The organism is Anoxynatronum buryatiense (assembly GCF_900182905.1).
Classification (GTDB): Bacteria; Bacillota; Clostridia; order Peptostreptococcales; family Tindalliaceae; genus Anoxynatronum; species Anoxynatronum buryatiense.
The window spans coordinates 288358-403700 of the sequence record NZ_FXUF01000002.1 but is presented as its reverse complement, the minus strand read 5'-3'; the positions used below and the strand labels follow the sequence as shown (position 1 = coordinate 403700).

At 47.5% G+C, this 115343-nt stretch carries 97 protein-coding genes, 1 pseudogene and 1 riboswitch (2 of these 99 only partly in view); of the genes and pseudogenes, 7 read left to right on the top strand and 91 right to left on the bottom strand.

From position 1 onward, the window contains the following. From QOL74_RS04510 to QOL74_RS04495, 4 genes are all read right to left on the bottom strand, one after another. Nucleotides 1-805 carry the 5' portion of a DMT family transporter gene (locus tag QOL74_RS04510; protein ID WP_283408248.1) on the bottom strand. Its footprint begins 98 nt before the window's first position, so the window shows 805 of its 903 coding nt (coding positions 1-805); its start codon is at nt 803-805; its stop codon lies beyond the left edge, outside the window. Nucleotides 806-845: 40 nt separating this feature from the next. Then, nucleotides 846-1271, bottom strand: coding sequence for an Lrp/AsnC family transcriptional regulator (locus tag QOL74_RS04505; protein WP_283408247.1), 426 nt, complete (start codon nt 1269-1271; stop codon nt 846-848). Between the two features lie 279 nt (nt 1272-1550). Continuing rightward, the gene (locus QOL74_RS04500; RefSeq protein ID WP_283408246.1) at nt 1551-2390 is read right to left on the bottom strand and encodes an MBL fold metallo-hydrolase; all 840 of its coding nucleotides are present in this window, start codon (nt 2388-2390) and stop codon (nt 1551-1553) included. Nucleotides 2391-2748: 358 nt separating this feature from the next. After that, entirely contained in the window at nt 2749-4065 is a 1317-nt protein-coding gene (locus QOL74_RS04495; RefSeq protein ID WP_283408245.1) for a pyridoxal phosphate-dependent aminotransferase, read from the bottom strand. A gap of 131 nt (nt 4066-4196) precedes the next feature. Between QOL74_RS04495 and QOL74_RS04490 the strand changes: the two genes are divergently transcribed. Then, nucleotides 4197-5297, top strand: a complete 1101-nt coding sequence (locus QOL74_RS04490) for a YkvI family membrane protein (RefSeq protein WP_283408244.1) — start codon at nt 4197-4199, stop codon at nt 5295-5297. 29 nt (nt 5298-5326) lie between these two features. On the opposite strand, the gene nudC is transcribed toward QOL74_RS04490, so the two are convergent. The 11 genes from nudC to QOL74_RS04440 all read right to left on the bottom strand — a co-directional run bounded on the left by nudC (nt 5327) and on the right by QOL74_RS04440 (nt 20149). Continuing rightward, nucleotides 5327-6172: an NAD(+) diphosphatase gene (gene nudC / locus QOL74_RS04485; protein ID WP_283408243.1), complete on the bottom strand. Its 846-nt coding sequence runs from the start codon at nt 6170-6172 to the stop codon at nt 5327-5329. Between the two features lie 210 nt (nt 6173-6382). Then, complete coding sequence (gene katG / locus QOL74_RS04480) at nt 6383-8575, bottom strand: catalase/peroxidase HPI (protein ID WP_283408242.1); 2193 nt, start codon at nt 8573-8575, stop codon at nt 6383-6385. Nucleotides 8576-8852: 277 nt separating this feature from the next. Continuing rightward, nucleotides 8853-10301 carry a sodium:solute symporter family protein gene (locus tag QOL74_RS04475; protein ID WP_283408241.1) on the bottom strand — a complete coding sequence of 483 codons (1449 nt, stop codon included), beginning with the start codon at nt 10299-10301 and terminating at the stop codon, nt 8853-8855. A 59-nt stretch (nt 10302-10360) separates the two neighbouring features. Then, entirely contained in the window at nt 10361-11350 is a 990-nt protein-coding gene (locus tag QOL74_RS04470) for a zinc-dependent alcohol dehydrogenase (RefSeq protein ID WP_283408240.1), read from the bottom strand. Nucleotides 11351-11372: 22 nt separating this feature from the next. Next, nucleotides 11373-13061, bottom strand: a complete 1689-nt coding sequence (locus tag QOL74_RS04465; protein WP_283408239.1) for a thiamine pyrophosphate-binding protein — start codon at nt 13059-13061, stop codon at nt 11373-11375. 27 nt (nt 13062-13088) lie between these two features. Continuing rightward, the gene (locus tag QOL74_RS04460) at nt 13089-13880 is read right to left on the bottom strand and encodes an SDR family NAD(P)-dependent oxidoreductase (RefSeq protein ID WP_283408238.1); all 792 of its coding nucleotides are present in this window, start codon (nt 13878-13880) and stop codon (nt 13089-13091) included. A 16-nt stretch (nt 13881-13896) separates the two neighbouring features. Continuing rightward, a complete protein-coding gene (locus QOL74_RS04455) occupies nt 13897-15618 on the bottom strand; it encodes an aldehyde ferredoxin oxidoreductase C-terminal domain-containing protein (RefSeq protein WP_283408237.1) in 1722 nt (573 codons plus the stop codon). Between the two features lie 43 nt (nt 15619-15661). Then, nucleotides 15662-16945 carry an MFS transporter gene (locus tag QOL74_RS04450; protein WP_283408236.1) on the bottom strand — a complete coding sequence of 428 codons (1284 nt, stop codon included), beginning with the start codon at nt 16943-16945 and terminating at the stop codon, nt 15662-15664. A gap of 116 nt (nt 16946-17061) precedes the next feature. Beyond that, nucleotides 17062-17262, bottom strand: a complete 201-nt coding sequence (locus tag QOL74_RS18450; protein ID WP_430383852.1) for a MoaD/ThiS family protein — start codon at nt 17260-17262, stop codon at nt 17062-17064. Next, nucleotides 17262-18965 (bottom strand): aldehyde ferredoxin oxidoreductase C-terminal domain-containing protein, encoded by a 1704-nt coding sequence (locus QOL74_RS04445; protein WP_283408235.1) that lies wholly within the window; start codon nt 18963-18965, stop codon nt 17262-17264. The genes QOL74_RS18450 and QOL74_RS04445 overlap by 1 nt, the downstream gene beginning before the upstream one ends. A gap of 29 nt (nt 18966-18994) precedes the next feature. Further along, entirely contained in the window at nt 18995-20149 is a 1155-nt protein-coding gene (locus QOL74_RS04440; protein WP_283408234.1) for an iron-containing alcohol dehydrogenase, read from the bottom strand. A gap of 273 nt (nt 20150-20422) precedes the next feature. On the opposite strand from QOL74_RS04440, the gene QOL74_RS04435 reads away from it, so the two are divergent. Then, nucleotides 20423-21889: a PucR family transcriptional regulator gene (locus tag QOL74_RS04435; RefSeq protein ID WP_283408233.1), complete on the top strand. Its 1467-nt coding sequence runs from the start codon at nt 20423-20425 to the stop codon at nt 21887-21889. Nucleotides 21890-22113: 224 nt separating this feature from the next. Here the strand turns inward: QOL74_RS04435 and QOL74_RS04430 are convergent, their stop codons facing one another. Further along, nucleotides 22114-25716, bottom strand: a complete 3603-nt coding sequence (locus tag QOL74_RS04430; RefSeq protein WP_283408232.1) for a glycoside hydrolase family 130 protein — start codon at nt 25714-25716, stop codon at nt 22114-22116. Nucleotides 25717-25972: 256 nt separating this feature from the next. Here QOL74_RS04430 and QOL74_RS04425 point away from each other — a divergent pair, with 256 nt between their 5' ends. Together QOL74_RS04425 and QOL74_RS04420 are read left to right on the top strand one after the other, a co-directional pair. Further along, entirely contained in the window at nt 25973-28258 is a 2286-nt protein-coding gene (locus QOL74_RS04425; protein ID WP_283408231.1) for a glycosyltransferase, read from the top strand. A gap of 16 nt (nt 28259-28274) precedes the next feature. Further along, nucleotides 28275-29351 (top strand): mannose-1-phosphate guanylyltransferase, encoded by a 1077-nt coding sequence (locus QOL74_RS04420; protein ID WP_283408230.1) that lies wholly within the window; start codon nt 28275-28277, stop codon nt 29349-29351. 25 nt (nt 29352-29376) lie between these two features. Here QOL74_RS04420 and QOL74_RS04415 read toward each other — a convergent pair whose 3' ends face one another. The 7 genes from QOL74_RS04415 to rlmD form a co-directional block, all read right to left on the bottom strand. Continuing rightward, entirely contained in the window at nt 29377-30384 is a 1008-nt protein-coding gene (locus QOL74_RS04415) for a glycosyltransferase family 4 protein (RefSeq protein WP_283408229.1), read from the bottom strand. A 64-nt stretch (nt 30385-30448) separates the two neighbouring features. Continuing rightward, nucleotides 30449-31402, bottom strand: coding sequence for a type I phosphomannose isomerase catalytic subunit (locus QOL74_RS04410; protein ID WP_283408228.1), 954 nt, complete (start codon nt 31400-31402; stop codon nt 30449-30451). Between the two features lie 239 nt (nt 31403-31641). Continuing rightward, on the bottom strand, nt 31642-32463 hold the full coding sequence (locus QOL74_RS04405; protein WP_283408227.1) for a prenyltransferase/squalene oxidase repeat-containing protein: 822 nt from the start codon (nt 32461-32463) through the stop codon (nt 31642-31644). Between the two features lie 95 nt (nt 32464-32558). Beyond that, complete coding sequence (locus QOL74_RS04400) at nt 32559-33506, bottom strand: AraC family transcriptional regulator (RefSeq protein WP_283408226.1); 948 nt, start codon at nt 33504-33506, stop codon at nt 32559-32561. A 105-nt stretch (nt 33507-33611) separates the two neighbouring features. Then, nucleotides 33612-34349: a pentapeptide repeat-containing protein gene (locus tag QOL74_RS04395; protein WP_283408225.1), complete on the bottom strand. Its 738-nt coding sequence runs from the start codon at nt 34347-34349 to the stop codon at nt 33612-33614. Between the two features lie 71 nt (nt 34350-34420). Then, a complete protein-coding gene (locus QOL74_RS04390) occupies nt 34421-34948 on the bottom strand; it encodes a GNAT family N-acetyltransferase (RefSeq protein WP_283408224.1) in 528 nt (175 codons plus the stop codon). A gap of 132 nt (nt 34949-35080) precedes the next feature. Beyond that, a complete protein-coding gene (rlmD, locus tag QOL74_RS04385; RefSeq protein ID WP_283408223.1) occupies nt 35081-36433 on the bottom strand; it encodes a 23S rRNA (uracil(1939)-C(5))-methyltransferase RlmD in 1353 nt (450 codons plus the stop codon). A gap of 102 nt (nt 36434-36535) precedes the next feature. On the opposite strand from rlmD, the gene QOL74_RS04380 reads away from it, so the two are divergent. Beyond that, nucleotides 36536-37864 carry a GerMN domain-containing protein gene (locus QOL74_RS04380; RefSeq protein ID WP_283408222.1) on the top strand — a complete coding sequence of 443 codons (1329 nt, stop codon included), beginning with the start codon at nt 36536-36538 and terminating at the stop codon, nt 37862-37864. Nucleotides 37865-38099: 235 nt separating this feature from the next. Here the strand turns inward: QOL74_RS04380 and pyk are convergent, their stop codons facing one another. The 12 genes from pyk to fdhD form a co-directional block, all read right to left on the bottom strand. Then, entirely contained in the window at nt 38100-39857 is a 1758-nt protein-coding gene (gene pyk / locus QOL74_RS04375) for a pyruvate kinase (protein WP_283408221.1), read from the bottom strand. 32 nt (nt 39858-39889) lie between these two features. Beyond that, nucleotides 39890-40849: a 6-phosphofructokinase gene (gene pfkA, locus QOL74_RS04370; RefSeq protein WP_283408220.1), complete on the bottom strand. Its 960-nt coding sequence runs from the start codon at nt 40847-40849 to the stop codon at nt 39890-39892. A gap of 166 nt (nt 40850-41015) precedes the next feature. Then, nucleotides 41016-44555, bottom strand: a complete 3540-nt coding sequence (locus tag QOL74_RS04365; RefSeq protein ID WP_283408219.1) for a DNA polymerase III subunit alpha — start codon at nt 44553-44555, stop codon at nt 41016-41018. Nucleotides 44556-44570: 15 nt separating this feature from the next. Next, on the bottom strand, nt 44571-45383 hold the full coding sequence (gene yqeB, locus QOL74_RS04360) for a selenium-dependent molybdenum cofactor biosynthesis protein YqeB (RefSeq protein ID WP_283408218.1): 813 nt from the start codon (nt 45381-45383) through the stop codon (nt 44571-44573). Nucleotides 45384-45540: 157 nt separating this feature from the next. After that, complete coding sequence (locus QOL74_RS04355; RefSeq protein WP_283408217.1) at nt 45541-46587, bottom strand: HD-GYP domain-containing protein; 1047 nt, start codon at nt 46585-46587, stop codon at nt 45541-45543. 125 nt (nt 46588-46712) lie between these two features. Next, the gene (gene whiA / locus QOL74_RS04350; protein WP_283408216.1) at nt 46713-47693 is read right to left on the bottom strand and encodes a DNA-binding protein WhiA; all 981 of its coding nucleotides are present in this window, start codon (nt 47691-47693) and stop codon (nt 46713-46715) included. A gap of 23 nt (nt 47694-47716) precedes the next feature. Then, nucleotides 47717-48145, bottom strand: a complete 429-nt coding sequence (locus QOL74_RS04345; RefSeq protein WP_283408215.1) for an NUDIX hydrolase — start codon at nt 48143-48145, stop codon at nt 47717-47719. Between the two features lie 88 nt (nt 48146-48233). Beyond that, nucleotides 48234-49541 (bottom strand): gluconeogenesis factor YvcK family protein, encoded by a 1308-nt coding sequence (locus QOL74_RS04340; protein ID WP_283408214.1) that lies wholly within the window; start codon nt 49539-49541, stop codon nt 48234-48236. Between the two features lie 9 nt (nt 49542-49550). Beyond that, complete coding sequence (gene rapZ / locus QOL74_RS04335) at nt 49551-50402, bottom strand: RNase adapter RapZ (protein WP_283408213.1); 852 nt, start codon at nt 50400-50402, stop codon at nt 49551-49553. A 16-nt stretch (nt 50403-50418) separates the two neighbouring features. Next, a complete protein-coding gene (gene murB, locus QOL74_RS04330) occupies nt 50419-51330 on the bottom strand; it encodes a UDP-N-acetylmuramate dehydrogenase (RefSeq protein ID WP_283408212.1) in 912 nt (303 codons plus the stop codon). 195 nt (nt 51331-51525) lie between these two features. Next, nucleotides 51526-52485 (bottom strand): GTP 3',8-cyclase MoaA, encoded by a 960-nt coding sequence (gene moaA, locus QOL74_RS04325; RefSeq protein WP_283408211.1) that lies wholly within the window; start codon nt 52483-52485, stop codon nt 51526-51528. Between the two features lie 68 nt (nt 52486-52553). Next, nucleotides 52554-52675: riboswitch (molybdenum cofactor riboswitch) on the bottom strand. 20 nt (nt 52676-52695) lie between these two features. Beyond that, a complete protein-coding gene (gene fdhD, locus QOL74_RS04320; protein ID WP_283408210.1) occupies nt 52696-53523 on the bottom strand; it encodes a formate dehydrogenase accessory sulfurtransferase FdhD in 828 nt (275 codons plus the stop codon). A gap of 117 nt (nt 53524-53640) precedes the next feature. On the opposite strand from fdhD, the gene QOL74_RS04315 reads away from it, so the two are divergent. Continuing rightward, on the top strand, nt 53641-54141 hold the full coding sequence (locus QOL74_RS04315; protein ID WP_283408209.1) for a ferritin-like domain-containing protein: 501 nt from the start codon (nt 53641-53643) through the stop codon (nt 54139-54141). 118 nt (nt 54142-54259) lie between these two features. Here the strand turns inward: QOL74_RS04315 and fdhF are convergent, their stop codons facing one another. The 21 genes from fdhF to ftsE form a co-directional block, all read right to left on the bottom strand. Beyond that, entirely contained in the window at nt 54260-56938 is a 2679-nt protein-coding gene (gene fdhF, locus QOL74_RS04310; RefSeq protein ID WP_488153920.1) for a formate dehydrogenase subunit alpha, read from the bottom strand. 32 nt (nt 56939-56970) lie between these two features. Next, entirely contained in the window at nt 56971-58767 is a 1797-nt protein-coding gene (gene nuoF, locus QOL74_RS04305; protein ID WP_283408207.1) for an NADH-quinone oxidoreductase subunit NuoF, read from the bottom strand. Nucleotides 58768-58812: 45 nt separating this feature from the next. Further along, nucleotides 58813-59178 (bottom strand): (2Fe-2S) ferredoxin domain-containing protein, encoded by a 366-nt coding sequence (locus QOL74_RS04300; RefSeq protein ID WP_283408206.1) that lies wholly within the window; start codon nt 59176-59178, stop codon nt 58813-58815. A gap of 1 nt (nt 59179) precedes the next feature. After that, nucleotides 59180-59668, bottom strand: coding sequence for an NADH-quinone oxidoreductase subunit NuoE family protein (locus QOL74_RS04295; RefSeq protein WP_283408205.1), 489 nt, complete (start codon nt 59666-59668; stop codon nt 59180-59182). Between the two features lie 302 nt (nt 59669-59970). Continuing rightward, on the bottom strand, nt 59971-60894 hold the full coding sequence (hprK, locus tag QOL74_RS04290) for an HPr(Ser) kinase/phosphatase (protein WP_283408204.1): 924 nt from the start codon (nt 60892-60894) through the stop codon (nt 59971-59973). Further along, on the bottom strand, nt 60891-61103 hold the full coding sequence (locus QOL74_RS04285; protein WP_283408203.1) for a PspC domain-containing protein: 213 nt from the start codon (nt 61101-61103) through the stop codon (nt 60891-60893). The genes hprK and QOL74_RS04285 overlap by 4 nt, the downstream gene beginning before the upstream one ends. Nucleotides 61104-61116: 13 nt before the next feature. Then, nucleotides 61117-63012: an excinuclease ABC subunit UvrC gene (gene uvrC / locus QOL74_RS04280; RefSeq protein ID WP_283408202.1), complete on the bottom strand. Its 1896-nt coding sequence runs from the start codon at nt 63010-63012 to the stop codon at nt 61117-61119. A 200-nt stretch (nt 63013-63212) separates the two neighbouring features. Then, the gene (locus tag QOL74_RS04275) at nt 63213-64154 is read right to left on the bottom strand and encodes an RnfABCDGE type electron transport complex subunit D (RefSeq protein WP_283408201.1); all 942 of its coding nucleotides are present in this window, start codon (nt 64152-64154) and stop codon (nt 63213-63215) included. Between the two features lie 18 nt (nt 64155-64172). Continuing rightward, nucleotides 64173-65501 carry an electron transport complex subunit RsxC gene (rsxC, locus tag QOL74_RS04270; protein ID WP_283408200.1) on the bottom strand — a complete coding sequence of 443 codons (1329 nt, stop codon included), beginning with the start codon at nt 65499-65501 and terminating at the stop codon, nt 64173-64175. Nucleotides 65502-65539: 38 nt separating this feature from the next. Beyond that, nucleotides 65540-66421 (bottom strand): 4Fe-4S dicluster domain-containing protein, encoded by an 882-nt coding sequence (locus tag QOL74_RS04265; RefSeq protein WP_283408199.1) that lies wholly within the window; start codon nt 66419-66421, stop codon nt 65540-65542. Between the two features lie 21 nt (nt 66422-66442). Further along, nucleotides 66443-68686, bottom strand: a complete 2244-nt coding sequence (locus QOL74_RS04260) for a molybdopterin-containing oxidoreductase family protein (RefSeq protein ID WP_283408198.1) — start codon at nt 68684-68686, stop codon at nt 66443-66445. 13 nt (nt 68687-68699) lie between these two features. Continuing rightward, the gene (locus QOL74_RS04255; protein ID WP_283408197.1) at nt 68700-69305 is read right to left on the bottom strand and encodes a TorD/DmsD family molecular chaperone; all 606 of its coding nucleotides are present in this window, start codon (nt 69303-69305) and stop codon (nt 68700-68702) included. 169 nt (nt 69306-69474) lie between these two features. Then, nucleotides 69475-70179, bottom strand: a complete 705-nt coding sequence (tatC, locus tag QOL74_RS04250; RefSeq protein WP_283408196.1) for a twin-arginine translocase subunit TatC — start codon at nt 70177-70179, stop codon at nt 69475-69477. Nucleotides 70180-70205: 26 nt separating this feature from the next. After that, complete coding sequence (locus QOL74_RS04245; protein WP_283408195.1) at nt 70206-70388, bottom strand: twin-arginine translocase TatA/TatE family subunit; 183 nt, start codon at nt 70386-70388, stop codon at nt 70206-70208. A gap of 26 nt (nt 70389-70414) precedes the next feature. Further along, on the bottom strand, nt 70415-70603 hold the full coding sequence (locus QOL74_RS04240) for a Sec-independent protein translocase subunit TatA/TatB (RefSeq protein WP_283408194.1): 189 nt from the start codon (nt 70601-70603) through the stop codon (nt 70415-70417). Between the two features lie 191 nt (nt 70604-70794). Further along, the gene (gene uvrA, locus QOL74_RS04235; RefSeq protein WP_283408193.1) at nt 70795-73653 is read right to left on the bottom strand and encodes an excinuclease ABC subunit UvrA; all 2859 of its coding nucleotides are present in this window, start codon (nt 73651-73653) and stop codon (nt 70795-70797) included. Between the two features lie 2 nt (nt 73654-73655). Next, entirely contained in the window at nt 73656-75689 is a 2034-nt protein-coding gene (uvrB, locus tag QOL74_RS04230) for an excinuclease ABC subunit UvrB (RefSeq protein ID WP_283408285.1), read from the bottom strand. A gap of 79 nt (nt 75690-75768) precedes the next feature. Further along, entirely contained in the window at nt 75769-76983 is a 1215-nt protein-coding gene (locus tag QOL74_RS04225; protein WP_283408192.1) for a S41 family peptidase, read from the bottom strand. A gap of 181 nt (nt 76984-77164) precedes the next feature. Beyond that, nucleotides 77165-78304 carry a murein hydrolase activator EnvC family protein gene (locus tag QOL74_RS04220; RefSeq protein WP_283408191.1) on the bottom strand — a complete coding sequence of 380 codons (1140 nt, stop codon included), beginning with the start codon at nt 78302-78304 and terminating at the stop codon, nt 77165-77167. 35 nt (nt 78305-78339) lie between these two features. Further along, nucleotides 78340-79236: a permease-like cell division protein FtsX gene (ftsX, locus tag QOL74_RS04215; protein WP_283408190.1), complete on the bottom strand. Its 897-nt coding sequence runs from the start codon at nt 79234-79236 to the stop codon at nt 78340-78342. Next, nucleotides 79226-79912: a cell division ATP-binding protein FtsE gene (gene ftsE / locus QOL74_RS04210; RefSeq protein ID WP_283408189.1), complete on the bottom strand. Its 687-nt coding sequence runs from the start codon at nt 79910-79912 to the stop codon at nt 79226-79228. Before ftsE ends, ftsX begins: the two co-directional genes overlap by 11 nt. A 125-nt stretch (nt 79913-80037) precedes the next feature. Here ftsE and QOL74_RS04205 point away from each other — a divergent pair, with 125 nt between their 5' ends. Continuing rightward, nucleotides 80038-80613, top strand: a complete 576-nt coding sequence (locus QOL74_RS04205; protein ID WP_283408188.1) for a 5-formyltetrahydrofolate cyclo-ligase — start codon at nt 80038-80040, stop codon at nt 80611-80613. 154 nt (nt 80614-80767) lie between these two features. Here the strand turns inward: QOL74_RS04205 and QOL74_RS04200 are convergent, their stop codons facing one another. From QOL74_RS04200 to QOL74_RS04030, 35 genes and pseudogenes are all read right to left on the bottom strand, one after another. Beyond that, nucleotides 80768-83209, bottom strand: coding sequence for a Lon protease family protein (locus tag QOL74_RS04200; protein ID WP_283408187.1), 2442 nt, complete (start codon nt 83207-83209; stop codon nt 80768-80770). 253 nt (nt 83210-83462) lie between these two features. Beyond that, complete coding sequence (locus QOL74_RS04195; RefSeq protein ID WP_283408186.1) at nt 83463-86684, bottom strand: phosphodiester glycosidase family protein; 3222 nt, start codon at nt 86682-86684, stop codon at nt 83463-83465. A gap of 238 nt (nt 86685-86922) precedes the next feature. Then, nucleotides 86923-87792 (bottom strand): YitT family protein, encoded by an 870-nt coding sequence (locus QOL74_RS04190; RefSeq protein ID WP_283408185.1) that lies wholly within the window; start codon nt 87790-87792, stop codon nt 86923-86925. Between the two features lie 4 nt (nt 87793-87796). Continuing rightward, a complete protein-coding gene (locus QOL74_RS04185) occupies nt 87797-88537 on the bottom strand; it encodes a WecB/TagA/CpsF family glycosyltransferase (RefSeq protein ID WP_283408184.1) in 741 nt (246 codons plus the stop codon). Beyond that, a complete protein-coding gene (csaB, locus tag QOL74_RS04180) occupies nt 88534-89613 on the bottom strand; it encodes a polysaccharide pyruvyl transferase CsaB (RefSeq protein WP_283408183.1) in 1080 nt (359 codons plus the stop codon). The genes QOL74_RS04185 and csaB overlap by 4 nt, the downstream gene beginning before the upstream one ends. A gap of 23 nt (nt 89614-89636) precedes the next feature. Next, a complete protein-coding gene (locus QOL74_RS04175) occupies nt 89637-91817 on the bottom strand; it encodes a DUF5693 family protein (protein WP_283408182.1) in 2181 nt (726 codons plus the stop codon). 76 nt (nt 91818-91893) lie between these two features. Continuing rightward, on the bottom strand, nt 91894-92241 hold the full coding sequence (locus tag QOL74_RS04170; RefSeq protein WP_488153919.1) for a type II toxin-antitoxin system PemK/MazF family toxin: 348 nt from the start codon (nt 92239-92241) through the stop codon (nt 91894-91896). Further along, the gene (locus QOL74_RS04165; protein WP_283408181.1) at nt 92235-92525 is read right to left on the bottom strand and encodes a ribbon-helix-helix protein, CopG family; all 291 of its coding nucleotides are present in this window, start codon (nt 92523-92525) and stop codon (nt 92235-92237) included. The genes QOL74_RS04170 and QOL74_RS04165 overlap by 7 nt, the downstream gene beginning before the upstream one ends. A 59-nt stretch (nt 92526-92584) precedes the next feature. Further along, nucleotides 92585-93769, bottom strand: a complete 1185-nt coding sequence (alr, locus tag QOL74_RS04160; RefSeq protein WP_283408180.1) for an alanine racemase — start codon at nt 93767-93769, stop codon at nt 92585-92587. Between the two features lie 5 nt (nt 93770-93774). Further along, the gene (acpS, locus tag QOL74_RS04155) at nt 93775-94161 is read right to left on the bottom strand and encodes a holo-ACP synthase (RefSeq protein ID WP_283408179.1); all 387 of its coding nucleotides are present in this window, start codon (nt 94159-94161) and stop codon (nt 93775-93777) included. Beyond that, nucleotides 94158-94808 carry a hypothetical protein gene (locus QOL74_RS04150; protein WP_283408178.1) on the bottom strand — a complete coding sequence of 217 codons (651 nt, stop codon included), beginning with the start codon at nt 94806-94808 and terminating at the stop codon, nt 94158-94160. Before QOL74_RS04150 ends, acpS begins: the two co-directional genes overlap by 4 nt. A 141-nt stretch (nt 94809-94949) precedes the next feature. After that, a complete protein-coding gene (locus tag QOL74_RS04145; protein WP_283408177.1) occupies nt 94950-96788 on the bottom strand; it encodes a complex I subunit 5 family protein in 1839 nt (612 codons plus the stop codon). Nucleotides 96789-96832: 44 nt separating this feature from the next. After that, nucleotides 96833-98899, bottom strand: coding sequence for a complex I subunit 5 family protein (locus tag QOL74_RS04140; protein ID WP_283408176.1), 2067 nt, complete (start codon nt 98897-98899; stop codon nt 96833-96835). Nucleotides 98900-98954: 55 nt separating this feature from the next. Next, complete coding sequence (locus tag QOL74_RS04135) at nt 98955-100439, bottom strand: complex I subunit 5 family protein (RefSeq protein ID WP_283408175.1); 1485 nt, start codon at nt 100437-100439, stop codon at nt 98955-98957. Then, the gene (locus QOL74_RS04130; RefSeq protein WP_283408174.1) at nt 100432-100809 is read right to left on the bottom strand and encodes a cation:proton antiporter subunit C; all 378 of its coding nucleotides are present in this window, start codon (nt 100807-100809) and stop codon (nt 100432-100434) included. The genes QOL74_RS04135 and QOL74_RS04130 overlap by 8 nt, the downstream gene beginning before the upstream one ends. Beyond that, nucleotides 100806-101237: an MnhB domain-containing protein gene (locus QOL74_RS04125; RefSeq protein ID WP_283408173.1), complete on the bottom strand. Its 432-nt coding sequence runs from the start codon at nt 101235-101237 to the stop codon at nt 100806-100808. Before QOL74_RS04125 ends, QOL74_RS04130 begins: the two co-directional genes overlap by 4 nt. Next, complete coding sequence (gene mbhE / locus QOL74_RS04120; protein ID WP_283408172.1) at nt 101230-101535, bottom strand: hydrogen gas-evolving membrane-bound hydrogenase subunit E; 306 nt, start codon at nt 101533-101535, stop codon at nt 101230-101232. Before mbhE ends, QOL74_RS04125 begins: the two co-directional genes overlap by 8 nt. Beyond that, nucleotides 101532-101771, bottom strand: a complete 240-nt coding sequence (locus QOL74_RS04115) for a hydrogenase subunit MbhD domain-containing protein (protein ID WP_283408171.1) — start codon at nt 101769-101771, stop codon at nt 101532-101534. Before QOL74_RS04115 ends, mbhE begins: the two co-directional genes overlap by 4 nt. 7 nt (nt 101772-101778) lie before the next feature. Continuing rightward, the gene (gene mnhG / locus QOL74_RS04110; protein ID WP_283408170.1) at nt 101779-102093 is read right to left on the bottom strand and encodes a monovalent cation/H(+) antiporter subunit G; all 315 of its coding nucleotides are present in this window, start codon (nt 102091-102093) and stop codon (nt 101779-101781) included. A gap of 75 nt (nt 102094-102168) precedes the next feature. Beyond that, nucleotides 102169-102432, bottom strand: coding sequence for an MrpF/PhaF family protein (locus QOL74_RS04105; RefSeq protein WP_283408169.1), 264 nt, complete (start codon nt 102430-102432; stop codon nt 102169-102171). Further along, on the bottom strand, nt 102429-102935 hold the full coding sequence (locus tag QOL74_RS04100) for a Na+/H+ antiporter subunit E (protein ID WP_283408168.1): 507 nt from the start codon (nt 102933-102935) through the stop codon (nt 102429-102431). Before QOL74_RS04100 ends, QOL74_RS04105 begins: the two co-directional genes overlap by 4 nt. A gap of 220 nt (nt 102936-103155) precedes the next feature. Then, complete coding sequence (locus QOL74_RS04095) at nt 103156-103563, bottom strand: hypothetical protein (protein ID WP_283408167.1); 408 nt, start codon at nt 103561-103563, stop codon at nt 103156-103158. A 10-nt stretch (nt 103564-103573) separates the two neighbouring features. Further along, on the bottom strand, nt 103574-103927 hold the full coding sequence (locus QOL74_RS04090) for a hypothetical protein (protein WP_283408166.1): 354 nt from the start codon (nt 103925-103927) through the stop codon (nt 103574-103576). Nucleotides 103928-103941: 14 nt separating this feature from the next. Beyond that, the gene (locus QOL74_RS04085; protein WP_283408165.1) at nt 103942-104109 is read right to left on the bottom strand and encodes a hypothetical protein; all 168 of its coding nucleotides are present in this window, start codon (nt 104107-104109) and stop codon (nt 103942-103944) included. A gap of 363 nt (nt 104110-104472) precedes the next feature. After that, nucleotides 104473-104955 carry a CBS domain-containing protein gene (locus tag QOL74_RS04080; protein WP_283408164.1) on the bottom strand — a complete coding sequence of 161 codons (483 nt, stop codon included), beginning with the start codon at nt 104953-104955 and terminating at the stop codon, nt 104473-104475. 99 nt (nt 104956-105054) lie between these two features. Continuing rightward, on the bottom strand, nt 105055-105576 hold the full coding sequence (dcd, locus tag QOL74_RS04075; RefSeq protein ID WP_283408163.1) for a dCTP deaminase: 522 nt from the start codon (nt 105574-105576) through the stop codon (nt 105055-105057). Nucleotides 105577-105799: 223 nt separating this feature from the next. After that, complete coding sequence (locus QOL74_RS04070; RefSeq protein WP_283408162.1) at nt 105800-106786, bottom strand: RnfABCDGE type electron transport complex subunit D; 987 nt, start codon at nt 106784-106786, stop codon at nt 105800-105802. 14 nt (nt 106787-106800) lie between these two features. Then, complete coding sequence (gene rsxC / locus QOL74_RS04065; RefSeq protein ID WP_283408161.1) at nt 106801-108123, bottom strand: electron transport complex subunit RsxC; 1323 nt, start codon at nt 108121-108123, stop codon at nt 106801-106803. A gap of 21 nt (nt 108124-108144) precedes the next feature. Beyond that, nucleotides 108145-108957, bottom strand: coding sequence for a 4Fe-4S dicluster domain-containing protein (locus tag QOL74_RS04060; protein ID WP_283408160.1), 813 nt, complete (start codon nt 108955-108957; stop codon nt 108145-108147). Nucleotides 108958-108960: 3 nt separating this feature from the next. Then, nucleotides 108961-111354 (bottom strand): annotated as a pseudogene (gene fdnG / locus QOL74_RS04055) (formate dehydrogenase-N subunit alpha); the annotation flags it as partial. A gap of 12 nt (nt 111355-111366) precedes the next feature. Further along, nucleotides 111367-111960, bottom strand: coding sequence for a twin-arginine translocation signal domain-containing protein (locus QOL74_RS18540; RefSeq protein WP_283408159.1), 594 nt, complete (start codon nt 111958-111960; stop codon nt 111367-111369). A 41-nt stretch (nt 111961-112001) separates the two neighbouring features. Beyond that, complete coding sequence (locus QOL74_RS04045) at nt 112002-112841, bottom strand: formate dehydrogenase accessory protein FdhE domain-containing protein (protein ID WP_283408158.1); 840 nt, start codon at nt 112839-112841, stop codon at nt 112002-112004. A gap of 339 nt (nt 112842-113180) precedes the next feature. Next, complete coding sequence (locus QOL74_RS04040) at nt 113181-114110, bottom strand: DUF6544 family protein (RefSeq protein ID WP_283408157.1); 930 nt, start codon at nt 114108-114110, stop codon at nt 113181-113183. 77 nt (nt 114111-114187) lie between these two features. Beyond that, nucleotides 114188-114442 (bottom strand): hypothetical protein, encoded by a 255-nt coding sequence (locus QOL74_RS04035; protein WP_283408156.1) that lies wholly within the window; start codon nt 114440-114442, stop codon nt 114188-114190. A 48-nt stretch (nt 114443-114490) separates the two neighbouring features. Next, on the bottom strand, nt 114491-115343 hold the 3' portion of the coding sequence (locus QOL74_RS04030; protein WP_283408155.1) for a threonine aldolase family protein. It continues 212 nt past the right edge of the window; 853 of the gene's 1065 nt are visible here — the last part of the coding sequence; the start codon falls outside the window, past its right edge; its stop codon occupies nt 114491-114493.

Below are 115343 nucleotides of genomic sequence, written 5' to 3'. Positions count from 1 at the left end.
TTAGCAAAATGGGCGTGAGTGAAATTAAAGTTGAAGCCACTCCCGGATTAATTCGCTGCACCGCCATTAGTGACAGAGAAATTCCCAGAAAGGGGCCAAAGAACGATCCGATCGTCAGAGACACCAGTGCATCCTTTTGTTTAAAAGCCCGTATCAGGTGAGGCCAGTGGTTTCTGACAGTGAAAAGAATGATAAAGCAAATAAGACCGGCAATGAGGCGAATTTGTGTTGCTGAAAAGGGATCGTAGCCAGCCATGCCATATTTACCCAAAATATACCCGCCCGCCTGGCCTGCCGCCCCTCCAAAAGCAAAAAGGATTCCAATCACCGGGTACGTAAAATGAATTTTGCTGGTATCTTTTTCCGTCACCAGAATCACCGAAACGATTCCCGCAACGGTAATAAACATGCCGGCAATCTGAATGGGCGTCATTTTTTCTCCTAAAAAAATCAGAGCCATCAGACCACTCAGGGGTGGTACACTGGAGTAGATCAGCATCGATATTCTGGCTCCAATGCGTACAAAAGCTTCAAACAAAAGAATGTCACCAATGACAATACCAACGATGCCTGAAAGAGTGAGCCAAAACCATTCGGTACGAGTCGCATCGAATGGCAGCCAATAGCCCCGGCTAACGAAAGTATATGTTGAAAGAAATACGAGTCCCAGCAATAAACGCAGCAGATTCATGTTCATAGAACCAATTCGTTTGGCGCTGTGTTCAAAGGCAGTGGCTGTAACTGCCCAGCAAAAGGCCGTGGCCAATGCCGCCAGTTCACCTGTGTATTGCTGTATAAAACCCATGGTCAATTGGCCTCCTTGTTTCTCGATTAATGGGCAATGTCTATGATTTAAAGATCAGAACTGTATTCGTTGCCACTACATTTTCTATTTGAATGACCCGGTCAACAAACAAGGTGATGTCTTCCTGATAATGGCACATTACCCTCAGCAAGATGCACCATTCGCCTGACAAACGGAACTGGTCTTCAATAATCAGTCGATCCGGCACCCTGGCGTGAATCTGCTTCATGACTTCCTCATATGAAATACTCATTACTTTTACATACACCAGCACTTGAATGTTAAAGCCAAGAACATCATAGTTTATTCGTGTGGAATAGCCTTCAATTACCCCTGCATCTTCCATGGCAATCACCCTGTTTCGCACTGCCGGCCGTGAGAGGTTAACAGCCTGCGCAATTTTTTCATGAGTCATACGCCCATTCTTCTTTAGGTATTTTAGAATTTCATAGTCAATGGAATCCACCTCACCACCACCTCACTTAATCTTGAAGTTTCAGATATCCTATTTTAACCGATTCGTCCATACATTGATACTGTTTATTTCTTTTTGATCGTTTCGAATGTGTTTTGCTTGTCTGCTGGTCGCCTGTTATTTCTTTGTTGACGAAACGTTTGATTAAAAGGCCAAAAAAGATGATGTTGCCCTTCTGCAATACACAGCAATGACCGAACTTTGTTTGAGAATCAAAGTTCGGCCATTGCTGTGTGCTGTATGGTGGGTTTTTGAAAACTTGTGACAACTTTAAGTGTACTCCAGTACCAGACCAACGCCCACCTCTTCAACGGGGATCCACTTGGCTAGTTCAATTTTTGATTTTAAATCGGTGCAATGGCAGGGATGGGCTTGTTTAACTCCTCGGGACTGAAAATATGCCGCTGTGCCGTTCATCTGTTCTTCTTCAGGGTCAAGCAGGTGGAACCCGCCAATAACATCATGCACCCTTTCGTCGCCACATACAGCCCGGGCATGTTCCATAATATTGCAAATTCCAGCATGGGAACAGCCGGTAATAATCACCAACCCTTCTGGCCCGGTATAGCAAAGCGCGCTGTCGTCCATGCTGTAATCGTCTTCCAGCATGTCTCCCACACGCACTTTCCCAATGCTTTTTCTGGCTTCAAAGGCATTTTTTCGCGGAATTTCGCCCAAAAAGACCAGGTGGTCTGTCAGCCAGAAAGGTTCCCGGGTGAGCTGAGGCGTCATATATTTAGCTAATTTTTGTGGATCAACATTCACCCCGAACTCCTCAGTTCCAAAAAATGTTTTGGAGTCAAAGATTTGCGGGTGGGCGACAAGTATTGGTTGTTGAAACTGCCTGCCTTCCATCACTTCTTCACTAAACCGTTTGATAAGCGGCTCAAGCCCCCATGTGTGATCCATATGAGAATGGCTTAATACGATGGCGTCTAAATCAAAAAAATGAATACCCATTTTCTGACCGTTGAGAAGATAGGCATCACTGTACCCAGTGTCAAAGAGGATCTTGCGGTCATCCACTTCCAGCAGGTAGGATACCCCTGGTTCCCCCAGAAAATACCGGTCGATTATTGTGTTGTTATCCATGAGCACTGTCAGTTTCATCTCAATTCCCCCGCTTTCCATTCATTGTCCAACGTTTTCTTCCATGGTTTCCAGTGCATTCTCCTCATGTTCATCCACTGTCATGTACTGTTGTTCCATGCTTTATTTCAGTGGTACTTCAGTTGACTGTCAATCGTTTCTTTGCTTATTATACACAGTTGTCAGCATTCCAAACATCTCTATCGGCCACTTTTTTTTGCAAAAGGCATTGGTCAGCATGTTATAATGGTACAGGTAAGCGCCGAATATTATTGTTTCATCCGATGATAATCAAAGAGCTGATGCCCATGAAACAGACATCAGCCCCTTAATACATGAAATATCTGTGTTTTAATGTTTCTTTGCGTTGCTTCTCAGCTTAACGCTGTGCTTCGTATTGACGGAGCAACTTCACAAAAAGCTCCGGCACCTTCGCCATGTTTTCAGGAGATTCAACGAAAGAAATTCTGAACTGGGTGTTACCCGGGTTTGATTCACCTTCTTTGATATCATAGAAGCCTTTCATGGGTGCCACCAGCAGTGTGGTTTCAACACCATCAATCACCGCCGAACCTTCACCGGCACAATAGAGCACAAAGTCGATGGCATCGAAGCCAGGCTTCACCACATTGCGTACTTCAATAACCGAATAAATGGACGCATCGGGGCTGGAAACGATCAAACCGGGTTCATGCTGTTTTAAGCCTTCGTTCACCATGAGGATTTGCTTTTTGTAATAAACCCGCAGGTCTTTGCACCATCCCAAGAGATCTTCCTTGCTTTCATGGGCCAGTGCTCCAAAAATGTACTGACCAATGGCATTGGCGCAAAGGTTGGCTGTGTATTCAGCCACAGAACGGGTGTTGAACTCAGCACTATCAGTGATGAGAGCACCAATTCGCAGACCGCATGCATTCCATACCTTTGAGGCTGTCTCAATGCTGATGCGGCGGCCCTCTATGCCAGGCACCTCTGCATCTGTGATGCCCCAAATGCTCACCAGCTTGATATTGTCATCATAGTAAAGTTCCCGGTATGCTTCATCACTGATCATCCACATATTATACTTCACGCACAGTTTTGCCAGCTCCACCAGTGTTTCGTGATCGTACAACTGTCCCGTGGGGTTGTCATAGGGAATCACCAGCAGTGCTCCCGGCTTGTTGGCCTGAATGGTTGCTTCGATTTTATCCAGCTCCGGCAGTGTGAACCGACCGTCTTCTGCCATTTGTCGTTTAACGGTAATGGTTTTACGCCCCACCCGTTCGGCAAATGAAATATAGTTGGTATAGGCGGGATCAATCATCATCAACGGTTTTTCATTGGTTCCGGCCGGGCCGCAAACTCCCAGAATCACCAGTTCCATACCTGCTGAACCGCCATCTGTCACTTGCACAAAGAGCTTGCTGGTGTCGAATCCTTCACATTTCAGGATGTTCTTAAACGCATCCTGGCATTCCACTGTACCCGCCGTACCGGTGTAACGAATCACACCTTTGTCAAATGGACTCTCAGGTGCCTGTAGTTCAAACATCCGCTTCATCATAGCCGGATTGGTGGGAAGTGACACATTACCGATTCCCACATTGATCACCGCCGCCGGCTTCACGGCCCGCTCATCGTACTTCATTTGTGCCAGGCGTACATCCGACGGATTTCTGGATTCAAAATGTGCTGATAAAACCGGTTTGCTCATTTTCATTCTCCTTTTCATTTTTCTAACAACAAAGGATTTTTCAATGCCATGCACTTTATGAAATCATTCTTCCATGCTTATCTCCATTCTATCATATTGTGACACAAATTTCACTTACAGGAGGACATCCTATGCCAGAAAAGGCCCATTGGAAAGAAATCATTCTGTTCGGCGGCGCCATTATGGGGTCAGTGGTGGGTGCAGGCTTTGCCTCCGGGCAGGAAGTCATGCAGTTCTTCACTCATTTGGGGTTTATTGGCAGTATCGGTGCAGGGCTGGTGGGAATGCTGCTGCTTGCCTGGATCTCCATGACTATTCTGGAGGATGGACGCACCCAGCAGTTCGAAGATGCCAATGACATTTTCGCCTATTACTGCGGTCAGCGTATTGGGTTCTTCTTTGAATGGTTTGTACCCACCCTCATGCTACTGGCTTTTTCCATTATGATCTCGGCTGCTGCCGCCACCATTCATGAACATTTTGGACTTCATCCTGCTTTGGGGCGATTTGTCATGGCATTGCTGCCTCTGATAACAGTGCTCACAGGCCTGAAAAGACTGGCCCGGATTGTGGGTTCCATTGCACCTTTTTTTATTTCTGTTACCATGATCATCAGCCTCACCAGCATTGTGCGCCATCCCGGCGGTATTGTTGATTCAGCACACGTGCTGCAAGGACTTCATGTACCAGGTGCTTATTCCCACTGGTTGGTTTCTGGAATTATGTACGCGTCATTTCTCATGGTTGGTTTCATGCCTTTCGCAGCCGGTATAGGCAAACAAGCCAAAAATCGCACTGATACCAGGCTGGGAGGCCTGTTTGCCGGCATTTTCTTTCTTGCCGGTGCCATGATTTTAAGTACAGGTTTGCTGGTGATCATCGGTGATGTCTACAATAAACAAATTCCATCTTTGGCCATGGCTTCTGCCAGCATTCCACCAATCGCACCTTTCTTTGCCCTGTTGATGCTGACCGGCATCTACACCGCTTCCACTTCCATGTTGTGGACAGCTGTGAACCGTATTGAGGGCAATGATCAAACGCTGAAGTACCGTTTCACTGCCCTTCTTCTGACCATTCTCGCATTTTTTGGAGGCCACCTTCAATTTGCCACAATGGTGGGTATTGTGTACCCAGCCGTTGGGTATCTGGGGCTTGTCCTTATTGCCGGTATGCTGTATCGCCGCTTTTTTTCTGCCGTCGGCGGAACCAAGACAAACTTTACCTCTTAAGAGGTTTTCTCATTGTGACAGTTGCCGGGTTAAGATGCGGTTATAACCCCTTTTCGAAATGCTTCCATCATTTCTCCTGTCAGGCTGATTTTTAACTCATCGGGGGGGATGTCTTCTCTGTTGATCCACTCACCAGAGGCCAGTTCATCCTCTTCGATGATGATGGTGTCGTCTCCATCAAGCTGGGCAAAAAAGCCGGCCAAAAGTGTGTCTGTAAACGGCCATGGCTGGCTTTTGTAGTAGCTGATGTTTTTGATCCGAAGTCCCACTTCTTCCATGACCTCTCTTCGAACAGCCTCTTCCAGCGATTCACCAATCTCCACAAACCCGGCGATCAGGGCGTGGTTTTTATAGGCACGCCCTGCGTACTTGGTAAGCAGCAACCGATCACCGTCATAAACACCGACAATTACACAGGGAGACAATACTGGGTACGACTGAAATGTGCATTCTTCACAATAAAGCATCCTTTCCTTTCGAGAAGGAACCGTCGGTTTTCCACATCGACTGCAAAACCGATGATTGTCATACCATCGGCTCAATTGCCATCCCACCGCACCGGCAAAAGACCGCCAGTATTTTGGCTCTGTTCGAAACCGGGTTGTGGGGGCATAGATCCAGCCATCCACCTCATCAAGTCCCTTTTGGTCCACCCGAAAATAATTCATCTCATCAATGGTGAAAAGAAAGTGGGCTTTCCTGATCAAGTCGGGATAGTCAGCTTCAAAATCTGAAAATGAAGGGTACCATAACTTTTCCTTGTCTTCTCTTACGAGCACCCGGTCATCTTTATAGGCCAGAAAAAGATCCCGGAGTGTTGCAGTTTTTTCCTGAAAACGATTGCTGAAAACTCTGGGTTCAATATCCTGAATCATACAATCCCCTTCCATCATCATTAATGGTCGTCACTTTGCCACATTATTCGCTGAAGTTCACGCATCCTTAGTTTATTCAGTTCAAAGTGCTGACAATTATTCCCCTTCAATTATACCACTTCTTGACATGCGGGCAAAAGCGCCTGCCTGTTATCAGGCAAGCGCTTTGAAAAAAACCGTTTCTGTTGGAAATGAACAGACGTCCTTTGTCTATGCAAGATCGAATCGATCTGCATTCATCACTTTGTTCCAGGCCGCCACAAAGTCCTCAACAAATTTTTCCTGAGCATCATCACTGGCATATACTTCTGCGATTGCCCGCAACTCAGAGTTGGAACCAAAGAGAAGATCGACTCGGGTGCCTGTCCATTTGAGTTCATTGGTTTGGCGGTCTCGTCCTTCAAAGACATCTGCATCTTCCGAAACTGGTTTCCACATAGTTGCCATATCCAACAGATTCACGAAGAAGTCATGAGTCAGACTCTCGGGTCGATGTGTCAAAACGCCATGGGGCATTTTTCCAAAATTAGCATTCAGCACCCGCAGCCCCCCCACCAGCACTGTCATCTCTGGTGCAGTCAGTCCCAGAAGCTGGGCCCGATCCACCAACATTTCCTCTGCAGCGCAGGCAAACTTGGCTTTACTGAAGTTAATGAATCCATCTGCTTTCGGCTCAAGCGCTCCGTAAGCATCCACATCCGTTTGGTCTTGAGTGGCATCAGTGCGACCCGGAGAAAAAGGTACCGTCACATGAACGCCTGCATTTTGAGCAGCTTTCTCAACGCCGGCACAACCGGCCAAGACAATAAGATCTGCCAAAGAAACCCGCTTGTTGCCTGCCTGTGCATTAAAATCAGCCTGCATTCTCTCCAGTATCTGCAATACCTTCTCAAGTTGCTCTGGCTGGCTGACGTCCCAGTTTTTTTGAGGCATCAATCGAATGCGCGCGCCATTGGCACCGCCCCGCTTGTCGGAACCACGGAAGGTGGCGGCGGATGACCAGGCAGTGGCCACCAGTTCCGGAATGGTTAAGCCGCTGGCAAGAATGCGTTTCTTAAGATCATCAATGTCTGTTTCTTGAACCAGTTCATGATCCACCGGCGGTACCGGGTCCTGCCAGATTAATTCTTCCTCAGGCACTTCTGCGCCCAGGTATCGGGAACGGGGGCCCATATCCCGGTGCGTCAGCTTAAACCAGGCTCGGGCAAAAGCATCTGCCAGTTCTTCCGGATGATCTCTGAAATGCAGGGCAATGGGCTTATAAATGGGATCCATCCGCAGAGAAAGATCGGCAGTGGTCATCATAGGCGGAAACTTCTTTGACGAATCATGGGCCCCAGGAACCATGTCTTCTGGTTCTGTATTCACAGGAATCCACTGCCAGGCTCCGGCAGGGCTTTTCACCAGATCCCAGTCGTATTTGAAAAGAAGTTCCAGGTAGCTATTGTCCCATTTTGTGGGTGTTGGTGTCCAGGCGCCTTCAATACCGCTGGAAATGGTATCATCTCCTTTGCCGCTGCCCATACTGTTTTTCCACCCAAGCCCCTGTTCTTCAATGGAGGCAGCTTCCGGCTCCGGCCCCACGTGGGCTGGATCTCCGGCTCCGTGGCATTTTCCAAAAGTGTGGCCGCCTGCAATAAGCGCCACCGTTTCTTCATCGTTCATCGCCATTCGTTTGAACGTCTCCCGCACATCCTTGCCTGATTCCACCGCGCTGGGTTGGCCATTGGGCCCTTCAGGATTCACATAAATGAGTCCCATCTGCACCGCTGCCAGGGGGTTTTCCAAGTCCCTGTCACCGGAATAACGCTTATCATCCAGCCATTCACTTTCCTGTCCCCAGTATATGTCTTCTTCGGGCTCCCAGACATCCTCCCGGCCTCCGGCGAATCCAAAGGTTTTAAATCCCATGGATTCCAGTGCACAGTTGCCTGCCAGAATCATTAAATCAGCCCACGAAATCTGTTTGCCATATTTCTGTTTAATGGGCCATAACAAACGACGAGCCTTATCCAAGTTCACATTATCCGGCCAGCTGTTGAGAGGTGCAAAGCGTTGACTTCCTGAACCGGCCCCGCCACGGCCATCGCCCAATCGGTAGGTTCCGGCACTGTGCCAGGCCATGCGAATAAAGAGGCCGCCGTAATGACCATAGTCTGCCGGCCACCAATCCTGAGAATCGGTCATCAGTGCGTAGAGATCCTGTTTGACAGCATTCAAATTCAACTTTTTAAATTCTTCTGCATAGTTGAAACCCTCGCCCATGGGATTTCTGGCGGGTGGGTTTTGATGCAGCATTTTAAGATTCAGCTGATTTGGCCACCAGTCTCGATTTGAAGTGCCACCACCAGCCGCTTTGGCTCTTGTCATACCGGTTACCGGACATTTTCCGTTTCCGCTCATTGGCCAACCTCCTTTATTCATCAACAAAAATACACAGTTATGCGTATCATACCCCTTGTAATGATCACAAAACGATATTGTTTATATTTTTCAATGCAGATTTTCAACCATTTACTGCCTGATGCTTATTTCCTGCATCATTAATATTGGCCCGAAAAAGTGTGATATTGACGACACTTTTTCGAGCCTTATGAAAGCAGTCATAAACACCTTTATTCAGTTAATCATTACCCACTGGTTTCATCTTGTGATTTTTTTCTCAATATGCATGAGTATCTTAGATTGATTGGTTGATCATCGTCTGGTTTTCATCTTCGACAGCTTTTACCGAAAGGGCATGATAATTCTTATACTCTGCTGACACCTTTTCACTGCTGCACAGCGAGAGCACCACTAAAAGAGGAATTCCCACAATAAGCGAAGGCCATAATGGTTCGATGCCGAAGGGGCTTCCCGCAAAGTGCCATCCTGCTGCAAGAACACCACCCGTGATAATGGAATAGAAGACAGCTGTGTTGCTAACCCTCGGCCACAGAAGTGAAATGACAAGAACAACACCTGCAATTGATCGAATTTGCAGAGCTCCCAGTAACTGACCTAAAATTGATGTGGATTGCAAACCGAAATAAGTCCCCGCCAGTCCAATGCCAATAATGGCTACCTGCGAGAACCGCATCTGTTCTTGATCAGTTGCCTGCGGTTTGATAATCCCTTTGTATAGATCTCTGGTAAGTGTGGTAACCGTAATGAGAAGCATCACCGGGGCAGTTGATAATATGGCGGCTATAACTCCCATACTTGCCATGCCCGCCACTTCATTACTCACACTGGAAGCGATTTCAAACAGCGCATTTTTGGCTAAAATATGCGGCATTTGTGCTCTTGCAGCCAGCCCGATCAGTGCTGGGGACAATGCAAAGGGAATGATCAGGAAAGCGCCCAGAACAATGCCTCGATTGGCACTTTTTAATGATTTTGCACCAAATGTGACCGCAACAACCGTTGAGGCTGTGAAAAAAGAAAAGGCAGTGCCCAGTATCCAGGCAATCACGGTGAAAATCCCCGGCTCAAGTAAATGAAACATTTCATTTGGAAGTTCCTGGCGGATGACCTGATAACCGCCCACGTGCCTTAATACGATAGCAGCAGTCAAAAACATTCCAAAGTACATGACAAATGAGTGAATGATGCTGAGATATGCAGCTCCCTTCAACCCACCGGTGATGGTGATGATGATAATAACGACGGCCACCACCCATGCAGTCGTATTCACGCTGATATTAAACATAGGTGCCAGTATTGCTGCGGCTGAAACCGGCTGAGTCGAATAAATCAACGAATACGCAAGAGAAATGATCATCATAATTGCCAAACGGGTGCGTTCGTCAAATCTTTTTCCAAAAGCTTCCGGTACTGACATGACGCCCTGTTTGTCTCCCATGATCCAGTAAAACCGACTCACAAAAATGACAAACAAAATGCACCCTGCTGCCATTCCCCACTGGGCCCACACCGATGACAGCCCTGTTCTGAACGCCATTTCAGCATTTCCGATGGTGCCTGCTCCGGCTATCAGTTCTGCAAAGAGCAGTGGAACGATCAAGCCCACACCCAATCCCTTTTTGGCAACAAAAAATGTTTCTGTACTTTTGTTTGATCTGGAGAGATAGATTCCCACCCCCATTGTTAACAGTAAATAGCAGCTCATAATCACCGCTGAGTTCATTGTCTTTACTCCCCTCATCCATTCATTGCCAGTTGGCAAAGAAGTCGTTCAAAATGTCATCATGCCTCATTGTCTTCAAATGTCAGCTGGGGAGAAATGACAACTTTTATGTATCCACTGTCTCCCTGTTCCAGTTCTTCGAAGGTTTGCTGGATATCTTCCAATCCAATTTCTTTAGATATATACTTTTTGAGATTGAATATTTGTTGAGACAGTATTTCAATCACTTCCTCAAACACAACTGATGATCCAAAAATCCCTTCTATAACCAATTCTTTCATAACTAATTTCAATGCATTTATTGGAACATGATTATAGGTGACTCCAACAAAAATCATTTTTCCACCCGGCTTTAACATGTCCAGTCCCAAGTTCACAGCACTCGACACAGCTGTGCACTCAATTACTTTGTCAAATCCTCCATGAGATGCCTTCAACAGTTCATCGCCAATGTTTGGATTCTTCGAATCAAACACTGCGTCAGCGTCTGTCAAATCCCTTGCGGCTTGTAATCTTTGTGGATTTACTTCAGTCAATGCCACATAGGCGGCTCCCATTGCCTTCGCCCAGGCGGCTGCCAACAGCCCTATGATTCCCGCTCCTTCCACCAGCACTTTATCTCCCAGTTGAATCGCCGCTTTTTTAGCAGCTTTGTACGCAATACCGCAGGGTTCAATCATACTGGCCTCACAATCATCAATATCGTCAGGAATGCGTGTGACATACTTTGCTGCAGCCATAAAATACTCAGCATATGCTCCATCTGCCAGAACCCCAGGTGTCGACTGATAACCCCTGGGCCCTTTTGGTATAACAGCAACTCGTTCCCCTGCTTTAAATATACTGGCTCCAGGCTCTACCACCACACCGCAGAATTCGTGACCCATGATTAATCCGATACGGTCTTCCAGATGCCACAGGTGCAGATCTGATCCACAAATACCCACTTTTGATATCTTGATTAATACGTCATCATCTTCGATTCTTACTGGTATTTGAACGTTTTTCACAACCAGTTTCTTCTTCGCCTCTTTTACACATGCCTGCATTAAAAACCCTCCTCATGCAGCGTCATTTCTGCTTAACACCTGCAAATGCTGCCGTTGCAGGCGCCATTGCTATTTTGTCAACATCAACATTAATGATACCGGGCTTCCCTGAACTTCGAACCTTTCTGATTGCCGGAATGATATCATCATAATGATCCACCCGAATACCAACGCCACCCCACAATGCCGCCATTTTCTCATAAGGGAACATCTCTGGGAGTGTGGTTGCCAAATGCCCGTTTTCACTAATATAGTCAGGCCTTTTGGCTTCTTCAGATAACTTGATCATTCCCCAGGCCGAATCGTTTGAAATGACACAAACCAGCGGAATATTATTTCTGACAAATGTTTCAAATTCCATTGAGTAAAAACCAAAACTGCCATCACCGGTATAATACAGCACGGGCTTTCCATCAGCTGCCCAGGCACCCAAAGAATATCCCTGGCCCGTTCCAATGGTGCCCAGCGGGCCGTATCGAACCACTTGTCCAGGATAGCTGGCTGTTGCATTTGCATCGATCCAACTGGCAGCGTCACCACCATCACAAATCACATGCCAGTCTGTCGCTTCTGTTTCGATGTATTTTGCAACTTCTGCGGCTACTCTTCCCGGATGCGTTGGTAAGATGGTTGAAACTGCAGCTTCAAGAAATGGCTTTCTCATCATCTTTGTCAGTTCGCGTGCTTCATCGGTCCAGCTTCCTGATTGAATTGGTTTTGTTTTTGCCTTTACCATTTCAAAGATTTGATCTGATGCCGCACCTGCTCCCGCTACTATGCCAATATCTGCCGGTACGTTGTATCCAATTTTGGTCAAATCAGGATGAACCATAATACGAAGGGCAGCACCATTTACCCTGGGAGCCTTTCCCTTGCCAATTTTATAGCTGTGATCAACACCCAGCTCCAGGACAACATCTGCTTCTCTTATGGCCCCTTCACCTATTCTGAAAAGTTCATTGGTTCGTTCGTCGGCATATACGCCTCTTGAAGTGGTTTGAGAAAATACAGGTATTTTCAGGTAATTTGCCAGTTTTTCTACGCTATTCTTTTCCTGCTGAGAAAATCTGGCTGTCTCCCCTATAATCATTGCCGGTTTATCTGCCTGTATCAACGCTTCTGCTGCCTGCTCCACCAACCGGGGATCTCCATAAGCTGTTGTGAATGCCCGGTAACGTTCGGGCCAGTAAATTTCATCTTCTTCGAATTGCTGGAAAAGAACATCGGCTGCAATTTCCAAATAGACAGGACCGGGTGTATCATCATACGCATGCCGGAAAGCCATCGCCACATACTCTGGCACCCTGCTGCTGTTATAAATTTTTCTGGCCCATTTGCAAAACACTGCCATGGCCTCAAAGCTCTTCACATTTTGAAGTGGCCCCGTATCATTTTCTCTGATGGGAGATCCTCCCCCAATGTGAATAACTGGAATTCCGGTCTCTGCTGCCTCTGCCATTGGAGTCGTTGCATTTGTAATCCCCGGCCCTGCTGTCGTCACTAAAATCCCAGGTTTACCCGTTACCTTTGCGTACGCTTCTGCTGCATATCCTCCTGTACTTTCGTGACGCACATCAATGACTCGAATGCCTTCTTCTCTGCATCCATAAAGAATCGGCATAATGTGCCCTCCCGACAAAGTGAAGACGCACTCAACCCCTTCTTTTTTCAACGCTTTTGCAAATAGCCTTCCACCGTCAACCTTTGCCACATCTTCAACCTCCCTGTGTTTTCATCATTAATTGAATTTTGCTCCTCCGCATACATTAAGTGCCTGGCCTGTTATGTTCTTGGCCAGGTCAGATACCAGAAATGCCACTGCATTCCCAATATCTGCCGGTTCTTGCGCCCGTCCGGTTGCCATTCTGTCCAATGCCAGCAGTTGCCACGTTTCTTCAGGCGTTTTGCCCAATATTTTGCTGTATTTCTCGATACCCTTCTTCCACATGTTTGTCAGTAAATATCCGGGACACACACTGTTTGCTGAAATGCCTTCTTTCGCATGTGCCTTTGCCACTGATTGGGTCAGAGCAATCATGGCTGCTTTCGAAATTGAATAATTGGGAGTCCCGGCAGTTCCTTCTCTTCCGGCAACTGAAGAAATTGTAATGATCTTTCCATATTTTTGCGGCAACATATAGGTTAACGCTTCTTTAATGCACATGCCGGTCCCATGAATGTTTACATCTGCAATTTTTCTGGCAGTTTCCATCGGCGTTTCAAAGTAATTCTTTCCTTCTCCGGCACAGGCAGCACCAGCAACCAGTATTTCAATGGTTCCAAAGTCTTTGCAAATCTTACTGAACACCCTTTTGATATCTGTCTGTTCAGAAACATCCAATTGGTATGCTTTGTATTCTCCCTTGAACATAGCGCTCATAGAAAAAACAACCTTCTGAGCTGCCTGCATATCCAGATCTGTCACAGCCACATTCGCACCACATTTAGCCAAGGCTTCCACGATACCTGCACCAATGTCACCACCTGCACCTGTTACAATGGCGGTTTGACCTTCTAAGTCGATTTTCATCTGCCGCTCCTTTCCATTACTCTGTCAATGATCGATGGTGCCACATTTCCTCTACTTCTTCATGGGTAATGTCAAAGACTGCCCCAGTTGCAGATGATGCTTCCTGATAAAAAAATGCCGGCAGTCGATCATCATCAGGTAAAATGCCTGCCCGGCGGTTAAATACCTGTTCTTTTTCAACGCATTGTTTGCCCATTGTTAAAATATCTTCAAAGCTCCATTTACCACCTAATGCTGCACTAACCGCATTGGCATATTCTTCTCCGGCCGACGCCGTCATTGCCCAGGCAAACAAGCACACATTGCTGTCACATGCCGCCATAATGCCCTGTGAGTTGACTGCAAATTCCAATTGTCCTGATTTGCCAGTCGGCGGTAAATCTTTTCTTGATAATGAAGCTCCGCAGGTGTGATCTGCTCCCATGGGGCTAATGGCATAAGCAGCACCTGTTCCTTTTAAATTTCTCGGATCATACGCCGGAATAGCCTGCCCTTTGACTGTGGGAATTCGCTTCACACCCAGTTTCTCACCCAGTTTCTGAGTGCCTGCCCCAAAATCATCTGCCACAGGGTTATCCCCGTAGAATGACTTGAATAGATTTAGCACGCCTTCTGTGTCAGCCCAGGATATCTCCCCCGCATCCATGTATACTCCCAATGATGCACCCAGTTCAATGGTGTCAAAACCATAATCATCACAAAATCGGTCACACGCAGCAATCATATCAATATCAAAGATGGCACAGTTCGGCCCAAAAAGCTCGATCGTTTCGTACTCAAATCCAGCCGTTAAAAACGTTCCATTGCGATCATTAACGATATTCGAACACTTGACCACACAACCGGCCTGGCAAGCATGTCCTGTACTTCCGCCATAGGCTCTGATGCGTTCTACAATCGTTTGAACGTTAAAACGCTCCTCTTCCTCGGCTGTCAATTGCCCTCCGTTGAAGTTTCGATAAGGCGCGATTGCCATGGGAATTGTTGCCCCGATGATCCCGGCTGTGCCCACATCACTCAGCATTCCACGGCCATCCAATACAGCTTTTGTTACCTTTTTACTGGCTGTTCGAAAAGCTGTTTCATCAACCATCTTCATTTTGTATGGTAATGCCGGTTTTTCGATGACAATCACTTTGATTCCTTTCGAACCAAGCACAGCTCCAACGCCGCCTCTGGCAGCCGCTCTGCATGGTTTTTCGATTCCCATTTCGGTAACCTGAATTGAGGAGTTCAGATATTGCCGTTCGCCGGCAATGCCGTTTGAAATCACACTGATTTTCGCGCCATATCTTTTCTGCATCGTTTCAACAATTTCATAATTTCCTTTTCCCGATAATGATATCGCATCATGAAGTTCAATGGCTCCATCAGCCTTAATCAATAGCAGGTGACATGTGTTTTCTTCAGGAGCATCTTCCAGTATGAGTGCTTTAATGCCATGACCAGCCAGATAAGACCCAGCCGTTCCTCCCACATTCGATTCTTTGATTCCACCAGTTAGCGGACTTTTGGTGCCAAAAGACAAGCGATTTGACGTACTGATGGTGGTTCCGCCAAGAAGCATTCCCGCTATAATCAGCTTATTCTCAGGCCCCAGCGGGTCGCATGTTGGATCAACTTCTTCTGTGAGTATGTGTGCTGTCAATGCTCTTCCGCCAAGATTTTTCATCACCTCTCCTTCAGGTGCAATCGTTATTTCTTTCGTTTTGCAATTGACTCTGATGATTGTTTTCAACTTTCCGCCTCCTTATGCCGGCAAAATATACACCTTTATGAGTTCAGTTTGCTGTTGCTTTTGCTTCAGCAGTTGCAGTAACAACCGTATTTGCTCTTCTTCTTTCCACAAGCCCGCCGATAATGATGAGAATTGGTGCGACAAACTGCAGGGTGAAGAAGTTTGCCAGGGAGTTTGCCATGGTGTCTGGATTGGCTGCAATCATTCCTCCTAACAACGAAATCATTGCAGTGATACCAATTCGCTCGATGGTTACATAGACGCCAAGTGCTGTTCCCGCCCGTTGACCCCGCACTTCGGGCAATTGAAGCATTAACACTTTGGAGGCAGGCACAATCGCTCCATACAAAACACCGGCAAGGGCATAGGTGGTGAAAGCAACTCGAATATCAAAACTGCGAATTCCAATCATAAAGCACACCGGCGCAAGAAACCCTGCCACGATCGCAGCTTTTCGATAATGTTTGCTCCCTACTTTTGCAATAATTAAAGGGACCACGATATAGGCAACCATTGAAGCCATATTATTGGCAGCAGGAATCCTGCCAGAGACAGCCCGGTCCAGCATCCATCTGGGGTCGGTCTGGTAAACCACTTGTCCAAGTGCACCGCCGGCATAGATGCTTCCAAGAAAGAACATATTCGCAATACAGTAAACCCACACCATGGGCACTTTTAAAATTCCTCCGATATTTTTCCAGAAAGATAAATCTGCATTTTCCATAATGGTAGAAGTAAGCGCCGCATCTTCGCTTTTGCGATCTTTCGCAATGATAAAGAAGAAGAAAACGATCAACACAATACCGGTTCCCATCAATGTATAGAGAGTTTCCCACCCGCCAAGAGCATACATGATGCGAACACCCAAGAGATTCGCCGTTAACTGACCAATGGGACTTGCTGCTGTTAAAACGCCGTTGGCAAAGGGTAACTCTTTGGAATCAAACCATAATCCAATCATTTTTGTACATGCCGGCATATAAAATGCACTGGCGACGCCAAACAAAAACATGATCGCAAACCAGATGGTAAAGTTCTCAGCCCGCCCTCTTATAAAAATGAGTACCGCTGATAGCAATACTGCTGAACCCAGTATCTTTTTGACGCTGAAGCGATCAAGCATTGTTCCTGCAGCAAAAACGAACCAAATCATGCCGGAAGACATGGCTCCCGCAATGGCTGTTCTCTGCGTGGCTGTCCATCCCATATCTTCAGTGATGGTTGCCAGCAGTATGTTAAATGTTTGATTCGTAAATCCTAAAATCGTGAAATAGAACAGGAAAATAAACATGAGCATGACCCAGCGAAATGGATTCTTTTCATTCAACTTTACCGTTACATCATTGATACTCATTGATAAACCCCCTTCTGCATTCTACGTGTTTACTTAACGACCCGCTTGTGATTGAAGTGCCATCTCCATCTAATTCCATCTGTTTGACTTTATCCGCCCGATATAATCGGCAGAAGTCTTAATTCATCCCCATCAGAAAGCACCCAGTGATGGAGCTTTGTATATGGGATTACTTTTCCATTCAATGTCACTAATGTGGTTGGATGAATTGTCTCACCAATTTCCCTGAAAACATCTGCGACGGTTATACCTTCTCTGAAAGGGATGATTTCATTCCTCACTTTTATCATTAGAAATCAAAGATCACGTTTAGTTCATGATCATCAATATCGAATTTCGCGCCCGTCGCAGGCGATTTTTCACGGTAGAAAAAGTCTGGAAGCCGATCGTCTTTGATTGTCATTCCCGCCTGCTGATTGAAGGCTCTCTCTGTCAGAATGGTTTTAACCCCCATGGTTGCAATTCTGTTAAAATCTGCCTCACCTCCATATAGACCTGCCATCAGATTTGCCAGCAATGGAATCCCCGGCACCATATGTGTAAATGCAAACAGACACATCATACTATCTGCAAAACACATGGCAACCTGCAATTTGTTTGATGCATAAGCCTGCGCTGTACGCCCACAATCGTCGAAGGCGCGTCCCATTGTCAGGCCGGCAGTATGATCTGCCCCCATAGGACTGGTCGCATATGTGATTCCTGTCCCTTTTGTATTTCGGGGGTCATATCCCGCAATCGATTGATGTTTAACGACTGGAATGCGTTTGCAACCCAAGTGGTTCCCCACTGCTTCACATCCCTGACCCATGAGATTACCAAAGTCAGTCCCTTCGAGCATTTCATTCAATAAATCCAGCGCAGCTTTAGAATCTCCCCATGGAATTTTACCCGTCTCCATGCAAACCGCTATGGTATTGGCTGCTTCGATGGTATCAACTCCCAAGTCATCACAGAGGCGGTCCATTCTGGCAATTGCATCAAGATCAGCAATATGACAATTGGGTCCAAATAGGGCAATGGTTTCGTATTCGAATCCTGAAGTCAAGTATTTTCCATCTTCGTCATGGTAGCTGTTGGAGCATCGAACCATGCATCCCGGCTGACAGGGAATTTTGTTTTTTCCGCCGCGGCTTGATAAATTCTCCATGAATTGATTGGCTCCCACTTTTCGGTACTCTGGAAACAGTTTGCCTGAAAAATTATCAACCGGCAGAATACCATTGGCCCCAGTGGCTTCTATGGTTGCAATCGTTCCAATGTTGTGAAAGGGATCATTTTGAACTCCTTTGGCAACAAGATCATTCAAGGTTTTACAAGCTTCGTTGAACTGGTTTTCATTTTGATATTTCAACTGATGCCTTTCATCCGGCTTTTCGATCACCAGTGCTTTTAACCCCTTGCTCCCCATGACAGCACCTAATCCGCCCCTTGCCGCCGCACGGCTGGGGTGCCCAGAGCGAAACTCCGAAACCTGAATGGAAGCATTTTTGTACAAACGTTCACCTGCACAACCGATGGACACAGTTGCAATTTTGCTGCCATACTTTCCATGTATCTGCTCACTGAACTCGTAATTGTTCATCCCTTTGCAATCGTTTGCTTCCTTGAACCAAGCTTCTCCCTTTGAGTCCACATGAAGCGTCCACAGATCATTGGTCTTCGATATTCCTTTAATAATAATCAACCGAATGCCCTGCTCGGCAAGAAGACTTGCTGCATATCCTCCCACATTGCTCTCTTTGATCCCACCCGTTAAGGGGCTTTTTCCTCCAACCGACATACGATTGGATGTTGTCAGTTTTGTTCCGGCAAAAACGGTTGTACAGAAGATCAAGTGATTTCCCTCACCAAGAGGATCACACGTCGGCACAACATTTTTTATCAGGTATTGAGCAATCAATGACCTGCCACCAAGTTCATAATATGCTTCGTCAAGTGGTTCCTTTTTTACCGTTAAGTCTGTCATGTCAGCCACTAATTTAAACAGCATCACGAATCCCTCACTTTCGTTTCTGATTTCTATGCATCATAGGCGGACGCTATCATTTCAGCTACTTTTCCAGGCGTGATGCGGTACGGTGCCAAAGCCATTCCTTCGTCTTTTGTAACCCTGGGTGCCACACTCATCGCTTCTTCCAGTGTTAATCCCATCTGTTTCAGATTTGGAATACCCACTGATTTTATAAAGGACCGCAAAGCATCCCGGCCAATCCGTCCAATTTCGTCGGTTGTTGCCTGTTCAGGTATCACCTTTTGCAAACACTCGCATATCATTCTCACTTTCATTGACTCTGTTTTCGCTGCATATTCGATCACTTCGGGCAAAGTTGCTGCGCAAGCTGTGCCGTGGGGAATGTGAAACGAAGCTCCCAAAGCATGACCAATGCAATGTCCCAAATGAACCAGTGCATTGGTGAACGCCATCCCAGCATGGGTGGAAGCCATCATCAACGCTTCCCGGGCTTGATAGTTCCCACCGTTTTCAACTGCAATCGGAAGCCAGTGATGAATCGAGCGGATGGCTTCACGCGCCAGGGCATCGGACATGGGGTTTGCATGTCCACCCGTCAGCGATTCCACCGCGTGGGCCAGTGCATCGATACCCGTAATTGCCGTGAGTTTTGGAGGCAGTTCTAATGTCAGTTCAGGGTCTATGATCGCCAGAGTTGCCAAGCACACAGGGCTCACAACACTGTCTTTTTTCCCAAGATCGGTAGCAGAAACAACCGCCATATTGGTTACTTCGCTTCCTGTTCCACTTGTTGTCGGGATAAATATCATTGGCACCCCTGGTTTGAGATTTTTCTGGATTCCAAAGTAACTGACAATCGGAGGTGGGTTGTTCATGAGAACATTGATGCCTTTTGCTGAATCCATTGCGCTTCCGCCACCAACTGCCACAATGCCGTCTATCGCTTCCCGCTTCGCTATTTCTGCCGCTTCTTCGATCATTTTATCAGGAGGATCAGGCACAACATCTTCAAAGCAGACAGTCTCGACGCCTGCATTTCGAATGTTCTCTTCAATTTTGCCGGCAATACCCACTTCCTTGATTCCCTGGTCATAAACAACCAGCACCTTTTGACATCCCAGTTCCCGCACTTTTAAGCCGGTTCTGAGAGATGCCCCGCCGCCCATGAGCATCGGAACAAAAACGTCATAAGTCGTTATCATTTCTTTTCCTCTCCTTTCGTTTGAAGTGTGTCAAAAATCAAATTTTTCCAACTATTTGTGTCATTTTATCATGGCGCTTCATCACAGGGGTATGGCTGTCTAACCCAAAGATCCCCCCCATCTTTTGTGCGTTTATCCCTAAGAGATGTTAAATTTATGTCATTTTTTTCAGTGTTTTCAATTTATAAATCTGTGATAAAATAGTGTGTAAGGAAGGTGATTCTGACCATGAGATTCTGCCAATTGATTGATTTACTTCAGAAAAGCTACGAAATGGAAGTGCTGAAAACGCCCGTATTTTCCGAAGAATTTAAGCAAATCCAGGTTCTGACAGATGCTTCTCGCCAGTGCGAAGCACATACACTCTACTTTTGCAAAGATATGAAGCAGATCCAATTGGTCAACAGCCCCATCATGATTTTTGTCACGAAAACACCTTCTTCAGTTCCCGATAGTGCTTTCATGGTCATCATCAAAGAAAAAGACTTTGCTAATATATTGTCATTATCCCGGCATTATCTAATGGAAGATTTAAAAGCTGAATCTGACCTCTACCAGTTTGCTGAAGCTGCTTTAAACGGTGAAAGCATTCCTAAACTGATCAATACTGCCGCGGGTATTTTGGGGAATGCGTTGATTCTGTCTGATGCAAACCTGAACATCATTGCTCACGCCACCAATTTTGAAATTATGGACCCCCTATGGGCCGAGAATCTTGAGCGACGTTATTGCACTGATGAATTCAAAAAAAAGGTTTTAGAAAATGAACAGATGGCCAACTGGTCAAAAAAAGATGATGATGCCATCATCATCCAACTGGAAGGAGACCCCCAGCCAAAGCTTGTTTCCCGGGTTGTGGAAAATGGTCGTCTTGTTGGTGGCATTACGATGATTGAGCACCATACACCCTTGCAACATTTTCATTTTAAGCTGCTTCACCGGGTTGGCGTTATTCTTTTTAAAAAGCTGGAGGATAATTTGTATAAAGGTGGTCAAAACTCACTGCCCAGTACGATTCTCTATAATTTACTTGACTCTTCAGAGTTTGGCGATGGTGCCCCTTTGCCAACATTCGATTTTCCGCAAACGATGCAAGCGATTGTCGCCCGGTTTCTTCATCCCATCAGTAACCGCCACATTAAAAGAACTGTCACCATGGAATTGGAACAAATTTTTCCAAAAGGTTACTCTATCCAATACAAAGGTTATATTGGGATCGTCGTAGAATCGATTTCAGACAGCCAAAAACAAAAACTCCGCAATCTGTCCCATTATCGGGAAGTCAGCTTCGGAATCAGTTGGCCATTTCATCATATAGGTGATTTTAAAAGACACTTTAATCAGTGTATCCAGGCAATCAAATATGCAGAAGTGTTGGAAACGCCGGATAGAATTCTGGAATACACCGATTTTGCCTACTATCACTTGCTTCATAGTTATTCGGGAAATCTGTCATTGGATCATTTTTGCCATCCTGTGCTTAATACTCTTAAAGCTTATGATCGTGTTAATAACAGTGATCTTTATCATACGTTGTACACCTACTTGCTATGTGATAAAAACCTTCGCCAGACTGCTGCTAATCTATTCATTCACAAAAACTCATTGACCTATCGCCTTAATCGGATTAAGGAACTAACCGGGCTTGATTTTAATCATTCGGCCACCATCTTTGCCCTCATCGACTCTTTTCGCATTCAAATTTACCTTGACTCTATTTTTTCAAATTCTTCCCCATAAACCATTTTGCACTTCACCTGATTCAGATATCACCTGTCTTCAAAACACAAAAGCTGCATAAGTATTTTTTTCGGTTCTCCCAAACAATAAAGCACCCCTGAACATGGTGTTCAGGGGTGCTTTATTGTTCTCTATGCCTGTTCTGGACAATTGATTTGCATCAGAAGTACGTCGGACGCCTCTTCACACTGCTGCTATTCCATTAACTGTTAAAGTACTGTAACCTACGGCAATTGCCTGTATTTTTCGGGAATCAGATCTTTCACTTTAGCAGATGCAACGCCGATCACTGTGTCAGCTCCTCCATAATATACCAGGAGCTCATCTTCTTCATCCAGAATTTCTTTATCTTCTGTTGGAACAGCTCCGCAGGTGAACACCACATTGGGTACCCAGCTTTTTCCCGAAACACCTAATTCATAGGATGTTTCCGGTTCCAGCACGGGATTAGGTGAGCGATATATGAGTTTGGCAGGATCCTCCAGAGAAGTAAGAAACACGCCAAGGCGGTAGCAGAAGACATAATCCACTCCATGGTAAATGTGGAGCCACCCATATTTTGTTTTGATTGGCTGGGCCCCTGCACCGATTTTAACAGCATCCCAGGTCATTCCCGACCGGGTTCCCAGAATAATTTTGTGGCCATCCCGGGGCCAGGGAGTTGTGAAGGTGTCGGAATAGGTGATCCAAATACTGGGGGCAATCCGATGATACAGGACCAGCTTTCCGTCAAACCGTTCTGGAAACAAAACCGCGTCTTTGTTGTGGAATCCGGGAAAAAGGAGTCCCTCCCGATGCCATCCATCCCAATTGCGGACTGCCATATCTTCTTCTGAAATGGAAGCCAGGGCGATCTGGGGAATGACACCATCGTAGGCGGTGTACAGCATATAGATGCGTCCTTCCATGGCAATAAGGCGGGGATCTTCGCAGCCCATTTTTTCACTGTCATTGGCCGGGCTGAAGATAGGTTCCGAAAAACGTTCATCTACCTTCAAACCGTCATGGCTGACAGCCAGACCAATTCGTGAAATGCCATCATCCCCAACAGCCCGGTAAAAGATGTGCACGGAGCCCTGAAGCCGGATGGCTCCACAGTTGAGTACGTATTTGTTTTCCCAGTCATTTTCTGCCAGGGGTGCCAGAATCGGATTGTAAGGAGATCGAACCATTTTACCGGCATGAGGGCTGGTTTCCAGACCATCTTTATGGTCAATAATCAATTCTGATTTCACGGGAACGGCTCCCAGGCAACGAACAGCCAAATCTTCTCTTTCTTTGCCCCGGCCCATCAAATCAATGATCATTGGCAAAATTTCTGCTCTTTCTCCCACCACTTTTTCATACAACCGACCGAACAGTTCACTGCTGAACCTGCGACGTTCCACCATTAATGAAAGTGGGGTGGGAATTCCTTTTCCTCCTTTGGAACTATAGCTGGCCCAGCTCCAGACGCAGCAGGTAACAAAAACGCCGTCTGGCAGAGTCAGTCCCAGATGATAGGCATTGGCCATACGGGTCAGCTGTTCTTTGGCTCTTTCTACAGCAAGTCCAGATAATCCCCAGTCGTACCCGGCGATTTCCAGAAGTTTATTTCGCAGAATCATCTGTTGTGTGTTTTCGAAGACAGCGTGAGCCGAGAACATACCCATACCCCAATGACCACCGATGGAGTTGATCACACACTTGGCAAACTCATCGGCAGCGCAGTTCTGCGCAAAGGTTTCCCAGACTTTTCCATACTGCTCTGCTTCAATGATTCGCTTCAGTGTTGTTGTCAGGAACCGAATTTTGGGAAACTCGCCACCACTCCCTTCCCGCAGGTTGCTGATCACCACCCGACTGGTCAAGTGGTACAGACTGGACGCTTCTGCCATGCTGGTTAATCCTGGAAAATCTGTGTAATCCACCACCAGGGGTACTACTGGTGACATTTCAAAATCTTCTGGTTTCAAATTCTCCCGCAACCATTCTGTATTCCACGTGCTGTACTTGTCGACTTCTGCCCAAGGAGCCAACGCCAGTATGTCCAGCGCGTTGCGATGTTGCAGGAGCTCTTCCATATCCTGATATCCCCATCGGGTAATTAGATTGCGGGGCGGATTCACCCGTAGCAGACGGATGGCCGCTTCTTCTTTCAACGACATGCTCTGTGGAGAAGGATAGATGCGAAATATCTTATCTGCAATCCGTTGTACTCCCCTCAAGTTATGAAGGTTTCCAGGCAGCAGAATTTCATCCAGATCCTCTTCCATTTGACCGACCTGTTCCCTGATTCCCTGACTGATTTTTTCATGGCCTGCATCCGGGGTGAGGTCCAGATTTTCCCGGATGAACTGCTTGAATTCTTCAGAGTATTCCTGCAGCAATTTTTCGTAGGTGTCATACACATGTGCCGTGTTTCCGGCAGGCGACTTTGCCACATGCGGCAGGAGAATGGGGACACCCGGAATATATTCCCAGTAAGAAATTTCAGGGAGAAATGGTTCCAGTTCCGCCTTGTGGTGAAGCCAGTTTTGTCGAAATGCGTTCTTCCGGCTGATAAACTCGTCCACCTGTGCTTCCAGATTGGCCTGAGCCTGAAATGAATCAGCAGTAAAATGTGTCGGTTCTTGGTCCTGATAGTTACCGGCGTCTTTTTCGATTTCAAGGAAATAGCCCGCCAGCCGGCCTTCAAACAACGCTGCCAACCCATTAATTAGATCCTCGTTGTCCACCATAGGAATGAAATGATAGGCGATGATGGTTTCATAAACGATCTGTGTCCAGAGGGCAGCCGGAAAAGCAAATGTCTCCTGTCCAGTTTCTGCTCTTTGAACAATACTAACTAGTTGACTGGAAATATCCTCAGAATAAACACGGGACCAAATGGCTTCATAATAGCGGTTATATCCTCTTCGAAATTGGGCAATTCGGGGCCGCACATCGTTCTCGGTATCCTCCAGAAACTGATCTTTTCGAAGCCCGATGATCAGTGACGACTGAACCGCCTGGGGTGAAGCCATCCACTTTTCCTGGCTTTTTTTCACAAACTGAAAAATCACATGCGCTGCCTGACTAAAAAGATGGTTCATATTCACCGGCAGAGACGTTTTGGGTTTAACACCCAAATATACCTCCGCTGTTTTGGCCTTCATTTCTGAAACCCGGGCAATCAGCCAATAGTTTAATCCATACTCATTAACTTCATCTTTAGTAAATGCAAGATCACTCGCCAATCGGGAAAGAAGCTGCCGTGAAATGGCCATACCTGCATCCATGCAGGCTTTCAGTTCCACATTAAAAAGAGTTGCCACTATCGGAAAAGCAAAGTGATATCCGACAGGGTTGGCCAGGTGAGACAGCGTAAACCGGGGTAGTACAAATTGTGCGACGCCATCACGAATGGGCTGATACATCAGTTTCACCCAGTCGGGAGCCAGCCCTTTTGGTAAATCATCACCCGTCTTGGGAAGAAGATTCTGTTCAGCAATCAACAGATCGGCAGACATTCTGTGGGCAATATCCATTAGCCCTCTGACAGCCCACCCCCGTCCAGACAAAGAGCTTTCAATTTCACTGGTCAACACCGGTTCTTTCCGTCCTGACTCGTAAATTTCCAGCATTCCCAAAGATGACTGGTTCGGGCAGCCCAGAGAAATATACAGCACCTTGAGCTCCGGATAAAAGGCATTCATGCCAGAATCCAAAATGGATATCATCTCTTGCGCATCCTCCCAGGCTGATACCAAAGGGATTCCCACCACCAGATCGACCCGGTCTTTCATTGATATTTTTTGAAAGGCCGATGCGATGCATTTCTGATACTTTGATTCTGTTTGATCCACCTTAAAACACCTCCATTTATGCATTATCCTGTATCCCAGTAACATCATCATCAAGATCGTAAGCTTTATACATTTCAACCATTACGTACCCTTTTTCCACAGGTGTAATCGAAAGTATCTCTCAGAGATACTTTCGATCAAGGATTAGCCTAAGGCCGGTACGGGTATTCAATGCTATAGACATGTGCAAACGAACGGCAGTTTAATACCGGTATATTTTTCTGAATATTTCGTATTATTGAAAGGGTGAAATGATTTGCTTACCAACATTGAAAACAGAAAAATGAAGAAAAGGCCACATGTGGCTATTGTCAGCAGTGCTCTGCCACGCAAATGTGGAATTGCCACTTTTTCAGCTGATGTCAGTCGGGGGATCAGTCATCTGTTGGGACGGGAGGCAACCAGTTTTATTGCATTAAATGATAACGAAACCTACGAGTATTCTCCAAAAGTTGTTTTTCAGATTGAACAGGATCAATTGGAAGACTATCTGGAGGCTGCCACCAGCATCAACGAGTCGTCAGTCGACGTGGTTTCGCTGCAACACGAATATGGTTTGTATGGCGGGGATGAAGGCAGCTATATTGTCGAATTTTTGAGCCGTCTTAAAAAGCCGGTGGTAACCACTTTGCATACCATTCTGGAAAAACCAACACCAGACCAATATAAATCACTGGTGGAAGTCATTGCGTTTTCCAAGGCTGTGGTTGTAATGAATCAGCTTGCTATCAATATTTTGACAGATGTATACGACGTACCCATCGGGAAAGTTCACCTGATTCCCCATGGCGTGACAGACATGTTTTATATTGATCCTCTCTTTTTTCAGCACAAGCTGAATCTGAGAAACAGGTTTGTGATGCTCACTTTTGGTTTTATCAGCCGCAACAAGGGCATTGAAGTGGTGCTGGAAGCTTTGCCAGCCGTCGCAGCAGAACATCCTGAAGTTCTCTACATTGTCTTGGGCATTACTCATCCGGTGGTGAAAAAACATGAAGGCGAAGAATACCGGGAAAGTCTTGAAAATATGGTGACAGAGCTTGGACTGACTCAAAACGTCCAGTTTGTCAACGAATTTGTTGACGATGACACCATGAACTTATATCTGGGAGCAGCAGATCTGGTGATTCTTCCCTATCATTCAGAGACACAGATTACCAGCGGTGTGTTAAGTCAAGCCATTGGAAAAGGTAAAGCAGTCATCGCCACCCCTTATCTCCACGCACGGGATGCCCTGTCTGACGGAAAAGGCCGCCTGGTGAATTTCAAAGACCCTGCCGGTATGACAGAAGCCATCAAAGAGTTGATTGAAAATCCCGACGAACGGTTGGCATTGGCCGGCCAGGCGTTTATAGCCGGACAGCAGGCGGGATGGGACAAGGTATCTCACCAATATGTAAGCCTCTTGGAGGAGGTGGTTGAAAAATCCATCAGCGGACAGGTCAAACAGGGACGCGTGTTCACCCTGCCGGATATTAACATGGATTACCTGAAAAACTTGACAGACGATGCCGGGATGATTCAGCACACCCTTTACGGCATCCATGATTTCACCCATTTCTATTCCTCAGATGATGCAGGCCGGGCCATGGTTGCCTTTACCCAGTATTTCAACCTGTTTCAGGATGCCTCTGCATTGCAAATGGTGGACAAATATATGGCATTTGTGATTCATGCCCGGAGAGAAGACGGCTGGTTTTATAATTACATGAACTACCAGAAGGAGTTTCCTCCACAGGAAACCAGCCAGGATACTTTCGGGCGTTGTCTTTGGGGGCTTGGAGCTGCCACCCGAGTGGTACAGAACCGCTCTCCCGGGTTTTTAGCCAGAAGTATCGTGGAAGAAAGCATTCCAATGGTGAAACAGCTGACTTATACCCGTGCCCAGGCCTACGCCGCCAGTGGGCTTTCCGCTTACCTGGTTCTTCATGATGATTATGAGCCGGCACGCAAGGGGCTGAAGCACATTTCGGACTCTCTCCTTGAACGCTATCGTCAAACGGCTGATGGCACATGGAACTGGTTTGAAGATTTTCTCAGCTACGATAATGCCCGCCTGGCACAGGCATTGTTACTGGGGTACCAGCACCTGGGAGATTCAGCTTATTTACAGGCAGGACTTGAATCACTTGATTTTCTCATTGACGTCCAGTATCAGGAGGGTTGTTTTGACCTCATTGGCAATGACGGATGGTATTTCAAAGGAGGCAAAAAGTCCCTTTACTGCCAGCAACCGGTGGATGCAGGTGCATTGACTGAAACCTGCATACTGGCCATGACTTTGACTGGAGATGAAAAATACCTGGAAATGGCCTATGCAGCCTTTCAGTGGTATTTAGGACGAAACCGTGAGGGGGTTTCTCTCTACAACCCACTGACGGGGGCCTGCGCAGATGGCCTGGGACCAGATGGACCCAGCTCCAATCTGGGGGCCGAATCGACCCTCTCCTTTATCATCGCCCTGGTTTCTCTTTATCGTTGGGAACTGGTGGGGCGCTTTAATGGTACCGGACGAATGGAAATTTTGAAGAAATTGGATTAAGAGAGGAAGCTGAAGGATGAAACGCTATGCAGTGATTATGGCCGGTGGTCATGGTGAACGATTCTGGCCCGAGAGCCGTGTTCAACGACCAAAACAGTTTTTAACTCTGGTTGGGGATCGTTCCCTTATCCAGCAGTCTTTCGACAGGATCCAGGATTTCATGCCCCCTGAACAGATTTTGGTGGTTCTGGGACAGGAACATCTGGCATTAGCTAAAGAACAGCTGCCGGCACTTCCGGCTGAAAATTTTCTGGTAGAACCGGTGGGTAGAAATACGGCCCCTTGCATTGGTCTGGCGGCAGTTCATATCCGAAAAAGGGATCCTGGTTCGGTCATGCTGATTTTTCCTGCAGATCATTTGATTCAGGGACAGACAGATTTTCAACTTTGCCTCAAGAAAGGGTTTGAACAGGCGGCAGATTCCGATTATCTCGTCACCATTGGGATCATACCCAGCCGGCCGGAAACGGGTTATGGGTATATGGAACGGGAAGAGACGTCTATTGATCAGACAACCCCTCTCGTGTATCCGGTGCGCAGATTTGTTGAAAAACCAGACACAGAAAAAGCCCGGGAATATGTGCAATCCGGGCATTATTATTGGAATAGCGGGATTTTTATCTGGAAAGCAGACCTAATTCTGGATAAAATGGAATTACATCTCCCAGAACTTTACCAGGGGCTGTTACAAATTGAATCACACATTGACACCTCCCAGGAAGCCACTATCATGAAATCTGTGTTCCCCAATCTTCCACGCATTTCCATCGACTACGGTATTCTGGAAAAAAGTGACCGCATCCTCATGGTTCAGGGAGATTTTGGCTGGGATGACTTAGGTAGTTGGGAGTCTTTGGCGGAACATTCCAAAGCTGATGAAATGGGTTTGGTGATCCATGGTGATTACGTGGGTATCGATAACACAAATTGCCTCATTCAGGGGCAGGCAGGATTGATCGCCGCATTGGGCGTCCACGACCTGGTCATCGTTCAGGCCGGAGATGTGATATTGGTATGTGATAAAAACCGGACCCAAGAGGTGAAGGAGCTGGTAAGCCTGGCAAAAGAAAAATACCAGGAAACGTACTTGTGATCCACGGCACTCCCTTTGCACTCAGTCATCGGTTCAATATTTCTTCATAGACTCGTAAATAGCCCTGCACCATGATTTCCTGCGAAAACCGTTTCGTCACCGAAGCACGGCATTGGTTTCGTTGTATTGATGAGATATTTTTCAATTGCTGAATCATTTCAGTCACATCGCTGGCGATAAAGCCATTGATCCCCTGTTCAATAATTTCGTTCATGGACCCCTTTCCAAAGGCAATGACGGGGGTTCCGCAGGCCATAGCTTCCACTACACTTAGGCCAAATGGTTCGTTGAAGTGTATGGGATGCAACAGCGCATATGCATGGCCCAGCACATTGTCCCGTTTTTCCGGTCCGACAGACCCGATATAGGTTATTTGTTCATTTAAATAGGGTTCAACATATTTTGAATAATATTCATGATCCTGGATAATGCCGGCAATCACCAGTTTCATCCCTGTTTTTTGGGCTACCTGAATGGCTTCCCAAGTCCCTTTATCTGGGTGAATTCTCCCAAAATAAAGCAGGTATTCGCCAGGATTTTCTTTCAGTGTGAAATGTTCCAGATCAATTCCGTGATAGACCGTTCGGATATAATCAAGTGCAGGGTTGCGGTCTGCATCGCTAATGGAAACATAGTCTGTTCGCTGGTTGTATTTCTGGAACACTGGTAATATTTTAGGTGATGAAAACCCATGAATCGTAGTCACCATGGGGGTCTTAATCAGCCCACTATATGACAGGGGCAAGAAATCAAAGTGGTTGTGGATGAGATCAAACTCATGGGCCTGCTCCATAATTTCCGAGATATGCAGACACTCCCAAACCTTGGGGTCCAGGTTTTTATCCTCTTCATAGGGTTTCGGACAAACACTGCGCAGTTCAGCCGTTGTGACGGAATCCCCCGTTGCAAACAGTGTGACATCGATCTTTTTTCTGACCAATCCTTCTGTCAGCAGTGAAACGACCCGTTCCCAGGGTCCATAATGTCTTGGCGGTGTTCTCCAGGCAATGGGTGACAAAATAGCTACTTTCATCAAACAACCTCTTTCTTCTCCATTTTTCCATATTGTTAACGCGTACGCTTGTTACCTTGTCACATTATGACTCTGCTGCCACGGGATCGGGCACATAGCTTTTCAGCAATTCAAATCCACCTTCCAGCGAATAGGATCCCAGGGCGGCCGGAATCAGTAAGCTGTCACCTTTTTTCAAGATTTTCCTGCCTTTTGTCCAGCTCAGGGTACCCGTTCCCTTTACCACTGTGAACAGAAAAAACCTGTTGGGGTCACTGTTTTCCTCTATCCGAGTTTCAACCTGGTATTTTTCCAGCAAAAAATACGGGCATTGAACAAGTTGCGTTTTTCTTCCTCCGGGAATTTTTTGACCGACCCCTTCCACCCGGTTTCCCTCCAACTGAAAATCAATCACTTCCATGGCTTTTTCCACATGCAGTTCTCTGGGGCGGCCATAATCGTAAAACCGATAAGTGGTATCACTATTCTGCTGAATTTCATATATAATCAAACCAGGGCCAATGGCATGGAGCAAACCAGCCTGAATATAGAACACGTCTCCTTCTTTCACCGGTACCCGGTGCAGAATTTCTTCAACCCGGTTTTCGTCCAGTGCCTGCTGGAAACCCTTTTGATCGATCTCTCCTGTTCCGACAATCAGGTATGCTTCCGGTGATGCTTTCATTACATACCAGGCCTCCGCCTTTCCCAGGTCATTTTCATTGACCAGGGCATAGTCATCCCTGGGGTGCACTTGCACCGACAGTGCTTGTGTTGTATTTATCAGTTTAAGCAGCAGAGGGAACCGGCCATGTGTCATGGATACACCAAAGATATCTGCTCGCTTTTCACCATACAGCTTCGACAGACTTTTCCCTTGAAAGGGTCCGTCCAATACAGTGCTGGTGCCATTCGGATGAGAAGCAATATCCCAGCTTTCGCCGATACTTCCCGTTGGCAGGTCATCCCGAAAAGACACCAATTCCCGTCCTCCCCATATTTTTTCAAAGTAAAGATGGTTAAACGATAATGGTTGCATTGTCATACCTCCCTGGTTATACATACCCATTATTGACGATGCATCCATTATAATTCTCAGACTGCAGACAAGTTCGCATGAAAGATCATATCTGTACTAAGGAAGTCTCGCTATGCTGTATGGTGTCATTGAAGCCGGCGGCCTAAAAGAGCCGCCACCACAACCGGTCAGCGTTTTGGATTTTCTCCAGTACCTGCAGTCGGTTGCAATGACGGCTTTTGTCAATTAATGTTTGATAACTAATCAATCAGATTTCTTTTCAACTCATGATAGCGTATTGTTCCAAGTTCACTGACCTTTCCTTTCTGGCAACATGACAGGCTGGCGATTTTTCGGTTGACCCGCTGAACAACGATTTGATTATCCTGCATTTTAGATTCAAGCACATTCAGCGCCTCAAGAAACCTTCGGTCTTTCCGGGCATGGTGGTAAAAGGACAAGACATATATATAATAAAAGAGGTTGTAAGTCGCAAAAGGATACTCCACCTGCATAAACAGCGTCCCCATCCCATACTGGCAGGGCCCAATGGGTCTTCGAATCTCCCAATGCTCCAAGAGAAAATCAACAGCTTTGTTGAGACCAGGTTCCCGGTTCAGATGCTTTGTGAAGCGAAATGCGTCTAAAGCAGTTAATGTCGGCCCTGGATTCGAATAATCAGTTTCGGGGCCTCTTCCAAAACTAAACTTATTACATCGCCACCCACCGTCACTGTACTGCGTTTCCAATAGATGCCGAAAAGTTTTTTGAAAGCGATGGTCTGCTGCGTAACCCAAATGACAAAGCACATTGACGGCGTTGATGGTGTGGCAAGGATAAATGGCGCCATTGGGAGAAAGCTTAAATCGTCCGTCTTCTCGCAGACAACTGATTATCAGATCAGCTGCACCCACCAGTAACGGATCTGAGGGGTCAAGCCCCAGTTCCAGAAGCAATAACACGCTGGAAAGCGTCGAGTAAGGGCCACCTTTACCTAACCGCTTATCGGGAGTGGTCCAGAAATCCGCCCCATTATCATACCTCTTTGCGATAATCGTTCCGATGTCCTGTTGGTGCTTCACAGTTTTACCTATCCCTGTCACCTCCTGGCTACGTCTTGGGTAAACCTCCTTCTTTCAAAAGCATCTCTTGATCAGCATCTCTTGTTCCTGTTTATTCAAGATGCAACTTCAGATGGCGGCTTCTCCATATCCTTCAGATGCACGGGCATCACCCAAAGTTCCATATAGGCTCCATCAGGCATGGGTTTGCCATATTTTTCCATTGAAAAAGAATGTGTTACCAGCCCCCGTTTTGCCAGCCATGTTCCAAACAGATAGCTAATCGCTTTCCCCAGGGCTTGCGTGGTGAGCGTCTCAACATTTTCTGCTTCAAAACAACAAACCACATATTCACCTGCAGCCAGTTGCCAAGTTGTCATGTGACCGTCATCTGCCGTGTTTGATTTCGAAGCTCCCCCCACAAAATAAGTAAAGGTTTCGTTTTCAGTCTCGCCCATCATCGACACTCCTATTTCAGCACTATCCTGCACAATATGAGGCATATCAACCTTTTGGCGATGGAATGCATCCCATAACTGTCCCGGTATGTCGATACCGGTAGCTTCACCCACCGGGGCCTGTGAAATGGGAACTTGAGCAGAAAGCCCGGCATAGATTTGGGCTGTATCCACTTTTTTACGCGTTATCTCGATAACGATGCTGTTGGTGATAAGCGGCACATCTTCATCAATCATTGTATAATTCAACAACAACTCTGGCTTGTAAATCTGATTAAGTCGAACCGGCACAGCCCGATATTCCTCCGGCGTAATCCCGTAAGCCTCCTTAAATGCGCGGGTAAAAGTTTCGTGAGAAGAGAAGCCGAAGTCCATCGCCACATCAACGATTCGCCTGTCTGTATCCGTTAGTGCAGCCGATGCTCTGGCCAGTCGTCGAAGTTTAATGTATTCGTTGACTGGTCTTTTAACCAGCCTCTTGAAAAGTCTTTGAAAATAAAACCGCGAAAGTCCTGCCATATGTGCCAATGTTTCGATCTGAATCTCTTCACTCAACTCATCTTCAATATAATCGACCGTCTTTTGGATTTGTTCCCATGCGTGCATTTTAAGCACCTCCTTGCCACAAGAATAGCATGATCGTGTGCTTTCCACTTGACTGTCAATGCTCTTTTTACGAAAAACTTTATGACAATGAATCAAACTCGATCATCACCAGACAGCCGGCCGGGAAATAGTGGTGGGAAGCTTGGTGTTTGAATTGCCCAGAGTGGCATTTACCTGCATTTGGGTTAGAAATACAGCCTCGCTCAAATCGGTGTTTTTAATGTTGGCATCGCGCAAGTCAGCACCCAAAAAATTGGTGCCCTTGAGGCTGCATCCTTCTAAATTGGCCGCAACCATTATGGCCATGCTGAAATCTCTACCGTTAAGATTTGATTTTTTGAAATTTTTCCCGAAATAGTCACTGTTGTTTGCTTTCTTCGATGAAACAGAGGCGATTCTGCTGCTCACTTGTTTTAACACCTGGTTGACCTTTCCATGATATGCTGTCAAATCAACTTTTAGCATCTCTTCAACCGGAAGGGTTGTCAACTGCCTGCCGGCTGCCATCAAATCATGAAATTTTCGCCGCTCACTCTCATCTGTCACCAACGACAGGGCCTCCAGCAAATACCATATCATTTGGTGAAGTTGAAAGACCATCATAAAGACCCGACATATTTCTGTTGCCTTTTCAGGATTCTTTTTCCAGTCTTCGTTGGCATATATCCCTTGTGTCACCTTTTGCCCTGCCCCAAAGCAATCGTAGGCCAGACACCCTTTCATACCCTTTTTTGCCAACATCGAATGTATGCGGCATCGAAAGTCAGGCATCAGTTGCTTGCAGGGCACTCCTGCTTCTTTATTCTCTGGAAACCCGTCTGTTTTCGTGCAATACAAAGCCATGCAGCATAATCCACTGCATTTATCACAGTCAATTCTGAGGGTGGCTCGCAAACTGTTAGTATCGTCACTTTTCATTTTTTTCTCCACTTCATCACAAGTTCAATTTCATTGGTGTTTTCTTCAATCTGCTCTTTGTCAACCACGAACCCTTCTCGTTGGTAAAACTGAACAGCCCTGCTGTTTTTCTTGTAAACCTGCAGCAGCAGGTCTTCGTTATTCATTTTAATGTAATCCAATAGCAGCTTTCCAATCCCCTTTGATTGTTCGCTTTTTTCAATGAAAATGCCGGCAAGATAATTGCCGATGAGTCCGACGAATCCCTTAACTGATTGGTCTTCATAAACATACACCGCCGCATCAGGAATCATTTGTTTCACTGTGTCATAATTGGCTCTCCAGTAGTCTTCACCGATAAAGTCATGCGCCGCCGTATTTGTGTCAAGCCACAGTTCCATGACAGTGTTTAAGTCTTTTTTCTGAAACGCTCTTATCGTTGCCCGATGCATATCATTCACCTTTTCCATTTGTTTTGCAATGTTGCAAGTAACTTTCACCGCAGTCTGGTCACTTCTTATTAAACTGATATGTTCGACTGTCAACACCATCTCCTATTCTAATACTAACGAGTGGACTTAGGATTTACAGGAGTTCATCTCAAAAATCAACTGTTATGATGGCAGTTCAACAAACTTTTAATAATTATCTTCAATTTTTCAAGCCTTTATCTCAGTCTATTTCTCCGCTCTTGACATCAATACTACCGTCTCAACATGGCTAGTATGTGGAAAAAGATCAACTGGCTGCACTTCCAATGTTTGGTACCCTCCATCTTCTAAAATGCGTAGGTCTCTGGCCAAGGTCGCCGGGTTGCAGGAAACGTAAACAATACGATCTGGATTCATTTGTATCATGGCAAGCAGTACCACCTCATCACAACCTTTACGGGGTGGGTCCACCACAATGACTTCTGGTTGAATTCCTGATTGGGCCAGTTGAGGCATCCAATTTTCTGCAGGGCCAGCCATGAACTCGACGTTGGAAATATGGTTTAGGTGAGCATTTGCCCGGGCGTCTTCAACAGCAGGTTCGACAGATTCAATGCCGATCACTTTCCGGGCTTTTTGTGCCAGAAACAGGCTGATGGTGCCGATACCGCAGTACAGGTCCATGACAGTTTCGCTTCCGGTGAGAGAAGCCATTTCCAGCACTTTATCGTAAAGTACCTCTGTTTGAGCAGGGTTCACCTGAAAGAAGGCGTGGGGTGATATCTGAAAATCAAGGTGGTGAAGCCGATCAGTCAAATAAACCTTGCCGAAGATCACCTGATTTTCTTTCCCCATAATCACATTGGTTCGCTTCGTATTTTCGTTCAATACCACACTCACCAAGCCGTTCACCTGTTGCAATGCTTCCACTAAAAGATGAGATTTTGGCAGGTGTTTTCCGTTGATCACCAGAATCACCATCACCTCACCAGTGGCAAATCCCACTTTTGTCACCAGGTGGCGCACAAGTCCGGTGTTTGTGGTTTCGTTATATATAGAGATGTGCTCTTTTTCAAGAAAGTCACGCAGGATTTTGACGACGTTTTCCATGATGGAATGCTGAATGTGGCACTTTCGGGTATCGATAATATCGTGACTGCCCTGACGGTAAAAGCCGATGGACAGTTTATGGTGGGACAGACCGATGGGAAACTGGGCTTTGTTGCGGTAATGCCAAGGCTCTTTCATGCCCAGTACCGGCTTTACCACTGTGTCTATTTTGCCAATTCTTTTCAGTGAATCACTCACTCGCTTCTCTTTGAATATCAATTGTGTGGGATAGTTCAGGGACATGGTTTGGCAACCGCCGCATTGATTAAATAATTCACATAGTGGATTTACCCGGTTGGGCGATGGGTTTATTAACTGTTGTTTGCTTGCCAGTCCAAAGTTTTTACGTACCCTGGTCACCATGACCACCATTTCATCTCCCGGCAGCGCATTAGGAATAAACAGGGGAAATCCGTCAACTTTTGCCACTCCTTCTCCTTCATGGGTCAGGTCTTCGATGGTCACGGTGAATTTTTCATTGAGTTTCAAAGTAATCCGCTCCTTTAGATGGTACCCTTTACGGTCTATTCGTGTTATCATGTAGTAGTGGGTACCAATATTAATCATAGCGACAGAAAGCGAGTGGCTTCCATGCGTTATCTCATAAAAATCATTCTGCTGTTACTGGCTCTCAGTTTTGTTGGAGCCGGCATTCCCCTGTATACCGACACCATTGACCTGAATTTGGAGATTTCTTCAGACCAGGCTGTTCAGCAATCACTTGATTTTGATGTCTTGCTCAACCCGGTGAATAGCCAGCAATATGAAATCGTAGTTGAAATGAATGTCTCTGGTCTTGATGATGAGGAACTCCCCCATGAACAGCAACCATTCGAGTTGCAGTTATTCTCTGGTGACGAAGCCTCGCATCATCCGGTGACAGACTTGCTGGCGGCCAGCGCCAGGTATGAAACCCTTGAAGATGGCAGGGTGATGTTCCACAGCTCTGTTATATTGGCTCAAGAAGCACTTGATCTGCCTGACGGACGCTATCAACTTTCAGTAACTCCCCGCAACCGTCAAGGGCAATTGATGGCTGATGCACAGGAAATTTCATTTGCCTTTGTCTCACTGGTTCATTATGAGCCGGCCAGGTACGAACGAGCTTCCAACGAAAGTGCTTTGCGTCTGTATTTTCCAGACGAATCGTCCAGGTACCTGATTCCGGTCACCCGCTTTGTTCCTCAAACGAATACCACACTGCGGGAAACGGTGACTCAACTGGAAGCCGGCCCCACTGCGGCTCTTGGTCTTTTTAACCGCTCTCCCATTCCGCCGGTGCCCCGTATTCAACTTTCAGGCGGTACTGCCAGCCTATACCTCTCAAGCCAGTTGGGCTTTTATAATGAGTATCCCAACGTGGCTCGAATGGCTGCTTTCAGCCTGGTTGAATCTCTGGGGACCATCCCGGAAGTGAATCGCATTCAGTTTTACTTTGATAACCGGATTGCGCCTGAAGGTTTCCGGGATCTGGTGACTGATCAACCCTTTGAACCTGCTACGGGTCCATTTGTCTGGATCGCCTACCGCACACCGAATGGCAGGGCTCTGTTGCTGCCGCGCGAGGTTGATAACCAGCTGATTGCTGTGCCGGATCTGGTACGCCAGCTGATGCTGGATGGCCGCCCTGAATATGGTATGGAGCTTCAGCCCACTGTTCCACATGAAGTTAATCTGCTGGATTACACTTTGCATGAGGGCGTTTTGATCCTTAATTTCAATCAGCCCTTTGAAGATGTTTTTACCGAGAATCCTCTTCGTGGAAGACTGATGTTGGACAGCCTGATCTTAAGCATGACTTCGCTGGACCTGGTTGATGCGGTTCAGTTTCAGGTGGAAGGGCGCCTTCCCAATGTCATCATGGAACCTTCACTTGCTGAACCGTGGTATGCTCCACCTTATATGAACCCCGAGCTGTAGCCGGTTTGAAACGTTTGACTGTGTCTGCTTCTGTTTCATGATAGCATATTTTCAACGTTATGGCTGTTTTTTAGGTAAAAAAAAGCGGGGCTGCCGTGTGGCAGCCCCCAAATATTACTGCATATCATAAAAGGGAGAGGATGTTACCTGTTTTCATTATAGGTGATGTGTCTCTCTTTTTGGTTAATCTTGTGTAAACTCCGGGTTAATCTTTATTTACACACGGGCATCCTGGCTATAGTACCTGGGTACGGCCACTGTAAATTTGCCCACTGCCAGAGTCCACTGTTACCAGATCGCCTGGTTTGAGGGTTGTCAGGGCATCGGTGACACCCACAACAGTCGGTTTCTCAAGATTCAGCCCTACCACGGCAGCATGGCTGGTCAGACCGCCTGCTTCGGTTACAATCGCACCAGCCCTGTTCATGAGAGGTACCAGGTCTGCGTCGGTCATGGCAGCCACCAAAATGTCACCGTCTTCAAAACCTTTCCAGGTTTCTGGATCACTGGTGACGAAACGCACTCTTCCTGTGGCCGCTCTTTTACCGATACCCATCCCTGCCACCAATACTTCACCGACAATATGGGCTTTGATAAGGTTGGTTGTACCGGAAACTCCTACAGGAACACCAGCTGTGATCACCACCAGGTCACCCCGCTGAATCAGTTCGCATTCAAGGGCTTTGGCAATGGAAGTATCAATGATATCATCAGTGGATTCCAAATGGCTGGTCAGTACTGAGTAGACACCCCAGGAAAGGCTTAACTGCCGGGTTACCCGCTTGTCAGTGGTGGCAGCCACAATGATCTGTGCTGGCCGGAATTTGGAAACCATGCGGGCGGTATAGCCTGAAGAAGTGGCCGTGACGATGGCCGAAGCCCCCAGATCCATGGCGATATTGCAAGTGGCGTTGCTAATGGCATCGGTGATACTGGTTTCCTTGTTGAGATCTTTGCTGCGGAGCAGTTCACGGTAGTCGATGGCTGATTCTGTGCGCCGAGCAATAACAGACATGGTTTTAACTGCATCCACCGGATATTTACCAGCTGCAGTTTCGCCAGAAAGCATGATGGCATCAGTACCATCAAAAATGGCATTGGCAACGTCTGTGACTTCTGCCCGGGTGGGGCGGGGGTTGCGAATCATGGAATCCAGCATCTGTGTGGCGGTGATAACAGGTTTTCCCACCTTGTTGCACTTGCGAATCATACTCTTTTGCGCCAGCGGAACTTCTTCTGTGGGAATTTCAACCCCCAGATCCCCCCGGGCCACCATGATCCCGTCAGAGGCTTCGATGATTTCGTCCAGGTTATCCATGCCTTCCTGATTCTCGATTTTTGATATGATTTGAATGTAGCCGGCATTGTTTTGCTCAAGAATTTCACGAATAGCCAGTACATCTGCAGATTTTCGCACAAATGAGGCGGCAATAAAGTCGATGCCGTTCTCAATGCCAAACTCAATATCAGCCCGGTCTTTTGGTGTGATGGCCGGCAGGTTAATGCTCACGTTGGGTACATTAACCCCTTTATGATTTTTTACGATTCCACCATTGAGAACTCGACAGACGATGTCAGTTTCATCTTTAACTTCCAGCACTTCCAGGCCTACCAGTCCGTCATCGATGAGAATCTGAGATCCAGCACTTACATCTCCCGGCAGTCCTTCGTAGCTGACATTGCAGATCTCTTGAGTTCCCAGAACATCGCGGGTGGTAATGGTGAAGGTTTGACCTTCTTCCAGCATCACTTCAGGCAACTCAAACTTGCCGGTTCTGATCTCCGGGCCCTTGGTATCCAACAGAATAGCCACCGGAATCTTCATTTCCCGGCGCACTTCTTTAATGACGTCAATGCGCTTCTTATGTTCTTCATGAGATCCATGTGAAAAATTCAGTCGTGCCACGTTCAAACCGTGAGTCACCAGCTCTTTAAATACTTCTTTTGATTCGCTGGCGGGTCCCAGAGTACATACGATTTTTGTTCTTTTCATTTTTTCACTCCTCTTTTGACACCGTTACTTGGCTAAATTGACAAAATGCTAGCCAGGTTATAGGTGTCCATATCCAGTGTTTTTTCAATGGTCAGGGCTTCTTTCATATCCACATCCACAATGGCATTACACTTTATTCCCACTGCCCGGTTTGATTTTCCTCCAAGTAGCAGTTCAACAGCACGGGCTCCCAGTTTGCTGGCCAGAATCCTGTCAGTCGCTGTAGGGCTTCCACCTCTTTGAATATGCCCAAGAATTGTTGCCCGGGTTTCCATGCTGGTTTTTTCTTCAATTATCTTAGCCAACTCCATTGCATTGCCTGCTCCTTCAGCCAGCAAGATCAGGCTGTGTAGCTTGCCCCGGTTTTTGCCGCGAATGATCTTGCGACAGATTTCATCAATGTTATGGGGAATTTCCGGAATGACAATGCTTTCAGCGCCACCAGCCAAACCGCAATAAAGGGCAATGTCACCGCAGTGTCTTCCCATCACTTCCACAATGTTCACACGACCATGAGAACTTGAAGTGTCACGAATTTTACTGATGGCCTCCACCACTGTGTTAATGGCTGTGTCAAAACCTATGGTGTAGTCAGTATATGCCAGGTCATTGTCAATAGTTCCTGGAATGCCAATGGCGGGAATACCCATTTCATTGAGTTTCACCGCTCCTGTCATGGAGCCATCGCCGCCAATAACAATCACACCGTCAATATTGAATACTTCCAGTACGTTTAAGGCTTTTTTGCGGCCAGCTTCTGTTTTAAAATCTTCACAACGGGCTGTTTGCAAAATGGTGCCGCCGCGATGAATGATATCGGCAACCGACGAGAGGTTCATTTCTTTAAGTTTTGCATTCACAAGTCCTTCATACCCGCGAAGAATGCCGTATACTTTACATTCATGGTAGATGGCGCTGCGCACCACTGCCCGAATGGCAGCATTCATTCCCGGTGCATCACCGCCGCTGGTTAAAACTCCAATTGTCTTCATGGAAGGTTCCTCCATTTCTATCGATGCATATTCTTTTTTGCTTGGTCTTTTTGTGTCCCGCATGTAACAATTTTGACCAGGCTTAGCACGACTTATTATATCACACTTTGTACGTTTTCACACTCATTCATCAAAAGTTTTGTGGTTCGATTAAAAACAGCAGATTTTAGCGAAGTTTGATGGAATCGTTGCCAAAAATCTGGTGCAGTGCCTGTACGAGTTCACTGCTGGGTGTCACCCAAAGCGTTTCATCTGCCTGGAATCGCTGGCCGGTCTCATTCACATAAATCACAACCGGTGTTTGACCCTGAAACTGGCGCAGTAACGGTTTGACCTTTTCAATGAGATTCATATGCCCATTGGTGGGAATGCGTATCCATAAACGCTGGCCGTTTGGCTGACTGTCTCCTTTGGCAGTAGCAGCTTTCGGCTTGGAAAAAGTGTTTCTGTGCTTTCCCGGCGGGCGGTTTTTCCAACTCTCGAGTTGATCCACGCCTGTCATGTGAGTCACCAAGATTTTAGGCGCTTCATCGTCTTTAAAATCAAGGGTACCTTCCAACAGCACAATTTCATCTTCCTGAATATAAGAAAGGTATTGCTCCAAGGTTTGAGGAAACAGGATACATTCAATGGTTCCGAAAAGATCCTCCAGTTGGATGATGGCCATCATCTGGTTATTTCGGGTGGTCTTCATAGTTTTTGAGAAGATGACGCCCCCCAACATCAGGGTTTGCCGGTCTCTGAACCTTGAAGACATAGGATTTTCCACCATCTCTGTAAAATCGCGGCTATCAGCAGATATGAAGGTCTTCAGCTTTTCCTGATATTCCTGGAGTGGGTGACCGCTGAGATAAAGGCCCAACACTTCTTTTTCCATACTGAGGCGTACCCGTTCCTGAAAGTCCGACACCTCGGGGTAATGATCCTGTGCCATTGTTTCAGCTGGTTGCATCAAATCAAAAAGACCCATCTGTCCTTGCAGATTGTTTTTTCGGTTGCGTACAGCACTGTCAAGCACTTGCTCGTATATTGCCATCAGCTGGGCACGAGTGGCGCCCGTACTGTCAAAGGAGCCCGCTTTAATCATACTCTCCACGGCCCTTTTGTTGAGGTCTCGACTGCACATTCGCTCACAAAAATCTGTGAGATGATCGAAGCGGCCATTGGCTTCCCTTTCGATAACCAGTTGATCAATCATTCCCGCCCCAACATTTTTGACGGCAGCCATGCCAAATCGAATTTGATTCCGTTCCACTGAAAAACCCCGCACGCTGCTGTTCACATCAGGAGGCAGTACTCCAATCCCCTGCCGTCGGCAATCGTAAATATATTCGGCTATTTTTGACGAATTGCTCATGACACTTGTCATAAGAGCGGCCATGAAAGCCACCGGGTGATGGGTTTTCAGGTAGGCGGTCTGGTAGGCCAGCACGGCATAAGCTGCCGCATGAGATTTGTTAAAGGCATACTTGGCAAAGTCAATCATTTCGTCAAAAATGCGACTGGCAACATCCGCGGGAATACCTCGAGCCACACAGCCTTCAATTTCCATGTCACCCGTTGCTGTTTTCTTCCCATAAATAAAATTGCGACGTTCTTCTTCCATGACATCCATTTTCTTTTTGCTCATGGCACGCCGCACCAGATCGCTGCGGCCATAGCTATAACCTGCCAGGTCGCGCACCACCTGCATCACCTGCTCCTGATACACCAGGCATCCATAGGTGACATCCAGAATGGGCTCCAGCGCCTTATGGGCATATTTAACGAGCTCCGGCCGGTTTTTATTGCGAATATACCGGGGGATGGAATCCATTGGGCCTGGCCGAAAAAGGGAAATACCCGCCACAACATCTTCAAAGCAGTTGGGTTTCAGTTCTTTCATGAACTGAATCATACCGGCACTTTCCAACTGAAACACTCCCAGCGTCTCTCCCCTGCTGATGAGATCGTATATTGCCGGATCATCATAGTGACTATCGCTGAAATCCAGATGTACCCCTTCTGTTTCTACCAGAATATTCAATGCGTCCTGTATGACAGTGAGGGTGCGCAGGCCCAAAAAATCCATTTTAAGAAGTCCCAGCTCTTCCAGGGTTCCCATGGGAAATTGGGTAGTAACACTGTTTTCATGCATGTAAAGGGGCACATGCTCATTCAGCTTTTTTTTGGATATCACCACACCGGCGGCATGGGTTGAGGCATGACGCGGAGTTCCTTCCAGTTTGCGAGCCATTTCAATAAGATAACGGGCGCGGTCGTTTTCTTTTGTGAGCTGAAGAAGCTGCGGGTTCATTTCCAATGCTTTTTCAATGGTCATGCCCAGCACCATGGGAATCATTTTGGCAATCTGATCCACTTCACCGTAGGACATGTTAATCACCCGTCCCACATCCCGAATGGCAGCCCGGGCAGCCATGGTTCCAAAAGTGATAATTTGTGCCACCCGGTCGGTGCCATATTTCTCTTTCACGTAATTGATGACTTCCTCCCGCCGTTCATAGCAAAAATCAATATCGATATCTGGCATGGAGATGCGCTCCGGATTTAAGAACCGCTCGAAAATCAACTGATAGCGAAGGGGATCCACGTCGGTGATGCCCAACACATAAGCTACAATGCTGCCGGCAGCACTGCCTCGCCCAGGTCCCACTGGTATCTGATGATCCTTGGCGTATTTGATGAAATCCCATACGATGAGGAAATAGGCAGTATACCCCATGTTGAAAATGGTCCCCAGCTCCATGTAGAGGCGTTCCCGAATGGTTTCATCAGCCTTGGGGTAACGTTGGTGCATGCCTTCTAAGCAAAGTTTTTCCAGATACTCATTGAGAGAAATGTCATCAGGAGGTTGGTATTCAGGTAAATGGATTGTGTTGAAATCAAAATCAACCTGACACCGCTGTGCAATGCGCCATGTGTTTTCCAATGCTTCGGGCTGCTCAGGAAAAAGAGCCTTCATTTCTTGCTCCGACCGTAGATAGAAGGCATCTCCGGGAAACTTCATCCGGTCTTTATCTTCCTGTATTTTACCAGTTTGGATGCAAAGTAGAATGTCATGGGCTTCAGCATCTTCTTTTCGAATATAATGGGCATCGTTGGTGGCGACCAGGGGAATGCCTGTGTCACCGCTGAGGCGAATCAGCTCCACGTTGACCAGTTTTTGCTCTTGTATGCCATGATCCTGAAGTTCAAGGTAGAAGTTTCCGCGGCCAAACATGGCATCCAGTTCCAGTGCCAGTTTTTTAGCCGCTTGATAATTTCTATTCAGCAAATGTTGCTGCACATCTCCCGCCAGGCAGGCGCTCAGACAAATAAGCCCCTCTGTATATTGGGAAAGAGTGGCATAATCGATGCGGGGTTTGTAGTAAAAGCCTTCCAAATAACCCAAAGAAACCAGTTTGATCAGGTTTTGATAGCCTGTCATGTTTTCTGCCAGCAATACTAAATGACCCTGATCTTTATCATGAGCAGGGTCTTTTTCTTGCATGGCTCTGGCTGCGGTATACACTTCGCAGCCAATAACCGGACGAATATTTCGTTTTTTGGCTTCCTTATAAAAATCTACCACACCAAACATGGTGCCGTGATCGGTGATGGCCACCGCTGGCATTCCCATGGCCTGCACATGGTCCATCAAGCCACTGATATTGGCAAACCCGTCAAGAAGACTGTATTCTGTGTGAACGTGCAAATGAACAAACATGGCATCACCTATCCGTTAGTCGGTGTTTAATTGGTGCTGCTGTTTCAAATATAGAACAGCTTCCAGCACGCCGCCGGCCACATCACGAGATCGTTGGGAAAGCCGGTAACATTGCTCTGGCGAAACATCCGGGTCGATCTCCAGAATTTTAAGGCCTTTCCAAACATTTGAACCATCGTGAATAATACCCCTCACAATACCGCTGATTTGGGCATGAATGGAAACGTCGGCAATTTCAGCCATCAGTTGGCCTTTTTTCACCATATCGCCAATATGAACATGGGTATAAATAACGCCCTCAATGGGTGCATTAGCCACTTTATTCATTTCAACCCCTTCGCTTTCTCCGGGGATGGCTGTCTCAGGCTCTGCTGCTCCGTCAAAAATGAGGCGTCCCTGATCATGCCCTTTTTTGGTTTCGATAACAATGTCCACATCTTCACCAGCAATAAAACCAGGACCCGTGGCAATGGTGATGGCAGCCATGTCACGGGTGGTGCCTGTGTTTTTACGGGCCATGATGGCATCCACCAAAACATCCACCGGGATTTCATTGAGAATGTCACACTGTGAATCAACTATCACCGGAATTTCTTGTTTTTCCCATGCTGTGATAATTCCTTCTGCATCTGAGACATTAACACCTCTGATGCCCTCTACTGTCATTTCGCCGTGAAATACTGCCTGGGCGTAAGCAACCGTCCGTCGAATGGAAATTGGTGTATCATTTTCGATGATAAATACCTTGAAGCCACTGCGCTTCAATTTGTGTGCAATGGCAGTTCCAATTTCTCCGCCTCCACGAATGGCTACGATGTCCCGCAACATGAAATCAGCTCCCTTTTCTTCATTTACTTCGGCTGCGGCTGTCACGTTCAGTTCTATTATACGCTATTTAGGCTGTAATTGAAAATCAAACCTGTAAAAATGATGCGGCTGTCATTCAGTCAGTTTCATAAAAACGCCCGCTCCAGAGAGCCGGCGTTCAGATGATATCAATGCCCAGTTTCCTTGACAGGTCAATCACTCGATACTCCTGCACTGAATTCCCGGCAGCATCGGTTGTTACCTGTACCACCGGTCTTGTGGGCCAGTGGGGATTGTTCGACAGGACACTGGCTTGTTCACCCGTAGTGAGGCGCACCACCATTCCAACAGCGTATACCCGGATATACTTCAGGAACTGGCGCAACAATTGAAAATCAAACTGGCGATCACCCATGCATATCAGGTATTCCAAGGCTTCTTGCGCCGATATTTTTTCTTTGTAAACCCGGTCGGATGTCAAGGCATCATAGACATCGCAGATGGCCACAATCCTTGCCATCAGGGGAATCTCATCACCCACCAGCCCGTCGGGATACCCGGATCCATTATACCACTCATGATGATAACGAATGATTTCCAAAATGCGCTCATCAACCTGTTCATTGCCAATGACTGCCACACCCAGAGTCGCATGCATTTTCATTTCAGCATACTCAGAGGCATTGAGTGCCTTTGGTTTTTGCAGCAATTCCTGATTAACAAAGAGTTTCCCAATGTCATGCACCATGGCACCCATTCCTAAGATACGAAGATCTTCCGGGCTCATTTCCAATGTTATGCCAACAATAAGTGACAGTACACACACGTTCACTGAATGTCCAAAAGTGTAGTCGTCAATGGCCCTCAGGCTGGTGAGGCTCACCAACACATTATCATGACTGAGAATTTCCTGAAGCAGTATATCCACTTGCCGACGAAGCTGTTCAAGCTCCAACAACTGAGAATGGTAGGCTGACTTCAATGTCTCTTCCACAAAAATCATCGCTTTTTGCCTGGTTTCGTCCTTTACCACCGAGATATCTTTTTGAAGACCTGACTCCGGCCACTTTATGTATATTTTTTCAATTTCATGGGCTTTTAACTGATCCAAGGTGTGAGGCTGAATCATTTCTCCTTCTTTTAACAGCAGTATACCTGCTGAGCTGTGTACAGACTTCGCAAGCATCATGCCAGGCATGAGGATTCGGCAGCTTACCTCCAGCATAGATGACCTCCTTGTCTGAAGCCGAAGCTTCATGGGGATGGGTGAAGCCTTTAAGAATAGCAAGTCCTGTGCATAATTATATCCTTTCTAGACAGTCATTAACAGTGATTTTCAATTAAATATCATTATTTTTCTACATTTCCATCTAAAGATGTCATCTTTTGGGTTTTGAGACGCACTTCCAGCTGCTCCAGTTTTCTAAAGCGGTGATTAATACCAGATTTTCCCACCGGCGGATTGATTTGTTCTCCCAATTCTTTCAGGCTGGCTTCGGGGTATTTTAACCGGGCAATCGCCACTTCACGCAGACTTTGGGACAAATTCTGGATACCGATTCGGCGATCGATGAACTGAATCATTTCCACTTGTCGCATGGAAGCCTGGACAGTTTTACTCAGGTTGGCAGTTTCACAGTTGACAATTCGATTGATGTTATTCCGCATCTGTTTCAGAATCCGGATATTTTCAAGAGCCAGCAGGGCGTGGTGCGCTCCCATAATATTGAGAAGATCAACGATTTGCTCGCCTTCTTTCAGGTAGAGTACGTGATGTCCCTTACGCAGAATATACTTTCCCTGAAGTTGAAAACGCCGTAATATTTTTTGGATGCTGTCAATATGCGATTCGTTGGAAGAAACAAACTCGAGATGGTAGTTTTTCTCCGGGGCACTGATGGATCCCCCACCCAAAAAAGCGCCCCTCAAAAATGCACGGCGGCAACAGCGATTTTTGATCAATGCTGAAGGTACCTCCTCCAGCAGGGTGATCCCTTGTTCTGTTTCCATAAGAATACCGGTTTCTTTCAACATTTGTCTGCTTTCTTCCGGTGCTTCCAGCAGCAATGCATATTGTTTGCTTTTATTGAAGCGCGGGGTTTGACGAACCTGTATCTCGGCTTGAAACCCATATATTCGTTTCACCAGTTTGAAAATTTTTCGGGCAGTCGATGGGTTTTCAGTACTGAGTTGGATACGCAGATCGCCAGGACCTGCCAGTTCCAGCATGCCTGCCATTCGAATGAGCGCCGACAACTCAGCAAGCTGGCAACACCGATCTTCAGGTATAATTCTTGCCAGTTCTTCTTTGGTATCTGTTGAGAAAGACATGTTGGCGGAATCCTCTCTGATCATTATTTGACTTTTTTACCCAGTCGGTCCAATTGTTCCAGCCCTTTTTGAACCATTTTACGTTCATCTGTGTATTTGACAATTTCAAGCACCCGGTCCATATGAACAAAGCGCGCTTCCACAAACCCTTCACTTCTCTGTGGAAAACAACGCATGGTGCGTGATTGCATAAGAAACCAGTGGACAGTTTTATAGATATTCTCATTTCTGGCCCAACTGGCCTGATAGACATAGTGAATTGCTCCCAGGTATCGAAGCACATCTGCTTTCACACCTGACTCTTCAGCCACTTCCCGAATGGCCGTAGCGCGGGTGGTTTCCAAGGGCTCTACTTTTCCCTTGGGCAATACCCAGTCACCGTTGTATTTTTTCAGCAGCAGGATGGCATTTCCGAAAAACACCACACCACCAGCGCTTGTTTCGTATCTCATGCTATCATCCCTGTGTTTTTTCTTACCCTTAACTGTATCATAACCGGCTGACATGTTCAACGGCGGTGTACCACGCTGAAAAGCCGCCCTAATGAGCGGCTGTTTTGTGCAATAAAGTTGCTCTGTGCTTTTCAGGAATCAGTTGATCATGTATTATTCTGGAGATGGTCAGTGCATCGTGGCGGACGTATTCTTTGCGGATATCCACTGCATTTACTTCCATTAGCTGAATATCGCTTTCTTTCAGACGCTGATGATCTTCAGCATTTGGCAGCACCATTTCTGCTCCCTCCAGCCGATACTTGTCTACAATGGCTTGCGGAACCTTCTGGGCATTGGCCAGCACGTAATCCAGATGTGCCAGACCAGTGTTGCTCATCAGCGCTTCCACATGGTCTACCACTGCATACCTGTCGGTTTCTCCCGGTTGGGTCATCAGGTTGGGTAAATAGATTTTCACGGCCTTCGACTGGTTAATGCGCTCTGTGACCGCACTCACCAGAAGGTTGGGGATGATGCTTGTATAGAGACTGCCGGGTCCCAGCACAATGGCTTCTGCGCCATCAATGGCTGTGAGTACTTCCGGCAACGCAGCCGGTTTTCTGGGGCGAATAAATACAAAATCGATGGGGCTGTTTTCTTCCTGGCATTTTAATGGAATATTGGATTCTCCTTTAATCACTTTGCCGTTTTTTAGCTGAGCGTAGAGTGTCAAATCTTCCAGTGTGACAGGAAGCACCTGTCCTTTTACTGCCAACACTTCACCCATTTTTTTGACTGCTTCTTCAAAGCTGTCACTAATACCATTCATGGAGGCAACAAAAAGGTTTCCGAAGCTCTGTCCTTTCAGCACACCTTCAGTAAATCGGTACTGCAGCAACGCTTCCATGGTGGGTTCCATTTCTGCCAGCGCCAACAGGCAGCTGCGAATATCTCCGGGTGGCAGCATTCCCAGATCTTCTCTTAAAACACCGGATCCACCGCCATCATCGGCAACAGTGACGATGGCAGAAATGTTGGTGGTTACCTGTTTCATACCCCGAAGCAATACAGACAGCCCGGTACCTCCGCCAATGACAACAATGCGGCGTCCTTTGGAGAGAACTTGCCGGTCATATACCATTTGCACCAATCGGTCATGTTCTGACTGGACTGTTTCTGTTCTGGGAATCCGGTCCAGATTTCGCATGAGGGAAAGGATTCCCTGATGCAACGACAGTATCAATAGTAGAAGCCCGGTCAGTCCGGCGGCCACTGCCGTCGCGCCGGGCAGGTTCAGTTCCATGGCACGCCAAAAATATGCCAGTGCTGCCGAGATCATCACAATTCCCGCCAGCCCCAACAATAGCCATCTTTTCATTTGCAACCCCGGTTTTAGCCAGTAAATCCATTTCATGATGTCACCTTATTCAATGTCCCGGTGTTCCAGAATTACCCGATAACCATGTTGTTGCAGGTAGGAGGCAAGCACAAGGGCAATGGACACCGACCGGTGCCTGCCGCCGGTGCATCCAATTCCTACCACCAGCTGATGCTTACCTTCCCGAATATAGTTGGGAATAAGAAAGAGCATCATCTGTTCCAAGTGTTCCAGAAAACCAACGGCTGTTTCGTTGTCAAGTACATAGCTTCTGACTCGTTGGTCAAGACCTGTCAAAGATTTCAGTTCTTCTTCGTAGAAAGGATTTGGCAGGAAACGAACATCAAAAATCAAATCTGAATCCAGCGGAATTCCATGTTTGAATCCAAAGGTGATGAGGGAAATCAAAAAATGATTCCGTTCGCCACCTTCCAAATAGAGGTGCCGCAGCTCTTCTTTCAGCTGTGTTGGATTCAGTCGGCTGGTGTCGAGAATCGTGACAGCCATTTCTTTTAGCTGTTGTAATTTTTGTCGTTCCAACCGTATGCCTTCACCTATGGCGCCATCACGTGAAAGGGGATGACTGCGCCGCGTTTCTTTATAGCGCTTAATAAGCGTTTCGTCACTTGCATCCAAAAACAATATTTCGTAATCATGCCCCTGATCCCGGAAGGCATCAAGACTACTGAATAAGTCATCGAAAAAAAGTCCCCCCCGAATATCCATCACCAGTGCTATTTTATCGATGCTTCCTCTGGTTTTTTCGCACAATTCGGCAAACCGTGGGATCAGTACGGGAGGTAGATTATCAACGCAATAAAAGCCAAGGTCTTCCATGCACTTAACCGTGAGACTTTTTCCGGCTCCTGAAAGCCCTGTGATAATGACAAATTTCATTGTTTCACCATCCTGTCTATGCACCAATTACCCGCAGTTCCGCTTCCAAATCGACGCCGTGGGTTTCTTTCACTCGCTTGCAGATCAGGTTCATCAGATTAACTACATCTGCTGCCGTCGCATCACCTGTGTTAACAATAAAACCGGCATGAAGTTCTGACACCATGGCACCACCCACAGCCACGCCTTTTAACTGACAATCTTCAATCAGCTTTCCTGCAAAATACCCTTCAGGCCGCTTGAAAACACTACCGCCACTGGGAAGATAATAAGGTTGTCGTGTGACGCGTCGCTGCCAGTAATCATCCATCATAAATTTAATTTGCCTGTACACTCCCGACTTCAGCGCCAGATTGGCCGATAAGATGATTTCTCCCGTCTTCTGCACACGACTGGATCGATAACCCATATGCATTTCATCCAGCGTGAGAGTTTGAATAATACCGCTGGCGTTCATCACCCGGCAATTCACCAAGATGTCTTTCATTTCGCCACCATAGGCACCTGCATTCATGGCCAGCGCTCCCCCCAGTGTCCCGGGGATGCCGGCAGCGAACTCAAACCCTGCCATAGATTGCTGTAGTAATGTGCGTGACAAACTGGAAAGAGTCGCTCCTGCCTGTGCATTGACCTGTTGCCCCTGAACAGTGACACGATTCATCCTTTTGCCTATTTTGATCACCACGCCCCTGATGCCCGTGTCTGAAACCAGCATGTTACTGCCTTTTCCAATGACCATGACAGGAACGCCGCTCCCCTGGCAAAGGGATAGAAGATCAGCCAACTGGGCTTCTGTGCCGGGTTCCGCCAGATAATCAGCAGGACCGCCTATTTGAAAGGAAGTATGTGCTTTCATTGGCTCCTGACAGCGCAAAGCGGTTTCTCCCACAATCTGTTTCAGTGCCTTCTCCAATGCTTGCTCAATCAATGTGTTCACCTCTGCCTTTATTTGCCGGAACTTATGAGGAAATCTTCCGGCTCCCCGTCAATGTCTCACTTCATTATATCGGTTTGCATGGGAAGGGTCAACGCACTGTCACTCACATGAATTACCCATTTTCTCCAACAGAAAAGCCCATCATGAAACATGTGGGCTTCAGGTGGCTGTATTTCTCTGAGTGCATCAACCACCAATCTGGCACATATTGCGGCTGGTACAGCGTTCATCCTGATCTAACTGATGACGTTCCGGCTTGCGATCAATGGCCTGGGCAATAACTTTGGTGATCTGACTTGCGGGCTGATGTAAAACCGAACGAAGATCAATTTCATCATTGCTGTGAAGGCAGGGTTTCAACCGGCCGTCGCTGGTAAGGCGAATGCGGTTGCATTCATGACAGAAATGATGACTGATGGGATTAATAAATCCCACTCGCCCCATAGCACCCGGCAAACGATAATACTGGGCCGGGCTTCCATTTTCCCGCTGTTCTGTGAGCAAAAATCCCAGCTTCTCCAACAGTACATCATTGGATATGAACCGATTTTCTGCCCACTGGCTGGCTTCTCCCACCGGCATCAATTCGATGAATCGAACATCAATGTGCTCATTGATCGTTAATGATGTGAAGTCTTTGACTTCATCGTCATTAAGACCTCCTATCACCACCGTATTCAGCTTCAGTGGTGTCATTCCCAGCGAAAGAACGGTTTCAATTCCTTCGAGAACATCTGACAGGCGCCCGCCACGGGTGATCTCCCGATAGCGGTCTTCTTTCAGCGAGTCAATGCTGATATTGAACCGATTTAAACCTGCCTCCTTTAATGGTTTGGCCATTGATTTCAGCAGTGTCCCATTGGTCGTCATGGCAATTTCTTCGATACCATTAATCTGTCTTAACTGTTCCACCAGCGAAACAATCCCATTGCGTACCAATGGCTCACCACCAGTGATGCGAATTTTTCGGATACCCAGAGGCACACTGGCTTTTACAATGGAAACGATTTCTTCAAATGATAAAAGGTCTTCGTGGGTGCGCTTCTCAACACCTTCTTCCGGCATGCAGTACTGACAGCGCATATTGCATAAGTCTGTCACAGAAATACGCATATACGTGATCTGGCGACTGTATCGATCTGCCATACATGATCCTCCTGTCTCATAGCCTTTCCCTCTGGTGCAATACAAAAAGGAGCCGATGGTAAGGAGGCTCCCTGGGGGGCTTTTTTCCTTTCCATCACGGGAGGCACGGGGATTTCTCCCAGTACCCGACGGTTGCTCTTCATAGGAATGCCTTCCCTTAGAAAAATACAACTCGGAAAAAATTCTGATCATTCATTTGAATTGATTATATCACTCTTCACCTTTAATGAAAACCCTTTCTCTGCCCGTGTAAATATTCATGCGATTCCCCCGTGCAAATCCAATAAGAGTCATGTTCAACTGTGTCGCCAGTTCCACCGCCAGATTGGTGGGGGCCGATCTGGAAATAAGCGTTGCAATGCCGTAACGTGCTGTTTTTATCACCATTTCTGAAGAAAGACGACCACTGGTAATCAACCACTTCTCATCGACTGAAATATCCTTGATCAAAGCCTCACCAACGACCTTATCCAATGCGTTATGCCGGCCCACGTCTTCATGAAAAAGTTGAATGCCTGAGGTGTCACATAATGCACAGGCATGCACTCCCCCGGTTTCCTGAAACAGAATGGATCGTTTTTGAAAAGCAGAAGACAGTTGCAGTATCACATCAAACGGGATTTTGTATTGGTTCTTAATGGGCTGAGTCGTCAGGGCATCCAACACATCGAAAAAGACAGTGCCTTTTCCGCAGCCGGTGGTAACAGCCCGTTTGCCTTTTAATCGAGTTTTTAACTCTGGATTTTCTTTCAGTTGAACGTGAAACTTACCTTCATCACTGTCGAGGTGATAGTTGAGCAAGTCTTCCCTTCGGAGTAAAATCCCTTCAGAGTATAAAAATCCCACTGCCAGATATTCCATGGCAGTACCTGAACTTAAAAGTGTGATCCACTCCTGCTCATTTAAAAAGATAGTCAGGGGCTTTTCCATGATGACTTCATCGCTGGTTTCGATGGCAACGGGCCTTGCCAACGGGCCTTCCTGCTGGATTCGCATGATGGAACAGGTATGCTTGACGTTTTGCTGTTCGAGATTCATTTGTGACCCTCCCTGTGTACTACTATGATTATTATACCAGAATCCGGTTTATTCGCCGACATTTTGTGGTATAAATATGGTATAATAGTGTTAAGATTTTAACGGGGAGGCGTTTAAATGAAACAGAATTATCAAAACATCATCCGCTATGCCATGGAGCGGGAATTGCAAGGTGTGGATTTTTTCCGCCATCAATCTGAAAAAGTAAGCCTGGCCAGTGCAAAAGACATGTTATTGCGACTGGCAGACGTTGAAATGGACCATTACGAGTACCTGAAGGAACAACTGGAGCATTTTGAAAAGCATCAGACTTTTAAAGAGGTAGACTTTGATCTTGACCGGGAAAAAAATATTTTTGCCGATCGTGCAGAGAACGAACTGCTTGACCAGCAGGTGACTGAAAGCATGGTGCCTGACATGAGTGTGCTGCGCACTGCCTACTTAATGGAAAAAGATTTTGCTGAATTTTACCAGAATGCAGCTGATAACACCGATGATCCCAGTGCCAAAAAACTGTTCCACACTTTGGCTTTATGGGAACAGGGCCATGAAAAACTGTTCAAGGAAGAACACCAGCGTTTGATGGAAGACTACATGAGCCAGCCCTGGGGTGGTTGATGTTTCGACTGAACTGAGCTGAGTTCTCTAAAATCACCTTTTGAAAAGATCACGGCACACAAAACCCGGTTTCTCATTACTTGAGAAACCGGGTTTTTATAGTCTTGTGTGTGACGGCTTACGCCATTTTTTCCAGGTTAACACCTGTCACTTTTAGGCCTGGGATCTTGCAGTACTGGTCAAGCACTTCACCGTTGGTCAGCACATTCGCGCCACTTTCCCAATGGAAGGGTACGAAGAGAACACCCTTTTCCACTCTGTCGGTCACTTTTGCTTTCATGGTGACAAAACCGCGACGGGATGTAATCTTAACCATGGCACCATCTTCAATGCCTTTGGCTGCCGCCAATTCAGGGTTCACTTCCACGTATACTTCCGGCGCCATATTGTTAATACCTTCTGTTTTGCCGGTCATGGTACGGGTGTGATACTGATAAAGGATGCGGCCGGTGGTCATCACCAGCGGGTACTCTTCATCCCCCAGCTCTCCTGATTCAACGAACTCAACAGGCTTCAGCAGACCGGCGCCCCGGGCGGGTTTGCCAATGTGAAGCACAGGTGTGCCCGGATGATCGGTGGTGGGGCAAGGCCACTGGATGCCTCTTCCTTTGATGCGGTCATAGGTAATGCCGGCATATTGGGGGGTTACCTTGCGAATTTCTTCAAAGATTTCTTCGGCATCATTGTATTTTTTCTCGTAGCCCAAACGATTCATCAGATCCATAAAGACTACCCAGTCGGGTTTTGCTTCTCCTGGTGGTTTCACAGCTTTTCGAACCCGTTGCACTCTTCTTTCGGTGTTAACGAAAGTCCCATCTTTCTCAGCGAAAGATGCTGCCGGCAATACCACGTCGGCCAACTCAGCAGTTTCAGTGAGGAACAGGTCCTGTACTACCAGGAAGGTCTTTTGAAGGGCGTGCTCGGCATGATGGGTATCCGGATCAGAAATCATGGGATTCTCTCCGAAGATATAAAGCATCTTCACCCGGTCTTCCTCAATGGCTTTAAACGTCTCGGTCACCGTTAGCCCCGCCTTGTCTGAAAGCGTGACACCCCAGGCCTTTTCAAATTTTTCAAGAGCGCCAGGGTTGCCGACAGGCTGATAGCCGGTGAAGACATTGGGCAGTGCACCCATGTCACAAGCTCCCTGCACGTTGTTTTGACCGCGAAGAGGATTCACGCCGGAGCCGGGCTTTCCAATGTTACCGGTAATCAGCGCCAGGTTGGATAAGCTCATCACTGTCTCTGTTCCATTCACATGCTGGGTGATGCCCATGCAATACAGGATGGCCGCTTTATCAACACCGGCATAGAGACGGGCCGCTTCACGGATCTTGTCTGCATCAACTCCGCATATTTCTGCTGAATATTCAGGGGTGTATTTTTTAAGACTTTCAGCCAGCTCATCAAAGTTATCCGTATTTTCACGAATATAGGTTTCATCCTGAAGCTTTTCCTCCAGAATCACGTTCATCATGGCGTTATGGAGGGCGATGCTGGTTCCCGGTTTAATTTTCAGGAACACATCTGCCTCGGCTGCCAGCGGTATTTCACGGGGATCTGCCACAATCAGTTTTGAGCCATTGCGAACAGAGCGCTTCAATTGGGCTCCAATGACGGGATGGGACTCTGTGGTGTTTGACCCGGTGACAAAAATGGTGTCTGCCTGCTGAATATCAGCAATACTGTTGGTCATCGCGCCGCTTCCAAGTGTTGTTGCAAGACCTGCAACAGTGGAGGAATGTCAGAGGCGTGCGCAGTGGTCCACATTATTGGTCCCGATGACTGCGCGCATCATTTTGGTCATTAGATAATTTTCTTCTGTCAGGCCACGGGCTGATGAAAAAGCGGCAATGGCATCAGGGCCATCAGCAGCTTTTATTTCTTTGATTTTGTCCACAATCGTTTCATAGGCTTCATCCCAGGTGACTTCTTCCAGAACACCATTTTTACGCACCAAAGGTTTTTTCAGTCGTGATGGATGATTGACAAAATCATAGGAAAAACGGCCTTTGACACAAAGTAAGCCATCATTGGAGTGGCCTTTTACCGGCTCTACTTCCACTACCTTTCCATCCTTAACCAGCAGTTCCATCTGACATCCGACTCCGCAGTAAGAGCAGGTGGTTTTCACTTTCTCAACTTCCCAGTATCTGAACTTTTCTTTGCGTTTTGGCATTAATGCGCCAACAGGACATACGGCCACGCAGTTACCACAAGAGACACAGGTAGACTCTGACAGTCCCATATCAAAGGGAGTGCCGATGTGGGTTTCAAAACCCCGGTCTACAAAACAGATGGCATCGGTGTTTTGAACCTGAGAACAAACATATACACACTTTCCGCAAAGAATGCATTTTGTTTGATCGGCTGTATAAAACTCATTGGAGGCATCTTTTTCATAGGATTTCCGCTTACCGTCGAAGGTGCTCTCTTCAATATCATACTGATAACAGAGATCTTGCAAGGTGCAGCGCCCAGCCTTCTCACAGGTGAGGCAGTCCAGCGGGTGGTTTGCCAAAATCAAGTCAAGAAGTTCCTTGCGGGCAGTCACCACAGCTTCACTTTCAGTGTGTACCACCATGCCATTGGCAGCAGGCGTGCTGCAGGATGCCATTAAAGAACGGGCCCCTTCCACCTCCACCACACAAATGCGGCAGGAACCGTGGGGTTTGAGCCTTTCATCATAACAGAGCGTGGGAATTTTGACGCCGATACTGGATGCGGCATGATAAATGGTAGCGCCTTCTTTGACTTCCACATCAAAGCCGTTTATTTTCAACGTGATCATTCGAATCCTCCTTTACAGGTTCTATCATTACCCGACAACTACCCTTTTTTGATGGCTTTGAATGGGCAAGCTACCAGGCAGGCACCGCACTTAATGCAGCGTTCTTGATCGATGTGATATATTTCTTTGCCTTTGACACCACTAATGCAGTTCACAGGACACTTGGCGGCGCAAATACCGCATTTCTTACAAAGATCATCAATGACCAGGTATTGCAACAGCGCCTGACAGACACCTGCTGGGCATTTCTTGTCATTGACATGCGCCTCATACTCATGCCGGAAATATTTCAAGGTGGATAACACAGGGTTGGGAGCTGTTTGACCCAGCCCGCACAGGGATGCCCCTTTGATGGTTTTAGCCAACGTTTCCAGCTTAGCCACATCGTCCATTGTACCTTTACCTTCAACAATTTTATCCAGTAACTCGTGCATACGTTTGGTGCCTTCACGACAGGGTGTGCACTTGCCGCAGGATTCTTCTTCTGTAAAGTCCAGGAAGAAACGCGCCACGTCAACCATACAGTTGTCTTCATCCAGCACAATCATCCCGCCAGATCCCATCATAGACCCCAGCGAAATAAGGTTATCGTAATCAATGGGAGTATCCAGGTATTCAGCCGGAATACAGCCACCGGAGGGTCCACCCGTTTGAACAGCTTTAAACGCTTTGCCATTGGGGATGCCGCCGCCCACTTCATAAATGGTTTCCCGTAGGGTGGTTCCCATGGGGATCTCCAACAGACCGGTGTTGTTAATTTTGCCCGCCAGAGCGAACACTTTTGTTCCCTTTGATTTTTCGGTTCCAATACCGGCAAACCAGTCGGCTCCTTTGAGAATAATCTGTGTGATATTCGCAAAGGTTTCCACATTGTTTAACAAGGTAGGTTTGTCGAATATACCTTTTATGGCAGGGAAGGGAGGCCGCACCTTTGGCATGCCACGCTTGCCCTCGATGGAGGCAATCAGTGCTGTTTCTTCACCACAGACAAAAGCCCCGGCACCCAGCCGAATTTCCATATCAAAACCATAACCGGTTCCAAAAATGTCATCACCCAGCAGGCCGTTTTCTTTTGCCTGATCGATGGCAATCTGAAGACGTTTCACAGCGATGGGGTACTCTGCCCGCACGTATACAAATCCTTTACAGGCACCAACGGCATAGCCGGCAATGGTCATGGCCTCCACAATGGCATGAGGGTCTCCCTCCAACACTGAACGGTCCATGAAAGCACCCGGATCACCTTCGTCGGCGTTACAGGCAACATATTTAATATCACCAGGCGCCTTTTGGGTGAACTCCCACTTCAAACCGGTGGGGAAGCCCCCACCGCCACGGCCGCGAAGCCCTGAGCGTTTGATGATATCCACCACTTCATCAGGTGTCATTTCCGTCAGCACTTTTGCCAATGCCTGATAGCCGTCATAAGCAATGTACTCTTCGATGATTTCCGGATTAATAACACCACAGTTGCGCAGTGCCACCCGCTGCTGTTTTTTATAGAAGCCCACATCGTCAATGGAGTTCATTGTTTCATCTGTTGTGTGGTCTTTATAAAGCAGGTCGGTGACGATACGGCCCTTCAAGAGATGCTCTTCAACAATCAACGGCACATCGCTGACCTTGATCATGCTGTAAAAGGCACCTTCGGGATAGACAATAACAATGGGACCGGCTTCACACAGGCCGAAGCAGCCAGTTTTAACCACCTTGATTTCTTTTTCAATGTTATGTTTGGCCAGTTCAGTTTCGAAAGATTCAATTATTTTCATTGATTCTGATGAGACACATCCGGTACCGCCGCACACCAGGACGTGGGATCGATACAAATCCATAAAGTTGACCCTCCTTACCTATTCTTCATTTCTCTGTAGCCAGGTCTATTTTTCGTAAGCCCCAATGGTACATTCTTTGACAATATGACCATTAACCAGATGCTCTGCAACAATCTTGCGTGCATCTTCGGGAGTCAGTTTCACATAAGTAACTTTTTCATCTCCCTGATACACTTCGACCATTGGTTCCAGACGACAGGCACCAATGCAGCCGGTTTGTGTCACCACCACATTTTTCAACTGGCGCTTGCTGACTTCTTCCACCAGCGCCATCATTACCGGGCGGGCACCAGCAGCGATTCCACAGGTAGCCATACCAACCACCACACGAATACCATCTCTTTCGGAACGAAGTTTCACACTGTCCTGTGCTTTCTTGCGGATGGCTTCCAGTTCAGCAATAGATTTCATATCAGGAACCCTCCTTTTGATATTTTTCAACAATACCGGGAATATCTTCCAATGTTAGTCTTCCATAAACATCTTCATTTACTGTCAGAATTGGTGCCAGTCCACAGGCACCGATACAGCGGGTTGCCACCAGACTGAACTTTGCATCGGCTGATGTTTCACCCGGTGCAATACCTAGCATTTCTGCAACTTTTTCGACCATGGGCTTGGCCCCGCGAACGTAGCAGGCAGTTCCCATACAAATTGAGATGGTATACTCGCCCTTGGGTTCCAGAGTGAACTGAGAGTAGAATGTGACTACGCCATAAATTTCACTCATTGGAATTTTAATGCCTTCTGAGATTTGTCGTTGCACTTCAATGGGCAGGCAGCCAAAAATATCTTGAGCTTCCTGCAATACTGGCATTAAAGCGCCTTGTCTGTTTTTGTGTCGAAGAATGACTTCATCCAATTTCTGAAAGTTTTCTTCTGTCAAAAACTCTTTTGCCATCAATGACCCTCCTTGTTCCTTATCATTTCTTTATTTCGAATGAAGCATCACTGCTCCATGCACAGCCCCCAGCAGCACAATCTTACTCTCCATATTATAGCATATGAAAGCGTTGTCATGTTAAAATTTAGACAAGAACCCCCAAAACTTTTAACGTTACATTCCCAAATGAAATTCCAGACACGACAATTATATCCAACCTGTCGTTGTTTCTGCAAGATATTTTTGAGATTAAGCCAAAATTACTGACGATTTAGCTTCTGGTGTGATTTGTTATTTTTGAGACGAATAACACCCCCTCATTACCAGTCTTGATCCAAATAGTTCATCAGCCTGTCATTAAATGCACGAGCTGCGTTATAACCCATTTTTTTCTGCCGGTGATTACGGGCAGCCACTTCAATGATCAGCGCAATATTTCGGGCCGGTTTCACCGGAACCACCACTTCCTCCACCTTTACATCAAGAATGGCGCGAAATTTTTCATCCAATCCCAGGCGATCATAGTCTTTATGTTGGTCCCATTCTTCAAGATGCACCACCAGATCAATCTCTGTCCGATTTTTGATGGCTCCCACACCAAAGAGGCTTTTGACATCCATAATACCGATTCCCCGCACTTCAATCATGTGCCGGGTTAGCTCAGGGGCATATCCCAGCAAAAGTTCATGCCCTACCCGCTTGATTTCCACCGTGTCATCAGCCACCAGCAAATGGTTCCGCTTAATCAGTTCAACGGCGGTTTCGCTCTTACCGATGCCACTCTTCCCGGTGATCAGCACGCCTACACCGTAGATGTCCATAAGAACGCCATGAACCCGGGCCGTTTCAGCCAAATGAAACTCCAGGTAGTTGATTAAGCGGGAAATCAGTTTGGTGGTATTCATGGGACTCCCCAAAAGCTTTACCTGGTGTTTAACAGCAATTTCCACCAGTACATTGGGTAATTCCAAATCCCTGGTAATTAACATACAGGGGAGTGGATGGGAAAGAATTCGGTCGAATCGATGGCTGCGGGTGGTCTCATCTAATGTCATTAAAAAATGATGTTCCACTTTTCCAATAATCTGAAGTCGTTCATAGGCAAAAAAATCAAAGTAACCTGCCAGTTGAATTCCCGGGCGGTTCATATCACTGGTGGTGATCAGCGCTGTTCCAGGCACATTGGGTGTCAGGTCGACCAGCTGCTGGTCGTGCATCAGCTGGTCCACCGTTATGGTGTTCATATACCCTCCCGCTGCTGATGGATGGGCGGTTTGGGAATGACTGCCATGGCAATCAGGTAGGCAATAATGCCGCCAAATCCCACACTGAAAATGGTAAGCACGACCCATATGAGGCGTACCAATGTTGGATCAACTGCAAAATACTCCGCAATTCCTCCGCAGACACCTGCCCATTTTTTATCGGTTTCTGACAGATATAATCGTTTCATGTCAATCATCCTTTCATTCTTTGCTGGCCTGTTGCTGTGACTGAAAATAGGTTGTGATATTCTCTGCTACGCCTTTGGAAATACCTGGTACCCGGGCAAGTTCTTCCACCGTGGCTTTTTTTAAGCCATCCATGGTTTTGAAATGCGCCATCAACAGCTGACGGCGTTTGTCGCCAACGCCTGGAATCGTGGTTAACTCTGAATGAATCAACTGCTTACTGCGTCGCTGTTGATGAAAGCTGATGGCAAAGCGATGGGTTTCATCCTGTATAGATGTGACCAGCCGCCATAAGGGCGGGTTTTCTTTCAGGTCAATTTTATGACCGCGGCTTAGAAGCCACCGGGTGCGATGTTTGTCATCTTTCACCATGCCCATTACCGGTATGTGAAGGCCCATTTGCTGCAAAACTCTTTCTGCCGTTGACACTTGGCCTGCACCACCGTCAATAAGAAACAGGTCAGGCATTGCACCTGCCTTGTCAGGATTATACACCTGTTCACCCGCTGCAATTTCTTTGGCCTCCTGAAGTCCCCGATACAATCGTCGTGTCAGCAACTCTTCAATGCTGCCAGTGTCGTCAGGTCCTGTCACCTGACGCATGCGGTACTTTCGGTAATGTTTTTTACTGGGTTTGGCATTTTCAAAAACCACCAATACTCCCACTGTTTCAACACCCGCCGTGTGAGAGATGTCCACAGCCTCGATGCGCAGCGGGGGCTGTTCAAGTGCTGCCAGTTGCTGCAAGTCACCCAGCACTTGCGTCACAGCTGCTTCTTTTTGCCGTTGCCGGTTTTCACGCTGCTCCAGTTGCAACAGTGCATTTTTTTTCACCAGTTCCACCAGGCGTTTCTTCTCACCCCGCTGGGGTACTAACAAAGACACCTTTCGGTGCCGCTTGTCGGCAAGCCAATCTTCTATGACCTGCTGGTCATCCACCGGCTTTTCCAGCAGGATTTCTCCTGGAATGATGGGCGCATTGTCGTAAAACAACTTGATAAACGATGCCAGAATATGGCCAGTTGATTCATCCTGGTCGGTTTTCATCAGATGATGATGCTGGCGCACGATCTTACCATCCTGCACTGTGAACACTTGCACACAGGTTTCAAAGTCATTGGAGGCGGTTGCAATCACATCCTGATCATGGCCGCTCCCCCGGTCCATTTTTTGTTTTTCTGTTACCTTTTCAAGTGCTGCAAGCTGGTCTCTTAATACGGCTGCCTGTTCAAAATCAAGGCTTTCAGCGGCGTCTTTCATCCGCCGGTCAAGTGCTTTTTGCAGCTCAGTCTGTTTTCCTTCCAGCAACAGGATAATTTGCTGAATCATTTCCCGGTATTCTTGCTGATGCAATCCACCTTTGCAGGGGCCCAGGCATTTTCGAATATGATAATTGAGGCATGGCCGCTCGATACGTCCACTTTTGGGGTCAATTTTCCGGGAACAGGATTTGAGTGGATACATGCGTCGAATCAATTCCAGGGTTTCATTCACTGCTCCGGCATCGGTATAGGGACCAAAATATAGGGAACCGTCCTTCACCAGGTTGCGGGTTTTCATAACTCGGGGAAAGCTTTCCTGCCGGGTGATTTTAATATAGGGATAGCTTTTATCATCTCGCAGCAAAATATTATAGCGCGGCCGGTTTTCTTTAATTAAATTACATTCAAGAATTAAGGCTTCCACCTCTGTATCAGTCACAATGGTGTTGATATCTCTTACTCTTTGCATCATGGCCCGCACTTTCGGCGGATGATTGCTTTCTGAATGAAAATATTGACGGACGCGATTTTTCAGGCTGCGTGCTTTGCCCACATAGATGATTTCCTTGCGGTCATCCAGCATTTGATAGATTCCGGGCTGATCAGGCAAGTTTTTCAGCTTTTCATCCAACGTCATTTCTTTCATCATTTCATGCCCTCATTCCAGTTCATCACCAGATATTGGTGCGTTTCTGTTCTTAGTTGATTAACCAGATTCTTCACGTGATTCTATTGTACCTCTTTCCGCGCTTATTTTCCACGCCTTCGTTTTTTTGGTTCCAAACATTGAAACAGCCTGCCGCATAAGCGGCAGGCACAGGTGTGTATCTGTTCATTTTTTTGACAGGCTTAAGCTTCTTTGGGCTCCAGAAAAGCCAGATGCCGGGTTGATTTATCAATGACAGGCACAAAAGCATTCATAATGAGAATGGAAAATGCCACACCTTCTGTCGGCGGCAGAAAAACCCGGAACAACATCACCAGAAAACCAATGGCGATTCCAAAAATCAGTTTGCCACCGGTGGTGATGGGGGCCGTCACCCAGTCTGTGGCCATAAAGAGGGCACCCAACATCAACCCGCCGGACAACAGGTGATAAATCGGGTCTTGACCAGTAACCAGTGCAAGTACAAATACCGTCACGAAAATAGACGCTGGTACCCGCCAGTTAATATGGCCTTTCATGTAGAGGAAAACACCGCCCGCCAGTAACGCCAGCGGGGAAGATTCTGACAGTGCGCCGCCGGGATAGGCTAAAAACATCTGCAGGTAGCCGGGCATTTCCATTCCGCCACCCAGCATGGCCAGTGGAGAGGCCTTTGAAACCACATCGATGCTTCCCAAATTGGGAACTCCCACCATCACACCTGCCAGAAGAGGTGCCAAAAAGATCATGCAGACACGGCCAAAAATCGCAGGATTAAATCGGTTCATCCCCAGTCCGCCTGCCAGTTCTTTGGCGATGCCGACGGCCAACACTGTTGCCAGCACGGCCGATACAGGCGAAGCAGTGGGCTGATAGAGCAGTGCCACAAAAAGTCCTGTTAAGAGAGCGCTGCCATCTTTCAGCGTCACCGGTTTCTTTCGAATGGTGCGAAAAACGACTTCTGTAACCGCTGCCGTGGCCATGCACAGGGCAATCATCATCAGTGCATACCCTTTGTAAAAATAGACAGATACCAGGGAAATGGGCAAAAGGGCGATCATCACATCACGCATGGCGGTATGGATAAACACATCATCTTTCAGATAGGGCGCCGCTGATACCGGTAAATGTTCTGCTTTTATCATTTTCGATCTCCTCCTTTGCTACTGGGCCTGTTTGCGCACCAGTTCCATTTTTTTGACCACCGGCTTGGCATGTCGTATGAATTCAAGTATGGGCCGGTTGGAAGGACAGCTGAACACACAGATGCCGCACTCCATACAGTCCATGATATTCCATGCTTCCAACCCTTCATAGTTCTCAGTTTCAGCAAAAATACTCAGCTGATTGGGGTACAAACGCATGGGACATCGGGCCACACACTTGCCACACCGTACGCAGTGTTCATGAGGCGCATGCTCCCGAACCATTTCAACAGGCAGCATCAGCACACCGGTACTGTTTTTGATCACCGGGGCTTCCAGAGTATCCTGAGCCCGTCCTGTCATTGGGCCCCCCAGTATTACTTTCATATCATCGTAGGTTGTTACACCGCAATGTGCCAGCATGTGACCAACAGGTGTTCCAATTTTTGTCAGGAAATTTCCCGGATGGGGGACTTGGGGGCCGCTGACGGTAATCACCCGTTCAATTAATGGCTTCCCGTACACTACCGCTTCATAGACAGCAATGGTGGTTCCCACATTTCGTACAATACAGCCAATTTCAGCTGATCTGGCTCCCCGGCGAACATCTCTGCCGGTGGCCGATTTAATAAGAATGGATTTAAAACCCTGGGGATACTTTACCGCCAGTGGAACGATCTCAAACAACTCATTGTCTTTGGTCTTTTCCTTCAGGGTTTCAAGGGCATCCGGTTTGTTGACCTCAATGCCAATAAGACATTTCTTAGCACCAATAACGCGGCTTAAGATTTCTGCCCCTGCCACCAGTTCGTCTGCCCGTTCCACCATGGCTCTGTGGTCGCAAGTCAGAAAAGGTTCACACTCAGCTCCATTCAGCACCAGATAGTCCACTGGCTGACGTGTATTCACATTGACATGAGTGGGAAAAGACGCTCCCCCCATCCCTACAATACCGGCATCTCTGATGGCCTGAATAATCTCTTCCTTACTCATAGCTCCCGGATCACGTTTGACGGATGGTTCGAAGGAATGATTTTCCCCTTCGGTTTTAATAATAACGCTTTTAGCCACATCACCACTGCAGTATGCCAGGGTTTCCACTTTTTCCACCACTCCGTTGACGCTGGCATGTACCGGCGCACTGATCATCTCGCCTGAGTCACCAATGATCTGACCAACGCTGACACGGTCACCCGCTTTTACCAGTGGTTCGCAGGGCGCTCCCAGACATTGGTGCATGGGAATGGTCACCCGTTCAGGCACTGACATGGGTTGAATCTGTACGCGGTCTGTATAGCGTTTAAAGTGGGGGACATGGGCACCACCCTTAAAAGATTTCATCTCCATTTGCTTCACCCCTTCTTATTTTCTGCCGGTCGACATGGTTAGGAAGAACTGTCTGAGGATTCTCGTTCCCGATCCATGGCTTCAAGATCATCATCTTCGTCCTGTCCGGGAATCACGTAACAGTAGGGAGCAGCAGCATGTTTCTGTCGCACTTCCGCAGCCTTCTGTTCATACTTCCTGGAATGCAGGAAATTGAAACCAACCACGGCTCCTACTGCAGCCAGCACCAGAGGACGCAGCGGCAGTGCACTCCAGAGCCGCAGCGAAAGGGGAATTTGCGGGTTCACCGGCAATCCGTAGGCTGGTGGTGCTTCATCAAGAATCATTAACACCCGCTGACCGTTAAATTCTGTGGTGCCATATAGATTTGCACTGACGTAACCCTGATTTTTCAGATCTTCCACCCGTTGGCTGGCATGGGCAATCATGGTATCCCGTGGTCCAAACTGCACTGCTTTCGTGGGGCAGACAGTGCTGCATAGAGGTTCCAACCCCTGGTCGATGCGGGCATCACAGAGGCTGCATTTATTAACCGCACCTGCGGGCCGATCGTAGCTGATGGCATTATAAGGGCAGTTTTTAGCGCAATAGTTGCAGCTGATACACAATCTTTCATCGATGACCACCAATCCGTCTTCATTCTTATGACAGGCTCTGGTGGGACAGGCCATCACACAGGAAGCCTCGGTACAGTGGAGGCAGGCATTCTTTTTATAAACAGTTCTCATGCTGCCGGCAGCACTGCCGCTGTAGTATTGTCCTGTATTCAGTTCACTGATTTTGGTGCGAAAAATCAGCGGGGTGACATTGTATATACTGGCATCGCTGTCATAGATATTTTTACAGACAGCTGTACAGGCTTCACACCCGATACAGAGGGAGTGATCCACCAACATGGTCATTTCGTTTTGATTACTCATTGATATCCTCCTCTCTCAGGGTTAGGCCCGATACACTTTCACGGGAAAATCAAGCATACAGGCACCAGCACCAGGATCATGCAGTGCTTTCATTTCTTCGTGGGTCATGGATGGGATCAAATCACCATCATTGGCCCCAATACCTGCGGCACGACTAAGCCCCTGGCTCCAGTGACCAAACCCGTGGAAAACACAGACGCAGTCATGACGAATGCCTGCCGTCAGTTTCGCTTTCAGTTTGATTTTGGCAACCCGGGATTCCACATACACTTCGTCACCTTCACGAATACCCATTTCAGCTGCCCGGCGATCATTGAGAATGGCATGGTTTTCGCCATACAGTGCCATGATGAGCCGATTGTTTTGTGATTCTGTCATTTTATGCATGGGCGGACGGTTGATGAGGTAATGGAAGGGATAATCTGCCGTCGGCTCCTCCCGCCGGGGGCGCCAATGGGGCAGAGGATCAAAGCCATTTTCCTCCATCACCGTTGAAAACAGTTCGATTTTTCCGCTGGGTGTGTTGAAACTGGTTTTGCCTTCAAAAGGTTTTTCGTCACCCCAAAGTCCTGTGGGATGATCTTTCATATCGTCCCATGTGGTTCCTGCCGCTTCCAAAATGGCGTTGTTCCATTTGCCGCCGGAAGCCTCTTCAAAATAGTGTCCCAGATTCATGGCCTTGGCCAGCTCAACGATGATGGCACTGAACCCTTTGGTGTCATACTGGGGTTCAATGACCGGGGTGCGGACCGCCAGCTGGGGATAGCGGGAAAAGAAATCCCGTTCGGACACGCCGGAGGTCTCCAGCCAATAGGGCTCAGGGAACACCACATCGGCCATCATGGCCATCTCTGAGGGGTAGATTTCACAGACGGCAATAAAGTCCAGCTTTTTCAGTGCTTCTTCCATCCGCTTGGCTTCAGGAAAAGCCAGCAGGTTGTATTTTCGCACCAGTGCCGCTTTGGTGGGGTAAGGTTTTTCGTTCAGAATACCATCAGCCACAGTGGCAAAGTCACCATTGGTGAAGCGGCTCATGATTTCCCGCTGCTCCCAGGCGTCAATACGTTCTTTGCGCCGCTCCGGGAAATCTGGGCGGGGGAAAACCTCATCAAAACTGGGAGTGGGGAAACTGCGTTTCAGCAACAGTCCGCCTTCCCGGTCAATGGTACCCACCAGGGCATTGAGAATAACAATGGCCTGGGCCAAGCGGGTGCTGTTGGCATAATTAGGGCCGGCAGCATCCCTTTTGTGGGTGAAAATATGGGCTGGTTTGGTAGTCGCAAACTCCCTGGCAATGCGGCGAATATCTTCGGCGGGAACTTCAGTGATCTCAGCGGCCCACTCTGGCGTATAATCGCGGGCAAAGTCAGCCAGGTATTCAAAGCCAAAGGTCATGTCTTCCACATATGACGCATCGAACAAATTTTCACTGACAATCACGTGAATCATGGCCAGGGCAAAGGCCAGATCAGTTCCCGGTTTAATCTGAATCCATTCGTGGGCTTTTCGGGCTGTCACAGACATATAAGGGTCGAGGATGACCATTTTGGCATTGTTGGCCAATGCCCGGGTAATGCTGCGAATGTGCATGTTCTTGGATTTCCCCAGGCCGTCGAAGCCAAAACCCATAATGTATTTGCAGTTTTCCAGATCGTAAACATAAGGACGTCCGCCCCCGGTTACCTGGGCAAACCAGCTGGCCACCTGAGAAGTAAAACAGGTGCTCTGATGGGCCACATGATTGGGGGTGCCGATGGCATTGCGCAGCCGGTTGGCAAAATCCTGTCCCCGCATAAAGAAAATGATGGACTCCGGCCCATGTTCATCGATGGCCTTCTGAAAGTTCTCCGCTGTCAGTTGGAAAGCTTCCTCCCAGCTGATTTGAATGAATCCCGGGTCCACCCCTTCACCCTTTTGAGGATTGGTGCGCTTCATGGGGTATTTCAGACGGTCAGGGTCATATAACGTTTTGATAGATGAATAGGCTTTGACACACAAACGCCCCTCAGCTGCCTGATCATCGGGATTTCCCTCCAGGTGTACCACGCGGCCATCCACCACGTGGGCGCGGATACCACAGCCACCGCCACAGACACTGCAAAAAGTGTTCACCACCTTGGATTGGGGTTCAATCACACTCTGCTGCTCCGCATGAACGAAGCGGGGAATGCCCAGTCCCAAACCGGCGGCCAGACTTCCGCCGGCGGCAGTTTTCAGAAACGTGCGCCGGTCCATCTCAAACGTAGATTTCTTCGTCGATTGCATGATTCAGTTCCTCCTATTCCATATTCATCAGCTGCATCAGCAGCTGTTCTTCCTCTTTCAAAAAATGTAATGTTCTTTCAGACACCAACCGATAGATCTCTGCTTTGGGATGTGTGCAAAGTTTCTGCAATACCCCCGGCAGCCATATCAGCACATGTTTTTGCAGAAAATCAAGCTGGGCTTCGTAGCTTTCACCCTGTTCAATGAGATGCGCCATAAACGACAGTTCAACCGAGGCATGGTCTTCAGGGTGATATTCATCTGGTTCAAGCTTCAAGCCATGAGTCTTATACCGCTTTGTCACCTGCTGCCAGGCTTTCTGCCGCAGCAGTGGTTCACTGCTTTGGTGAACGGATGCATACATTTTCACACCTTCAGGAAGCAGAAAAAGATGGGCATATTCCACCCGCAGCTTTTCTTCAGCAGCCTTGTCAGATAATGCCTTTTCGATTTCAGTTCTAATCACCTGATGAGCTTGTCGGCATGTGGGTGTCATGGCTTCAAAAGTGTTTTGTAACACAGGCCAGTCTTTGGCTAACAGCTGGTCATAAAAAAATCGAGCATGCAATGCATATTGCACAACCCGATCCTGATAATTCACATTCATCACCATCACCATCACCTTCCCTTCACCAGCAGCTGTGCTCCAATGCTTGTTAATGATTTAACCATTTGAGGCACAACCCGCTGCACATTCAATTCTCATGATTTATTATATCATAAAGATATAAGAATTGAATTATTTTTTAAAGACTCGTTCAGTGACTTCAGTCCACTGCTTGATTCCATTATTGCTTTTTCTTTTTCCGTCGAAACTGTACCAGCATAACCAGCAGAATACCCACTTCGTAAAGCACCCACAGCGGTGCTGCAATCATCAGCTGTGAAACCACATCTGGCGGTGTGATAATGGCAGCTCCTATGAGAATGACCAGCATCACATATTTTCGAATGCGTCGCAACAGCGGAGCTGTCACCACATTGATCAGCCCCAGAAAAAGAAAAAGCAACGGCAGTTGGAATACCAGGCCGAAAGTGAGCAGAAACTGGGTAATGAATGAGGTGTATTGGGTAATGGTAAACAAGGGAATCAGGTCATCCGAGGCAAATTTCAGAAAAAAAGCGATGGCAAAGGGAAACGCAACTCGATAAGCAAAAAGAATGCCTGTGATAAACATGAGAATCATGGCAAAAACCACCGGCACCAGCAACTTTTTTTCGTTTTTATAGAGTGCCGGCATAATGAAAGCCAGCAGCTGGTAAACGAATACAGGCATGGCCACCATAATTCCCGCCAGTATGGCCAATCGTATGTTCACCATCAACGCTTCAGGTGGTGTGATGTATATGAGCTCTATTGGCCCGGCAGGCTTGACCAGCAAAACGCGAATCTCGTCCACGTAGAAAAACCCAGCCGTCGCTGTGATTGCCAGGGCTACCAGACAGATGATCAGGCGCTTTCTCAATTCTTCCAGGTGTCTGATAATGCTCATGGTTCGGCTCTCGTCTGTCACGCTTGTCACCTATCCTTTAACGATTCTTTCGTCTTTTTTAACTCTTCCGCTTCATCTTTTGTGGCTTCATCCTTAAATTCTTTCAGGCTCTCTTTGGCTGACTTGCCAATCATTCCAAATCGCTTCGGTCCAAAGACCAACAACACAACCCCTGCGATGAGGAGCACTTCCAACCATCCAAAACGCATGACATCACCTGCTTTCCCAGAATCAATTATTTAGTCTTTGGTTCATCACCATCATCATCCAAGGTGACACTGTCTTTCACTTCTTTTGATGCCTGTTTAAACTCTCGGATCCCTTTCCCCAGTGACTTCCCTATTTCAGGAAGCTTTGTCGGACCAAAGATCAGCAGTGCCAGTCCAAAAACCACCAACAGTTCCTGAAAACCAATTCGTCCCATGCGATAACCTCCTTTCGCTTTTCTGAACCATTTCTGACTGCGCAAATGGTTCACTATCGCAGACAAGTTGTTTTCGACAACGGTGATCCGTATCAACATTTTCTGAATCGCATTGTTGTCAATAAAGAAGTGGCTATGAGCGACAATCTAAAGATTCCCATTGATTGCCCAGACTGTCGCTGTGTTGACCATCACGAAATCGACTGTTGCCGACGATCGCCTTCAAGCATTTTTTTCAGAAAGTGGCCGGTATACGAGTGATCCTTCGCAGCTACAGCTTCCGGTGTTCCTGTGGCAATCACTGTACCACCTTCATTGCCTCCCTCTGGCCCCATATCGATGAGATAATCTGCCGTTTTGATCACCTCAAGATTATGCTCAATCACTACAACGGTGTTTCCTGCTTCAACAAGTCGTTGCAATACCTGTATCAGCTTTTCGATATCGGCAATGTGGAGACCTGTGGTGGGCTCATCCAGAATATAGAGGGTTTGCCCCGTGCCTTTCTTGCTCAGTTCTGTCGCCAGTTTGATGCGTTGCGCTTCCCCACCGGATAGCTGGGTGGAGGGCTGGCCCAGTTTCAGATAACCCAATCCGACATCCATCATGGTTTGTAACTTTCTGCGAATGGCGGGAAGACTTTCAAAAAAGGACAAGGCTTCTTCCACGTTCATTTCCAGTACATCGGCAATGGTTTTTCCCTTGTACTTGACCTCCAGGGTTTCCCGATTGTACCGCTTCCCTTTGCACACCTCGCAGGGAATGTAGACATCAGGCAGAAAGTGCATTTCGATCTTGATGATCCCGTCACCCTTGCAGGCTTCACAACGCCCACCTTTTACATTAAAGCTGAACCTGCCCTTTTGATAGCCCCTCATTTTAGCGGTGGTTGTCTGGGCATACAAGTCACGAATGGGATCAAATAATCCGGTGTAAGTGGCGGGATTGGACCGGGGTGTGCGCCCAATGGGGTCCTGACTGATTTTAATGACTTTATCCAATTGCTCAAGGCCTTCAATGGCATCATGGGCGCCGGGCTTTTCACGAGTGCGGTAGAACTCCTGAGCCGCCCGTTTATATAGTATTTCATTGATCAATGTACTTTTTCCCGAGCCGGAAACACCAGTGATGCAGGTGAAGGTTCCCAGAGGAAAGTCCACATCAATGTTCTTCAGATTATTTTCCCGGGCTCCCCTCAAGCGAACCCAATGCCCGTTGGGTTCCCGCCGTCTGCCGGGTATTTCAATATACCGGTCTCCCCGGAGAAACTGGCCTGTAATGGAAGCAGGCGTGTTCAGGATATCCTGCAGCGTTCCCTGGGCCACCACTTCCCCGCCATGAATCCCTGCACCAGGACCGATGTCGATGATATGGTCTGCATGGAACATGGTGTCTTCATCGTGTTCCACCACAATGACAGTGTTACCTATATCAGTGAGATGCCGCAGGGTTTTCAGCAGGCGTTCGTTATCCCGCTGGTGCAGTCCGATGCTGGGTTCATCGAGAATATACAACACGCCCACAAGACTGGAGCCAATCTGGGTGGCCAGCCGAATGCGCTGAGATTCTCCCCCTGAAAGGGTACCTGCATTTCGTGCCAGGGTCAGATAACCCAACCCCACATCCAACAGAAAATGCAGCCGTTCCCTGATTTCTTTCAGAATCTGACGGGCAATCATTGTCTGGCGGGCATCCAGCCGTATTTCTTCAAAAAAGGCGACTGCCTCACGTATTGACATGATGGTCATTTCATGAATGTTTTTATCTGCCACCGTCACCGCCAGAGAAATATCTTTCAGCCGCGTTCCATTGCAGGCGGGGCAGGGACTCTCACTCATAAAGGATTCTATTTTGTCCCGCATGTAATCAGAGCTGGTTTCTTCGTACCTTCTTGTCAGGTTGGGGATCACACCTTCAAAAGTGGAAGAATAGGTGCGTTCACCACCGAAGCGGGATTCGAAACGAAAGGATACTTTTACACTGCCAGAACCATATAATAGGGTTTGAAGAAAATCTTCCGGCAGATCTTTGATGGGGCTGTCCAGGCTAACCTTGTATTGTGCTGCCAGCTGTTCCAGCATGCGAAAATAATAGGTGTCTTCCGACTGGCCGTTGGTTCCCGTCCATGGAGCCACGCCACCTTCCCGTATGCTCAGTTCCCGATTGGGCAGCACCAGTTCCGGATCCACTTCTTTCATATGCCCAATCCCTTTGCAAACTTCACAGGCACCAAAGGGGCTGTTGAAGGAGAACATGCGGGGTGCCAGTTCGTCCATGCCGATCTGATGTTCCGGGCAGGCAAGCTGGGTCGAATACATAATTTCCTGATCACCGGGAATATCCATCAGCACCAACCCCTCAGTGAACCGAAGGGCTGTTTCAATGGAGTCTGAAAGGCGCTGTTCAATGCCTTCTTTCACCACAATACGGTCAACCACAATTTCAATGTGATGTTTTTTATTTTTTTCCAGCTTGATATCTTCATACACTTCCCGAACTTCACCGTTAATACGTACGCGAACAAAGCCTTCTTTCTGAATTTGCTCCAGTAATTTCTGATGTTCTCCTTTTTTGCCCCGCACCACTGGTGCCATGACTTGCAAACGCGTTCCCGTTTCCATTTGCATAATCCGATCCACAATCTGCTCCACTGTCATTTGCCGGATTTCCTGATGACAAACCGGACAATGGGGAATGCCTGCCCGGGCAAAAAGAAGCCGCAGATAGTCATAAATTTCTGTCACCGTTCCCACAGTAGACCGGGGGTTTTTACTGGTGGTTTTCTGGTCAATGGATATGGCCGGGCTCAGCCCCTGTATGTCATCCACGTCCGGCTTTTCCATTTGACCTAAAAATTGGCGGGCATAGGCGGATAAACTTTCAATATAGCGACGCTGTCCTTCTGCATATATGGTATCGAAGGCCAGTGAGGTTTTGCCTGAGCCGGAGAGTCCGGTGAGGACCACCAGCTGATCCCGGGGAATGGTCAGGTCAATGTTTTTAAGGTTATGCTCCCGGGCGCCTTTAATGGTAATTTCGTTCCGTGCCACAATCACACCTCTTTTTTTGTCTTTGTTTTGTCAACAGTGATATATGTGTCGGGCTGCATGCTGCGAATGAGTGCAATCTCGTCCCGCAATGCTGCCGCTTTTTCAAATTCAAGGTTTCGGGCAGCTTCCTGCATCTGTTTTTCAAGACTTCGAATCAGTTTTGCCGCCGTTTTGCCTGATGGCAGCGAAGCCTGTGCTGCCTCACTGTCTGTCTGATAGCCAGCTTCTCCCTCAGCCACTTTTGTGGCTTCAATGACATCCCGCACTTTTTTCATAATGCTGCGGGGAATAATGCCATGGGCCTCATTGTGTGCCACCTGAATCTGGCGCCGCCGGTCTGTCTCGTCAATGGCTCGACGCATGGAAGGGGTAATTTTATCGGCGTACAGGATCACGCGGCCTTCCACATTCCTGGCGGCCCGGCCAATGGTTTGAATCAACGAGATCTCTGATCGGAGAAACCCTTCTTTGTCGGCATCCAGAATGGCTACCAAAGACACCTCCGGCAAGTCCAAGCCTTCCCGCAGCAAATTGATACCCACCAGCACATCAAAAACACCCAACCGCAGATCGCGGATAATTTCCAGTCGTTCCAGCGTTTCCACATCCGAGTGAAGATAACGTACTTTCACGCCCGATTCTGACAGATATCGGGTAAGATCCTCGGCCATTTTTTTGGTCAGTGTGGTAATCAGTGTTCGCTGTTGTCCTTCAACACGCAGTCGAATTTCTCCCAGCAAATCGTCAATCTGCCCTTTTACCGGTCGAATCTCAATCATGGGATCCACCAAGCCGGTGGGCCGCAGGATCTGTTCAGAAATTCGCTGGCTATGCTCCATTTCATAGGGGCCTGGTGTTGCACTTACGTAAACCGCCTGACTGATGAGAGATTCAAATTCCTGAAAGTTTAACGGGCGGTTGTCAAGGGCGGAAGGCAGCCTGAAACCATACTCCACCAGTGATTCTTTTCGTGACCGGTCGCCGCCAAACATTCCCCTGATTTGTGGAATCGTGACATGGGATTCATCAATCATCAACAGAAAATCCTTTGGGAAATAATCAATCAAGGTGAATGGCCGGCTCCCCGCCGGTCGCCCTGCCAGGTGGCGTGAATAATTTTCGATACCGGAGCAAAAGCCCATCTCACGCAGCATTTCAATATCATATCTGGTGCGTTGTTCAATGCGCTGAGCCTCCACCAGCCGGTCCCTGTCCTTGAACCACTTGATTTGATCTTCCAGCTCTTCTTCAATGCACGTTACTGCCCGTTCCACTTTTTCTTGCTGTGTGGCGTAGTGGGACGCCGGAAAGATTGCCACGTGCTGTCGGCTTCCGATAATTTCACCTGTAATGGTGTTAATTTCAAGGATGCGTTCAATTTCGTCACCAAAAAACTCGATTCGCTGGGCATTTTCTGCAGAAGAGGCCGGAAAAATTTCCAGTACATCTCCTCTTACCCGAAAGGTTCCCCTGGTGAAACTGATGTCGTTGCGCTGGTACTGAATATCAATGAGTTTGCGAATAATTTCATCCCGGTTGCGTTCCATTCCCACTCGCAAAGAAACCATCAGTTCCTGGTAATCTTCCGGGTCACCCAGTCCATAAATGCAGGAAACACTGGCTACAATCAGCACATCGCGCCGTTCAAAGAGAGCGGCTGTCGCCGAATGCCGCAACTTGTCAATTTCGTCGTTAATGGAAGAGTCTTTTTCAATGTAAAGGTCCCGGTGAGCCACGTAAGCCTCCGGTTGATAGTAGTCGTAATAACTCACAAAGTACTCTACTGCGTTGTCTGGAAAAAACTCCCTGAACTCACTGCACAATTGGGCGGCCAGGGTTTTGTTATGGGCGATGACCAGTGTGGGCCGCTGTACCTGCTCCACCACTTTGGCCATGGTGTAAGTCTTTCCAGAGCCGGTAACACCCAGCAGTGTCTGATGTCTTAATTTTTCATTGATGCCCCGGCTGATGCTTTCAATGGCCTGGGGCTGATCACCCATCGGCCGATAATCCGCCACTACTTTAAAGGGGTTCATCTGTTTCATGATACCATCATTCTCCCATTTGTTATTCGCCTTGAGATCATTTGGGTAATGTTAGAATACCCACAGCCCTTTAGGACCCCTGCAATAATTCAATGGCTTTCTGCAGCTGTAAATCATTTTCTTCACTCACTTCGTGCATTTCATCCAGCAACTCTTCAGGAATTTCCACCACCACATCAGGCTCAATTCCCGTGTCATGAATATACCTGCCATTGGGTGTGAAGTACTGAGAAACGGCGTACTTAAATCCTGTTCCATCGGGCAGCTGCTGTAACTCCTGTACAAGTCCCTTTCCAAAGCTGGTGGTACCCACCAGCGCACCTCGTTGATGATCCTGTATGGCGCCGGCCAAAATCTCTGAAGCACTGGCACTGCCTTCATTTATAAGAACTACAAGTTCCATCTGATACATTTTTTTGTCGGACATTTCTTCTCTTCGGTTGCCATGCCGGTCTTCTGTATAGACGATTAGCCCTTCTCCCAGCAAGAGGTCTGCTATACGGTTGGCCTGATTCAGCAAGCCGCCCGGATTATTTCTCAGATCAAGGATCAACTGAGTCACACCGCTTCGCTCCAGGGTATCCATATGAGTCTGGAAGTCTCTTGCTGTCTGTTCATCAAAAGAACTGATGCGCAGATACCCGATGTCGTTCTCCATGATTTCTGATCTGACAGATTGAATGCGGATGGTTTCCCGCATAATGATCACTTCTGTGCTCTCCCGCTGATTTCGTTTCATCAGCTCCAAAACCACTTCTGTATTCGGCTCACCTCGCATAAGAGCGACGGCATCATCCAGCCGGTTACCGCTCACTGACTGGTCATCCACCCGTAAAATCCGGTCACCCGTCGCCAAACCGGCCCGTTCTCCCGGTGTTCCTTCAATGGGTGAAATCACGCTCACAAAACCATCTTCGTCAGCTGTGACAATGATACCAATGCCGCCATAGGTGCCTCTGGTGCTCATCATCAAATCCGAATAATCCCGGGCATCCAGGTAGGTGGTATATGGATCTTCCACCGCTTCAAACATGCCCCGAATGGCACCATCCAGCAGGGTTTCTTCATCAAGTTCCTGGTAATACTCCTGCAGTAAAAATTCTTTTAATGATGTCAGCTTGTATAGTCCACCGGTATCTTCCTGCATCTGCTGGTACATCTGCCTGCTGATAATCACGTGGTCGCCCACCTGCAATGCACGGATATTGCTGACCACCAGCGTGGTAAAAGCCGTGAGCAGCACGAGCAATACTGCTCCTATAAATGCACTTCTTTTTCGAATCATTGGACACGCTCCTTGCTGTCAGTAAATAGTCATCAGTTCCCTTACCATTGTACCTCAAAAAGAAAAGCAACACCACCCGAACAGTGAAATGACTTCAAAGAAAAACTGATCTCAAAAGCAATAAACCCGATCACCTGTTTTAGATCGGGTTTCTGTTGTTCATTCTGATTCAGTTCAGGAATTAACGTCCTATCCAGGGGTTTGGATCCACATACTTGCCATTTTCACGCACTTCGAAATGCAGATGCGGCCCGGTGGACATCCCGGTGCTGCCAGCCTTGGCAATCACTGATCCCTGAGTTACCTGCTGCCCTTCAGAAACCAGCAACTGGCTGTTGTGGGCATAAAGGGACATGATTCCGCCACCATGATCAAGTATGACAGTGCGTCCATACCCTCCCTGTGTGCCTGCAAAAGCCACTCTGCCGGAACCCGCAGCAATAATGTTGGTACCAGTTGGGGCAGGAATATCAATGCCGGAATGGAATCGGTTGGTTTTCAGAATGGGATGCAGTCGGTTGCCGTATTCAGAAGAAACCCGTGTATGCCCGGGCACCGGCCATTTCATCACGCCGCCGATGTAGTCGCCTTCTGACTGTAGTTTTAACAGCACCTGTTCCAAATCTTTCGCTTCTTTTTCCAGCTGATCAAGCTGCCTGGCAAGGGCCACTTTGTCTTCTTCCAGCTCCTGTTTCAACCGTTCCTGTTCTCCCCGGGACACCAGCAATACCGACCGCTGGTTTTCCATTGCCAGCTGCAGTTCGCTAAGGTGACGCCGTCCTGCTTCCAGCTCAGCTTTTCTGTCTTCCACAATCATCCGCTGTTCATCCAGAAACTGAAGAAGCTCCACATCATAATTGACAATGGTTTGCACCATATCAAGATTACTCATTAGTTCTGTAAAATCACGGGAATTAAAAAGTACTTCTGCATAGGCCACATTTCCGCTTCGATACATGGCATCCAGTCTTCGGGCCAAAAGGTCTTTCTTTTCATCGATCTGCATGGCCGCCAGCACCAGCTCGTCTTCAGCATGGGCAATGCGGGTTTCGGTATCAGTAATTTGCTGCTGCAAGCTGCTAATCTCATTTTGTGTATTGGCAATGGCGGTTCCAATTTTACTAATCTCCGCACTCACGTCCCGTTGCTGGCTCTCGTTTTCTTTTAACTCACTTGTGATTCCCTTTTGCTGCTGCTGCAATCGCTCCAGCTCTCGATTGACCTGGTTGATCTCATCGTTTCCAAAAGTGGTTGTTGTCGATAACAGCAACCCTGCCATAAGCATGTAAGTAATGGTTTTGATTATTTTTTGATGCTGCATCTACATTCCTCCCCTTTCGCAGGATCTTCTGTCTCTTAAACTTCCAGGAATCTTCGCAGTGAAATGATGCTTCCAAGGGCTCCCACACCGGCACCCAGCACAGCGAACATCACCATGGTGCGCCGCATCATTTCTTCCACTGTCAACAGATACGCACTGAAAATAACAAAGAAGCGGGTGGCAATCATGTCAAAAATAGACTGATATCCCATGTAAACCAATCCCAGCGCAATGGCTGCCCCAATGAATCCCAGCAATGTGCCTTCGATGAGAAATGGCCATCTGACGAACCAGTTGGTGGCTCCCACATATTTCATGATGTTGATTTCCCTTTTTCGGGCATTGATGGTGAGTTTGATCGTGTTGGAGATAATAAAAGTGGCAATCATAATGAGAATGACAATCACCGCCAGACCAACTGAGCGAATCAGCCCGGCCATACGAATCAGATTGTCGATAATATCCCTGTAATATTTAACTTCATCAACTCCCGGCAGCGTGTTCAGCTCACTGACAACCCTGTCAGACACGTTGATGTGACTCACATGAACAATATATGAGTTGGGAAGCGGATTTTCTTCCAGTGTATCCAGCAAATACCCCTGGGTTCCCCATCGATCTTTCATTTTTGCCAAGGCCGATTCTTTGGATTCATAGAGCACGTAGGAAACACCGGTAATCGCCGTCATGTCCTGGCCGAGGCTTTCAATGGCCTCAGGGGTCAGGTCATTTTCCAGGTATACCTGAACACTGTCAAATTGTGTTTGTGCCAATCCTGCCAGATGGCTCATGTTCAGCACCAACACCATCATCAGTCCCAGAATGGTCAGAGAGGCTGCCACTGAACTGATGGAGGCGACGCTCATTCCACGATTACGCCAAATTCCTTTAAAGCTCTGCTGAAGAATATACTGAAAGCTTCTAAGTTTCATACCCGTAGATCCCCCTTTGTGCATCCCGCACAATGCGGCCTTTTTCAAGGGCAACTACGCGCTGCTGCATCACATCGACGATGTCTTTGGCGTGGGTGGCCATTAAAATGGTGGTTCCCCGCCGGCTGATATGCCGCAGCACCTTCATCACTTCCCAGGCTGTCTCGGGGTCCAGATTTCCTGTGGGTTCATCAGCAATAAGTATAATGGGCCGATTCACAATGGCCCGGGCGATGGAAACCCGTTGTTTCTCGCCGCCAGACAACTGATGCGGGTACTGCTTCGCCCGATCGCTGAGTCCCACCATTCCCAGTACCATGGGAACCTGACGACGAATATCTTTTGGTGATGCACCCACCACCTGCATGGCAAATGCCACATTTTCATAAAGTGTTTTCTCTTCCAGTAACCGGAAATCCTGAAAAACCACACTGATTTTTCTTCGGAGATAAGGTACCTTTCGTCTGGAAAACCGGGTGATGTCTTCATTATCCACCAGTATGCAGCCATCGGAAGGTTCTTCTTCTTTCAGTAACAATTTAATAAAGGTTGATTTGCCGGCGCCGCTGGGGCCGACCAGAAACACGAACTCACCTTTATTGATCTTTAGGTTAATGCCATTTAATGCCTGCACACCATTATCATAGGTTTTATGAATATTACGGAATTCGATCAAATGATTTCCACTCCCAGGGTCAATACCTTGAAATATCAGGATTCTTCTCTTATTATAACGTCAACCTCTACTAATTGCAACGAAATCTGTTAAAATGAAATAAAGAGACTGAAAGGAGCATGTTTATGAAAGAGCTCATGCGTCAGCAGATTCTGAATAAGAGGAACCAGCTATCCGCTGAGCAGGTCATGTCAAAATCAACACTGATTATCAACCGTCTCATGGAACAACCTGAACTGCAGCAGTCCATCAACATTATGGTATACCTGGATTTTCGCAATGAAGTCAAGACAGATGACTTGATTCGGCGCCTGCTGGAGCAGGAGAAACAGGTCTTTATTCCCGTCACAAATCCCGCCACTCATACCCTCATGATTTCTCAGTTGGAGGATCCTGCAAAAGATCTGGAGAGGGGACACTTTGGGCTTCTGGAACCAAAGTCAGAAACGCTGCGGCCAGTTGACCCAACACTCATTGATCTGGTGATTGTTCCAGGGCTGGTTTTTGATCATGAAGGTTATCGAATCGGTTTTGGCGCCGGTTACTATGACCGTTTTCTCCCGACCCTTCGTTCTGGTGTGCCGCTGATTTCTTTGCTTTATGAACTGCAGCTGGTCGACCGGGTTCCCCGGGAACCCCATGATGTGCCCGTACATCTTCTCATCACTGAGCACCGAACCATCGACTGCAAGTCCACATGACAAAACTCCGTCGCTTAAACGGAGCTTGACACTGGAGACAAAAATAGTAAAAGCACAGGGTCTGGGAAGGGCAGCCATTTGATACATGCAAAACAGCTATCCTTTCCCCAGACCCTTTATCTTCTCCATCACCGCCTGCGACTTCACGTCACATTTATGATGATGATTTTATTTCATCCGTTTCTTTCTGTGCTGGCTTACCGCCACTTGCCTCCTCTTTTGCCTTTTCATACATGCTTTTCAATCGCTTGACCACACGGTTGTTGATAGTATTTGGAGGATACTCACCGGTTTCATCCGCTTTTCCTGCAGGAATACCTGTAAGGATCTCTATTCCCTCCTCTACATGACCAATAGCATATATGTGAAAGGTTCCTTTGCGAACAGCATCGATGACGTCATCTTTCAAAAGGAGATTTTTTACATTCTGCCGGGGAATGATGACGCCCTGTTCACCAGTGAACCCCATGATTTTGCAGACATCAAAAAACCCTTCAATTTTTTCGTTGACACCGCCGATTGGCTGAATTTCTCCCTTTTGGTTTACTGAACCTGTAACAGCAATGCTCTGCTTGATGGGCACTCTGGCTATGCTTGACAGGATACCATAAAGTTCAGTGCTGGAAGCGCTGTCACCATCGATCATGGAATAATTCTGTTCAAAACTGATACTGGCAGTCAGGGCAATGGGCTGCTCCTGTGCATACTGCGCACCCAAATATCCACTGAGGACATAGACTCCTTTTGAGTGAATGGGGCCACTCTTGGCCACTTCACGTTCAATGTTGATAATACCTGATTTTCCCCGATAAGTGGAAACTGTGATGCGGGTAGGCTTGCCAAAAGAATGTTCGCCCGTCCCCATCACCACCAGGCCGTTGATTTGCCCCACTGTTTCACCGGTGACATCCATGAGCAATGTGCCGTCTTCGAAAAGCTCATTGAGCTTTTCTTCATACTTGCTGTTTCGGTCAATTTTCTCCAAAATAGCCTTTTCCACGTGCTCCAGGTTTACCAATGGAGAATTGTCCATTTGTGCCCAGGCATCTGATTCATAGAGAATTTCCACCACTTGACTAAACCTGGTGGTCAGTTTGTTTTGATGATCTGCAAGCCTGGAACTGTACTGAATGACCCGGCAAACAGCCTCTCTGTCAAAAGGTTTCAACCCCACATCTTTGCAGTGAGTGGCAATGAACTTTGCCATTTTAAAAGTGTTTTCATCGGTACGATCCATTTCAGTGTCAAAATCTGCCATTATTTTAAACAGTTTTTTAAAATCTTCGTCAAGCGCGTAGAGAAGGCTATAGGTGTAGGCATCACCTATTAACACCACCTTCAGATCCAGCGGAATGGGTTCTGGTTTCAGCGTTGAGGTCACTGCGAGACCCATTTGCTGCGACAGATTTTCTATGTTGATTTCACCTGTTTTTAATGCTCTTTTCAATGCGTCCCAGGCGTATGGCTGCATTAATATTTCCCGGGTGTGTAACAGCAGAAACCCGCCATTGGCCATGTGGAGGGCCCCGGGCTTAATCTGCGAGAAATCGGTCTTCAATACTCCCATTTCATTTTTGTATTCAATAGCTCCGATAAGGTTGTAGAGGGTGGGGTTGGTTTCATTGATGATGGGAGCACTTTCTGCTTCGCTGTTGTTCACAAAAAGGTTGATCTTGTAACGCATTTGAAAGTTATCTTCACTGGATCGCCGAAGAAAAAGAGCTGCCGTTTTTTCCTGACTGTCTTCAGTTTTCCGAAAACGCTGGATATTTTCCACGATGTCTTTTTCAAGATCGTTAATGTACTCCCGAATTTCTTCCCGGTGATTATATCGACTGAGGAGTTTTTTGATATAGTAGTTGATGACATCATAACCCGTTTTTTCATCCAGCTTCTTCACATTCTGTCGCAGCAACTCTTCTAATTCTCTGATTTCGTTGAACATTTCAAAAGTCTGCAGGCTTAACTCATTGGATTTTTCACGCAGTTCTTCGATGGCTTCCATGGAAAGATTTTCATACTCTTCCTGGGTCATGGGACGCTCTTCCACCAGTGGTATTGTCATTAAACCATGTTCTGTCTCCTTAAATACAAAGCCATATTGCTGCGCCTTATCGTTTAACTCTTTGACCATTTCCTGATTTTTTTGCTGATATTCTTTGATGAGTTCATTTTTTTTAGTTTCATATTCGTTGCTTCGAAAAGCGGTCATGATTTCTTTTCGAATCTGCTCGATCATGCCTTCAATGTCTTTTTTAAATTGCTTTCCAACACCTGCTTCCATCCCCAGGGCTTTGGGTTTGTCCGGATTTTTAAAATTATAGACATACACCCAGTCCAGGGGTGGCGACATTTTTTCAGCAAATTCCCGAACAATGGATTGACTATAGCTGCTGCGCCCGGTACCACTGATACCTGAAATATAGATATTGTATCCCTTTTTGTTCATGCGAAGACCAAAGCTCAGTGCTTTGGCTGCCCGATCCTGACCAATGATCCCTTTTAGCGGTTCCAGTTCTTCAGTGGTGTGAAAATGAAAGTTTTCTGTTGCACAGAAGTGATTGAGCTGTTGCCAGTCCAGTCGGTATTGTTCCATGATGTGTACCCCCTTCGCTGATTCTGCTGACCATCATCGTTGATAGCAGTTAGTCTTTATATACCTACTTATCCTCATTTCATTCAAATACGGTTCTATCTGTATCAAAAAAGCAGCACAAATGGCTGCTTCAGACTGTAGACAAAACACGATAAAGGCAAGGGATTTGGTGAGGAGCAGAACGGAGTCAGCTGCCCTGGCCAAATCCCTTTATTTTCAACCTCAAACAACACACATGATTACTTTTATGCTGCTAAAAAATAACCGTTTCATTATCTGGATACCACTGGTATTCAATCCCCAGAGCGGCGGCGAATCTGGAAATGGGAACAAAGCTGCGGTCATTGGTGATTTCTGCTGCGACGCCCATATCGACAGCTTCATCCTCCACCCACAATTGGCGGCTGCCGATGGTCATCAGAAGAGCCTGCCCTTCTGAACCTCGGATCATCACTGTTTCACTCAATCCATCCCATTCCACATTTTCTCTGGGTATTCCCAGCGCTCTTGAAATGTGTGCCACCGGAACCATTAATCGTCCATCTTTGATGTAAGGTGCGGTATCCAGCGAGATCTGTTCGCTTCCCGCCATGTAATAACGTTGCCCCACCCTAAAAGATACTTGCTGGTCGTTCACTGGAATTGGTGCTGGCGTGCTGACAGTTTCCTGTACTTTTTCCTGCACTGCAACGCCTGGTATCGCAGTATTATCTGCCAAATTGATAAGTTGGTAGCTGAGCCGGCCACCACTCTGGTAAAGTGCCACGCCTTGTTGTCCGTTTCTGGCTACACCAATATAACGAACACCGTCACGCAGTTCCACCTCTGCACTGCCATTGCCATGGAATACAAAAACCTGCTTACCCTGGTCTGCCAGTTTTTTAAACTGCTCTCCCAGCAGGTCAGCTTCCAGTTCATCACCGAATCCCTGGGGACCCCAAATGGGCTTCGGCAAAAACACCAGAATTTGCTCTGGTAAACTCCCCTTCAGGGTATTCATCAACCATGGCCATTGCTGATAATTGGTTTTTCGCAGACCATCCTGACTGTTATCCAGATAAATGACCATTTGCTGGCCTGTCTGGTTGGCTGTGTGTCCGCCATTACCCCCAATAATACGATTTCCCGCCTGGCTTCGAAGTTCGCCAGTGACGTTCCCGGTCACGTAGATAGACTGGTACCCATTTTGCAGTTGACGCAACAGTTGCTGCGAAACAGTATTATCATCTCCGCCTCCATGCACCAGCCATTGGCCGTCTGCCTGTGCAGGAACCTTTCGCACTGGATCTGCCACCTGTCCGCCTGCCTCCTCCGGCGTCAGTACCGGCAATGTGAGTGGCGCCAGGAATTCGATACCGTCAAACAGCAGAGTGCCCCGGGTTTTAAAGAAGGGGTCGGTTTCCACCACGTAGATCCGCTCCAACACTGCCGGAAAAGTCACTCCCTGAGGCAGGTTGCCTTCCAGTGTGCTCCAGCCCGTCCAGTCAATTCCCTGTTTAAAGTCGACAGTGTGGGTCTGCCCTGAAGCATCACGCACCTGACCACGTATCCAGTGAGGCGCTGTTTCGGTGGCATTGACCCGCAGGGAAATGCGGCTGGTTTGCGCCGGAATCGAAATGCTCTGCCCAAAAACCACATAGGCTGCAGTGGTTTCAATGGCACCTGTAAGATCAAAATCAAGACGCAGGGCATTGGGGTTCACCGCACCGCCGCTCACCGTTGAAACGGAGCCTTTGACAGCAGCAGGATACCCCAGAAAAGCAGGCTGATAAGTTTCCAGGGAAGCCGCCGCCTGGCGTTGCATGCCAATGGACAAGGGGACTGCCGCCTGGTATCCGTTGTAGCTTGCCCGCAATACGGTGGTCCCTTCCCGTTGTCCTGCCTGATAAACACCATTGGAAAGCGTGCCCAATCCCTGTTGATCAGTGATCTGTACACGACTCATGGACAGAGGTGCACGGAAACCATTGGGATCAATTCCTTCCACTGTCACTGACATGGAAGCTCCCGGATTTAATGTGTAACGGGGTACATGAATTTGCAGCCCTGCCACTTCCGACAGTGCCTGGATCGTTTGACTCACACTTTTTCCCTGAAAAGATGCTTCCACAATCAAAGTGCCCGCAGCCTCTGCAATCAGCTGCTGATTTTCAACCCGTCCTTTGCCTTCCACCACTCGATAGGTGACCGCACCACTCTCAAGGGGATATGCCTGATAGTACGTGTCGTATCCCGACACTTGCAGGTTCATGGGCTGGTTGACAAAGACACTCTCCTGTCCGGCAGTGAACATAAGACCTGCCAACTCACCCTGGGGTGCTGTGGAAGTTACTGCAAGGCCATTGATGATGCGTCGCTGATTACCGTCAGAAGGGGCATTTACCACCTTCACTGCCGATTCTCCCAGTTGGCGAACTGCCATGGTGGTGGACCCGCCTCCATCCATGAGGATTGCCTGATCACTTCCCAGTTCAATCATTAATGCTGCCAGTTTCTGGCCATCAACACCGGTGTATGATCGGTGGCGTCCATCAATGGTTACCATGATCAGTTCGTTGCCAGCCCGGTTGATTCCCACTGCAGTTCGGGGATGATTTCCCGCAACCGGTTCTGAGAAGGAAACCGTCTGTCCGTTCCTGACCAGCACGGTACCGCCACCCACTGCCAGCTGGATATTCTGGAGATTCGGGGTTGTCTGATCATAAAAAGTGATGCGTTCTCCCTGACGGATTCCCTGAAGCAACAGTTGTCCATTTTGTCCGGAGGCCAGCAGCACATAACCATTTTCAGGTATCGTTACCGGCGGAAGCCCTCGACGAACTTCCGTTACCACGCCATCCGCAACCACCACTTCCACCAGATCCCGATACTCATCACCCGCCCCTGGGGATTTTTCGCCCCAATTGCGATCCATCATGGTGATCATATGATAATTCCAGGTAATTTTGTTGTATGCACTGATACTGAAAATTCCTCCGTTTTCAGTGGATACGTAGAGGTGATTATGCCAGTCGGTAAGGAAAGCCTGGCCTTCATTTGTGACAGCGAGGGTACTGTAGGGTTTCTCAAGTACAGGACTGCTGACAATACTGCCATCCCGCACCATGATTCCCATGGGTGAGTCCGGGTTTGTCAGATAGAAAAAATCAGCATTTATCCCCGCCACCGGATTCTCTGCCCGTTGAAGCATATTGGTTAATGATTCCCGCTGGCTGACACCACCGGCACTTTGAAGAAGATCCAGTTTGGTGTGTTGATCATTCAGATTCACCCGAATCACATTCACATGCTGCCACCCTTGCTCACCAAAGCGCAGGATGCGCTGGTAACTGGCTCCGCCTGCGATGTTTTCAGTGGTCTTTTCTTCAAAAAGCCACGTTTGAGCTGCCACCGGTTCCACCAGTGCACCAATGGAAACCAGGGTGGCAAGCCCCAGTCCAATCCATTTTTTCTTAAAGGAATATTTGTCGATCATTGACGAACCCCTCCCATGAGCCTATAAATCTTTTTTCGATGTTAATAATACTGATTGAATCATCTCATCCATCATAGACGAAAGCAAGCACTGATTGGTTACAGATCCATGACATTTTCCGGATATTCCGCGAACAGGTCTTTTGCCTCATCCAGTGGCAAAAGCCGCCCAAGGCGGCTCCAGACTGCAGACAAAATACTATCAAGGCAAGGGATGTGGTAGGCGGCTCTGTGAAGGTTTATACTGAACTGTTACCCACCTCTTTGAAACCTTCTCCCAGCACTTCGTGAATGGTGGTGACCATCATAAAGGCATCGGAGTCAACTTCATAAACCAGTTTTTTCAACTTGGCCACTTCTGCCCGGTTGACGACGCAAAGAAGCATGGTACGGTGAGATCCGGTATACATTCCCTTGGCTTCCAAACCGGTGACACCCCGGCTCAGTTCGCTGATGATGCGCTGACTGATCACCGCGGGTTTATCGGAAATGATATAGAAGGCCTTGGCATAACTGAGGTCTTCCACAATAAAATCAGTCAGTTTTACCAAAATATACAAGGCAATAATGGAGTAAAGAGCTGTTTCAACACGCCGCTCTACAAGTCCGGCCACAGCGACAATCATGAGATCCAGGATCATCATCATTTTGGCGGTACTCAGTGAAGGGAAGTAATGGTTGAGTATTGCTCCTGCTAGGTCGGTTCCTCCCGTTGTACCACCCAGCCGAAACACCAGCCCCAAACCAACCCCCATGGCCACACCCCCATAGACGGCCGCCAGAAGAATGTCTGATGTTAACGTAACCGTCGATCCAAACCCCATTGAAAACAGGCGGAGAAACAGGGAGAGCATCAGGGTGGCATAGGCGGTTTTGGCTCCAAAGGCTTTACCCAGAATCATAATCCCCGCCAGGAAGAGGGGAATATTAATGACCAGATTTGTCAAATCCATGGGAATTCCGGTTATTCGCTGAATAACCACCGCCACGCCAGTGACACCGCCCGGGGCAATGGTATTGGGTTCCAGAAAAAAATGGAGGGCAAAAGCCATCAAAGCACTTCCCAGTGCAATACCCGCGTATTCCAGCAATACTGTTGTTTTTTTCATAGCTTCACCTGTCTTTCATTTCATCCTTTTTCATCCATAGCGCTTTCCACAAAAACACCGGTAAGACAGACATGCGCCCCAAGCGGGAAGGTTCCTGAAGTAAGCGATAAAACCATTCGATGCCGAGCTTCTGAAAGAATGCCGGGGCCCGTTTCACTTCTCCCGCATACACATCCACACTGCCTCCCACTCCCATCATTAAACGGCTTGATACCTGGCATCGTTTTTGATTGATCCAAATTTCCTGTCGGGGAAATCCCAGACAAACAAAAAGGACATCCGGTGAAGACTCGCGAATCAACTCCAGTACACCATCCTCCTCATCACTCTGAAAGTATCCATGATAACAGCCGGCTACCCTAATGCCCGGGTACTTTTTTCCGATGGTGTTCACTGCTTTTTCAGCACGTCCCGGTTTTCCTCCCAGCAGAAAAAATGAGAGCTGTTGCTGATGACAGCAGGCAAGCACTTTCTCCATGGTGTCAATCCCTGTGACACGTTCTTTCAGTCCCAGATTTTTCAGACGTGAAGCAATGATCAGGCCGATACCGTCGGGAATAACCAAATCAGCTGATTGCAGTGCAGCCATTAGTTCCGGGTTTGTGTTTGCCGCCATGACCATCTCCGGGTTTGGCGTCATCAATGTACTGGTGGTTTTTTCTGAAAGCATTTCGGAGATTAATGATTCCATCTGTTGGTTGGTAACAGGATTGATGGGAACTCCCATGACCTTCACCGGCTTCATGACGGTTCCTCCTTTATGAGGAAGTTTTGGATCAATGCAGCGTTTTGTGCAGATTTTCGACAGAGTTCATCCCGCTGTTTCATGAGATTTGACTTGTGCTGCTCCTGGTCTTTCAGGAATGCCAGAACCGTGTTAATTAACTGGTCTTTGTCGAGGGTTTCCACTTCTCCTGCACAGGGCTGTTGCACCAGTTTCAAAAAACTGGTAATTTTGGCTTCATAAGAAAGCCCCACCATTGGCACACCTGCAATGGCCGCAAAAATAAGAGCATGCAGACGCATTCCGATGATAAAGTCCATTTCTGAGATGGCCCGGATCATCGCTGAAGGTGTTTCATCCACTTTGATAACCGCTGCCTTTTGTGTCATTTGACTCATAATTTCCTCAGAAATACGGGTATCCGCCGGGGGCTGCATGGGCAGAAAGTACACCTCATAACCGGAACGTGCCAGCAAATCTGCACAGGCCGCCACTGCAGGCAGATAGATCGACTGATTTTTCCAACTACGAACAGATATTCCCACTTTTCTGGACTCATGATTCTCATCGGATACACCTCTGCCTTGAAGGACAGGAAGTGTAAAAGCCGCATCTGCAGTGACGGTGATGGGACGTTGAATTCCCAAAGCCTGCATCAACTGACGTGATTCCTCATCCCTTACGGTGATCAGATCCACCTGATTAATCATCTGTCTGACCAGCCACCGGTTCAGCGGTCTGGTGATGGGCCCGAATCCATTACCGTAAAATGCCACCTTTCGACCAAATACTTTTGCTAAAAAAATGATTCCAAGATAATACATAAGACTGCGGCTGCTGGTCACATCCTGCAGAATCGAACCGCCGCCGCTCATCACCAGGTTCGCCTTTTTAATGGAATGAAACACTTCGAAAAATCGATTTCGGCTCACGGCCATAATTCCGTATCTCTCTGCTGTTTCAGCTGCTTTATAGCTCAAAGCTGTCAACGTCACCTGGGGCATCTGTTTTCTAAACTGACCCACAATTGCCTCAAGAATAGCTTCATCACCAATGTTGTTGAAACCGTAATAACCGAAGATAAAGATGTTTTTCATGATATGATCCTTTCCCGAGGCTCTCATTCTGTCTTCTCCATCAGTCGCCATAATCTGACGCCCCAGCGCTCCAGCAACCAGACAAATCCAATCATCAGCGCCAGATAAATGACTGAGAAACCAATGCCAGCTGCCATAGAATAAGCTGTTCTGATAACGGAAACCAGCACCGGTGTGCGCAGGTGACTGAAAGTATTCACGATGGATGTCTGTCCAATCACCGCCGCAAGCCCAGCTAAAAAGATCAGGGATTTGTAGCGCAGGGAAGCCAGATAAGCTCCCAATAATAATGCGGGGAAGGCAACGGTGAACTCTTTGGTACGGGGTCTTACCAGCAAAGATTCCTCCAGAATATTACGGATAATCATTTCGATTTCCGTGGGTTGAAGATTCCCTTCATGCCCGGTGCGGGCAATATAAATATAGCCGGCCACCAACAGAAAGCCCATAGCTGCCACATAGAGCACTTTAATGTTTTCCATCAGCAGAGCCCTGATTTCTGTTGGCCGAATGCCCGGTTCAGCCAACCGGTCTTCGCTGCGAAGGTATCCAAAATAGTGGAGAAATATCAGCCCATAAAATGCAATGGGAATCAACTGGCTGATTTTCACGCCTCTAAAAATATCCATTTCCAGCAAATAGCGCACATCTGAAAGCAATGCCGCCACCAGCAGGGCGCCTATGGATGAAATCAAAGAGACCTGTATCAGCAACACCACGCCTTCTTTCATGCTCTGAAGGTATGAAAAGCGCTTTTTCTGTTGGTGCCATTTCCACATTTGACGACAAAAGTGATCCATTCCAAGTGATGGAAAAAGGATGGCTGCTGCCATGGCCGTCAGTTTTTCTCCCCATCCCGTTCGCCAGAATAACAGAAAAATCAACGGCACTATTCCCATCAGAAACAGGATCACACCAACCCGGTCTGACAGGGGAAACAGCTTTCTCAGCAATAAGACTGCGGCGGCGGCAACGCCAAGTGCCATTAGGCTTTGTAAGGCCAGTGATGGATGCGCTTCGGGAAAAACCGAAGCTTTCCCCAAAGAAAGACCATGGCGGGCAATACGGGTCTCAAAGCGCTGAAAAATCGTTGCATATTCCTCTGGATCGGTGACATAAACAGTAGTGCTTTCCTTGAAAGGTTTAAAATAAATCATTCGGATATTTCGTTCAGTCACTGCACGATACAACGTATTTTCGATTTCTTCAGCGCCGTCATAGTGATAAAAACGATAGCGTTCCTGAACGAACGGCCACACATTAAAGACACGCACCGCCTGATAGTCAAGGCTTTCAGTAAGGGTTTCTATGCCCTCCTGTTCCAGATGTTCCCGTTGAAATGAGGTTTCCACTAATCCGGCACGAATTCCATGTTGATTCATGAATGATGTCAGGAGTGACAGGCTCTCGTCTTCCGCTCCCGGTAACTGTTTCCCTCCAAAAAAAAGAATGTCTGGAATTATTTCGTGCGTGGTCAGATCATCCAGGTAACCACGCAGGTAAGTTTCACCACCCCAGTCGCCATAGCTGAAAGGCCGGGGCATTACCTGAAGGCCAGCCTGCTGTATAGTGCTGATTTTATCCTGATCAAATCCCAGTCCCAGGCGGGTCAGCTGAGAGGAGTGCAGTCGGCGCTCCCTGAAGTAGTTCTGTCCTTCAAAATCAGTTAAATCAGCTGGGGGGTTATAGACCGCATCTTCAATCGTGCCGTGGATAATGATCACTGAGCCGTCATCCCCAGGCTGAAGCGTAAACCGATCTGTTTCATACCGGCTGTGTAATCCGGCAGCTATTTGCTGGTAGAGCGTTTCTTCTTCTGTCATGATAACCACATCATAATCTCGGATGCCCACAGTCTCATGGTAGGCAGCCAATGCAGAAGGTGTTGTTTTCTGCCAGTTCCACTCTTTCAGGATATCCTGCCCCACATCAACCCTCAGCGGCTTCAATGCCTGTCTTAACAGGCCAAGGCTTTCTTCTTCCAATACCACATGGGTGGCCCCCAGCTGCCTGAAGTAATCCAGCCACCAGACAGTGTTGTGTTCCGACTGCCGCGCCAGCTCATTCACTTCAAAATAATCCACATATATATCCACCTGATTCAGCTGAGCTTCAGCTTTCATGCGACTCACCAACGACAAGCCGCTGGCAAGGATACTGACAATGATGCATACTATCAGAAATTTTTCGAATTTGTTTTGCATATGCAACCGCCTTTTCAAATGATTTGCTGCTGATTTTGCCCTGCAAAAAAGGCCTAAGAACAGCGGATCTTAAGCCTTAAAAATCAATTAACCCCAGACTGATCAGTAACGCCTGGTTTATCTGATCCATCATGTCATCATCAATTTGTCCAAGCCGTTGTTGAAGGCGCCGTTTGTCAAGGGTTCGAATCTGCTCCAGCAGAATAACTGAGTCTTTTGACAGACCATAATCAGGCGCTTTGACTTCAATATGGGTGGGTAGCTTTGCCTTGTTGATCTGTGTGGTGATGGCGGCCACAATCACCGTCGGGCTGTATTTATTCCCAATATCATTCTGCACGATGAGGACCGGTCTGACACCACCCTGTTCAGAACCAACGGCAGGACTCAGATCAGCATAATAGATCTCCCCACGCTTTAACATGATCCCTCTTTCCATTCGGGGCATCGCAATTCATACTCTTCCAGCAATGTACGTTCAATGCAGACACCGATTTCTGCCAGTGCCAGATTGATGGCGCCCATTTCTTCGTAACCAATGCGCATGTTCTCATGTAATTGACATCGGTTTTTTTCGCAAAGAATCTGCTGGACCGCTTCCCGAATAAACTCATTGAGGTTCTTGTTTTCAAGATGGCTGTATACATCCAGTTCCTGCAGCATATTCTCCGGCAAACGTATGGTCAGCTCTTTTTCATGATTTTTCATCAGGCACCTCCGCAACAGACATTCGTTGACGCTATTATACCCGAAGGGGTTTTAACCTGTCAACCAACTGTCATTTCAAGGGATGGGTCCCATACAGCCACTGTCACACCCTGGCGGATGTACACCCGGGGAACTCGCCGACTGACCATGCAGGTGATTTCATAGTTGATAGTTCCCAACTTTCTGGCAACATCATCCACCGTATCGCCTTTGTCTGACGTGGATGCATACAGCGTCACTTCATCACCCCGTTTGACATCAAGACCCGTCACATCAATCATGCATTGATCCATGCAAATGCGACCCACCACCGGCACTTTTTTCCCTTGTATCATCACTTCCGCTTTTCCGCCGAGTGACCTGGCGAAACCATCGGCATAGCCCACGGGAAGCGTGGCAATGACAGCCTGATCTGAAGGGCGGTATGTCAACCCGTAACTGACCCCAGTGCCCGGTTCAATGGCTTTCACATGAGCCACACGGGTTTTAAGTGCCATTAATCGCTTCAGTTTAATCCGGGAATGATCCACATCGGCTGAGGGATAAAGGCCGTAAAGCATAATGCCGGCACGTACCATGTCCATGTGAGTTTCAGGCATGTCAATGATAGCCGCGCTGTTGGCAGTATGTTTCATTTTGATGCTGCAACGACGTTTTTCAAGCGCTTTCAGCATCCATTGATATTTATCCAGCTGGCTGTGGGTCTCGCTTTTATCGGCATCATCTGCTGCTGCATAATGGGTGAAAATTCCTTCAACCTCAATGCCTGGGTACTGACACAATTCGGCAATATCATCAGCCGCCTGGTCATTAACCTGAAATCCCAAGCGTGACATTCCTGTATCAACCTTCAGATGCAGGCAAACTTTTTGTGATGCTGCCACCGCAGCCTGGGAGAAAGCTTTCGCCTGATCCAGGGTATAAATAGTTTGCTTCAGTCGATGCCGGATCACCAGTGCAGCCTTATCTTCCGGTGTATATCCAAGTATCAGAATGGGCATTTCACAACCGCTGTTTCGCAATTCCAGGGCTTCAGTCAGTGTTGCCACAGCCAAATGCGCTGCCCCTAACCGTTCAAGTTCCCGAGCCATCATAACCGCCCCATGGCCATAGCCATTGGCTTTGATGACGCCACAAACGGGCGTTTCCAGTGAAAGGTGCTGCCTGATTTGATTCAGATTATGTGCCAGATGATCCAGATAGATTTCTGCCCACACAGGCCTGTGCAGCTGTTCCGGTTGCATCACACTCATCCTCTCGTATCCATCTTTTGTCCCAGTGCTGTGGCAATGGCCGAACACCGGTCATGAGAAATGCTGACAAGGATCTGATCAATTCCTTTTCTATCTGCAATTTGTCGTGCACTGCCAAAAAGGGTCACCCCTGGAGCACCCGCATCATCATGACAGATTTCGATCTCATGCCAGGCGATTTTTCCAATTCCAGTACCCAGCACTTTACTCACAGCTTCTTTTGCTGCAAAATAACCTGCTGCAGATGATACGGGCAGTCCCTTATCCATGAGCCGCTTGATTTCAGAGGACCTGAGTATGCGCTCCAAAAATCGGGGACTTTTTTCCATGGCCCTTTGAATGCGGCTGATTTCAACAATGTCAACGCCTATAGCTATAATCATTTTTTCACCTGTTTCTGCCGGTCCGGTTGCGGTTGAAAAGCTATCTGACTGTCCAACTTTTCCATTTCTTTGGGCCCCACCAGATGATGCAAAAACGAATACCAAGTTTCCAGCCGCTCTGTCACCTGTTCTTTTTCTTCCCGCAGCTGATTCAATTTATCCCGCAGTTCCCGGATTTGTTGATCCAGTTTCTGATTCTGTTCATCACTCTCAAGCATCTGCCGGCAGACGGCACTCGCTGTTTCTTCCAGCAACTGTAAATTAACAGCCTCAAGCCGGTCTGGCAGTGATTCCAAGCGTTCATAGGCACTTTCAAGTTCCTCTGATGTTTTACGCAGTGTATCTCGCTTTATGTCCATCTGCTGGATATTGGAGGAGTCATTCCCATTTTGGTTGAGGGTGTAAGAATGCTCCAAAATTTCCTGTGTCAGCTGCTTTTTCATCGTTTTCAGCTGTCTGATTTTTTGCTGCAGCTGTTTCTGTTCCTGAAGAACAGCTTCTGTCTCCTGCATCAATTGTGTCATTTTTCGATTGCGTATACCATCGGTCATTTTTTTCCATTGGGCATCTCTTGAAAGCAGTGGCAGTTGAGCCGCCTTGACCACTTCTGGATCAAAATGGATTTTGGGACACTTTTTGAAAAACATCGCCTCACTCATTTCTGCAAAAGATTAAGATTGGCCGGAGTTACCGCTCACCAGTCTCATGCTGACAATTTTTCGACGTTTTTCCATGTATTCCTGCAGGTCTATTGACCCAATGACTCGATGACCAATGAGATAAAACGACTAAAAGACCAGCCTGGAAATCACCAATGCACCCATGATGACGCAAAGAATCAAGGCATAAATCAGTGTATCTCCAAAGATAATGGGCTTTTCATACCGGGTTACGCAAAACTCCGGAAATTTTTCACAAACAGTGGTGACCGGTGTATAAATAAACTTCTCTGCATTCATCCAGGCAGGCAACTTCAGGTGGAACAAATGGAACCGGTGCCCCACCAGAAACATGGCAAAACCCAGTGCGTAAATCACCACCATGCCGGTGAGATCCTTCACCGTCCAGAAATTCATGTTCGTCAGGTAATTACCTATAAATCCAGCGTCATAGGAAAAAGCCATTGCTGCCGGAATCAGTATTTGCTCTGGAAGCCAATTGGGAAACAGCCCAATGAAAACTATGAACACAGCCAATACCGCCATGGATACTGCCATGCGCTTGGAGTCACGGGCTTCTTCACCAAATCCTTCAGGCTGGCGACGTAAAAAGATAAAATAGAAAAATTTGATAAAGGAGCAAACGGTGCCGGCACTCACCACCTTGAATGCCCACTCAGCATATTCAAAAGAAGGGTGCCCGTATTTGAAGGCCTCATCAATGGCGTGGTGAAGCATGGTTTTACTGGCATAGCCATTGAACCCGGGCATGCCGGTAATTCCCAGTACAGCTATGAAGCAGAGTAATGCGGTGACGGGCATTTTTCGCCACAAACCACCCATATTGTACATATTGGTTTCACCTGTCTGGTAAAATACTGCCCCTGCCACCATGAACAACAGGACTTTAAAAAGAGAATGGTTCAGCATGTGATAAAGACTTCCCACAAAGCCCATAGGGCCAATGTAGCCCAGGTAGCCTGCTACACCAATCCCCATAATCACATATCCCATCTGACTGACACTGTGATAGGCCAGCATTTTTTTAGTACTTCCCTGTTGAAGTGCCATAAAAACACCAACAATCATGGTAAGAATGCCCATCCAAATGATCACAAAGCCGATATGCTCAGAAACACGCCAAAGCATGGGGTAGAACTGGAGACCTCTGCTGATATCCACCGAAAAAATCACTGAAACCACCTTTAGAATACCATATGCACCCACTTTTATCAGCACACCGGATGAAAGAGCGGCCACCGCAATGGGGGCTCCGTCATAAATTCGGGGAATCCAAAAATGGAAAGGTACCATTCCTGCCTTGATACCAAAACCAGCGACAAAAAAGAAACCAATCAGGTATTTGATCATTCCCAGCTCACTGAACCGAACGGCTAAATTGGTCCACTGAAAAGTTCCTGTATAGGCTGATAAAAGTAAAATGCCGCTGAGGATCATCAGACCACCGATAATCCCCATATAGATGTATACAAAACCAGCTTCCAGCTGCTCGTCACCCCGATGGTACACCATGAGGGCATATGAACTGAAGGTCATGATTTCAAAAAACAGGAAGAATGTCAGCAAGTCACCGGCCAGAAGCGTTCCGATGGTGGCGATGTAAGTGACGGTGTAGAACAGATAATGAATGTCTTCGCGACTGTAGAATCCAATGACAAGAAAAAGAAGCCCCGACAGCATCAACAGGGGAAAATTCAGCAAATCAACCCGAAAAAAAACGCCATAGTCAAAAACGCCGCCGATTCGATAGACAATTGGTTCCAGTAAAATTTCCGGCAGCGTGAAGAGAAACATCGCAGTGGTTAATAGAATGAATCCTTTGGCAGCATTTCGTCGAACTGTACGATGGCCTTTTTCAATCAGGGGCAGGATCAACAATTCTAAGGCTATAAATGCAACAAACAGGAATGGCAGTCCGATTTGGATAATCAGGCGAGCCAGGTTCATGGTCATGCTCCTTTCGAAAGGCGCCGGTCCAACGGCTGCCGAAGCTATCTAAAATAACCAGCCAGAAAAAAGAGACTGGTGACAAGTATCAGGGCGTAGATGTACACATCAGCATTATTGGTTCTCATTTCATAATGCGCAGTGATCCCTCTGGATAATCGCAGGACATTTTGATAGATCGGTCTGTACAAAATCAATTCAAAATCCATCCATTTTGGCATATGCAGGTGAAATAGATCAAATTGACGGCCTGCAACAAAAATACCGATTCCCAGCAAGTAGACGGGTACCATGCCCATCATATCTTTTGCGTTGAAAAAATTCATTCCCACCAGGTATTTGTTGATGAAATAAGCGTCATAAGTAAATCCGGATGCCGCCGGTATAATCAGCTGATCCATGATGAATCCTGGTGCCATTCCAATTCCAATGATCAGCAGCGCCAGCCCTCCCATGGCCATTTGCATCATGCCATTACCCTCTTTGGGCAATTGCTGATATTTTTCCGGGCATTTTCCCAGAAAAGCATAGGAAAACAGCTTGATAAAGGAACAGACGGTACCGCCACTGACAATGGTAAAGATGATTTCAGCGTATCTAAAAGAAGAATGTCCGTACTCATAGGCTTCCACGATGGCATGATGGAGAATGGATTTGCTGGCAAATCCATTAAAGCCGGGCATACCTGTGATTCCCAATGCTGCAATGAGACACACCAACGCTGTAAAGGGCATTTGCCGCCAGAGTCCTCCCAGCTTGTACATATCCAGTTCATGGGTACGCAGATAAATGACACCCACCACCATAAACAGCAGTGCTTTGAAAAATGCGTGGTTGATGGTGTGATAAATACTGCCGGCAAATCCCATGGCTCCTATGTAACCCAGATAGGAAGCCACTCCAATCCCCATGACAATGTATCCCATTTGACTAATGCTGTGATATGCCAGCATTTTTTTCATATTTCCCTGTTGCAGTGCCATAAAGACACCCACCGCCATGGTGATGATCCCAATCCATATGATCACAACACCCATATTTTTTGACAAAGACCAAAGCGGATCTGTTTTATCTGAAATCAGTTCTGCCGCAGGCATAAAGAAACTGGTGCTCATTCTTAGCAGACCATATGCGCCAATTTTGATGAGCAAGCCAGACAGCAAGGCGCTTGCCGGAGTCGGTGCCACGGGATGCGCCTTTGGAAGCCAAATATGCAGGGGGAGCATACCGGCCTTGATGCCGAACCCGATGATGAAAAGCCCGGAAATGGCATACTGAAGCCATCCCAGTTCGTTCAACTCTGTTGCCAGGAATACGAAATCCAGGTGATTGGTATTGAAAAGCAGCAGAATCATGCCAATCAACACCGACAGCCCACCACCAACCCCCATATAAATATAGTTGTTTCCCGCCAGAATTGAATCTGGAGACTGATTATGGGCCACCAATAAGTATGAGCTAAAGGTCATTAGTTCGAAAAACAGGAACATGGTAAGAATGTCTGCTGCCATCACTGTTCCGAGAACACCGCCGAAGGTGATGGACATGAAAAGATAAAATCTGTCACGGTGTTGCTCCATGCCCATGTATTCGTGGGCGTAAATACTCACCATGAGCCACAGGATCCCTGCCGTACTCACCATGATATAACTGAGCATATCCACTCTGAAATGGAGCCCGTAACCGAAAACGCCGGGAATGGTGTTGATGATACCACCCTCTGCCACCTGAGGGTACATGGCCAGTATGAGGACAAAAGTGCCAAATGTGCTGAAAACCACCGTGAAATCACGAAAATTCTCTGACCGTTTGCCAATGAACGCTTCCACAGGCCCTCCAAGCAAGGGCACAAAAATTGTCAAAAGGGGCAGGTATGGATATGCAGCAAGTGGTTCCAACAATTTCACCATGCCAGTGAGAAAACCAGGCAGATTTGGATTTATTCCCTCTGCTGTTCGTCCCAGTACCATTACAATAAAAGCGGCCACCAGCAGGAGCGTAATGGCAAACATAATAATGCAACTGATGCAAAAGTAGTTCATAATCCGATGATACCACTTATTCAGCGGTTTTCCGACATGTGACTGTCGGCCGGTTTCCTCTGACACCATTTTCTTTCCTCCGTCTCACAAATCATTCTCTCATCACATCACTTCGTGACTGCACTTACATGAAAGTTTGCATCGCCTGCTGAATAATATTCATCACCAGCTGAGGGAAAAACCCAAACAAAATGCACAAGCCGGCAATAATCACCATCGGTCCCGTCATTGTCAATGGTAAATCATCTTTTATGAGCACATTTTTATGGTCTTCCCGTTCCCGAAGAAATGCACTGATAATAATGGGAAGATAATAAACGGCATTTAGGAAACTGCTGAGAAGGATCACCAGCAGCACCAGGGGGCGTCCAGCCTCCAGCACTGCAAAACTCAAGTACCATTTACTCATGAATCCATTGATTCCAGGAATGCCGATCATTCCAAGTGCGCCAATTGTAAAGACCGACATGGTAATGGGCATCTGGTATCCGATTCCTTCCAACTCCCGCACATCTCTTCTGCCCGTTTGGTAAATCACGGCACCAGCGCTGAGAAACAGTGCTGATTTCATAAGGGCATGGGTCACCACATGAAAAAGAGCCACCGACAGACCGCTCTCAGTGGCCAGTCCAATCCCCAGTACAATATAACCAATCTGTGCCACACTGGAATATGCCAATATGCGCTTAATATCCTTTTGTCCGATGGCAAAAACCGATCCCATGATCATGCCCACCATGGCAAAGTAAGTCATGAAAAGAGGAATATCCACCTGAGTGATAATATCCATGCCAATGACCCGGAAGAGCATTTTAATGGCCCCGAATAGATAGATTTTTACCACCAGACCTGACAACAGCGCACTGGAAGGTGTTGGTGCGGTAGAATGAGCGTCAGGCAGCCAGGTATGCAGGGGGAAAACTGCCGCTTTGATACCAAAACCTGTGAGGATAAAACCAAGGGCTACCAGAATATTGCGGGGGTAAATCTGCCAGGCCGCCTGAATTAAATCGTAATTAAGCGTCATGTTGAGTGTTCCGGTAACCATATATAAAAAAGCAATTCCAAGCAAAATAGACACTGACCCAATGGTGCCCAGCATCAGATATTTGAGACTGGCCATCAGGTTTTCCTTTTTTCGCTTGATGGAAACAATGCCGCAGGAAGTCAGGGACAGGATTTCCATAAAAACATATAAATTAAACAGATCGTTGGTTAATATCATTCCGACCATGGAGAACAACATTAAAAAAATCAACACATAATAGCCAGATACCAAATCCGGCTGAATTTCATGTTCCACATCACGGAAAGAATAGACAATGACCAAAGTGGACAGAATCATCACCAATACTGTCATGGCAGCAGAAAACTCATCCACTAAAAACTCGACTCCGATGGATGGATGCCATTGTCCAAAGTGATAGGCGTAGGCACCGTGTTGCAGCACACGGACCAAGCTGGAAACTGAAAACAACGAGGCGATCGCCAGGGAATAAGACAGATAGATTTTAATTTCAAGGTTCGTCAGCTTTTCTGCCAACGGAATAATCAGAGCTGTTCCCAACAGCAGCATCAGGAGGTAAACCGGCAGGTGCATGCTAATCATGTGCCTCTTCACTCCTTATCTGCATGATTTCGTCAAGCTCAATGGTGCCATAAGCATCATATATTTTAATGATCATACTCAGTCCGTATACCGTGATACTGACTGCCACTACAATACCTGTCAGAATCAGGGCAGAGGGCAGTGGATTCACATAGACCGCCGGCGTACCATCCAAGTTCAGAATGGGTGCCTGCCCTCCCTGAATAAATCCAATGGATACGAAAAGAAGAAAGACGGACGTCTCCATAATATTTATTCCAATAATCTTTTTAATCAGGTTGGGATGCGTCAGCACCGTATAAAGTCCTATGACAAAAAGAAATGAGGAACCGATATAGTTGATGTTTTGAACGATAAATTGGAAAGTCACGCGTCATGCTCCTCCTCAATCATAGTATGAAAGAGTGTAATGATGGTGCTGCCCACTTTAAGCCCGATGGCTACAGTAATCAATGGAATAAACCCGCCACTGAGGATTTCACCAGGTTCTCCCATGAAAAATCCCGCTGCACGATTGGTCAGGAAAAGATGCCCTGTCCAGATTCCCACCAGTCCCAGAAAAATATACCAGAGTATCGCTCCGCTTTCCAGTCGTTTTGACAGATGGTGAGGCATCTTCAAATGCCCTTTGTGAGCACCGAAGGCCAGTGTGTAGAGAATGATGCTGGCTCCAAGAATGGCCCCCCCTGGAAAACCGCCTCCCGGGGAAAGATGCCCATGAAAAATGACAAAAATACCATACAATTGGATAAAGGGGATGATCATCCGGCTGATAGATTTGACAATTAAATCATCCATGATGCACTCCACCTCCATCAGGCTTTTTATCTTTTCCTGAAAGCACCGTCAACACAGCTGCAATGGATGTAAAAAGCACGGTGGCTTCGCCCAGGGTATCAATGGCACGGTAATCTGTAATAATATCCGCGATGACATTGGGTGCCTGAGTTTCTTCCAGGGACCGGTCGAGGTAATGATGAGCCACCTCATTGTAGGACGGATTGTCAGGGTTTCCCATGGGAGGCATTTGCATGAAACTGGAAATCATGATGGCCAGCATGCCACCCAGTGCTAAAAAGATCAGTATTTGCTTCATTTTTCCATCCTCCTGGTTCGACTGATGACGGCAATGAACATAATGGTCGTCACACCTGCCCCAATGGCTGCTTCTGTCATGGCAACATCCGGCGAACGCAATAGTAGCCACAGAACTGCCATCACCAGACTGTATGCAGCAAAGATAATCACCGCGCTAAGTAAATCTTTCGTACGTTCAACAGCAATGGCACAGAGAATCAAAAAAATCACAAGGATTACATTCAGCAGTTCCATTCCGGCATCACTCCTTTCCCATGACTTTTACTTCCGACGGTTTTTCCTGAGAGTGATAGGCTGCTTTGGCAATGATATGCGCCGCCGTGGGATTGGTGATCCAGATGAAAACAAGAATGACCAGCAACTTCAGGCTGATCATGTGAAAACCCTGGTGTACAATGAGTGCCACCAGTACCAGCCCTGCTCCCAATGTATCGCATTTTGTGGTGGCATGCATTCGCGTAAATGCATCGGGCAAACGCAGTAAGCCCATCGTACCCACCAGAAAAAAGAAGATACCGCCAACAAGTAGTATCACAATTAGTCCATTCTGAATCATTTTTAATCCTCCCGGGTGGCCTATTTATGCTGCAAAAAGTTGAGCGTCAGTCAGACCCTCAACTCATCAATTATCCTAATAAAGCTTCCCTTTTTCAATATATTTGGACACACAAATAGTGGCGATGAATCCCATCATGGCATAGATCAGTGCCACATCCACAAAAATTTCCTGACCAGTGATGATGGACAGCAGTGCAATCAGCATCGCCACCTTGGTGGTAATCACATTGATGGCCACCACCCGGTCAACCGCCGTGGGACCTGCATAAGCTCTGTAAAGACAGAAAAAAGTCAAAAGTGCCAACCCAATGGATGTGGCGATAAAGGCAGTATTCATTCGCTTTCCTCCTGTCTGACCACCCAGGTTTCAATAAAGCTGTCTTTCATGGCTTCTGCCGCTTCGTCTGTCAGTGCATGGATGATAAAACCATCTTCATCTATATCCACTGTCAGTGTGCCCGGCGTCAGCGTTACCGAATTGCCAAAAATAACTTTGTTCATATCATTTTTCAGCATCATAGGCACCCTAATAAACTGAGGTTTAATGGGCAGCGCTGGATTAAGCACTATTTTCGCCACATCAATATTAGCCTTGACAATTTCAACCAAAAGGATTCCAATGAAGTGCATCATGTTTAAAAAATGTTTTAAACGATATAATGGCATTTCATCTTCATGAAAGAGCAGGTCTTTGGAATAGATCACCACCAACAGGCTCACAGCACCACCCAAAAAAACGGTTTGAGCGGAAATGCCAGGAGAGAGAATCAGCCAGAAGCCAAATAAGAGCACGAAAGGAATTCCATAATACTTCACTTTACTTTCTGATGGGTCAGACACTGAAAACACCCCGATTATCTGTTGATTTTTTCATTCACACCTACCACAACCTAGTATAACATATGAACACACGGGTGACAAAACAGAAATAAAGGTTTCTCCAGTATAAATGGAAAAACCTTTGCGTGTCATCATTTTATTAAGTGTTTTTGTCGAATTCAGTATGATGGGCGTCAAAAAAACCAGGCACCCATCTGTTCAGGCAGTTGATGATACCGGTTTAGTAATTGGCTTTTGGTGCCTCCAATCCCTTGCCGGTCAGTTTTTTCAAACCAATCCATGCATAACAGGCAATGGCTGCTATCACCCCTAATCTTCCACCCACACCCACATAAGTAGTGCCTCCGGCAATATACAACGCGCCTGTAAAAAGTCCCACCACTGCCATTTCTTTCAGGTTGGCCACATTTTTCTGGGCCACCATGCCTGCGTAACTGGCACAGGTAGCCACCACTGCCAGCCCAGTGATCCCAATGATCCCTTCCACCTCAAGATAACGAAAGAGTACTCCCGCCACCAACGTCACCACTGCGGATCCAAACACGCCACCTTTACCCATCACGACAGAAATATAATAGGCTGCCATTCCCGCAAAAATTGATATAAGTAAAATGATCACAGCTTCCATGGTACTCCTCCTAACTGAAAAGGTTCATAATTGCCCGGGTGATATGCGCCGACAATGCTGCTGTGGTTCCACCTTTGCCGCCGATCCCGGCGTAAATTTCAGGAGTGTACGCAAGTACCAATCCAACCACAACGCCACCCACCAGAGATGCGAAAAAGGATGGAATGACTCCCAGGCCTGACATACCGACAAAAGAAGCCGTATAAGTGGCACCTGCCAAAGGAGCAGGTAATAAGGCCGCAGCCACCACGCCCACCATGCCATTGGCAATGATGGCGCCGTAGCCCATTTGATGGTTAATAAACCAGGTGATCATGACACCTGCAACGGCACAGGCCAACGTTTGCATTTTTGCTTTGTCCATGTGTTACTCTCCCCCTAACCTTTCAACTCGCCGAAATGATCTTTCAGGGCTACGCCGGCCAATACTGCCAGTGCCACCGCGATAACCGCATGAAGTATGTTCTCCTGACGTACCACGGCCGTTCCCAGAAAAGCAAAGCTGGTGGCCGCAAATAAAACAAACCCGCCCATTTTTCTCGTCATGGTGATCCTCCTTATTTCGAACTATTCCTTCCCCTATTGTACTGCTTTGTTAAATACTTGTCTAGATTAACATGATAATTTATTTCGACATCTTTCATCGATGTGAATTGTTAATACAATATCAATCATTCACTTCACAAAGTATGTGTTTTCTCCATAAAAAATGGCCTGATCAAAGGCCATTTGAGATTGAAGACGAAAGGCTTTGTTCAGGCCAGCTGATTCCAAACTTCCAAGGCTGTCCTTTACCAGATCCCTTGTCTTCATCTTATTTTGTCTACAGTTTGAAATGGGCTTTCGAAGGCCATTTTATCCAGAGAATCATATGATATGAAAGTAAAGGATGCTGCCAAACCATTTCAGCTACATTTTCTTTTCATGTTCCAGATCACTGGCATAGGCACGAATAATGTCTCTTCTGGTGACAATTCCCACCAGTTTTTCGTTTTCTGTGACCGGCACCCGATTCACCTGCTTACGCGTCATAATGGTGGCGATCTCTTCCACCGTTTCGTCCACATCCACAATAACCACGTCACGGGTCATGATATCTTCCACCCGGTACCCTACCATTTTTCGAATCTGTTCTTCCATTTTTTTGGTGTTGTCCAAAAATATATAGCTGTCCAGTATGGTGAAATAGCGGGGAATTTCCAGTTTCTTACTTCTGTAAATCAAATCACCCTCAGTCACAATGCCAATCACTCGACTATTTTCATCCACAACCGGCAGCCCGCTGATATTTTTCTCCATCAACAGTTCAATGACATCATTAACGGTATCATGTGCTGTAACGGTCACCACATCGGTCGTCATGATGTCTCTTGCCCGCAGATCTTCTGTCATCTTAAGCCCTCCTTCAATTTCGATGTGCTTCCTTCGTTAGGATCATACCCTTTTCACCGGGAGATTACCGCACTCATAGGAGTATCCGGCAACTATCCATTATCTTTCGAAATCCTTGTAGAGCATGCTGGGCTGAATACCGGTGTTATTCTGGTACTTGCCATTGTGATAGGGCTCATGGTCTCCCTCAATGGTATGATAATAAATCTGGCAGATTTCCACATCAGGATAAATACGAATGGGATGGATGCAAAAAATTTCCAGGGTCCAGTACCCGCAAAAACCCACATCTCCAAATCCGGCGGTGACATGTATAAACAATCCCAGCCGGCCAATGGATGAGCGGCCTTCCAGCATGGGTACCAGGTTAAAGGTTTTGGTATGTTCCTGAATTCTGCCCAGATAAAGCCGCCCAGGTTCCAGCAGGAGGCCCTCTTTGGGGATGATCAGCGAGGTGGTGGGATTAGGTGTCTTCATGTCTAATACAGGGCTGTCATAGGTTAACAGCTCATCGTGGAGCTTCAGGTTGTAACTGTTGGGATTCAACTGTTTTTCACTAAAGGGTTCAATGAAAATATCTGTTCCCATTCGTGCATGAATTTCTTTTCCCGACAAGATCATGGGGCCACCTCTTTCATGATGATTTCTGAATTCTTCAGCGATTTCATTGTATCAAAGAACCCCTTGTCTCACAACCCGGAGCTTATTCCCGGTTATAAAAACAACCCTGTTGCGATACAGGGTTGTTCGTACTATTGACCACAAATGATGTAGAAAAGGGCAGCCTTGTAGAACTCGTTGGTGTCAGCTGCCCAGACCAAATCCCATTGTCTTCAAATCAGCTTCAGATATTTGATTCTGGCAGGGTGATGTGTCTCGCCGCTGTTTTTCGGGGTTCGCTGAAAGGAAGACGGCGGGTCATTTTTTCAATGGTGGGGACAAATGCGTTCATGATCAGGATGGAAAAAGCCACCCCTTCTGTTGGCGCTAATCCAATTCGGAAGACAACAATCAATACACCGATGGCAACTCCAAAGACCACCTTGCCTTTTTCGGTAATGGGACTGGTCACCCAGTCAGTCGCCATGAAAAACGCACCCAGCATCAACCCGCCCGTCACCAAGTGTAAGAACGGGTTCTGGCCGGTGATGGCTGCCAAAACAAAAACCGTACACAAAATGGAGCCAGGAATGCGCCAGTTAATATGACCTCGATACAGGAGATAACCGCCGCCAATAAGCAGCGCCAGGGGTGAAACTTCTCCCATGGCACCGCCGGGGAATCCCAAAAACAGACTTCCCACCGCCGGCATTTCCAATCCCTGGTGAAGCATGGCCAGCGGTGTGGCATGGGTCATCACATCCACCGGACCAAAATTGACGTTCCAACGCATGAACTCAGTGCCGATGTCCACAAACCAGGGGCCCAGCAGAATCATGGCTACGCGCCCAAAAAGAGCTGGGTTGAAGCGGTTCCATCCCAAACCACCCATCAGTTCCTTGGCGACTCCAACAGCGATGAAGGTGGCCAGTGCCCCCTTCCACCAGGCAGTGGTGGCCGAATAACACAGGGCAACAAACAAACCCGTCAGCAGAGCGCTGCCATCTCTCAGACGGTGAGGCTGATGTTTGAAGCGCCGGAATGCGATTTCGGTCAATGCCGCCGTTCCCATACATACAACTATGAGAAAGATGGCATAAGCTTTAAAGAAATAGACGGCCACCAGTGTGACAGGCACCAGGGCAATCATCGTGTCTCTCATGGCTTTGCCCACACTTTCTCCAGATTTCAAATGCGGCGCCGGTGTTATGACCAGTCGTTGCTGTTCCATGTACATCCTCCTTTCTATCCGGTTTTTTTCTGCTGTTTCTTTTTCAGCGCCGGCTGCACCCGGCGAATCATATCGGCAATGGGTCGCCGGCCAGGGCATAAGTAAGCGCAAATGCCGCAGTCCATGCAGTCCATCGCATTCCATTCCAGCAATTCATCCATCATTTCCGCTTCGGCATAAACGCTCAGCTGGTTGGGATACAGCATCATGGGACAATGTTCAACACATTTTCCACAGCGGATACAGTCGGTGAAAGCTTCCTCTTCATATGTCATTTCTGCGGGTAGTACCAACACACCTGTTGTGCTTTTGACAATGGAGGATGTCAAAGTTTCCTGGGCCACTCCGGTCATGGGTCCCCCCAAAATTATTTTGTAACCATCTGTCTTGGAAACACCACATTGCTGCAAAATAAAATCGACAGGTGTCCCAATGCGCATCGTGAAATTGCCAGGCTGTGGAATATCTGGACCACTGACAGTCACCACCCGTTCAATGACCGGTTTGCCCAATGCCACGGCTTCATACCCGGCAATTGTGGTGCCCACATTGCGTACCACGCACCCCAAATCTGCAGAACGGGCACCCCGGGGAACATCTCTGCCTGTCACTGCTTTAATGAGATGTGACTTGTAGCCCTGGGGATATTTGACTTCCAGCGGTACAATTTCAAAATCGTTCCTTCCGGCTGTTTTTTCCTTCAACAACTCAATGGCATCCGGTTTATTGGTTTCGATCCCAATGCAGCAACGGCTGGCCCCAATGCAACGCATCATAATAACTGCTCCGGCAATCAAATCATCTGAACGCTCCAGCATCAGCCGGTGATCACAGGTGAGAAAGGGTTCACATTCCGCTCCGTTGATTAATAAGGTGTCCACGGGAGACCGGGGACTGATATTGATATGAGTGGGAAAGGCAGCGCCCCCCATTCCCACCAGGCCTGCTTCGCGAATCATCCGGCGTAATTCCTCCGGTGTCTGTTCACTGGGATTGATTTGATCGGTAATCGCAAATGACTGCTCTTCCCCTTCTCTTCGAATTTTAATGGCCAACCGTTCGCCGCCTGCATAACAGGGGAACATATCGACAGCTTCCACCACGCCGCTGATGCTGGCGTGTACGGGTGCACAGAAAAAACCATCACTGTCGCCAATTTTATCTCCCACCCTGACCCGATCTCCCGGCTTTACCAGCGATTCATTGGCTTCTCCCAAATGCTGGAGCAGTGGTATCACCACATGATCGGGAATGGCCATCGGCTGTATGGGCAGATGTGCAGTATATTCCTTGTAATGGGGGATGTGCGCACCCCCCTGAAAGGTTCTGGCTTTCACAATGTCACCTCCTTTGATTCATTAGCCTGCAGACTCATCTGCACCCGGCTTCCTGTGTTCCTGTTGAATGATTCGTCGCTTTAATTGAGTGCTTTTTTGATAATTTGACCACAATCCCAGGCCCATGGCCAGAACCACAAAAATACGCAGCGGTCTGAACAGCAGACTCCAGAGTCGTGCCTGCAGTGATACCACAGGATTTTCCGGCAAATAATAATGAGTGGGGACATCTTCCAGTATGAAAAGCATGCCTGTTCCTGATAGTTCATCCAGTCCGTAAAGGGTGGCCCTGGAATTTCCCTGCTCCTGGAGGCTCATCACTTTCCGGCTGCCCCGATTAATGAGATCGCCACGATCGCCAAAGGTAATGGCCCCTGTGGGACAGGCATTGGCACAGGCCGGCTGGTATCCATTGGCCAGACGATCATAGCAGAATGTGCATTTTGTGGGCAAATCTGTCTTTCGGTCAAAGCTGATTACTTTAAAGGGACAGTTGGCAGCGCAATAGTTGCATCCGATGCATTTGTTAAAATCAATGTCGACGGTTCCAGCATCGGTATGATGGATGGCTCCCACGGGACAGACGATTTCACAGGCAGCTTCGGTACAATGCATGCACCGCTGATTGCCAAAAAACCATTTTACCCCCTGATCTGTTTCTTCTTCCTGAAAAGTGATGCGCATCCAGGTGACCGGCGATACCCGTGGTGGATTTTCATAGGTGCCTGTGAAGGTTGTTTCATCCGCAGGCAGCTGATTCCATTGCTTGCAGGCCACCTGACAGGCACGGCAGGCCATGCATTTGGAAGTGTCAATAAGAATGGATTTTTTCATCCCTTACACCACCTTTCTGATTTGGCACAGGAATGCCTTATATTCAGGGATGGTGGTGTTTGCATCGCCGATGGAAGGTGCCACATCATTGGTGACAGGTCCTTTTGAAAGTCCTGCATATCCCCAGTGCCATAAAATCCCCACCATTTCAATGGTTTTACCACCCGCCTGAAATGATTTCACCCGCGGCGTCACACATACAGGGGCCTGAAACTCACCACGCTGGCTGGAAACCACCACCTGGTCACCGCTGACGAGGCCGTGGTCCGCCGCCAGAGTTGGACTGATTTCGACAAAGAGCTCCGGCATGGTTTCCACCAGCCAGGGCATATTCCGGGTCATCATACCTGTCTGATAATGCTCACTCAGCCGATAGGTGGTGGCCACCAGGGGGAAGGCACCCGATGCATAGTCTGCCCGGTCGTCAGGGTACCAGACCGTAGAACAGGGATTAAACTGAACAGATGATACCCGGTTGGCCAACGGACTTTCCCAGGGTTCATAGTGCTCGGGGAAAGGCCCTTCCACCATGCCATTACTGAAAAGCCGTGCCCTGCCTTCGCCTGTCATGATGAAGGCGTTGCGGGCAGACTCTTCCGGCAACAGAGCCGCATTGAAGTCCGGCACATCATACCGGTTCCATCCACTGCCGTTCCATTGAAATAGCGGCAGATCAGGATTCCAGGAATTGCCGGCAGGGTCTGCGGAACAGCGATTATAGAGAATACGCCGGTTGATGGGCCATGCATAGGCCCATTCCGGATGGTTTCCCACACCTTCCGTCTCCCTGATACGCCTTTGGCAGGCAGGTTCTTCTTCGTTGGCATAATAGCCGGCATAAATCCAGCATCCGGCGGCTGTTGAGCCGTCATCCTGCAGTTGGGCAAAGCTGGTGAGCAGTTCCCCCGTGCGTGTGTCATACCCGTTGATTTCCATGGCCACCCGTGCCGAAGAAGCATCTTCGCCATAATCCCAGTTCATCTTGAGAATTGGATCAGGAAAGACGCCACCATCCACCTGATAGGCATCCCGAACGGCCCGGAACAGGCGGTCAACAATCCAAAGGTCGGAATGACAGTCACCCGGCGGGGTACCGGCTGCATACCGCCATTGAATCCATCGGCCGCTGTTGCTGATGCTCCCGTCCCGTTCCATGTGAAGTGCCGCCGGCAGCAGAAAGACTTCAGTGTCAATTTCTTCAGGGTTAACGCCGGGCTCTTTCCAGAATGTGGCTGTTTCATTCTCAAAAATATCCACCGATACCAGCCAGTCCAGCTTGGCTGAATTTTTCCGTTTGCGTGCAGCTGTGGGGCCGCCCACCGCCGGATTGTCTGCCCAGCAGACCATTCCTTTGATCTCACCGTCTCCCATGTATTTGGAAGTGGCAATGTGAGACCGCTCTTTATCAATCTTGGGAAGATAATCATAAGCATAATCATTACCAGGGGTGGCGTGTTCTCCCCAGAAAGCTTTCAGCAGACTGTTCATAAATTTGGGCCGGTTTGCCCAATATCCGCCGGGAGATGTGGCATGATAAGCTTCCAGCGTGGGATGGAGGCTTTCGCTGGGTACCGGCATATACCCGGGGATGATATGGTACAGCATGGCCATATCGGTGGAACCCTGCACATTTGATTGTCCCCGCTGGGCATTGACACCACCGCCCGGTCGTCCCATATTTCCCAAAATTGCCTGAAGAATAGCGATGGCTCTTACATTCTCTGCCCCGTGGGTAAACTGGGTAATACCCATGGCATACATAATATTGCCGGCTTTTTCAGGTTTCCCGGTGCTGCAGAACAATGCGGCACATGCCTGTAGTGTTTCCAGCGGACAGCCGATGATCTCACTGACTGTTTGCAGGTCATAACGGCGAAAATGCTGTTTCATCAGCTGATAGACACAGCGGGGATCTTCCAGGGTTTCATCTGACAGCACCTGTCCAGCTTCATCTGACTGGTATGACCAGGTGGTCCTGTCGTACACCACTTTTTCTCCACCAATACCGTCATCCATTAACCGGGCCCCTGAGAACATTCCGTCTTCAAAATGATAGGCTTCATTTACCAAATATGCGGCATTGGTATAGTTGATGAGATATTCATGATGCACCAGGTCATTTTCAAGTGCATACTGGATCATCCCGTTGAGAAAAGCCAGATTGGTTCCCGGACGAATGGGAACATAGAGGTCTGACATGGCAGCGGTTCGAGTGAACCGGGGATCTACACAAATCAGCTTTCCGCCCCGGTCTTTGGCCTTCTGAATCCATTTCATGGATACCGGGTGATTTTCTGCCGTGTTAAGACCAATGTTCATCATCACATCTGAATGCTGGTAATCGATCCAATGATTCGTCATGGCTCCCCTGCCAAATGTGGCGCCGAGACCGGCGACGGTGGAGGAGTGTCAGAGACGGGCACAGTGATCGATGTTCACCAGACCCAAGCTACGGGTCATTTTATGAAAAAGATAGTTTTCTTCGTTGTTGCACATGGCACTCCCCAGCCAGGCAATGGCCGGCGTTCGATTGACAGGAACACCCTGGCTGTTTTGGGTAATGAAAGTATCATCCCTGGTTTTTTTGATGCGGGCGGCAATGGTTCTCAGTGCCCAGTCCCAATCCACAGTTTCCCAATCGGCACCACCCGGCCGTCGATAGAGTACCTGGGTAACCCGACTGGGATTCGGCACCGGTTTTCCTTTTTCATCGTACACATAGGCCATGTTCAACAGAGAACTCCCTTTACTGCAGAGAGCGCCCTCGTTAATGGGATGATCTGGATCACCTTCTGTATTGACCACCTGGCCCTCCCTCACATGGCAAATAATGCCACACCCCACCGAACAGAACGGGCATATGGTGGTGACTTCATGGGCATAATGCAGCCGAAACCGCCGATAAGTCCCATGAGCCACCTCACGAAATCCAATTCCATAAAGCGTCGTTGCCGCAGCTGCTGTCCCGCTGACTTTTAGAAACTGTCTTCTGGTTACCTCCATACGTTGCCTTCACCTCCTGTTTGTTCTTCGCCTGTGTTGTTTCACTCCATTACCATCCATTGATGCCATTCCATTTCAGACCCTGGGTGATAGCCTTCGGCAGCTGCCAGATCGTCACATATAAGTGTGGCCAGATGCATCACCCATAAACACGGATCTTTAAGTGCCAGTGATCTGGTGTCAAAAACCTTTAAATATGCCTGGCAACTGTGACAGAAATGTATTCGACATACCTCCATTTTCTCCACCGTGAAATACCCCAGTTTCTCCGGGTGATGTTCTCCACAATAAGGGCACTCAAGTCTGGTAAAAGGCCAGTGTTCACCGCACAACCAGCATTCCATCTGCCGGTACCCTTCTGTTTCCACCAGGGCTGCGAAGTGGGGCGGCAACCCACAAACCGGGCAAACGCCTGACTGCGTCGCACCGGCAGGCGTTTCAGGTTTAGCAGCAGGGATCGATCGATAAAGATGTGCCAGGGAAAGGGAGACGATGAGTGTGACAAAATCAGGCTGTATCGGTTTGCAAAGATGCATGGCCTGTTGTTGCAGTTGTTGCAACCATTGCGGAATCCGGGTTTCTACTCCGGGATCTTCCAGATGCCATTGATCCATTGCTTCGGCAAACTCGTCAAGTGCCAATGCTGTCGCCTCATTCTGAGAAAATACGGGCAAAATGACCCTCTTGAAGTAATCAGGAAACTGTCTGGCAATGACCGGTGTTTTTAAATGATCTTCTTGCAGCAGTGATTCACTTTGGTCCCATTGACGGGCCTGACAGTGAAGTTCTTTTAATCGTTCACCGACAGGTTTAAAATCAACGTATCTTCGCCGACAATCATCCCAAGTTTCCTGAAAAGCTGTTGTCCATAATGGATGCATTCGCCCCCTCCTTATCTTATAGGTGCTGCTTTCGTCATCATACTGAAAGCCGCCAAATTGTTTGTTAAATATCTAACCATTTCGCATAAGTTCGAGTCAACTTCACGATTTTCGATAATGTCTGACTTTACTTTATTTTACAAATATTGTCCCGGTTCGTCAAGGCTATTTGTCTTTCACCTTCGGGGTATTTGTCCTCAGTTCTTATCAGTGATCTGATATGTACATGAAATGGCTGATTTTGACACCAGCCATCTTCCAAATTAAAAGCCCTTTAGGTGAACCTGACGCGGTTCACCTAAAGGGCTTTTGACTGGTACGACTCTAAACATTGTGGTTTTAACGTTTTATCCGCTGTTTTCCCCGTTTTTTACTCTGAAGTCTGTCTTTTTCATATTGGTGAGGCTTAACCTGCTGAAACATTTCATCCACAGGAACATCCCGTCTGATGCCATCCACCCGGTAATGACACCAAGGCTTCCGCTGATTTCCCCACCGAACGGTATACTCGGGAATCCAGTTGGTTTCATGCTGGTGCCATTTTTTCACATGAAGAAACCAGGAGATTCTTTCCGTTGCCAGTTGTCCCTGATATCGTTGGGCTTTAATGGTTTCAATTCTTCCTGTTTTGGCATGAAACCTCAGATGAAGGAAACAGGCATCACATGACTCTTTTTCCGAGAAAGGCGGCAGTTCCAGAAGTACCGACCCTGTCTCAGCCTCTTTCCACTTCAGGCGATCATCATCCAGGTCCACCAGGCCCAGCACCAAGCTCTCTGCCCAAAAGCTGATCCACTGACTTTCAGTCACTTTCTTTCCACTTTCATTCATTGGGATCACTCCGTTAGCCTGTAATGCACCAATGCTGTCAAGAAAAAAATCAATGCCTTTGATGATGGTTTTTCCGTGCCAGAAAAAAGTCAAGTGTCTGAGAAAGGCATTTCCCGATTGACACCAGGTTTCATATCGAAGCGGCATCCATAACCCGGAAATCCGGTAGCGGGCTATACCCCATACCACTGCTGTTGTTGTTGAGGGTTGCCCTTCAGGAAAAACCGATACCAAGTGGTCCCGAACCGGTACAGGCAAGTGGGCACGCTTCATGCCAATGGACTCTTCTCTGATATTTGCGCTTTGTTCGGCATTGATTACATCAGGCAAGTCGGGGGCAAGGGATTTGACTGGTCGCTTTAACCCTGACCAGAAAATCACCAGCAAAAATATGATGAACCCTACAAATGTATATCCAACGATGGTGAGGCTGTTCATGCTGTCTGATCAATCCTTTACGTTTATTAACCTGTTATGGTTGGTTTGTCAATCAGATTGTCACAGGTGGATCATTCTTATGAAAGACCTTGATGAAAGTCATAGTAGGAGCGTAATGCCCGGAAAAAATCCTCTGTTTTCTCTTCGGAACCAATGATTTCCAGCAATGTATCCCGAAAAGCCAGCAGTTCTGCTTCGTTTTTGGTTAAATGGTCAAGGCTAATGTTCAGTGTGGTTTCCACCCAACTGATTCGGGCGATGACTTCTCTGATTTCATGTTCAGTACAGATTCCCTGCTGACGCAGATATTGTTCAAATCCTTCGAAATTCATAGGAATGCCTCCTTTCGACTGTACTGGGTAACACCTGAACTTTTCGGGTTAATTTACTTTTACCCCTTCTATTGTTGATTTACCCGCTTCTTCAACCAATGCAGTCAAAAAAGCATCCACTTCTTTTGCTGTCGTCTGAAAGGAGGTCATCAGACGCACTTCATTAATGGATTCATCCCAGACATAGAAATGAAACCGCTCCTGCATGGGAGCAATCAATTCCTTTGGAAAACAGGCAAAAATAGCATTGCAGTGCACCGGCCGCGTCACCTTGATTTCATTGATATGGCACAGCCCTTCATACAAGCGGCGCGTCATTGCATTGGCATGGCGGGCATTTTCAAGCCACAAATTATCCGTCAGCATGGCGATAAACTGAGCAGCCATAAAACGCATTTTCGAGTGCAGCTGCATGCCCTGTTTGCGCACATAGGGAAATGCCCTGGCCGCCTCTTGATCCAGAAATACCACCGCTTCACCAAACATCATTCCATTTTTTGCCGCTCCGAAGGAGACGAGGTCAACGCCACACGCAGTGGTGAAGTGTTCCAGCGGCAAGTTGAGTGCAGCTGATGCGTTGGCGATTCTGGCACCATCCATGTGAAGTTTCATTCCGCTGCTATGGGCAAAATCAGCTAACTGCCGAATTTCATCAGGAGTATAGAGTACTCCATATTCAGTGGGCTGTGTAATGGAGATCAGCCCGGGCTGTGAGCGGTGCTCGTCTCCAATTCCTACCAGGCAAGGCTCAATCGCTTCTGGTGTTATTTTACCGTCATCAGAGGGCAGTGCCACCACTTTGCATCCGGCATAATGCTCCAAGGAACCGCATTCGTCCACATGAATGTGGGCAGCAGCAGCACAATAAACAGTTTGATACGAGCGAATCAGGTGAGAAATG

What these genes read in the sequence shown, in the direction of transcription:
- QOL74_RS04500 (WP_283408246.1), bottom strand. Translation starts at nt 2,390, where the DNA reads ATGAAACTGACAGTGCTCATGGATAACAACACAATAATCGACCGGTAT.
- QOL74_RS04495 (WP_283408245.1), bottom strand. Translation starts at nt 4,065, where the DNA reads ATGAGCAAACCGGTTTTATCAGCACATTTTGAATCCAGAAATCCGTCG.
- QOL74_RS04490 (WP_283408244.1), top strand. Translation starts at nt 4,197, where the DNA reads ATGCCAGAAAAGGCCCATTGGAAAGAAATCATTCTGTTCGGCGGCGCC.
- nudC (WP_283408243.1), bottom strand. Translation starts at nt 6,172, where the DNA reads ATGATTCAGGATATTGAACCCAGAGTTTTCAGCAATCGTTTTCAGGAA.
- katG (WP_283408242.1), bottom strand. Translation starts at nt 8,575, where the DNA reads ATGAGCGGAAACGGAAAATGTCCGGTAACCGGTATGACAAGAGCCAAA.
- QOL74_RS04475 (WP_283408241.1), bottom strand. Translation starts at nt 10,301, where the DNA reads ATGAACTCAGCGGTGATTATGAGCTGCTATTTACTGTTAACAATGGGG.
- QOL74_RS04470 (WP_283408240.1), bottom strand. Translation starts at nt 11,350, where the DNA reads ATGCAGGCATGTGTAAAAGAGGCGAAGAAGAAACTGGTTGTGAAAAAC.
- QOL74_RS04460 (WP_283408238.1), bottom strand. Translation starts at nt 13,880, where the DNA reads ATGAAAATCGACTTAGAAGGTCAAACCGCCATTGTAACAGGTGCAGGT.
- QOL74_RS18450 (WP_430383852.1), bottom strand. Translation starts at nt 17,262, where the DNA reads ATGATAAAAGTGAGGAATGAAATCATCCCTTTCAGAGAAGGTATAACC.
- QOL74_RS04445 (WP_283408235.1), bottom strand. Translation starts at nt 18,965, where the DNA reads ATGCTGTTTAAATTAGTGGCTGACATGACAGACTTAACGGTAAAAAAG.
- QOL74_RS04440 (WP_283408234.1), bottom strand. Translation starts at nt 20,149, where the DNA reads ATGATAACGACTTATGACGTTTTTGTTCCGATGCTCATGGGCGGCGGG.
- QOL74_RS04435 (WP_283408233.1), top strand. Translation starts at nt 20,423, where the DNA reads ATGGAAGTGCTGAAAACGCCCGTATTTTCCGAAGAATTTAAGCAAATC.
- QOL74_RS04420 (WP_283408230.1), top strand. Translation starts at nt 28,275, where the DNA reads ATGAAACGCTATGCAGTGATTATGGCCGGTGGTCATGGTGAACGATTC.
- QOL74_RS04415 (WP_283408229.1), bottom strand. Translation starts at nt 30,384, where the DNA reads ATGAAAGTAGCTATTTTGTCACCCATTGCCTGGAGAACACCGCCAAGA.
- QOL74_RS04410 (WP_283408228.1), bottom strand. Translation starts at nt 31,402, where the DNA reads ATGCAACCATTATCGTTTAACCATCTTTACTTTGAAAAAATATGGGGA.
- QOL74_RS04400 (WP_283408226.1), bottom strand. Translation starts at nt 33,506, where the DNA reads ATGCACGCATGGGAACAAATCCAAAAGACGGTCGATTATATTGAAGAT.
- QOL74_RS04395 (WP_283408225.1), bottom strand. Translation starts at nt 34,349, where the DNA reads ATGGCTTTGTATTGCACGAAAACAGACGGGTTTCCAGAGAATAAAGAA.
- QOL74_RS04380 (WP_283408222.1), top strand. Translation starts at nt 36,536, where the DNA reads ATGCGTTATCTCATAAAAATCATTCTGCTGTTACTGGCTCTCAGTTTT.
- pyk (WP_283408221.1), bottom strand. Translation starts at nt 39,857, where the DNA reads ATGAAAAGAACAAAAATCGTATGTACTCTGGGACCCGCCAGCGAATCA.
- pfkA (WP_283408220.1), bottom strand. Translation starts at nt 40,849, where the DNA reads ATGAAGACAATTGGAGTTTTAACCAGCGGCGGTGATGCACCGGGAATG.
- QOL74_RS04365 (WP_283408219.1), bottom strand. Translation starts at nt 44,555, where the DNA reads ATGTTTGTTCATTTGCACGTTCACACAGAATACAGTCTTCTTGACGGG.
- yqeB (WP_283408218.1), bottom strand. Translation starts at nt 45,383, where the DNA reads ATGTTGCGGGACATCGTAGCCATTCGTGGAGGCGGAGAAATTGGAACT.
- QOL74_RS04355 (WP_283408217.1), bottom strand. Translation starts at nt 46,587, where the DNA reads ATGCTGGAGGTAAGCTGCCGAATCCTCATGCCTGGCATGATGCTTGCG.
- whiA (WP_283408216.1), bottom strand. Translation starts at nt 47,693, where the DNA reads ATGTCTTTCTCAACAGATACCAAAGAAGAACTGGCAAGAATTATACCT.
- QOL74_RS04345 (WP_283408215.1), bottom strand. Translation starts at nt 48,145, where the DNA reads ATGAGATACGAAACAAGCGCTGGTGGTGTGGTGTTTTTCGGAAATGCC.
- QOL74_RS04340 (WP_283408214.1), bottom strand. Translation starts at nt 49,541, where the DNA reads ATGAAATGGATTTACTGGCTAAAACCGGGGTTGCAAATGAAAAGATGG.
- rapZ (WP_283408213.1), bottom strand. Translation starts at nt 50,402, where the DNA reads ATGAAATTTGTCATTATCACAGGGCTTTCAGGAGCCGGAAAAAGTCTC.
- moaA (WP_283408211.1), bottom strand. Translation starts at nt 52,485, where the DNA reads ATGGCAGATCGATACAGTCGCCAGATCACGTATATGCGTATTTCTGTG.
- fdhD (WP_283408210.1), bottom strand. Translation starts at nt 53,523, where the DNA reads ATGAATCTCGAACAGCAAAACGTCAAGCATACCTGTTCCATCATGCGA.
- QOL74_RS04315 (WP_283408209.1), top strand. Translation starts at nt 53,641, where the DNA reads ATGAAACAGAATTATCAAAACATCATCCGCTATGCCATGGAGCGGGAA.
- nuoF (WP_283408207.1), bottom strand. Translation starts at nt 58,767, where the DNA reads ATGGATTTGTATCGATCCCACGTCCTGGTGTGCGGCGGTACCGGATGT.
- QOL74_RS04300 (WP_283408206.1), bottom strand. Translation starts at nt 59,178, where the DNA reads ATGAAATCTATTGCTGAACTGGAAGCCATCCGCAAGAAAGCACAGGAC.
- QOL74_RS04295 (WP_283408205.1), bottom strand. Translation starts at nt 59,668, where the DNA reads ATGGCAAAAGAGTTTTTGACAGAAGAAAACTTTCAGAAATTGGATGAA.
- hprK (WP_283408204.1), bottom strand. Translation starts at nt 60,894, where the DNA reads ATGAACACCATAACGGTGGACCAGCTGATGCACGACCAGCAGCTGGTC.
- QOL74_RS04285 (WP_283408203.1), bottom strand. Translation starts at nt 61,103, where the DNA reads ATGAAACGATTATATCTGTCAGAAACCGATAAAAAATGGGCAGGTGTC.
- uvrC (WP_283408202.1), bottom strand. Translation starts at nt 63,012, where the DNA reads ATGATGAAAGAAATGACGTTGGATGAAAAGCTGAAAAACTTGCCTGAT.
- QOL74_RS04275 (WP_283408201.1), bottom strand. Translation starts at nt 64,154, where the DNA reads ATGATAAAAGCAGAACATTTACCGGTATCAGCGGCGCCCTATCTGAAA.
- rsxC (WP_283408200.1), bottom strand. Translation starts at nt 65,501, where the DNA reads ATGGAGATGAAATCTTTTAAGGGTGGTGCCCATGTCCCCCACTTTAAA.
- QOL74_RS04265 (WP_283408199.1), bottom strand. Translation starts at nt 66,421, where the DNA reads ATGAGTAATCAAAACGAAATGACCATGTTGGTGGATCACTCCCTCTGT.
- QOL74_RS04260 (WP_283408198.1), bottom strand. Translation starts at nt 68,686, where the DNA reads ATGCAATCGACGAAGAAATCTACGTTTGAGATGGACCGGCGCACGTTT.
- QOL74_RS04255 (WP_283408197.1), bottom strand. Translation starts at nt 69,305, where the DNA reads ATGGTGATGGTGATGAATGTGAATTATCAGGATCGGGTTGTGCAATAT.
- tatC (WP_283408196.1), bottom strand. Translation starts at nt 70,179, where the DNA reads ATGAGCATTATCAGACACCTGGAAGAATTGAGAAAGCGCCTGATCATC.
- QOL74_RS04245 (WP_283408195.1), bottom strand. Translation starts at nt 70,388, where the DNA reads ATGCGTTTTGGATGGTTGGAAGTGCTCCTCATCGCAGGGGTTGTGTTG.
- QOL74_RS04240 (WP_283408194.1), bottom strand. Translation starts at nt 70,603, where the DNA reads ATGGGACGAATTGGTTTTCAGGAACTGTTGGTGGTTTTTGGACTGGCA.
- uvrB (WP_283408285.1), bottom strand. Translation starts at nt 75,689, where the DNA reads ATGAACCCCTTTAAAGTAGTGGCGGATTATCGGCCGATGGGTGATCAG.
- QOL74_RS04225 (WP_283408192.1), bottom strand. Translation starts at nt 76,983, where the DNA reads ATGATTCGAAAAAGAAGTGCATTTATAGGAGCAGTATTGCTCGTGCTG.
- QOL74_RS04220 (WP_283408191.1), bottom strand. Translation starts at nt 78,304, where the DNA reads ATGCAGCATCAAAAAATAATCAAAACCATTACTTACATGCTTATGGCA.
- ftsX (WP_283408190.1), bottom strand. Translation starts at nt 79,236, where the DNA reads ATGAAACTTAGAAGCTTTCAGTATATTCTTCAGCAGAGCTTTAAAGGA.
- QOL74_RS04205 (WP_283408188.1), top strand. Translation starts at nt 80,038, where the DNA reads ATGAAAGAGCTCATGCGTCAGCAGATTCTGAATAAGAGGAACCAGCTA.
- QOL74_RS04200 (WP_283408187.1), bottom strand. Translation starts at nt 83,209, where the DNA reads ATGGAACAATACCGACTGGACTGGCAACAGCTCAATCACTTCTGTGCA.
- QOL74_RS04195 (WP_283408186.1), bottom strand. Translation starts at nt 86,684, where the DNA reads ATGATCGACAAATATTCCTTTAAGAAAAAATGGATTGGACTGGGGCTT.
- QOL74_RS04190 (WP_283408185.1), bottom strand. Translation starts at nt 87,792, where the DNA reads ATGAAAAAAACAACAGTATTGCTGGAATACGCGGGTATTGCACTGGGA.
- QOL74_RS04185 (WP_283408184.1), bottom strand. Translation starts at nt 88,537, where the DNA reads ATGAAGCCGGTGAAGGTCATGGGAGTTCCCATCAATCCTGTTACCAAC.
- csaB (WP_283408183.1), bottom strand. Translation starts at nt 89,613, where the DNA reads ATGAAAAACATCTTTATCTTCGGTTATTACGGTTTCAACAACATTGGT.
- QOL74_RS04175 (WP_283408182.1), bottom strand. Translation starts at nt 91,817, where the DNA reads ATGCAAAACAAATTCGAAAAATTTCTGATAGTATGCATCATTGTCAGT.
- QOL74_RS04170 (WP_488153919.1), bottom strand. Translation starts at nt 92,241, where the DNA reads ATGTTAAAGCGTGGGGAGATCTATTATGCTGATCTGAGTCCTGCCGTT.
- QOL74_RS04165 (WP_283408181.1), bottom strand. Translation starts at nt 92,525, where the DNA reads ATGAAAAATCATGAAAAAGAGCTGACCATACGTTTGCCGGAGAATATG.
- alr (WP_283408180.1), bottom strand. Translation starts at nt 93,769, where the DNA reads ATGCAACCGGAACAGCTGCACAGGCCTGTGTGGGCAGAAATCTATCTG.
- acpS (WP_283408179.1), bottom strand. Translation starts at nt 94,161, where the DNA reads ATGATTATAGCTATAGGCGTTGACATTGTTGAAATCAGCCGCATTCAA.
- QOL74_RS04150 (WP_283408178.1), bottom strand. Translation starts at nt 94,808, where the DNA reads ATGTTTTTCAAAAAGTGTCCCAAAATCCATTTTGATCCAGAAGTGGTC.
- QOL74_RS04145 (WP_283408177.1), bottom strand. Translation starts at nt 96,788, where the DNA reads ATGAACCTGGCTCGCCTGATTATCCAAATCGGACTGCCATTCCTGTTT.
- QOL74_RS04140 (WP_283408176.1), bottom strand. Translation starts at nt 98,899, where the DNA reads ATGGTGTCAGAGGAAACCGGCCGACAGTCACATGTCGGAAAACCGCTG.
- QOL74_RS04135 (WP_283408175.1), bottom strand. Translation starts at nt 100,439, where the DNA reads ATGATTAGCATGCACCTGCCGGTTTACCTCCTGATGCTGCTGTTGGGA.
- QOL74_RS04125 (WP_283408173.1), bottom strand. Translation starts at nt 101,237, where the DNA reads ATGGATGATTTAATTGTCAAATCTATCAGCCGGATGATCATCCCCTTT.
- mbhE (WP_283408172.1), bottom strand. Translation starts at nt 101,535, where the DNA reads ATGAAGCAAATACTGATCTTTTTAGCACTGGGTGGCATGCTGGCCATC.
- QOL74_RS04115 (WP_283408171.1), bottom strand. Translation starts at nt 101,771, where the DNA reads ATGGAACTGCTGAATGTAATCCTTGTGATTTTTTTGATTCTCTGTGCC.
- mnhG (WP_283408170.1), bottom strand. Translation starts at nt 102,093, where the DNA reads ATGATTCAGAATGGACTAATTGTGATACTACTTGTTGGCGGTATCTTC.
- QOL74_RS04105 (WP_283408169.1), bottom strand. Translation starts at nt 102,432, where the DNA reads ATGAATACTGCCTTTATCGCCACATCCATTGGGTTGGCACTTTTGACT.
- QOL74_RS04095 (WP_283408167.1), bottom strand. Translation starts at nt 103,563, where the DNA reads ATGGAAGCTGTGATCATTTTACTTATATCAATTTTTGCGGGAATGGCA.
- QOL74_RS04090 (WP_283408166.1), bottom strand. Translation starts at nt 103,927, where the DNA reads ATGGACAAAGCAAAAATGCAAACGTTGGCCTGTGCCGTTGCAGGTGTC.
- QOL74_RS04085 (WP_283408165.1), bottom strand. Translation starts at nt 104,109, where the DNA reads ATGACGAGAAAAATGGGCGGGTTTGTTTTATTTGCGGCCACCAGCTTT.
- QOL74_RS04080 (WP_283408164.1), bottom strand. Translation starts at nt 104,955, where the DNA reads ATGACAGAAGATCTGCGGGCAAGAGACATCATGACGACCGATGTGGTG.
- dcd (WP_283408163.1), bottom strand. Translation starts at nt 105,576, where the DNA reads ATGATCTTGTCGGGAAAAGAAATTCATGCACGAATGGGAACAGATATT.
- QOL74_RS04070 (WP_283408162.1), bottom strand. Translation starts at nt 106,786, where the DNA reads ATGGAACAGCAACGACTGGTCATAACACCGGCGCCGCATTTGAAATCT.
- QOL74_RS04060 (WP_283408160.1), bottom strand. Translation starts at nt 108,957, where the DNA reads ATGAAAAAATCCATTCTTATTGACACTTCCAAATGCATGGCCTGCCGT.
- QOL74_RS18540 (WP_283408159.1), bottom strand. Translation starts at nt 111,960, where the DNA reads ATGGAGGTAACCAGAAGACAGTTTCTAAAAGTCAGCGGGACAGCAGCT.
- QOL74_RS04045 (WP_283408158.1), bottom strand. Translation starts at nt 112,841, where the DNA reads ATGCATCCATTATGGACAACAGCTTTTCAGGAAACTTGGGATGATTGT.
- QOL74_RS04040 (WP_283408157.1), bottom strand. Translation starts at nt 114,110, where the DNA reads ATGAACAGCCTCACCATCGTTGGATATACATTTGTAGGGTTCATCATA.
- QOL74_RS04035 (WP_283408156.1), bottom strand. Translation starts at nt 114,442, where the DNA reads ATGAATTTCGAAGGATTTGAACAATATCTGCGTCAGCAGGGAATCTGT.